The organism is Curtobacterium sp. NPDC090217, from assembly GCF_044746705.1.
GTDB lineage: Bacteria > Actinomycetota > Actinomycetes > Actinomycetales > Microbacteriaceae > Curtobacterium.
Map to the genome: position 1 here is coordinate 115144 of NZ_JBIVCR010000005.1, position 113655 is coordinate 228798.

General features: G+C 71.2%; 109 protein-coding genes and 1 pseudogene (2 of these 110 cut by a window edge). 50 read left to right on the forward strand and 60 right to left on the reverse strand.

The annotated features are described in order from the left end of the window. A protein-coding gene (gene rimK, locus ACIPJ2_RS17020; protein ID WP_281265616.1) for a 30S ribosomal protein S6--L-glutamate ligase crosses the window boundary here: on the reverse strand, positions 1-815 show its 5' portion. Its footprint begins 376 nt before the window's first position; the window shows 815 of its 1191 coding nt (coding positions 1-815); it begins with the start codon at positions 813-815; its stop codon lies off the left edge, out of view. 95 nt (positions 816-910) lie between these two features. On the opposite strand from rimK, the gene ACIPJ2_RS17025 reads away from it, so the two are divergent. After that, positions 911-1393 (forward strand): ATP-dependent zinc protease, encoded by a 483-nt coding sequence (locus ACIPJ2_RS17025; RefSeq protein WP_402729814.1) that lies wholly within the window; start codon positions 911-913, stop codon positions 1391-1393. Between the two features lie 3 nt (positions 1394-1396). Here the strand turns inward: ACIPJ2_RS17025 and ACIPJ2_RS17030 are convergent, their stop codons facing one another. The 10 genes and pseudogenes from ACIPJ2_RS17030 to ACIPJ2_RS17075 all read right to left on the reverse strand — a co-directional run bounded on the left by ACIPJ2_RS17030 (position 1397) and on the right by ACIPJ2_RS17075 (position 9917). Further along, on the reverse strand, positions 1397-2470 hold the full coding sequence (locus ACIPJ2_RS17030) for a fatty acid desaturase family protein (protein WP_402729815.1): 1074 nt from the start codon (positions 2468-2470) through the stop codon (positions 1397-1399). Positions 2471-2552: 82 nt separating this feature from the next. Further along, positions 2553-3269: an ANTAR domain-containing protein gene (locus tag ACIPJ2_RS17035; RefSeq protein WP_402729816.1), complete on the reverse strand. Its 717-nt coding sequence runs from the start codon at positions 3267-3269 to the stop codon at positions 2553-2555. A 9-nt stretch (positions 3270-3278) separates the two neighbouring features. Beyond that, positions 3279-3977: a GAF and ANTAR domain-containing protein gene (locus ACIPJ2_RS17040; RefSeq protein WP_402729817.1), complete on the reverse strand. Its 699-nt coding sequence runs from the start codon at positions 3975-3977 to the stop codon at positions 3279-3281. A gap of 175 nt (positions 3978-4152) precedes the next feature. Next, positions 4153-4395, reverse strand: a pseudogene (locus ACIPJ2_RS17045) (ABC transporter permease); the annotation flags it as partial. 162 nt (positions 4396-4557) lie between these two features. Then, positions 4558-4893: a hypothetical protein gene (locus ACIPJ2_RS17050; RefSeq protein WP_281265628.1), complete on the reverse strand. Its 336-nt coding sequence runs from the start codon at positions 4891-4893 to the stop codon at positions 4558-4560. Between the two features lie 93 nt (positions 4894-4986). Further along, positions 4987-5505: a HutD family protein gene (locus ACIPJ2_RS17055; protein ID WP_402729818.1), complete on the reverse strand. Its 519-nt coding sequence runs from the start codon at positions 5503-5505 to the stop codon at positions 4987-4989. After that, on the reverse strand, positions 5502-6845 hold the full coding sequence (locus ACIPJ2_RS17060; protein WP_402729819.1) for an MFS transporter: 1344 nt from the start codon (positions 6843-6845) through the stop codon (positions 5502-5504). Before ACIPJ2_RS17060 ends, ACIPJ2_RS17055 begins: the two co-directional genes overlap by 4 nt. After that, positions 6842-8377: a histidine ammonia-lyase gene (gene hutH / locus ACIPJ2_RS17065; protein ID WP_402729820.1), complete on the reverse strand. Its 1536-nt coding sequence runs from the start codon at positions 8375-8377 to the stop codon at positions 6842-6844. The genes ACIPJ2_RS17060 and hutH overlap by 4 nt, the downstream gene beginning before the upstream one ends. Positions 8378-8410: 33 nt before the next feature. Then, complete coding sequence (locus tag ACIPJ2_RS17070) at positions 8411-9073, reverse strand: IclR family transcriptional regulator (protein WP_281265632.1); 663 nt, start codon at positions 9071-9073, stop codon at positions 8411-8413. 70 nt (positions 9074-9143) lie between these two features. Further along, positions 9144-9917, reverse strand: a complete 774-nt coding sequence (locus tag ACIPJ2_RS17075; RefSeq protein WP_402729821.1) for an IclR family transcriptional regulator — start codon at positions 9915-9917, stop codon at positions 9144-9146. A 172-nt stretch (positions 9918-10089) separates the two neighbouring features. On the opposite strand from ACIPJ2_RS17075, the gene hutU reads away from it, so the two are divergent. From hutU to hutI, 4 genes are read left to right on the forward strand one after another with little or no spacing between them, the layout of a single operon-like run. Next, complete coding sequence (gene hutU / locus ACIPJ2_RS17080) at positions 10090-11775, forward strand: urocanate hydratase (protein WP_402729822.1); 1686 nt, start codon at positions 10090-10092, stop codon at positions 11773-11775. Between the two features lie 2 nt (positions 11776-11777). Then, the gene (locus tag ACIPJ2_RS17085; protein ID WP_402729823.1) at positions 11778-12992 is read left to right on the forward strand and encodes an allantoate amidohydrolase; all 1215 of its coding nucleotides are present in this window, start codon (positions 11778-11780) and stop codon (positions 12990-12992) included. Then, on the forward strand, positions 12989-14389 hold the full coding sequence (locus ACIPJ2_RS17090) for a formimidoylglutamate deiminase (RefSeq protein WP_402729824.1): 1401 nt from the start codon (positions 12989-12991) through the stop codon (positions 14387-14389). The genes ACIPJ2_RS17085 and ACIPJ2_RS17090 overlap by 4 nt, the downstream gene beginning before the upstream one ends. Beyond that, complete coding sequence (gene hutI, locus ACIPJ2_RS17095; RefSeq protein WP_402729825.1) at positions 14386-15603, forward strand: imidazolonepropionase; 1218 nt, start codon at positions 14386-14388, stop codon at positions 15601-15603. Before ACIPJ2_RS17090 ends, hutI begins: the two co-directional genes overlap by 4 nt. A gap of 5 nt (positions 15604-15608) precedes the next feature. Here the strand turns inward: hutI and ACIPJ2_RS17100 are convergent, their stop codons facing one another. From ACIPJ2_RS17100 to ACIPJ2_RS17110, 3 genes are read right to left on the reverse strand one after another with little or no spacing between them, the layout of a single operon-like run. Next, complete coding sequence (locus tag ACIPJ2_RS17100) at positions 15609-16760, reverse strand: Gfo/Idh/MocA family protein (RefSeq protein ID WP_402729826.1); 1152 nt, start codon at positions 16758-16760, stop codon at positions 15609-15611. Further along, positions 16757-17572: a sugar phosphate isomerase/epimerase family protein gene (locus ACIPJ2_RS17105; protein WP_402729827.1), complete on the reverse strand. Its 816-nt coding sequence runs from the start codon at positions 17570-17572 to the stop codon at positions 16757-16759. The genes ACIPJ2_RS17100 and ACIPJ2_RS17105 overlap by 4 nt, the downstream gene beginning before the upstream one ends. 30 nt (positions 17573-17602) lie before the next feature. Further along, positions 17603-18970 (reverse strand): MFS transporter, encoded by a 1368-nt coding sequence (locus ACIPJ2_RS17110; protein WP_402729828.1) that lies wholly within the window; start codon positions 18968-18970, stop codon positions 17603-17605. A gap of 178 nt (positions 18971-19148) precedes the next feature. Between ACIPJ2_RS17110 and ACIPJ2_RS17115 the strand changes: the two genes are divergently transcribed. After that, positions 19149-19733: a TetR/AcrR family transcriptional regulator gene (locus tag ACIPJ2_RS17115; RefSeq protein WP_402729829.1), complete on the forward strand. Its 585-nt coding sequence runs from the start codon at positions 19149-19151 to the stop codon at positions 19731-19733. Between the two features lie 44 nt (positions 19734-19777). Continuing rightward, on the forward strand, positions 19778-20623 hold the full coding sequence (locus tag ACIPJ2_RS17120; protein ID WP_402729830.1) for a lysostaphin resistance A-like protein: 846 nt from the start codon (positions 19778-19780) through the stop codon (positions 20621-20623). A 73-nt stretch (positions 20624-20696) separates the two neighbouring features. Here the strand turns inward: ACIPJ2_RS17120 and ACIPJ2_RS17125 are convergent, their stop codons facing one another. Next, positions 20697-21332, reverse strand: a complete 636-nt coding sequence (locus ACIPJ2_RS17125; RefSeq protein WP_402729831.1) for an MBL fold metallo-hydrolase — start codon at positions 21330-21332, stop codon at positions 20697-20699. Between the two features lie 36 nt (positions 21333-21368). Here ACIPJ2_RS17125 and ACIPJ2_RS17130 point away from each other — a divergent pair, with 36 nt between their 5' ends. After that, positions 21369-21818, forward strand: coding sequence for a MarR family winged helix-turn-helix transcriptional regulator (locus ACIPJ2_RS17130; RefSeq protein ID WP_402729832.1), 450 nt, complete (start codon positions 21369-21371; stop codon positions 21816-21818). 48 nt (positions 21819-21866) lie between these two features. Here the strand turns inward: ACIPJ2_RS17130 and ACIPJ2_RS17135 are convergent, their stop codons facing one another. From ACIPJ2_RS17135 to ACIPJ2_RS17145, 3 genes are read right to left on the reverse strand one after another with little or no spacing between them, the layout of a single operon-like run. Beyond that, entirely contained in the window at positions 21867-22166 is a 300-nt protein-coding gene (locus ACIPJ2_RS17135) for a hypothetical protein (RefSeq protein ID WP_402729833.1), read from the reverse strand. Positions 22167-22186: 20 nt separating this feature from the next. Then, positions 22187-22645, reverse strand: a complete 459-nt coding sequence (locus ACIPJ2_RS17140) for a MarR family winged helix-turn-helix transcriptional regulator (RefSeq protein WP_281265646.1) — start codon at positions 22643-22645, stop codon at positions 22187-22189. A 1-nt stretch (position 22646) separates the two neighbouring features. Continuing rightward, positions 22647-24359, reverse strand: coding sequence for an MDR family MFS transporter (locus tag ACIPJ2_RS17145; protein ID WP_281265647.1), 1713 nt, complete (start codon positions 24357-24359; stop codon positions 22647-22649). A 149-nt stretch (positions 24360-24508) separates the two neighbouring features. On the opposite strand from ACIPJ2_RS17145, the gene ACIPJ2_RS17150 reads away from it, so the two are divergent. Genes ACIPJ2_RS17150 through ACIPJ2_RS17160 form a run of 3 tightly spaced genes read left to right on the forward strand, consistent with a single transcriptional unit; the run spans position 24509 to position 26777 of the window. Continuing rightward, the gene (locus ACIPJ2_RS17150; protein WP_402729834.1) at positions 24509-25276 is read left to right on the forward strand and encodes a LamB/YcsF family protein; all 768 of its coding nucleotides are present in this window, start codon (positions 24509-24511) and stop codon (positions 25274-25276) included. A gap of 8 nt (positions 25277-25284) precedes the next feature. Further along, the gene (locus tag ACIPJ2_RS17155) at positions 25285-25896 is read left to right on the forward strand and encodes an allophanate hydrolase subunit 1 (protein ID WP_402729835.1); all 612 of its coding nucleotides are present in this window, start codon (positions 25285-25287) and stop codon (positions 25894-25896) included. Beyond that, on the forward strand, positions 25893-26777 hold the full coding sequence (locus tag ACIPJ2_RS17160) for a biotin-dependent carboxyltransferase family protein (protein WP_402729836.1): 885 nt from the start codon (positions 25893-25895) through the stop codon (positions 26775-26777). Before ACIPJ2_RS17155 ends, ACIPJ2_RS17160 begins: the two co-directional genes overlap by 4 nt. Here the strand turns inward: ACIPJ2_RS17160 and ACIPJ2_RS17165 are convergent. Both ACIPJ2_RS17165 and ACIPJ2_RS17170 read right to left on the reverse strand, forming a co-directional pair. Next, on the reverse strand, positions 26767-27339 hold the full coding sequence (locus tag ACIPJ2_RS17165; protein WP_402729837.1) for a TetR family transcriptional regulator: 573 nt from the start codon (positions 27337-27339) through the stop codon (positions 26767-26769). The genes ACIPJ2_RS17160 and ACIPJ2_RS17165 overlap by 11 nt on opposite strands. A 23-nt stretch (positions 27340-27362) precedes the next feature. Further along, positions 27363-28661, reverse strand: coding sequence for an LCP family protein (locus ACIPJ2_RS17170; RefSeq protein ID WP_402729838.1), 1299 nt, complete (start codon positions 28659-28661; stop codon positions 27363-27365). A 198-nt stretch (positions 28662-28859) separates the two neighbouring features. On the opposite strand from ACIPJ2_RS17170, the gene ACIPJ2_RS17175 reads away from it, so the two are divergent. The 5 genes from ACIPJ2_RS17175 to ACIPJ2_RS17195 all read left to right on the forward strand — a co-directional run bounded on the left by ACIPJ2_RS17175 (position 28860) and on the right by ACIPJ2_RS17195 (position 33350). Then, the gene (locus ACIPJ2_RS17175; protein WP_402729839.1) at positions 28860-29546 is read left to right on the forward strand and encodes a hypothetical protein; all 687 of its coding nucleotides are present in this window, start codon (positions 28860-28862) and stop codon (positions 29544-29546) included. Positions 29547-29548: 2 nt separating this feature from the next. Then, a complete protein-coding gene (locus ACIPJ2_RS17180) occupies positions 29549-30706 on the forward strand; it encodes an amidoligase family protein (protein ID WP_402729840.1) in 1158 nt (385 codons plus the stop codon). Between the two features lie 5 nt (positions 30707-30711). After that, positions 30712-31980, forward strand: a complete 1269-nt coding sequence (locus tag ACIPJ2_RS17185; protein ID WP_402729841.1) for a sensor histidine kinase — start codon at positions 30712-30714, stop codon at positions 31978-31980. Then, a complete protein-coding gene (locus ACIPJ2_RS17190) occupies positions 31977-32666 on the forward strand; it encodes a response regulator transcription factor (RefSeq protein ID WP_281265656.1) in 690 nt (229 codons plus the stop codon). Before ACIPJ2_RS17185 ends, ACIPJ2_RS17190 begins: the two co-directional genes overlap by 4 nt. 66 nt (positions 32667-32732) lie before the next feature. Beyond that, the gene (locus ACIPJ2_RS17195; RefSeq protein ID WP_402729842.1) at positions 32733-33350 is read left to right on the forward strand and encodes an LppP/LprE family lipoprotein; all 618 of its coding nucleotides are present in this window, start codon (positions 32733-32735) and stop codon (positions 33348-33350) included. 39 nt (positions 33351-33389) lie between these two features. Here ACIPJ2_RS17195 and ACIPJ2_RS17200 read toward each other — a convergent pair whose 3' ends face one another. The 5 genes from ACIPJ2_RS17200 to ACIPJ2_RS17220 form a co-directional block, all read right to left on the reverse strand. Beyond that, a complete protein-coding gene (locus ACIPJ2_RS17200; protein WP_402729843.1) occupies positions 33390-34649 on the reverse strand; it encodes a type II toxin-antitoxin system HipA family toxin in 1260 nt (419 codons plus the stop codon). Beyond that, positions 34646-34942 (reverse strand): helix-turn-helix transcriptional regulator, encoded by a 297-nt coding sequence (locus tag ACIPJ2_RS17205; protein ID WP_402729844.1) that lies wholly within the window; start codon positions 34940-34942, stop codon positions 34646-34648. The genes ACIPJ2_RS17200 and ACIPJ2_RS17205 overlap by 4 nt, the downstream gene beginning before the upstream one ends. Positions 34943-35010: 68 nt before the next feature. After that, on the reverse strand, positions 35011-36039 hold the full coding sequence (locus ACIPJ2_RS17210; protein ID WP_402729845.1) for a DUF2891 family protein: 1029 nt from the start codon (positions 36037-36039) through the stop codon (positions 35011-35013). Further along, positions 36026-37114, reverse strand: a complete 1089-nt coding sequence (locus ACIPJ2_RS17215) for a DUF979 domain-containing protein (protein WP_402729846.1) — start codon at positions 37112-37114, stop codon at positions 36026-36028. Before ACIPJ2_RS17215 ends, ACIPJ2_RS17210 begins: the two co-directional genes overlap by 14 nt. Next, a complete protein-coding gene (locus ACIPJ2_RS17220; RefSeq protein WP_402729847.1) occupies positions 37111-37824 on the reverse strand; it encodes a DUF969 domain-containing protein in 714 nt (237 codons plus the stop codon). Before ACIPJ2_RS17220 ends, ACIPJ2_RS17215 begins: the two co-directional genes overlap by 4 nt. 108 nt (positions 37825-37932) lie before the next feature. Between ACIPJ2_RS17220 and ACIPJ2_RS17225 the strand changes: the two genes are divergently transcribed. The 8 genes from ACIPJ2_RS17225 (at position 37933) to ACIPJ2_RS17260 (ending at position 50189) form a co-directional block, all read left to right on the forward strand. Continuing rightward, on the forward strand, positions 37933-38577 hold the full coding sequence (locus ACIPJ2_RS17225) for a GntR family transcriptional regulator (RefSeq protein ID WP_402729848.1): 645 nt from the start codon (positions 37933-37935) through the stop codon (positions 38575-38577). Positions 38578-38825: 248 nt separating this feature from the next. After that, positions 38826-41303, forward strand: coding sequence for a polysaccharide lyase 8 family protein (locus ACIPJ2_RS17230; RefSeq protein WP_402729849.1), 2478 nt, complete (start codon positions 38826-38828; stop codon positions 41301-41303). A gap of 117 nt (positions 41304-41420) precedes the next feature. After that, the gene (locus tag ACIPJ2_RS17235; RefSeq protein ID WP_402729850.1) at positions 41421-42473 is read left to right on the forward strand and encodes a LacI family DNA-binding transcriptional regulator; all 1053 of its coding nucleotides are present in this window, start codon (positions 41421-41423) and stop codon (positions 42471-42473) included. A gap of 107 nt (positions 42474-42580) precedes the next feature. Then, complete coding sequence (locus ACIPJ2_RS17240; protein ID WP_402729851.1) at positions 42581-44254, forward strand: FAD-dependent oxidoreductase; 1674 nt, start codon at positions 42581-42583, stop codon at positions 44252-44254. Positions 44255-44295: 41 nt separating this feature from the next. After that, on the forward strand, positions 44296-46437 hold the full coding sequence (locus ACIPJ2_RS17245; protein WP_402729852.1) for a hydantoinase/oxoprolinase family protein: 2142 nt from the start codon (positions 44296-44298) through the stop codon (positions 46435-46437). Next, positions 46434-47078 carry a hypothetical protein gene (locus ACIPJ2_RS17250; protein ID WP_402729853.1) on the forward strand — a complete coding sequence of 215 codons (645 nt, stop codon included), beginning with the start codon at positions 46434-46436 and terminating at the stop codon, positions 47076-47078. Before ACIPJ2_RS17245 ends, ACIPJ2_RS17250 begins: the two co-directional genes overlap by 4 nt. A 3-nt stretch (positions 47079-47081) precedes the next feature. Further along, positions 47082-48374, forward strand: a complete 1293-nt coding sequence (locus ACIPJ2_RS17255) for a hypothetical protein (RefSeq protein WP_402729854.1) — start codon at positions 47082-47084, stop codon at positions 48372-48374. Positions 48375-48611: 237 nt separating this feature from the next. Further along, the gene (locus ACIPJ2_RS17260; protein WP_402729855.1) at positions 48612-50189 is read left to right on the forward strand and encodes a phospholipase D-like domain-containing protein; all 1578 of its coding nucleotides are present in this window, start codon (positions 48612-48614) and stop codon (positions 50187-50189) included. A 66-nt stretch (positions 50190-50255) separates the two neighbouring features. On the opposite strand, the gene ACIPJ2_RS17265 is transcribed toward ACIPJ2_RS17260, so the two are convergent. Further along, positions 50256-50645: a hypothetical protein gene (locus tag ACIPJ2_RS17265; protein ID WP_402729856.1), complete on the reverse strand. Its 390-nt coding sequence runs from the start codon at positions 50643-50645 to the stop codon at positions 50256-50258. A 63-nt stretch (positions 50646-50708) separates the two neighbouring features. Then, positions 50709-52715: a transketolase gene (gene tkt, locus ACIPJ2_RS17270; RefSeq protein WP_402729857.1), complete on the reverse strand. Its 2007-nt coding sequence runs from the start codon at positions 52713-52715 to the stop codon at positions 50709-50711. A 212-nt stretch (positions 52716-52927) separates the two neighbouring features. On the opposite strand from tkt, the gene ACIPJ2_RS17275 reads away from it, so the two are divergent. The 6 genes from ACIPJ2_RS17275 to ACIPJ2_RS17300 all read left to right on the forward strand — a co-directional run bounded on the left by ACIPJ2_RS17275 (position 52928) and on the right by ACIPJ2_RS17300 (position 58707). After that, the gene (locus ACIPJ2_RS17275; protein WP_402729858.1) at positions 52928-53659 is read left to right on the forward strand and encodes a GntR family transcriptional regulator; all 732 of its coding nucleotides are present in this window, start codon (positions 52928-52930) and stop codon (positions 53657-53659) included. Positions 53660-53678: 19 nt separating this feature from the next. Beyond that, the gene (locus tag ACIPJ2_RS17280; RefSeq protein ID WP_281265674.1) at positions 53679-54137 is read left to right on the forward strand and encodes a PTS sugar transporter subunit IIA; all 459 of its coding nucleotides are present in this window, start codon (positions 53679-53681) and stop codon (positions 54135-54137) included. After that, positions 54134-54424: a PTS sugar transporter subunit IIB gene (locus ACIPJ2_RS17285; RefSeq protein WP_281265675.1), complete on the forward strand. Its 291-nt coding sequence runs from the start codon at positions 54134-54136 to the stop codon at positions 54422-54424. The genes ACIPJ2_RS17280 and ACIPJ2_RS17285 overlap by 4 nt, the downstream gene beginning before the upstream one ends. Continuing rightward, a complete protein-coding gene (locus ACIPJ2_RS17290; RefSeq protein WP_402729859.1) occupies positions 54421-55845 on the forward strand; it encodes a PTS ascorbate transporter subunit IIC in 1425 nt (474 codons plus the stop codon). The genes ACIPJ2_RS17285 and ACIPJ2_RS17290 overlap by 4 nt, the downstream gene beginning before the upstream one ends. Continuing rightward, positions 55842-56549, forward strand: coding sequence for an HAD-IA family hydrolase (locus ACIPJ2_RS17295; protein WP_402729860.1), 708 nt, complete (start codon positions 55842-55844; stop codon positions 56547-56549). The genes ACIPJ2_RS17290 and ACIPJ2_RS17295 overlap by 4 nt, the downstream gene beginning before the upstream one ends. A gap of 97 nt (positions 56550-56646) precedes the next feature. Further along, the gene (locus tag ACIPJ2_RS17300; RefSeq protein WP_402729861.1) at positions 56647-58707 is read left to right on the forward strand and encodes a glycosyltransferase family 39 protein; all 2061 of its coding nucleotides are present in this window, start codon (positions 56647-56649) and stop codon (positions 58705-58707) included. A gap of 16 nt (positions 58708-58723) precedes the next feature. Here the strand turns inward: ACIPJ2_RS17300 and ACIPJ2_RS17305 are convergent, their stop codons facing one another. Both ACIPJ2_RS17305 and ACIPJ2_RS17310 read right to left on the reverse strand, forming a co-directional pair. After that, positions 58724-60286 (reverse strand): MFS transporter, encoded by a 1563-nt coding sequence (locus ACIPJ2_RS17305; RefSeq protein ID WP_402729862.1) that lies wholly within the window; start codon positions 60284-60286, stop codon positions 58724-58726. Between the two features lie 87 nt (positions 60287-60373). Beyond that, positions 60374-60970, reverse strand: coding sequence for a TetR/AcrR family transcriptional regulator (locus ACIPJ2_RS17310; RefSeq protein WP_402729863.1), 597 nt, complete (start codon positions 60968-60970; stop codon positions 60374-60376). Between the two features lie 132 nt (positions 60971-61102). Here ACIPJ2_RS17310 and ACIPJ2_RS17315 point away from each other — a divergent pair, with 132 nt between their 5' ends. Together ACIPJ2_RS17315 and ACIPJ2_RS17320 are read left to right on the forward strand one after the other, a co-directional pair. Next, positions 61103-62080 (forward strand): SDR family NAD(P)-dependent oxidoreductase, encoded by a 978-nt coding sequence (locus ACIPJ2_RS17315; protein ID WP_402729864.1) that lies wholly within the window; start codon positions 61103-61105, stop codon positions 62078-62080. A gap of 241 nt (positions 62081-62321) precedes the next feature. After that, positions 62322-62735, forward strand: a complete 414-nt coding sequence (locus ACIPJ2_RS17320; RefSeq protein WP_402729865.1) for a hypothetical protein — start codon at positions 62322-62324, stop codon at positions 62733-62735. On the opposite strand, the gene ACIPJ2_RS17325 is transcribed toward ACIPJ2_RS17320, so the two are convergent. Beyond that, positions 62640-63380, reverse strand: coding sequence for an HAD family hydrolase (locus ACIPJ2_RS17325; RefSeq protein ID WP_402729866.1), 741 nt, complete (start codon positions 63378-63380; stop codon positions 62640-62642). The two genes, ACIPJ2_RS17320 and ACIPJ2_RS17325, sit on opposite strands and share 96 nt — an antisense overlap. Positions 63381-63565: 185 nt before the next feature. Here ACIPJ2_RS17325 and ACIPJ2_RS17330 point away from each other — a divergent pair, with 185 nt between their 5' ends. Genes ACIPJ2_RS17330 through ACIPJ2_RS17340 form a run of 3 tightly spaced genes read left to right on the forward strand, consistent with a single transcriptional unit; the run spans position 63566 to position 66806 of the window. Next, positions 63566-65029, forward strand: a complete 1464-nt coding sequence (locus tag ACIPJ2_RS17330) for a DUF6421 family protein (RefSeq protein WP_402729867.1) — start codon at positions 63566-63568, stop codon at positions 65027-65029. 11 nt (positions 65030-65040) lie between these two features. Continuing rightward, positions 65041-65742 (forward strand): SDR family NAD(P)-dependent oxidoreductase, encoded by a 702-nt coding sequence (locus ACIPJ2_RS17335; protein WP_402729964.1) that lies wholly within the window; start codon positions 65041-65043, stop codon positions 65740-65742. Then, on the forward strand, positions 65739-66806 hold the full coding sequence (locus ACIPJ2_RS17340) for a threonine aldolase family protein (protein ID WP_402729868.1): 1068 nt from the start codon (positions 65739-65741) through the stop codon (positions 66804-66806). The genes ACIPJ2_RS17335 and ACIPJ2_RS17340 overlap by 4 nt, the downstream gene beginning before the upstream one ends. Positions 66807-66818: 12 nt before the next feature. Here the strand turns inward: ACIPJ2_RS17340 and ACIPJ2_RS17345 are convergent, their stop codons facing one another. Further along, positions 66819-67556 (reverse strand): SDR family oxidoreductase, encoded by a 738-nt coding sequence (locus ACIPJ2_RS17345; protein WP_402729869.1) that lies wholly within the window; start codon positions 67554-67556, stop codon positions 66819-66821. A 64-nt stretch (positions 67557-67620) separates the two neighbouring features. On the opposite strand from ACIPJ2_RS17345, the gene ACIPJ2_RS17350 reads away from it, so the two are divergent. The 3 genes from ACIPJ2_RS17350 (at position 67621) to ACIPJ2_RS17360 (ending at position 71887) form a co-directional block, all read left to right on the forward strand. Beyond that, positions 67621-68184: a TetR/AcrR family transcriptional regulator gene (locus tag ACIPJ2_RS17350; RefSeq protein ID WP_402729870.1), complete on the forward strand. Its 564-nt coding sequence runs from the start codon at positions 67621-67623 to the stop codon at positions 68182-68184. Between the two features lie 8 nt (positions 68185-68192). Continuing rightward, entirely contained in the window at positions 68193-69659 is a 1467-nt protein-coding gene (locus ACIPJ2_RS17355; protein WP_402729871.1) for an SDR family NAD(P)-dependent oxidoreductase, read from the forward strand. A gap of 131 nt (positions 69660-69790) precedes the next feature. After that, positions 69791-71887, forward strand: a complete 2097-nt coding sequence (locus ACIPJ2_RS17360) for a glycosyltransferase family 39 protein (protein WP_402729872.1) — start codon at positions 69791-69793, stop codon at positions 71885-71887. 57 nt (positions 71888-71944) lie between these two features. Here ACIPJ2_RS17360 and ACIPJ2_RS17365 read toward each other — a convergent pair whose 3' ends face one another. Beyond that, complete coding sequence (locus tag ACIPJ2_RS17365; protein ID WP_402729873.1) at positions 71945-75463, reverse strand: Ig-like domain-containing protein; 3519 nt, start codon at positions 75461-75463, stop codon at positions 71945-71947. 192 nt (positions 75464-75655) lie between these two features. Beyond that, positions 75656-77557 (reverse strand): ABC transporter ATP-binding protein, encoded by a 1902-nt coding sequence (locus ACIPJ2_RS17370; RefSeq protein WP_402729874.1) that lies wholly within the window; start codon positions 77555-77557, stop codon positions 75656-75658. 143 nt (positions 77558-77700) lie between these two features. On the opposite strand from ACIPJ2_RS17370, the gene ACIPJ2_RS17375 reads away from it, so the two are divergent. Next, positions 77701-78090 carry a tautomerase family protein gene (locus ACIPJ2_RS17375; protein WP_402729875.1) on the forward strand — a complete coding sequence of 130 codons (390 nt, stop codon included), beginning with the start codon at positions 77701-77703 and terminating at the stop codon, positions 78088-78090. Between the two features lie 245 nt (positions 78091-78335). Here ACIPJ2_RS17375 and ACIPJ2_RS17380 read toward each other — a convergent pair whose 3' ends face one another. Next, positions 78336-78812, reverse strand: coding sequence for a MarR family winged helix-turn-helix transcriptional regulator (locus ACIPJ2_RS17380; RefSeq protein WP_402729876.1), 477 nt, complete (start codon positions 78810-78812; stop codon positions 78336-78338). An 82-nt stretch (positions 78813-78894) separates the two neighbouring features. On the opposite strand from ACIPJ2_RS17380, the gene ACIPJ2_RS17385 reads away from it, so the two are divergent. Then, entirely contained in the window at positions 78895-79476 is a 582-nt protein-coding gene (locus ACIPJ2_RS17385; protein WP_402729877.1) for an NADPH-dependent FMN reductase, read from the forward strand. A 22-nt stretch (positions 79477-79498) separates the two neighbouring features. Here the strand turns inward: ACIPJ2_RS17385 and ACIPJ2_RS17390 are convergent, their stop codons facing one another. After that, positions 79499-80212, reverse strand: a complete 714-nt coding sequence (locus ACIPJ2_RS17390) for an HAD family hydrolase (RefSeq protein WP_402729878.1) — start codon at positions 80210-80212, stop codon at positions 79499-79501. A gap of 357 nt (positions 80213-80569) precedes the next feature. On the opposite strand from ACIPJ2_RS17390, the gene ACIPJ2_RS17395 reads away from it, so the two are divergent. Beyond that, the gene (locus ACIPJ2_RS17395; RefSeq protein WP_402729879.1) at positions 80570-81109 is read left to right on the forward strand and encodes a DUF402 domain-containing protein; all 540 of its coding nucleotides are present in this window, start codon (positions 80570-80572) and stop codon (positions 81107-81109) included. A 142-nt stretch (positions 81110-81251) separates the two neighbouring features. Here the strand turns inward: ACIPJ2_RS17395 and ACIPJ2_RS17400 are convergent, their stop codons facing one another. After that, entirely contained in the window at positions 81252-81518 is a 267-nt protein-coding gene (locus ACIPJ2_RS17400; protein ID WP_402729880.1) for a hypothetical protein, read from the reverse strand. A gap of 144 nt (positions 81519-81662) precedes the next feature. On the opposite strand from ACIPJ2_RS17400, the gene ACIPJ2_RS17405 reads away from it, so the two are divergent. Continuing rightward, positions 81663-81878 carry a hypothetical protein gene (locus ACIPJ2_RS17405; RefSeq protein WP_402729881.1) on the forward strand — a complete coding sequence of 72 codons (216 nt, stop codon included), beginning with the start codon at positions 81663-81665 and terminating at the stop codon, positions 81876-81878. Positions 81879-81984: 106 nt separating this feature from the next. On the opposite strand, the gene ACIPJ2_RS17410 is transcribed toward ACIPJ2_RS17405, so the two are convergent. Next, positions 81985-82554 carry a hypothetical protein gene (locus ACIPJ2_RS17410; RefSeq protein WP_402729882.1) on the reverse strand — a complete coding sequence of 190 codons (570 nt, stop codon included), beginning with the start codon at positions 82552-82554 and terminating at the stop codon, positions 81985-81987. Between the two features lie 31 nt (positions 82555-82585). Continuing rightward, a complete protein-coding gene (locus ACIPJ2_RS17415) occupies positions 82586-83131 on the reverse strand; it encodes a TetR/AcrR family transcriptional regulator (protein ID WP_402729883.1) in 546 nt (181 codons plus the stop codon). Positions 83132-83194: 63 nt separating this feature from the next. On the opposite strand from ACIPJ2_RS17415, the gene ACIPJ2_RS17420 reads away from it, so the two are divergent. Continuing rightward, positions 83195-84160, forward strand: a complete 966-nt coding sequence (locus ACIPJ2_RS17420; RefSeq protein ID WP_402729884.1) for an SDR family NAD(P)-dependent oxidoreductase — start codon at positions 83195-83197, stop codon at positions 84158-84160. Between the two features lie 36 nt (positions 84161-84196). On the opposite strand, the gene ACIPJ2_RS17425 is transcribed toward ACIPJ2_RS17420, so the two are convergent. From ACIPJ2_RS17425 to ACIPJ2_RS17440, 4 genes are all read right to left on the reverse strand, one after another. Next, the gene (locus ACIPJ2_RS17425; RefSeq protein WP_402729885.1) at positions 84197-84640 is read right to left on the reverse strand and encodes a hypothetical protein; all 444 of its coding nucleotides are present in this window, start codon (positions 84638-84640) and stop codon (positions 84197-84199) included. 63 nt (positions 84641-84703) lie between these two features. Then, positions 84704-85186, reverse strand: a complete 483-nt coding sequence (locus ACIPJ2_RS17430; RefSeq protein WP_402729886.1) for an NAD-dependent epimerase/dehydratase family protein — start codon at positions 85184-85186, stop codon at positions 84704-84706. 69 nt (positions 85187-85255) lie between these two features. Continuing rightward, complete coding sequence (locus ACIPJ2_RS17435) at positions 85256-85684, reverse strand: hypothetical protein (protein WP_402729887.1); 429 nt, start codon at positions 85682-85684, stop codon at positions 85256-85258. 26 nt (positions 85685-85710) lie between these two features. Next, positions 85711-86652, reverse strand: a complete 942-nt coding sequence (locus tag ACIPJ2_RS17440) for a LysR family transcriptional regulator (protein ID WP_402729888.1) — start codon at positions 86650-86652, stop codon at positions 85711-85713. A 119-nt stretch (positions 86653-86771) separates the two neighbouring features. On the opposite strand from ACIPJ2_RS17440, the gene ACIPJ2_RS17445 reads away from it, so the two are divergent. After that, positions 86772-87752, forward strand: a complete 981-nt coding sequence (locus ACIPJ2_RS17445; RefSeq protein ID WP_402729889.1) for a putative oxygenase MesX — start codon at positions 86772-86774, stop codon at positions 87750-87752. Between the two features lie 21 nt (positions 87753-87773). Further along, positions 87774-88823 (forward strand): methionine synthase, encoded by a 1050-nt coding sequence (locus ACIPJ2_RS17450; RefSeq protein WP_402729890.1) that lies wholly within the window; start codon positions 87774-87776, stop codon positions 88821-88823. 46 nt (positions 88824-88869) lie between these two features. Here ACIPJ2_RS17450 and ACIPJ2_RS17455 read toward each other — a convergent pair whose 3' ends face one another. After that, positions 88870-89691: an N-acyl homoserine lactonase family protein gene (locus ACIPJ2_RS17455; protein ID WP_402729891.1), complete on the reverse strand. Its 822-nt coding sequence runs from the start codon at positions 89689-89691 to the stop codon at positions 88870-88872. 76 nt (positions 89692-89767) lie between these two features. Between ACIPJ2_RS17455 and ACIPJ2_RS17460 the strand changes: the two genes are divergently transcribed. Both ACIPJ2_RS17460 and ACIPJ2_RS17465 read left to right on the forward strand, forming a co-directional pair. Then, complete coding sequence (locus ACIPJ2_RS17460; RefSeq protein ID WP_402729892.1) at positions 89768-90418, forward strand: cyclase family protein; 651 nt, start codon at positions 89768-89770, stop codon at positions 90416-90418. Then, positions 90415-91110, forward strand: a complete 696-nt coding sequence (locus tag ACIPJ2_RS17465) for an alpha/beta fold hydrolase (protein ID WP_402729893.1) — start codon at positions 90415-90417, stop codon at positions 91108-91110. Before ACIPJ2_RS17460 ends, ACIPJ2_RS17465 begins: the two co-directional genes overlap by 4 nt. A 23-nt stretch (positions 91111-91133) precedes the next feature. Here the strand turns inward: ACIPJ2_RS17465 and ACIPJ2_RS17470 are convergent, their stop codons facing one another. From ACIPJ2_RS17470 to ACIPJ2_RS17515, 10 genes are all read right to left on the reverse strand, one after another. Next, a complete protein-coding gene (locus tag ACIPJ2_RS17470; protein ID WP_402729894.1) occupies positions 91134-92411 on the reverse strand; it encodes an amidohydrolase family protein in 1278 nt (425 codons plus the stop codon). Positions 92412-92433: 22 nt separating this feature from the next. Beyond that, positions 92434-93252 carry an ABC transporter ATP-binding protein gene (locus ACIPJ2_RS17475; RefSeq protein ID WP_402729895.1) on the reverse strand — a complete coding sequence of 273 codons (819 nt, stop codon included), beginning with the start codon at positions 93250-93252 and terminating at the stop codon, positions 92434-92436. Beyond that, a complete protein-coding gene (locus tag ACIPJ2_RS17480; protein ID WP_402729896.1) occupies positions 93249-94976 on the reverse strand; it encodes a dipeptide/oligopeptide/nickel ABC transporter permease/ATP-binding protein in 1728 nt (575 codons plus the stop codon). The genes ACIPJ2_RS17475 and ACIPJ2_RS17480 overlap by 4 nt, the downstream gene beginning before the upstream one ends. Continuing rightward, the gene (locus ACIPJ2_RS17485) at positions 94969-96021 is read right to left on the reverse strand and encodes an ABC transporter permease (RefSeq protein WP_400465979.1); all 1053 of its coding nucleotides are present in this window, start codon (positions 96019-96021) and stop codon (positions 94969-94971) included. The genes ACIPJ2_RS17480 and ACIPJ2_RS17485 overlap by 8 nt, the downstream gene beginning before the upstream one ends. 105 nt (positions 96022-96126) lie before the next feature. Next, the gene (locus ACIPJ2_RS17490; protein WP_402729897.1) at positions 96127-97707 is read right to left on the reverse strand and encodes an ABC transporter substrate-binding protein; all 1581 of its coding nucleotides are present in this window, start codon (positions 97705-97707) and stop codon (positions 96127-96129) included. Between the two features lie 110 nt (positions 97708-97817). Continuing rightward, complete coding sequence (locus ACIPJ2_RS17495; RefSeq protein WP_402729898.1) at positions 97818-99218, reverse strand: amidohydrolase; 1401 nt, start codon at positions 99216-99218, stop codon at positions 97818-97820. Then, positions 99211-99816 carry a cysteine hydrolase family protein gene (locus ACIPJ2_RS17500; RefSeq protein ID WP_402729899.1) on the reverse strand — a complete coding sequence of 202 codons (606 nt, stop codon included), beginning with the start codon at positions 99814-99816 and terminating at the stop codon, positions 99211-99213. The genes ACIPJ2_RS17495 and ACIPJ2_RS17500 overlap by 8 nt, the downstream gene beginning before the upstream one ends. A 111-nt stretch (positions 99817-99927) precedes the next feature. After that, on the reverse strand, positions 99928-100425 hold the full coding sequence (locus ACIPJ2_RS17505; protein WP_402729900.1) for a hypothetical protein: 498 nt from the start codon (positions 100423-100425) through the stop codon (positions 99928-99930). Then, the gene (locus tag ACIPJ2_RS17510) at positions 100416-101225 is read right to left on the reverse strand and encodes an amidohydrolase family protein (protein ID WP_402729901.1); all 810 of its coding nucleotides are present in this window, start codon (positions 101223-101225) and stop codon (positions 100416-100418) included. The genes ACIPJ2_RS17505 and ACIPJ2_RS17510 overlap by 10 nt, the downstream gene beginning before the upstream one ends. A 99-nt stretch (positions 101226-101324) precedes the next feature. Beyond that, entirely contained in the window at positions 101325-101822 is a 498-nt protein-coding gene (locus ACIPJ2_RS17515; protein WP_402729902.1) for a hypothetical protein, read from the reverse strand. 110 nt (positions 101823-101932) lie between these two features. On the opposite strand from ACIPJ2_RS17515, the gene ACIPJ2_RS17520 reads away from it, so the two are divergent. Then, entirely contained in the window at positions 101933-102628 is a 696-nt protein-coding gene (locus ACIPJ2_RS17520; protein WP_400465964.1) for a GntR family transcriptional regulator, read from the forward strand. A gap of 22 nt (positions 102629-102650) precedes the next feature. Here the strand turns inward: ACIPJ2_RS17520 and ACIPJ2_RS17525 are convergent, their stop codons facing one another. The 5 genes from ACIPJ2_RS17525 to ACIPJ2_RS17545 are packed head-to-tail and all read right to left on the reverse strand — an operon-like array spanning position 102651 to position 109985. Next, positions 102651-104084: an amidase gene (locus ACIPJ2_RS17525; RefSeq protein ID WP_402729903.1), complete on the reverse strand. Its 1434-nt coding sequence runs from the start codon at positions 104082-104084 to the stop codon at positions 102651-102653. Next, the gene (locus ACIPJ2_RS17530; protein WP_402729904.1) at positions 104084-106081 is read right to left on the reverse strand and encodes a primary-amine oxidase; all 1998 of its coding nucleotides are present in this window, start codon (positions 106079-106081) and stop codon (positions 104084-104086) included. Before ACIPJ2_RS17530 ends, ACIPJ2_RS17525 begins: the two co-directional genes overlap by 1 nt. A gap of 27 nt (positions 106082-106108) precedes the next feature. Beyond that, the gene (locus ACIPJ2_RS17535) at positions 106109-107656 is read right to left on the reverse strand and encodes a gamma-glutamyltransferase (protein ID WP_402729905.1); all 1548 of its coding nucleotides are present in this window, start codon (positions 107654-107656) and stop codon (positions 106109-106111) included. Continuing rightward, entirely contained in the window at positions 107653-108747 is a 1095-nt protein-coding gene (locus ACIPJ2_RS17540) for an FAD-dependent oxidoreductase (RefSeq protein WP_402729906.1), read from the reverse strand. The genes ACIPJ2_RS17535 and ACIPJ2_RS17540 overlap by 4 nt, the downstream gene beginning before the upstream one ends. Then, positions 108744-109985 carry an aminotransferase class V-fold PLP-dependent enzyme gene (locus tag ACIPJ2_RS17545; RefSeq protein ID WP_402729907.1) on the reverse strand — a complete coding sequence of 414 codons (1242 nt, stop codon included), beginning with the start codon at positions 109983-109985 and terminating at the stop codon, positions 108744-108746. Before ACIPJ2_RS17545 ends, ACIPJ2_RS17540 begins: the two co-directional genes overlap by 4 nt. Before the next feature lie 100 nt (positions 109986-110085). On the opposite strand from ACIPJ2_RS17545, the gene ACIPJ2_RS17550 reads away from it, so the two are divergent. Beyond that, complete coding sequence (locus ACIPJ2_RS17550; protein WP_402729908.1) at positions 110086-110592, forward strand: RidA family protein; 507 nt, start codon at positions 110086-110088, stop codon at positions 110590-110592. After that, positions 110589-111767 (forward strand): MFS transporter, encoded by a 1179-nt coding sequence (locus tag ACIPJ2_RS17555; RefSeq protein ID WP_402729909.1) that lies wholly within the window; start codon positions 110589-110591, stop codon positions 111765-111767. Before ACIPJ2_RS17550 ends, ACIPJ2_RS17555 begins: the two co-directional genes overlap by 4 nt. Before the next feature lie 25 nt (positions 111768-111792). Here ACIPJ2_RS17555 and ACIPJ2_RS17560 read toward each other — a convergent pair whose 3' ends face one another. Together ACIPJ2_RS17560 and ACIPJ2_RS17565 are read right to left on the reverse strand one after the other, a co-directional pair. Further along, positions 111793-113247 carry an aldehyde dehydrogenase family protein gene (locus tag ACIPJ2_RS17560; RefSeq protein WP_402729910.1) on the reverse strand — a complete coding sequence of 485 codons (1455 nt, stop codon included), beginning with the start codon at positions 113245-113247 and terminating at the stop codon, positions 111793-111795. A gap of 29 nt (positions 113248-113276) precedes the next feature. Continuing rightward, positions 113277-113655, reverse strand: partial view of a hypothetical protein gene (locus tag ACIPJ2_RS17565; protein ID WP_402729911.1) — the 3' end only. It continues 641 nt past the right edge of the window; 379 of the gene's 1020 nt are visible here — the last part of the coding sequence; its start codon lies off the right edge, out of view — the gene reads right to left on this strand; the stop codon is at positions 113277-113279.

The window sequence follows — 113655 nt, forward strand, 5'->3', positions numbered from 1 at the left end:
CGCTCGATGCCCTCGAGCCCCGGGGACGAGTTGACCTCCATCACGAGGGGCCCGTCGTTGCCCTCGAGCATGTCGACGCCGGCGACGCGGAGTCCCATGATCTGCGCCGAGCGGACCGCCGCCTCTTCGTACTCCGGGGTCAGCGTGACCTGCTCGACCGTGCCGCCACGGTGCACGTTCGACCGGAACTCGTCGCCGCTCGCACTCCTGCGCATCGCTGCCACGACCCGGTCGCCGACGACGAGCGCGCGGATGTCCTTGCCGCGGCTCTCCGAGATGAAGCTCTGGATGAGGACGTTCTGCTTCGTGGAGTGCAGCGTCTCGACGATCGACTCGGCGACCTTCGCCTCCGGCGCCAGGATGACGCCGATGCCCTGCGTGCCCTCGAGGAGCTTGATCACGACGGGCGCTCCACCGACGCGCTCGATCGCACCGCGGACGTCGGCCCGACCGGCGACGAACGTGGTGGCCGGCATACCGATGTCGTGGCGCGACAGGATCTGGTTCGCGCGGAGCTTGTCGCGGGAGTTCGTGATGCCGTTCGCGGTGTTCGGCGTGTACACGTCCATCTGCTCGAACTGCCGGACGACCGCGGTGCCGTAGTACGTGATCGAGTTCCCGATGCGGGGCAGGATCGCGTCGTAGTCCGAGAGCAGCTTGCCGCGGTACTGCAGGTCGGGCGCGTCCCCGGTCAGGTCGATCGCGAAGCGCAGGGTGTTGAGGACCTTCACCTCGTGACCACGGTCGAGCGCTGCCGCCCGGAGCCGCTGCGTCGAGTACGCCTGCGGGGCGCGCGAGAGGATGGCGAGTTTCATCGAGGAGGCTCCGCGGGTTCTGGGGTGGCGACGGCGACGCTCCATGCTGTCAGACCGAGCACACGTCCCGCGCGCCGTCCTGCCAGGATGGGGACATGGCCGACGACCCGAAGCCCACCCGTCGCGGGCCGATCGTCTCCGGGTGGCGTGAGTGGGCGGCACTGCCGGACCTCGACATCCCGTGGATCAAGGTCAAGCTCGACACCGGCGCGCGGACCTCCGCCCTGCACGCGTTCGACCTCGAAGAGCTCCCGGGCGATCGGGTCCGCTTCTCGGTGCACCCGTGGCAGGACTCCGACGCCGACCCGCAGACCGTCGAGTGCGATGTCCACGACCGACGCGTGATCCGCAGTTCCTCCGGGCACACGCAGGAGCGCATCGTCGTGCGCATGGCGATCGAGCTCGCGGGTCACTCGGTCGACGCCGAGGTGACGCTGAGCAACCGCGACCAGATGGGCTTCAGGATGCTCGTCGGCAGGGAGGCATTGCGACAGGGCTTCGTCGTCGATCCCGCTCGGTCGTTCCTCGCCGGTCGGGCTCCCAAGGAGATCCGCCGACGCAACCGCGGACGGGTCTGACGCCTAGCGGAAACGCTCGACCATCGGACACGCGAACGGGTCGGACGCGGACAACCCGACCTCGTTGAGGTACCGGACGACGATCGCGTACGAGTGCACGAGCGTCGTCTCGGTGTAGGGCACGTCCTGCTCGGCGCAGTACTGCCGGACGAGCCCTCGCGCAGCCCGCAGGTTCGGCCGCGCCATGCTCGGGAACAGGTGGTGCTCGACCTGGTGGTTCAGCCCGCCCATGAAGTACTCCACCCATCGGCCGCCGGTGATGTCGCGGGAGGTCAGCACCTGGCGGGAGAAGAAGTCCACGCGGCGGCCGGCTTCGATGATGGGCATCCCCTTGTGGTTCGGGGCGAAGGCGATGCCCATGCAGAACCCGAAGACGCCGAGCTGGACGCCGAGGAACGCGAACGCGACGCCGAGCGGCAGGAACCAGAACACGGCGCCGAAGTACAGGACGAACCGTCCGAGGAACACCGAGCCCTCCGCCCAGCGCCGCTTGACGCCGTCGCCACCGGTGTAGGTCCGGATCGACTGCCAGTGCAGGTTGACCCCTTCCACGAGCAGCATCGGGAAGAACGCGTACCCCTGCACCCGCACGAGCACCCTGAGGAACCCGGTTCGGCTCGCGGCGTCCTCCGGGCGGAACGAGATCGCGTCGAAGGAGATGTCGGGGTCCTTGCCGACGGTGTTCGGGTTCGCGTGGTGCCGGTTGTGCTTGTTGATCCACCACGCGTAGCTCACACCGGTCAGGAACGTGCCCGCGTACCGCGCCGCACGGTCGTTCCAGGTGTGGGACGCGAAGACCTGCCGGTGCGCGGCCTCGTGCGACAGGAACGCGAACTGGGTGAAGACCAGGCCCAGGACACCGGCGACGATCAGCTGCCACCAGGAACCGCCGAGCACGGCGAACGCTCCCCCGGCGACGACCAGCACGGCCGCGAGGACCCCGATCAGCCCCCAGTACCAACCAGTCCTCCGCGCGAGGAGACCCTCGTCCTTCACGCGAGCCAGCAGCGCCGTGTAGCTGGACGTGCCTCCGGTCCCCGGGGCGCGACGCCCGGTGGGGATGTACGTGTCCGCCATGATGCCTCCTGGTTCGGCTCCGCTGCCGTAACCAGGGACCAGGGCTACACGCCGGATCGTACGCCGACGATCCGTGCGCTCCTCAGGGCAGGACCAGCCGCCGCTCGATGATCGCCCGCGCGACGTCGGCCAGCGGCTCCTGGTGCGACCTGGCGTACCGGCGGATCAGCGCGAACGACGTCTCCATGTCGACCTGGTGGGTGTGCGCCACGAAGCCCTTCGCCTGCTCGATGACGACCCTGCTGTCCAGCGCGTGCTGGAGCTGGCGTTGCGCGAGGTCGGAGTGTTCGAGCGTCCGCTGCTGCAGGATGCTGATCGTCGCGACGTCGGTGAGGGCCTGGGCGGCGAGGGCGTCGTCCGGGTTGAGCTCCCCCTCGGACTCACGGAACAGGTTGAGCGACCCGAGGGTCGTCTCGCGCAGCCGCATCGGGATGGAGAGCACGGACGCGTAGCCGAACTGCGCCGAGGCATTCGCGAACCGCGGCCACCGCTCCTGCATCTCGGCGGGGTTCCGGACGGAGACCTGTCGTCCGGTGGCGAAGCACTCCACGCACGGCCCCTCGCCGGCGTTGAGCTGCAGCAGCCCGACGAAGCTCGAGCGCTCGCTCGTCGACGCCAGCACCTCGAGCTCTTGGTGCTGGTTGACGAGCAGGATCCCGGCGGCGGACGCGTCGAAGAGGTCCACGACGGTGTCGACGAGGTTCTGCAGGAGTTCGACGACGTCGTAGTCGTCGACGAGGGTGTCGGTGAGCGCGACGAACGTCTCGACGAGGCGGTGCTCGCGTGTCGATGCCATCATGTGTGCTCCCTAGCTCTCGAGACCGTGCGGACGGTCGAGGTCGATGCGTCTGGCGATGACGTCGGACGCCACCTCCCGCACGGTCCGCTCGGTGGCGTACGCGTGCGCCTGCAGGACGAGCAGCGCGTCCGCGACGGTGACACCGAGCTGCGCAGCCACCATCCCAGTCGCCTGGTGGACCTCTCTCCGCGAGTATCGTCCCTGGTCCATGTCAGCGCGGCCGTCGGACGCCGCCTCGAGGAGGGCTCCGCGCAGGACACGCCTGGCCGCCACCTCGGTGAGTTCGACCGCACCACGGATCTGCCCGACGGTGAGCACGTGCTCGCGGTCGACGGACAGGTCGACCGCACCGACGGGGATGTTCCCGATCCGCATCGGGAACGAGAACACCGCGCCGATGCCGGCGCGGAGCAGTGCCTCCAGCGCTGCCGGCCACCGGTCCCCGGTCGTCGCCGACAGGTCCGGTTCGAGCACCGGACGCCGGGTCGCGAGCGACTCCCAGCACGGCCCCTCACCGAGGTCGAGCTGGATCTCGTCGACCCGTTCGGCGATCGCGTCGCTGGCGCACACCGTCGCGGAGCCGAGCGGGTCGCCGAGCGTCGAGATGCCGACTCCGGAGACCGGCAAGACGGCGAGGAACGACGGGCAGAGGTCGGCACCGTCGGGGGCGGCTTGCATGGAATTCGCGGCGGCGGTGAAATCGCTCATCGGGGCCTTCGGTGGAGGTGGACCGTGCTGGACATGAAGCGCTCCTTCGGCCGCGCGATCGGACGCCGCGCAGGGCACTGTCCGATTCGCGCTCCACGCTACTCGACCTGGTCGGTACCAGGTGCACGGAGCAAGGCCGGCGAGGTCGCCGAGCAGCACCGGTCCGGTGACGGACGAGCGCCACCCAGATGTCGGATCCGACCGCCTGCTCTGCGACGAAGGCGCGGATCGTGTCGACGATCGACGTCACGGGCTGGTGCTCGGCGAACCAGCGGACCGGCCCCGGCATGGTGTCCGTCGGGACGAACGCCGAGCTCATGAACGGCAGGAAGACCAGCGGGGAGCTGAAGGCGCTCGCGCCGTCGACCGTCTTGGCGGACAGCCCCGCGATCACCGCGACCCAGGTCAGCGCTGCCGTCCCAGGTCGCGCCCCCGTGCGGACATCGCGCCCCGTCGCATGCGGGCGCGATGTCCGCAGCGGGGCGCAATCCCGGTCAGCGACCCGGCCGACCCGGGCGCACATGGACGGGAGGCCCGGTGCCAGCTGGCACCGGGCCTCCTGTCCGTCAGGAGAACGCGATCAGCGCGCGGTGCGGCGGAAGAAGGACCGCACGACCGCGCGGAGGCCACCGGACGGCTTCGCCGGACGGGCGACGCGCTGCGGTGCCTGGAAGGCGACGTCGTGCAGGTTGTTGCGCTTGGAGCCGTCCCAGTTGGCGAAGAGGTACGAGCCGCCGATCATCGACAGACTGCGGACCCGTGCCCGGTGCCACTCGCCCGCGCGGACGACGTACCCGGAGTGCCCGGAGTGGATGTTGCGGATCACCGTGTCCACGTCGATGACGCTCGTCGTGGTGACGACGGCGGTGATGCCCGTTCGGTCGCGGGCGACGTACTCGATGATGTGTTCGGTCACAGAAGGGGCTTCGGGTCGGCGTGCAGGGATGGGAACCGCCGTTGCTTCCTGTGCCCAGGATACGTCCACGCACCGACGAGCGGTAGCGCCTGCTCAGGACGTGCGGGCCACCGCGACCCGGCCGGAGCCCGTCAGCGTTCCCGGACCGATGCACGTGTCCCCGAACGCGAGCGGTCGCCCGTCGCACCGGACGTCGCCGTCGAGCAGGACCACGGCGAGCGCGTCGGCGCCCGGCACGGACGACCCGGCGACGCGCTCGACGCGCAGGTCGGGCCGACCCACCCCGCGGCGGACCATGAGGTTGAGGTCGTGGGCGGACTCGGACACTCCGACTGCGGCGACCGCCGACTCCCCCGCGAAGGCGAGACCGTCGTACTGCCCGAGCACCGTGCGCACCCCGTCCACGTCGAGCTCGAGCCCGCGCACGCCGAGCGCCACGAGCACGCGGTCCACGCCGGGCAGCAGGGAGAACGGCGCCGACGAGTCCACCGTCGCGATGCTGAGCCGCACGTCGAAGTCCCCCGCCGACGGCGTTCGCCAGAGCTCCACGGTCTCCCCGAGCCCGTTCGCCCACCGGGTGGGCGCCGTCTCGTCGAACCGGACGAGCCTCACGCGACCCCCTCGTCGTCGAGCGACACGTGCGCGGTCTCCGGCGCGAGGAGGATGGACACGACCATGCCGACGACGAGCACCGCGGCCAGGGCGAGCAGCGTCGCGCTGATGCCCCACCCGGCGAGCGTGATGGGCAGCAGGAACGTGCCGATCGCCGATCCGATGCGGCTCACCCCGTTGAGGAGGCCGACGCCGGCGGCGCGGACGTTCGTCGGGAAGAGCTCCGGCGGGTACACCTGGTCGAGGTTCGAGCTGCCCGACATCACGAACGTGAAGATCAGGAACGGCGGCAGCACCACCCAGACGGGTGCGTGGCTGCCGAGTGCGACGGCGGCGAGCGCGACGGCCATGATGCCGAACGTCCAGATGACGAGCGGACGGCGGCCGATCTTGGCGACCGCCCAGAGTCCCGCGATCCCACCGAGCAGCAGGAACACGTTGAGCAGCAGGCCGGACGCGAACCCGTCGGCGTCCATCCCGAGGCTCAGCAGGATGACGGGCAGGAACGTGTAGATCGCGAAGTACGGGATCACCTGCGCGTTGTAGAACACCGTGCCGAAGACGGTCCGCCGCAGGTTCCGACCGGTGAAGAGGTCCCGGTAGCGACCGGGACGCGCGGTCGAGTGCGTCGCCGCCACCGCGTCGACGTCGAGCTGCCCCGGCAGGTACTTCGCGACGATCGCGCGGGCTTCCTCGATGCGGCCCTTCGTGATCAACCACCGCGGCGACTCCGGCGTGCCGAGCCGCAGGATCAGCACGACGATGGCCGGGATCGCGCCGCTCGCGAGCAGGAAGCGCCAGCCGAGGTCGGACGGGATCGTGCTGATCCAGGTGCCGATGAAGTAGGCCGCCGTGTACCCGACCGTCCACGCGACCGTGAGCGAGGCGAGGAGGCCGCCGCGGAAGCGAGCCGGCACGAACTCGGCGACGAGGGTCGGCCCGAGCGCGTAGTCAGCGCCGACGCCGAAGCCGATGAGCAGGCGGAGCACGAACAGCGACACGGGTTCGTGCACGAAGAACTGCGCTGCCGACGCGACGACGATGAGCACGAAGTCGAGCATGTAGATGAGCCGACGGCCGAACAGGTCGCCGAGCCACCCGCACGTGATGCTGCCGACGAAGATGCCGATGAGCACCGAGCTCGCGATGAGGCCCGACCACAGGGCGTCGACGTGCATGCCGGAGCCGATGAGGGTCAGTGCGATCCCGATGCTGCCGAGGGCGTAGCCGTCCGAGAAGTTCGCACCGAAGGTGAGCGCGGTGATGCGGAGGTGGAAGCGGCTGAGCTTCTCGGGACGGTCCTGGTGCACCGCGGGGGTGCCGGTCGAGGACGATGTCATGGTGCTCCGATGGTCGGTGTTCCCGTGATCTCGAGGAGCTCGTCCGAGCAGACCAGGGTGTAGAGGGTCTCGATGTCCTCGCCGAACGCACGGTCGTGTTCGGCGAAGGGGACGTCACGGCGGACGCGGGTCCGGACTGCGGCGAGCGCCGGGGAGCTCGCGTCGATCGAGTCGAGCAGGTCGGTGGCCTGTGCGGCGGTGAGCAACTCGATCGCGAGCACGTACCGGAGCCGCTCCACGGTACGGGTCGCCTGCTGGGTGGCGAGGTACGCGTTGCTGATCGGGTCCTCCTGTCCGGCCGAGGTGGGGATCGAGTCGATCGTCGCCGGGGACGCCTCGCCGCGGATCTCCATCACGAGGGCGGCGGCGGTGTACTGCGGGATCATCAGGCCGTTGTCGAGCCCAGGGGTCCTGGCCAGGAACGGTGGCAGTTCGCTGACCGTGCTGTTCACCATGCGGTCGACGCGGCGTTCGCTGTGGTGGGCGAGGACCGCCGCCGCGGCCTTGAGCGAGTCCATCGCGAGGCCGATCGACGTCGCGTCGAAGTTCCCGCCCATCACCGCGTCACCGTCACCACTGCCGTCGCCGAACAACACCGGGTTGTCGCCGAGGGATCCGAGGGCTTCGTCGACGATCGTCGCGGCGTCGCCGAAGGCCCGTGCGACGGACCCGTGCAGCTGAGGCATCGCGCGGATCAGGTAGGGGTCCTGCACACGGTGGTCCCGGTGCCGCCCGGCGAGGGCACTGCCATCGAGCAGCCGCGCGATGGTGCTGGCCGACCGCTGCTGCTCGGGGGCACGGCGGAGCGCGTGCAGGCGCGGGTCGAGGGCCCTGGTCGTGCCGCGGAGCGCCTCGAACGACAACGCGCCGATCACATCAGCGTGCCGCAGTGCGCTCGTGGCGTCGTGCACGGCCAGGGCGGCGATGCCGGTGACGCTCATGATGCCGTTGAGGAGCGTCAGCCCCTCCTTGGCCTCGAGCCGGATGGGCGACAGCCCCGCGGCGTGCAGCGCGTCCGCCCCCGGGAGCACCACGCCGGCGACCCGGGCGCGCCCGCGACCGATCAGGACGAGGGCGATGTGCGCCTCGAGCGCGAGGTAGCCGAGGGAACCGGAACCGGGCACGACCGGCGTGACGCCGCGGTTCAGCAGTTCGCGGACGAGTTCGAGGGTCTGCAGGCGTGTGCCGGAGTAGCCGCGACCGAGGTGTCCGAGCATCGTGACGAGGATCGCCCTGACCTGTTCGTCGGGGATCGGCGCGCCGACGGACACGGCGTGGGACACGATGATGTTCTCCTGGAGCCGCCGGGTGTCCTCAGGGGAGATCGTCTCGGTGTAGTTGTCGCCGAACCCGGTCGTGACGCCGTAGACCACGCGCCGGTCGGCGACGAACTTCGTCACGAGTGCCGCCGCGGCGTGGACCCGGGCTTCGTACGCGGCCGAGAACGAGACCGCGGCGCCGTGCCTGGCGACGGCGACGACCTGCTCGATCGACAGTTGCGCGTCGTCGAGGTGCACGTCGGTGGGCTGCATCGGACGTCGTTCCTTCCTGCGGGACGGAGGGGGTCAGCGGGCGGGTTCGTACACCGACGCCGCTTCGCGGACGAGCCAGCCGCCGATCCGGGCGACGTCGTCGGTGGTGGTCAGTCGGTAGCTCGGGACCAGGCAGGACATCGCGGCGACGACGCGGCTGCCGGCGGAGATCGGCACGGAGACCGCGGTGACGTCCTTCTCGGCGCCCTCGACGACCACGACGTACCCGTCGGGCCCGACGTCACCGAGCAGGACCCTGCCGACCGCCGTGTCCTCCACGGGGATGGCGCGCCCGACCCAGCCGACGTGGCGGATGGACTGCGTGCCCTCCGCGATCGCGAGGTGCACCGCGGTGTTCCCCGTCCCGAAGACGCTGAGGTAGCAGGACTCGGTCGTGCCGTCCGCGACGCGTCGCATGGCATCGCGGGCCTGGACGACCAGGGCCGTGTTCGAGAGTGCTGCGGCGCCGAGCTGCACCAGGTGCGGGCCTGCGGTGAACAGCCCGTCCTCGTCGCGGCGGACGAACTCGTGCGACTCGAGCGAACGGAGCAGTCGGAGCGCCGTGCTCGCGGACAGGTCGGCGCGCCGTGCGACCTCGGTGAGGGTGAGTCCGTCGGCGTCGCACACCAGCCCGAGCAGCCGGAGCGCTCGGTCGATCGTCCGCATGCCGGGCCCGCCGGTGGGTTCCTGCTCCATGCTGTCACCCTATGCAAACGCGCTGCCACTGGGTAGCAGTTGTCGTTTCGAGCGGATTAAATCGGATCGCTCACTTCTGCGGCGGAGCGTCGGCGCCGCCGATCCGCCGTGACAGCTCCCCCGCGACGCGCGTGACCTCCTGCACCAGACCATCCGGGGCCGCGCCGTCGTCATCGGACCGGTACGTGCACGCCACGCTCGCCACCGGCCACCCGCTCCCGTCGAGCACCGCGACGCCGACGGAGGCGAGTCCCTGCGTGACGGCGCCGACCTCGGTGGCGATCCCTGCCTCCCGGATCACGGCCAGCTCGGCCCGGAGCGCGCGACCGTCGGACGGCCCGGTGCCGGTCCGCGACACGAACGCCGAGTCGGACGGGTACAGCGCACGCAGCTGCGCCGGCGGCAGCGCGGCGAGCATCGCCTTGCCGCTCGCGGTGAGGTGTGCCGGCAGCCGGACCCCGACCTCGGTGACGAGCGTCGGCCGGTGCCGCGCGCGCTCCTCGACGACGTACACGACCTCGGCGCCGTGCATGACCGCCAGGTGCGCACTCTCCCCGGTCCGGTCCACCAGGGTCGCGAGCAGCGGTGCGCCGAGCAACGACAGCGGCTGCTGGCGCGTGAACCCGGACCCGAGCTCGAACGACGCGATCCCGAGCGCGTACCGCCGGCTCTCGGGGAGGTGGATCACGAACCCGTGGTCGACCAGCGTGGACAGGAGTTGGTAGACGGTGGAGCGCGGGAGTCCGAGCCGCGTCGCGATGGCGGCCGCCGCCATCGGACCACGCTGGGAGCCCAGCACGGTCAGGATGCGCAGCGTCGAGTCCGCCGCAGGGGCCTTGGGCACGGTCCTCCTGTCGCCGCCGTGTTTCGTGTCCGGTATCCCGGACACTACCTGCCGTGGAGCACCATGCGGAACGCGGCGTTCGTGTCGGATGGACGTGGCAGCCCGGCCACCACACGCCACGGCCGCGGCCCCCAGCCACGACGGGACGACGCACGGCCCGAGAAGGAGCACCATGACCCGCACCGGACAGTCCACCCCGAGCACGGTCGGCGCACGCCCCGTCCGAGCGGCGCGCGGCACGGAGATCAGCGCGAAGAGCTGGCAGACCGAGGCGCCGCTGCGGATGCTGATGAACAACCTCGACCCGGAGGTCGCCGAGCGCCCGGACGACCTCGTCGTCTACGGCGGCACCGGCCGCGCCGCCCGCAGCTGGGAGGCGTTCGACGCGATCGTGCACGCACTCCGCGACCTGGAGTCGGACGAGACGCTCCTGGTGCAGTCCGGCAAGCCCGTCGGGATCTTCCGCACGCACGAGTGGGCGCCGCGGGTGCTCATCGCGAACTCGAACCTCGTCGGCGACTGGGCGACGTGGCCCGAGTTCCGCAAGCTCGAGGCGGAGGGCCTGACGATGTACGGGCAGATGACCGCCGGGTCGTGGATCTACATCGGCACGCAGGGCATCCTGCAGGGCACCTACGAGACCTTCGCCGCCGTCGCCGACAAGCGGTTCGGGGGTACCCTCGCCGGCACGATCACGCTCACCGGCGGCTGCGGCGGCATGGGCGGCGCCCAGCCGCTCGCGGTGACGCTCAACGGCGGTGTCGCGCTGGTCGTCGACGTGGACGCGAGCCGTCTGCAGCGCCGCGTCGAGCACCGGTACCTCGACGAGATGACGGACGACATCGACGACGCGATCGAGCGGGTCACCCGCGCGAAGGCGGAGCGACGGGCGCTCTCGGTCGGGCTCGTCGGCAACGCGGCCACGGTGTTCCCCGAGCTCCTCCGGCGCGGCGTCGCGATCGACGTCGTCACCGACCAGACCAGCGCGCACGACCCGCTGAGCTACCTGCCGGAGGGCTACGACGTCCAGACGTGGCACGACCGCGCCGAGCAGGAGCGCGACACGTTCATCGACGACTCGCGTCGGTCCATGGCCAAGCAGGTCGAGGCGATGGTCGGGTTCATGGACGCGGGCGCCGAGGTGTTCGACTACGGCAACTCCATCCGCCGCGAGGCCGAGCTCGCGGGCTACGACCGGGCGTTCGCGTTCCCCGGCTTCGTGCCCGCGTACATCCGCCCGCTCTTCGCCGAGGGCAAGGGCCCGTTCCGCTGGGCCGCCCTGTCCGGCGACCCCGCCGACATCGCGGCGACGGACCGGGCGATCCTCGAGCTCTTCCCCGAGGACGAGAAGCTCCGCCGCTGGATCACCTCGGCGTCCGAGAAGGTGCAGTTCGAGGGGCTCCCGGCGCGCATCTGCTGGCTCGGGTACCAGGAGCGCCACCTCGCCGGCCTGCGGTTCAACGAGCTCGTCGCAGACGGCACGATCTCCGCGCCGATCGTGATCGGCCGCGACCACCTGGACTCCGGGTCGGTCGCGTCCCCGTACCGCGAGACCGAGTCCATGCAGGACGGCTCGGACGCGATCGCCGACTGGCCGCTCCTGAACGCCCTGCTCAACACCGCGTCCGGCGCGACCTGGGTGTCCATCCACCACGGCGGCGGCGTCGGTATCGGCCGTTCCATCCACGCCGGCCAGGTGATCGTCGCCGACGGCACGGACCTCGCCGCCGAGAAGATCGCCCGCGTGCTCGTGAACGACCCGGGCACCGGTGTCATGCGCCACGTGGACGCCGGCTACGAGCGTGCCGAGGAGGTCGCCCGCGAACGTGGCCTCCGCGTCCCCATGTGGGAGGTCTGAGCATGACCGACTCGGGCGCGACGGTCCTCCCGGGGCTGGCCGAGATCGCCGAGGTCGGGCGGGACACCGTCCGCGGCGGGTACTCCAGGCACCTGCTGGACGACGCCGAGCGCGACCTCCGCGACTGGTTCGTCGAGCGTGCGGAGCGCCTCGGTCTCGACGTCGAGCGCGACCGGAACGGCAACACCTGGGCATGGTGGGGCGCACCGGGGCCCGATGCGTTCGTCACGGGATCCCACCTCGACTCGGTCCCCGGCGGCGGCGCCTTCGACGGCCCGCTCGGCGTCGTCTCGGCACTCGACGCCGTCGCACGTCTGCAGCAGGAAGGGCACCGCCCGTCGCGACCGACGGCGATCGCCGTCTTCGCCGAGGAGGAGGGCTCGCGCTTCGGCGTCGCCTGCCTCGGGTCGCGCCTGCTGAGCGGCGCCATCAGCCCGGAACGAGCGCTCGCGTTGACCGACGCGGACGGCACCAGCCTGGAGGCAGTGCTCACCTCCGCCGGCATCGACCCGTCCGCCGTCGGTCCGGATCCGGATCGCCTGGCCGGCATCGGCACGTTCGTCGAACTGCACGTCGAGCAGGGGCGCGGACTCGTCGACCTCGGGTCGCCCGTCGCGCTCGCGTCGAGCATCCTCGGGCACGGCCGCTGGCGCTTCCGGTTCTCCGGGCAGGGCAACCACGCCGGCGCGACACGCATGACCGACCGGCGCGACCCGGTCGTCGCGGCCGCTGCAGCCATCGCCGCCGTGCCCGGGATCGCTCGTTCGGCAGCGGACGCCCGGGCGACGGTCGGACGGCTCCGAGCGGTCCCGGGCGGGACGAACGTGATCGCGTCGACCGCGGAGTTCTGGCTCGACGCCCGGGCCGGCGAGGACGCCGTGACCCGCACCGTCGTCGGGGCGATCGTCGCCGCGGCCGAGGACGCCGCCGTCGCGAACGGCTGCGCGCTCGAGGTGACCGAGGAGTCCTGGTCGAGCCGTGTCGACTTCCCGGAGGGACCGCGGGCGGCGATCGACCGCGTGCTCGAGGGCGACGTGCCCGTGCTGCCGACGGGCGCGGGGCACGACGCCGGGGTCCTCTCCACGCACGTCCCGTCCGCGATGCTCTTCGTCCGGAACCCCACCGGCGTCTCGCACGCGCCGGAGGAGTGGTCGGACGCCGACGACTGCGCCGCCGGGGTCGAGGCGCTCACGACCGTGATGCGGGCGTCGACGTGACCGGCGGCGCTGCCGGTGCGAGCGCGGTGCACTGCGCGACCGCGGTGCACTGCGCGACCGCGGTCGTCGACGGCGTCGCACGGTCCGACGTCCGCCTCGACCTCGACGGAGCCGGTCGGATCACCGCCGTGACGGTCGGCGTCTCGCCGCGCGCCGGGGACCTGCGGCTCGGCACCGTCCTCGCCGGATCGGGCAACGCCCACTCGCACGCGTTCCACCGGGTGCTCCGTGGGCGGACCCACGCGGACGGCGGCGACTTCTGGCAGTGGCGCACCGCGATGTACCGAGCCGCCGCAACCCTCGACCCGGACACGTACCGCCAGCTCGCGGTCGGCGTCTTCGGGGAGATGCTCGCCGCCGGCTGGACCGCCGTCGGGGAGTTCCACTACGTGCACCACCGCCCGGACGGGTCCCGGTACGACGACCCGAACGCCGTCGGCCTCGCCATCGCCGACGCCGCGCGCGAGGTCGGCATCCGCCTGACCCTGCTCGACACCTGCTACCTCACCGGAGCGCCGGGGCAGCCCCTTGCGGCGGAGCAACGCCGGTTCGGCGACGGGTCGGCAGCGGCATGGCTCGAGCGCTGGCACGCCCTCCGAGCCGCGCTCGGCGACGACCCACTCGTGACGGTCGGCGCCGCGGTGCACTCCGTCCGTGCGGTCGCGCCCTCCGACGTCGCGGTGATCGCGAGCGGGCTCCCCGACGACGTCCCGCTCCACGTGCACCTGTCCGAGCAGCCCGCCGAGAACGAGCAGAGCCTCGCCGCGTACGGCGTCCGGCCGACGCGGGTGCTCGCCGACGCCGGGGCGCTCGGTCCTCGGCTGAGCGTCGTGCACGCCACGCACCTGACCGACGACGAGATCGTCCAGCTGGGGAACGCCGGGGTCTCCGCGGTGATCTGCCCCACGACCGAGGCGGACCTCGGCGACGGCATCGGTCCGGCCAGGCGACTCGCCGACGCCGGTGCGACCATCGCGCTCGGGTCCGACCAGAACGCCGTCGTCGACCCGTTCCTCGAGGTCCGCGGACTCGAGGCGGGCGAACGCCTCCACGCCCGACAACGCGGGGTCTTCTCCCCGCGGGAGCTCGATGCCGCACGGTCCACCGCCGGCTACCGAGCCCTGGGCGTCACCGGGGGCATCGGCGTCGGCGCCGTGTGCGACCTCGTCGAGATCGACTCCGCGACCGTCCGCACCGCCGGCGCCCGGCCGGAGCAGCTCCTCCTCACGGCGACGGCGTCCGACGTGCTCCGGGTGGTCGTCGGTGGCCGGGTCGTCGCCGACCGCGGCGTGCTCGTCGACGGCCGCTCCCCCGCCGCGCTGCTCCACGATGCGATCGACGTGATCGGCGCTGCCGGACCGACCGACTCCGCCTCGACGAACGGACCGCGCGCATGACGAGCGAACTCATCACGGACATCGGCGAACTCCGCACGATGGACCCCGCGGACGCCGACGGCTCCGACGCGGCCGCCGCGTCCGTCGTCCGTCACGACCAGGCCGTCGTCGTCGAGGGCGGCCGCGTCGCGTGGGTCGGCCCGGCCGCCGACGCGCCCGCCGCCGACCACCGCACGAGCGTCGGTGGCCGCGCCTGCCTGCCCGGCTGGGTCGATTCGCACACGCACCTCGCCTTCGCCGGTGACCGCGCGACCGAGTTCGTGGACCGGATGGCCGGGCGCCCCTACGAAGCGGGCGGGATCATGACGACGGTCGCGGCGACCCGGGACGCGACCGACGAGGAGCTCAGCCGGAGCGCCGCGGCCCTCGTCGACGAGGCCGTCGCACAGGGCACGACGACGATCGAGGCGAAGACGGGCTACGGCCTGGACGTCGACACCGAACTCCGGCTCGCCAGGATCGCCGCGCAGGTCGCGGACGTCGTGACCTTCCTCGGCGCGCACGTGGTGCCGACGGGAGTCGATCGACGGACGTACCTCGACCTCGTCACCGGCCCGATGCTCGACGCCGTCCGCCCCCACGTCGGGTTCATCGACGTCTTCTGCGAATCGGGGGCGTTCTCCCCCGACGAGTCGCGCGCCGTGCTCCTCGCCGGCCGCGCAGCGGGGCTCGGGCTCCGGGTGCACGGCAACCAGCTCGGCGAGACCGGCGGCGTCGCACTGGCCGTCGAGCTCGGCGCAGCGAGCGTCGACCACTGCAACCACCTGTCGGCCGCCGACGTCGACGCGCTCGCGGGGTCCGACACGATCGCCACGCTGCTGCCGGCGTGCGACCTGTCGACCAGGGCGCCGTTCGCGCCGGCCCGAACACTGGTCGACGCCGGAGCCCGGATCGCGCTCGCGTCGAACTGCAACCCGGGCACGTCCTTCACGTCGTCGATGCAGTTCCAGGTCGCCACCGCGGTGCTCCAGCAGCGGCTCACGCTCGAGGAGGCGCTCGGTGCGGCGACCCTCGGCGGTGCGGCCGCGCTCGGCCTCGACACCGGCACGGACGCTGTCGGCAGCATCCACGTCGGCGGGCCGGCCGATCTCCAGGTGATCGACGCGCCGACGGCCGCGCACATCCCGTACCGAATCGGCACGCCGCTGACGGCCGCCGTCTGGCGGCGCGGCCGACGGACCACCGGGGTCACCGCCGTGGGCGGGCCCCGGTAGTCCGGTCAGACCGCGACGGTCGCGAGCGTCGCCGCGAACGGGTCGAATTCCTCGGGGAGCGAGGCGATCGGCTCCACCGTCGACTCGACCTCGACGAAGGACCGCGCGGCGATCGACTCCTCCACAGCCACCATCGTGTCGAGCACGTGGTACCCGACCTCGCCGGTGGCGATGTGCGAGCCACCACCGCGGATCGCCCGCGCCATGTCGAGGACGCCGAGACCTCGACCGACCGTCGGCTCCTCGTCGAGGAGCGTCTCGAAGGACTGCTCGAACGGGAACGTCGCGTCCTTCGTCAGCGGCCGCGCGATGCGGATCGGGTGCCCACCGCCGAACGTGTTCGGATCCGGCAGCACGATCGTGCCCTCGGTGCCGTTCACCTCGAACACGCCGTGCCGGAAGAGCGGGGTGTCGAAGGACAGCAGCGACTGCGCCTGACCGCCCTGCTCGAAGGCCGTCAGCACGGACACGTGCGTCGGGACCTCGACCGGGAAGGACTGCCCGGCGTTCGGCCCGACCACCAGGTCCCTGGTCTCCCGGGACTTCGAACCGGTCGCGACGACGGACGCCACCGGGCCGAGCAGGTGCACGAGCGCCGTGAAGTAGTACGGACCGATGTCGAACAGCGGGCCTGCACCCTTGGCGTAGAGGAACGACGCGTTCGGGTGGAACACGTCGGGTCCCTGCCACTGCATGCTCGTCACGGCGGTCAGCGGGGTGCCGATCGCGCCGGACTCGATCGCGCGCTTGGCGGTCTGCCACCCGGGGCCGAGCACGGTGTCCGGCGCGATGCCGAGCTGCAGCCCGAGTTCGTCCGCCAGGGCGACGAGCCCCGCGGCTGACGCCCGGTCGACCCCGATCGGCTTCTCGCTCCAGACGTGCTTGCCCGCGCGGAGCGCCGCGGTCGAGACCTCGACGTGGGTGGCGGGGAGCGTCAGGTTGATGACGATCTCGACGTCGGGATCGGCGAGGACCTCGTCACCGGTGCCCGACGCGGGGACGCCCCACTTCGCTGCCGACGCCGCGGCGCGCTCGGTGTCGATGTCGCCGATCCGGACGACCTCGACGTCCGGGAACGTCGTGAGGTTCGTCAGGTACTGCTCGCTGATCATGCCGGCACCGATGAACCCGATGCCGACCCTGCCCGTGCGCGTCATGCCGACACCGCTTCCTTGTCCAGCGTCGCGGCGAGCCACCGGTAGGACTGCTCGACTGCGTCGAAGACGTCCAGCTCCGAGTGGTCGAACTCGATCACGGCGTACTCGAGGGCTGGTGCCGCGGCGAGGACCTCGGCGATCGGCACGTCGCCCTGTCCGGCCGGGGTCTGGTCCTGCGGGATCTCGGCGGTGGAGATGCCAGAACGCATCGGGCCGTCCTTGACGTGCACGGCGACGATGCGGTCACCGAGCTCCTGGACGAAGGCGACGACGTCGACGCCGGCGGCCGACGCCCAGTACAGGTCGAGCTCGAGCACGACGCGGGGGTCGAGGAGTTCGGCGAGCACCTGCAGTGCGGGCTTGCCGTTGATCTGCGGCCGGAGCTCGTGGTCGTGGTTGTGGTAGCCGACGCGCAGGCCGTGCTCGGCCGCCTCGTCCGCTGCGGCGTTGAGACGCGCTGCGACGCGCTCGACGCCCTCGCGGGTGGTCCACTCGTCGGGTCCGACGAACGGGTCGATGACGATCTCGAGGCCGAGCTCCTTCGCCGCGGCGAACGTGTCGGCGTGCGACGGTGCGGTCATCGTCGTGCCGTCCGGCAGGGGGATCTCCTGCTGGACGAGGAAGGCGTGGCCGGTCGTGGCGGTGATGCCGTGGGCGTCGAACGCCGACTTGAGCTCCGCGGAGCGGCCGACGAAGGCGAACGCCTCGACGGTGTCGAAGCCGATCGCGGCGAGCCGTGCGACCCCGGCGTCGAGGTCCGGCTCCAGCGCGGCGTTCACCGTGTAGAGCTGCAGCGAGATGGCGAGTGCCATGGGGAGTCCTTTCGTTGGTGCCAGGACCGGCTAGCGGACCGACTTGATCGGGAGGATGACGAGCGCACCGAGGAGCACCGCGACACCGGCGCCCCAGAGCATGAGCGTGTAGTTCTGTCCGCCGCCGATGCCGAGGAGGAACAGGCCGACCGCCGGGGCGAGCGACTGCGGCAGCGCGTTGGCGATGTTGATGACGCCGAGGTCCTTGCCGGGGCGCTCCGGGTCCGGCAGCACGTCGACGACCAGCGCGGTGTCGATGGCGGCGTAGATGCCGTAGGCGAAGCCCATCACGATCTCGGCGAAGTAGAACCCGCCGACGCTGTCGACGTGCGCGAGGATGACGAGACCGACCGCGGTGAGCGCGGTGGAGCTCCACACGAACACCTTGCGGCGGCGGACGCGGTCGGACACCCAGCCGGAGACCGATGCGCTGACGAGCAGTGCCACCGTGTAGAGGAGCACACCGAACGCGACGACCCCGACCGCCTCGGCCTGCGGGAGCCCGACGCGGTCCTCCATGTACAGCAGCCGGTAGGTCGTGAACATGAACGTGCCGAAGGTGATCAGGAAGCGGCCCCACCAGGCGAGCCCGAAGTCGGGGTGCTTGATCGGGTTGGTCCAGAACGACGAGATCAGGTTGATCCAGCTGAACGGCTTGATCGTGCTCGTCGGCAGGTCGTCACGGGCGACGAACGAGTACACGAGGATCAGGATGATCGCCAGGATGCCAGGTGCGATGAAGAGCAGCGGGAGGTTGCCCACCAGGTAGACGGCGAGGTACAGGCCGGCGAGGATCGCGAGGTTCTGCGCGAGGGCGATGACACTCGACGCCTTGCCGCGCTGGAACTCGGGCACGTTGTCGGCGAAGCTCGCGGTCAGCGCAGCCAGCACGGCGTTCGCGGACACCTGCGCCAGGACCCAGGCCACCGTCAGCTGGGGCACGTTCGGCGCGAAGGCGATCCAGGCGAGCGCGACGACGAAGACCACGATGCCGCCGACCATCCACGGGCGCCGACGACCCCATCGGGTGCGGGTGCGGTCCGAGAACGCGCCGACGAGCGGGTTCGCGAAGAGTGCACCGAGGGCACCGAACGGCAGCACGGAGCCGACGATCGTCTCGGGGCTCGCGGGGTTCAGCTCGGTCGCCTTGATGGTCATCCCGACGAACACCGGGGTGAGCAGTGCGGCAAAGAGCCCGAACTGCGCGAGGCTGAGCGCCCACATGTACTTCCGCCCGACACGCACGGTGCTGACGGACTGTGTGAGGCCCTCGACCGAGAACGCACGGGACGCGGCTGCCGGGTCCGTGCTCGTCGCGCCTGCGGCGGCGGTGACCGGCGGGGTTGCGGTGCCGGCGAGACCGGACTGCGGTTCTTCCTTCGACGTCGGTGTCGACATGACTCCTCCTCGAGTCATCAGGGGCGGATGCCCTCCAAGATCCCTAGCCGCGCTAGGTTTTGAGGGACAGTAACACCGAAAAGCTCCGCGCGGAAGTATTGCGTCTTGATTTCATCGCAGTTGCTTTGGGCAACAGGTGTCACCGAGACGGCGTCGCTGCCCGCGGTAGCCTTCGACGGTGAGCTCCAACGACGGATCCGGCGCGCGAGGCCCCTACGCCAAGGGCGTGCAGCGGCGACAGGAGATCCTCGACCGGACGCTCGACGTCGTGGCGTCGAAGGGCATCGACGGCACCTCGCTCCGGGCGATCGGCGAAGCCATCGGCGTCTCGCACGCGGCGCTGCGGCACTACTTCGACTCGCGTGAGGCGCTCCTCCTCGAGGTCCTGCGAGAGCGTGACGCGGATTCGACCCGTCGTCTCGAGGGTGTCGACGGCGTCCTGAACCGGATGGCCGAGGCAGCCGACCACAACGTCAGCGTGCCCGGGCTCGTGACGATGTACACGACGCTCCTCGCGACGTCGGTGGAACCGGGCAACGAGACCTCCCGCGCCTTCTTCGCGGAGCGGTTCGAGATCGCCCGCGCGGACCTCGCCGGGCAGCTGCGCGACGAGCTGCAGGCATCCGGTCGACACTCCGACGCCGATCTCGACCAGGTCGCGTCGCTCATCGTCGCCGCGTTCGACGGCCTCCAGGTCCAGTGGCTGCTGGACCGCAGCGTCGACATCGCCGGGACCCTGCGCCTGCTGGAGCGCGTGCTCTGACGAACCCCCGGACGCCCCAGCCGGCCGTCCGTACTGTCGGGCGCATGAGCACCCCGCCGCGCGCACCCGGCCTGCCCAGGAACACCTGGATCGCGCTCGGCGTGGTGGGCGTGTACGTGCTGCTCGCCGCTGGACTCGGCAACGCGCTCGACGGACTCGCCCCCGAGGACGACGTCCGAGCGCAGTTCGCCCTGGGACACCTGATCCCGCTGCCGATCGCGATCGCGCTCGTCCTGCTGTTCCTCCGCGTCGCCCGGTGGGGCAGGGGCGTCTGGCGCGAGACCCCGACGCCGGCACTGACGCCCCGTCGCTGGTGGCTCGTGTCGATCCCGGTCCTCGCGGTGCTGGTGCCGATCAGCCAGCTCGACACCGTGCCGTGGGGTGCGCGGAGCGTCTGGTTCCTGGCACTCATCGCACTCGGCACGCTCCTGGTGGGGTTCGGCGAGGAGCTCGTGCTGCGCGGCGTGCTGCTCACCGCGGTCCGCGAACGGCACGGCGAGTTCGTCACGATGCTCGTCACCGCCGTGGTCTTCGGCCTGGCGCACGCCCCCGGGAGCCTGATCGCCGGTGTCCCACCGGCGTTCGTCCTCTTCCAGGTCGGCGCCCTCGTCGGGACGGGGGTCGCCTACTACTGGGTGCGTCGGGTGACCGGCCGGATCTGGGTCGGGATGCTCGTGCACGCGTTCACGGACTGGGTCCTGTACGTCGCCTCCGACGCAGGCACGCCGACGGCGGCGCTCACCGTGGGCACGGGCGACCTCGGCGGCTCCGTCTTCACCGCCGTCGTCTCGGTCCTGCTCCTCCTCGCGACGCTCGTCGGCGTCGTCAGCGTCATCCGCGAGGACCGGCGCACCCGACGCGACTCGAAGTACGGGCGCCCCGCGCCCTGACGGACGTCCAGACAGACGGACAGGAGGCTCGGTGCCAGCTGGCACCGAGCCTCCCGTCCATCACATGGTCGCGTCAGACCGTGATCGTCTCGCCGTCCGGGACGGTGACCAGCTCGACACCCGTCAGCTGCCCCGTGAACTGCGCGAAGGAGCCCTTTCCGGCGTCGCTCAGCATGAGGTCGTGGATCTGCACGGCACGGGCGGGGTGCACGGCGCGCACGAAGTCGACCAGCTCGCCGAGCTTCGCCCACGGACCGGAGGTCGGGACGAGGAGCGTCTGGACCGGTTCCTCGGGCACGAAGTACGCGTCGCCCGGGTGGTACACGTTGCCGTCGACGACGTAGCCGACGTTGCGCATGAGCGGGATGTCCGCGTGGATGACCGCGTGGTCACCACCGACGACCTGCACGGCGAAGCCGGCGGCCTCGAACGCGTCGCCCGCGGTGACCGTCGTGACGCGGCCGTCACGATCACCGAGCTCGGCAGCGACGTTCGCCGGAGCCCAGACCCGGAGGTCGGGCTGAGCGTCGAGCGCCGCACCCAGGATCGCGGCGTCGAAGTGGTCGGGGTGGTCGTGGGTGACGAGCACCGCGGTGGTGTGCGCGACGAGTTCAGCGGAGTTCGGCGTGTAGGCGCCCGGATCGATCACGAGGGTCTGCTCGCCCTTGGTGAGCACGACGGTGGCGTGGGTGTACTTCGTGAGTTCCATGCCCGTAACTGTACAGGCTGCCTGTACAGTTTTCCCATGGGCATCGATGAGCAGACGTTCACGCTCGACGACGCGAACGAACTCCGACGGGCGATCGGCGAGAGCGTGCGCGCGATCCGCCGGACGGAGACCACGCCGGAGGGGCAGATCGAGGTGCTCGGGTTCCTCGCCCGGGACGGCGCGTACAGCATCGCGGCGCTCGCACGGCTGCGACGGGTGCGCCACCAGACGATGCGGGTGACGGTGGCGGATCTCGAGGAGCAGGGACTCGTGGCGCGGACCCCGGACCCGGCCGATGCCAGGGGCGTGCTCGTCGCGCTGACCGACACGGGGCGGGAGGTGATCGCGTCCTCGCGCATCCGCCGGTCGACGCGGATCCTCGCGGCCGCCGAACGTGCGCTGACACCGTCCGAGCGAGCGGTCCTCGCGCAGGCCGCCGCCGTGCTCGACAAGCTGACGGCGGCGCTGCACGCCGACGGGCAGTGACCGGGGCGCTGCGGCGGCGGCCCGGCACCGCGACTGGTCGGCGACTCCTCAGACGCTGCGGAGACGGCCGGGCCCGGCCGGGAGCAGCCCGCCGCGGTACTCGAGGACGTCGTCGGAAGCGGTGACGGTCACCGACGCGGCACCGAACCGCCACGCCCGGTTGAACAGGTAGACGCCGAGGGCCGTCGTGCCCTCGTCTGGGACCGCCCACGTGCCCGTCCCCCACTGCGCCGGGTGCCCGACGCCGTCGATCGTCACGGTCGGCCGGGCGAACCACGCGAACGCGGGCTTCACGATCCGGAGCTCGACGCGACGCCTGGTCATCCCCGAGGGCAGCACTGCATCCACCGCCGAAGACTACGGGACGATCAGAGCTGCCGGAGCAACCGTGCGAGCTCGTCGAGGTCGTGCTCGGACCACCGCGAGAGCGCGCCCCGGAACTCGTCCCGAGCGGTGCTCCGTGTGCGCTCCATCCGTTCGATCGCGTCCGCGGTGGCCGCGACGATGATCGCCCGCCGATCCGTCGGGTCGGTCGACCGGGACACGAGCCCGAGCTCCTCGAGCTGGTGCAGCTGCCGACTGAGCACGCTCTTGTCGAACCCGAGGGCCTCGGCGAGGTCGCGCGCACCCGTCGGACCACCGACGACGAGCTCCACCAGTGTCCGGTACCCGGACGGCTGCAGGGCCGGATCGATGTCGTCGGAGCGCTGTCGCATCTGCTGGCGGTACGCGTTGTACAGGGCGGCGAACTGCCGCTCGAGCGTGTCGATGCGGGTCGCGATCCCGTCGGGGACCCCGGGTCCGGCCGACTCCGTTGGCTTGGTCACCTCACGAGTGTCGACCATGTGTCCTGCCACCGCCCTGCGAACCACTGGTCTCGATCACCGGGTTCGAGCCCGTGACGGTCCCGACACCGGCGAAGTCCTCGGCGGATCCCGCGAGCGGCCCCTGGTCGGTGGAGCGCTCGGCGACGGTCTTCGTGGTGAGCGGCTTGTTCGGCATGAAGACGATCGCCAGGACGAGGAGGATCGCGATCGGAGCGGCGATGAGGAAGATGTTCGCGACCGCCTGGCCGTAGGCGGACTCGATGATCTCGCGGACGCCGTGCGGCAGCTGGCTGACGGCCGGGATGCTGCCGGAGGCGAGCTCCTTCGCGACGGCTGCGCCCTTCTCGCCGAGCGCCGCGATCGCCTTGCCGAGCTCCGCCTGCTTGTCACCGATCAGGTCCGATACCCGGGTGCCGAGGACGGTCCCGAGGACGGAGACGCCGAGCGCACCACCGAGCGAACGGAAGAACGCGACACCGGCGGACGCCGCACCGATGTTCTTCGGCTCGGTGGTGTTCTGCACGACGAGGACGAGGTTCTGCATGACCGATCCGACCCCGGCGCCCATGACGAACATGTAGACCGCGACGACGACGTACGGGGTGTCGTACTGGATCGTGCCCATCAGTGCGAGACCGACCACGAGTGCGATCGACCCGATCGTCATGATCGGCTTCCACTTGCCCGTCTTCGTGACGAGCATGCCGCCGACGGTCGAGGCGATGAGCAGACCGCCGATCATCGGGATGGTGAGGAGGCCTGACTGCGTCGGGGTCGCCCCGCGGGCCAGCTGCATGTACTGCGCCAGGTAGACCGTCGCGCCGAACATGGCGATGCCGACGGCGATCGAGCCGATCACGGCCATCGTGAAGGTGCGGTTCCGGAAGAGGGTCATCGGGATGACCGGCTCCGTGGCGCGCAGCTCGACGAACACGGTGGCGACGAGCAGGACGACCGCGCCGATCACCATGACGAAGGACGTGGGCGACACCCAGTCGAAGTTCTTGCCGGCCAGCGTGACCCAGATCAGCAGCAGCGAGACGCCGCCCGCGATGAACGCGATGCCGAGGTAGTCGATCGAGACCTTGCGCTTCGGCAGGGCACGCAGCTTCAGGGTGAGCTGGAGCAGGATGATCGCGGCGATCGCGAACGGGACGCCGACGAAGAAGTTCCAGCGCCATCCGAGGCTGTCGGTCAGCAGACCGCCGAACAGCGGGCCGCCGACGGTGCCGACCGCCATGACGGCGCCGAAGTAGCCGCCGTAGCGCCCGCGCTCGCGGGGGCTGATGATGTCGGCGAGGATGATCTGGCTCAGCGCGGTGAGACCACCGGCGCCGAGGCCCTGCACCACGCGGAAGGTGATGAGCGTGCCGGGGTTCTCCGAGAAGCCGGCGAGTGCGGAGCCGAGGACGAAGATCACCAGCGACAGCTGGATGAGGAGCTTGCGGTTGAAGAGGTCGGCGAGCTTGCCCCAGACCGGGGTGGACACCGTCGTGGCGAGCAGGGTCGACGTCACCACCCACGTGTAGGCGCTCTCGCCACCACCCAGGTCGCCGATGATGCGCGGGAGCGAGGTGCTGACCACCGTCGACGCGAGGATCGCGACGAACATGCCGAGCAGCAGGCCGGACAGGGCCTCGAGCACCTGACGGTGCGACATCGCGGGTGCTGCGGACTCTTGGTCGTGCACGGCTGCTGGTGGTGTGTGTGACATCGGGCTCCCTCGGTGGAACGGGATGCCACGCTGCATCCGAAAAGTTGACAGACGTCAATCATCGCACATCGTTGACGTACGTCAACTAGTGCGTTCGCTGCACCGCTCCGCTAGATTGTTGAACAACTTCGGCGACGACAGGGGTACGCGTGACGACGATCGACCTGAACAGCGACCTCGGCGAGGGCTACGGCGCCTGGACGATGGGCGACGACACCGCGATGCTCGACGTCGTCTCGAGCGCGAACGTCGCCTGCGGCTTCCATGCCGGCGACCCGACGATCATGCTCGCCACGGCCCGCGCTGCGGCATCGCGTGGGGTCGCGGTCGGGGCGCACGTGGCCTACCGCGACCTCGTGGGCTTCGGTCGTCGTCCGGTCCAGGTCACGCCGGACGAACTGCACGCCGACGTCGTCCACCAGCTCGGCGCGATGGCGGCCACCGCACGGGTCGCCGGCACGACCGTGACCTACGTGAAGCCGCACGGCGCGCTGTACAACACCGCGTGCGCCGACCCGGTGCAGGCCGACGCGGTGACCCGGGCGGTCGCCGACGTCGACCCGTCCCTGGCCGTGCTCGCGCTGCCGGGGTCCGAACTCCTCCGTGCCGCCGAACGCCACGGACTGCGCACGGTCACCGAGTCCTTCGCGGACCGCGCGTACGAACCGGACGGGTCGCTGGTGTCGAGGAGCACGGCGGGCGCGGTGCTGCACGACCCGGACGTCGTGGCGGCCCGCGTGCTCCGGATGGTCGCCGAGGGCGTCGCCACCGCCGTCGACGGCTCGGAGATCCCGGTGCGCGCCGACTCGGTCTGCGTGCACGGTGACTCACCGGACGCCGTCGCGATGGCCCGCGCGATCCGTGCGCTGCTCACCGAGCAGGGCATCACGATCGCGCCGTTCGCCCCGGCGCCGTGAGGCCCGACGTGCGACCAGCGGGTGGCACCGCCCTGCTCGTCACGTTCGGGTCCCTGGCCGAGGTCGTGACGTTCCGCGCGGGGATCACCGCCGCGGTGCTCCCAGGCGTGACCGAGGTCGTGTCCGGCGCCCGCACACTCCTCGTCCGGTTCGACCCGGCCAGGACGGACGCCGGACGGCTCCGCGCCGACCTCGCGCGCGTCGAGCCCGCGGACACCGAGCGGGCCGGCGACACCGACCCGCTCGTCGTCCCCGTCACCTACGACGGCGACGATCTCGACGCGGTCGGCGCCATCACGGGCATGACGCGCGACGAGCTCGTCGCGTGGCACACGGATCAGGTCTGGACGAGCGCGTTCTGCGGCTTCGCCCCGGGTTTCAGCTACCTCACCGGCACCTCGCCGGCGTTGGACCTCCCCCGTCGCGACACCGCGCGGACCGCCGTCCCGAGCGGGGCCGTCGCCCTCGCGGGCGAGTTCAGCGCGGTCTACCCGCGGGTCTCGCCCGGCGGATGGCAGCTCATCGGCCGCACCGACGTCCCGATGTGGTCGGTCGACCGCGACCCACCGGCGCTCGCCCCCGCTGGCACCCGGATCCGCTTCGTGAGGGCCGACTCGTGAGCACACTCACCGTCCTGCGCGTCGGCTTCGGCGTCACGACCCAGGACCTCGGTCGCCCCGGCCTCAGCGACATGGGCCTCGGCGCAGCCGGCGCCGCCGATCGCGGGTCCGCAGCGCTGGCCAACCGCATGGTCGGCAACCGTCCGGACGCGGCCGTCCTGGAGGCCCTGCTCGGCTCCGTCACGCTCCGCGCCGATTCGCACGTGGTCACCGCCGTCACCGGGGCCGCTCCCGCGGTCCACGTCACGCGGGCGGACGGCTCGGTCCGCGGCGCGGCCGCCAACGAGATCGTCGCGCTCGACCCCGGCGACACGCTCGACATCGGCGTGCCGGACACCGGGCTGCGCACGTACGTCGCGGTCCGTGGCGGGTTCGCGGTCGCGCCGGTCCTCGGGAGCCGGTCGTGGGATTCGCTCGCGCGGCTCGGTCCGGCACCCGTGGTCGTCGGCGATGTGCTCGGCATCGGCGACGCAGCCGACGCGTGGCCCGTCGTCGACGCCGTCGCCCCGCCGCTCGGGCCATGGCAATGGGAGCCCGTCGTGCTCGACGTCGTGCCGGGTCCCCGCGACGACTGGTTCACGCCCGAGTGGCGGACGACGCTCACCGGGCAGGACCACCACGTCACGCAGGACAGCGACCGTGTCGGGGTCCGGACGACCGCCGCCGAACCACTGGTCCGGGCGGTCACGCACGAGCTCCCGAGCGAGGGCGTCGAGACCGGCTCGCTGCAGGTCCCACCGGCGGGCTTCCCCGTGCTGTTCCTCGCCGACCACCCGGTGACCGGCGGCTACCCGGTCGTCGCGGTCCTCACGCCGGGGTCCGTCGACCGTGCGGCACAGCTCCGACCGGGCGACACGGTCCGCTTCCGCGTCAGCGGATGAGCGCGGCGACGGCGTCGACGACGATCTGCCGCCGCCGTGCCGGGGTGACCGCTCGGACGAGTGGCTCGAACCCTGCCGGTGTCGTGCTCCACATCGCCGCTGTGGTGAGGACGAGCGCGAGGAGGACGGCCGGCCGGTAGCTCCGCGGGACGACGCCGGCGCGCTGCGCGTGCTCGATCGCCGACACGACGGCCTCGTTGGCGACGACGACGTCCTCGACGGGGCTGGCGTCCTGGCGTTCCAGGCGGTACCAGGTCGCCAGACGCAGCGCCCAGGGCCGACGGGCGTAGCTGTCGTGCAGTCGCCCGGCGTACTGCGGGAGGTCGTCGGTGTCGAGCGGCACGTCCTCGAGCGTCTCCGCGACGGATTGCGCGACGACCGCGTCGAACAGCCCTTCCTTGCTCCCGAAGTAGTGGAAGATCTGCGCCTTGTTGCTCGACGACGCCGCCGAGATGCGCTCGATCCGGGACGCTGCGAGCCCGACGGCCGCGAACTCGTCGCGCCCGGCGAGCAGGAGTCGAGCCCGGACGGCGTCGGCGGGCGGGGGCGTGAAGGCGGCCATGGCCACCACGCTACCGACTCGCGTCAGCGCTTCGCCGCACAGGTGACGGTGGCCGCACTCTGCCCGGAGACGTCGGCCGGGAGCGGCGACGACGTGGGCGGAGCCGATCCCCCGGGTGCCGACCCCCCTTGTGCCGATCCCCCTGGTGCTGTTGCTCCCCCCGGTGCGGCCGACCCGTCTGGTGCTCCTGACGGCGGGGCCGACGGGTCGCGGACGGCGGAGCGACCGAGGCTCTCCGCTCCGAGCACCACCGGCTGGTCCTGCTGCAGCACGGCGTTCAGGGCGCTCGCCGGACCCTTCGCGACCAGGACCCGCGCGGGGTCCGTCGGGTCGTCGACGACCGGGTACTGGACGAAGGACATGTTCGACAGCCCGACGGAGTTCACGGTGAGGGCCAGCCGTGCGAGCGTCGTCGGGTCGGCCAGCGTGTCGGAGAGCGTCATGTGCTTCGACGCCGTCGTGGCGAGCCGCAGGACCTTCCCCGGGTCGGTGAGCGTGCGGGCGGACACCGTCTGCCGCGCGAGCGCCGCCATGAAGGTCTGCTGGTTGCTGATCCGGGCGAGGTCGCTGGAGTCTCCGACGCCGTACCGAGACCGGAGGAACGCGGCCGCCTCCGCTCCGGACAGCTTCCGGTCGCCCGCCTGCAGGTCGAGCGCCGGGGTGACGTCGGTGTCGTGGATCGGGGTCGCGAGGCACACCTCGACCCCACCGACGGCGTCCGCCATCGCCACGACGCCGTCGAAGGTGATCATGCCGGCGTAGCCGATCTGGAGTCCGGTGAGTTGGTCGATCGTCTTCGCGACACAGGCGAGCCCGTGTTGCTCGCCCCCTCGGCCGAGCGCGGTGTTGAGCATCGCTGCCGGCACCGCGGGCACGACCGTGCCCTGGTCGTCCTCGCACGCGGGGATCGGGACGACGAGGTCGCGCGGGAAGCTGACGACCGCCATGTTGGTGTGGTCCGCGGAGATGTGCACCAGCAGGTTCGAGTCGTTGTGCCCGACGCCGGAGCTCGCACGGAGGTTCGCCGCGTCGTCGAAGCCGGCACCCTGCCCCTCGCGGGTGTCCGTCGCGACGAGCAGCATGTTCACCTCGCCGGTCGCGGCCGTCAGCTGCGGTGCGGCGCTCGAGTGACTGCCCGGCATCGCGAGCGAGACCGTCGGCTTCGCATCACGCACCACCTGCCACGACGCGATCGCGGCGACGGAACCGACGCTCACCAACCCGATCGCGGCGACCGCGGCGACGGCCTTGACCGCCGGACCGAGCGTGCCGTGTCGACGCTGCCGACCGTGTCGCGCAGCGGGTACCCCACCGCGCGTCACCGGACCGCCCCCGTTGCGAACCCCTCATCGTGCATGTCGTCAGTCTCGACCAGTGCCCGCGGACGCCGGATCATCCTTTGGTCGATGATCCGGGGCCGATGGTCTGAATCGGTCCGTCCGCGTTGCCGGCCCGCGACGGCGCTCGTAGTGTCGACGTGTCGCTGGCGGACGAGCCGTCGAGCGGACGAGGAGCGTTGCATGTCGAACCGCGAGACCGACCCCCGGACCACCGGAGCCGCGTTCCGTCGCTCTGCCGCCACCGTGGCGGTCGCCTGCGCCGTGGCCGGATCGCTCGTCGGTCTCGGTTCCGTCGGCGCCCTCGCCGCACCGGAACGCACCTCGGCGCACGGCTCGACTCCGACCGCCCAGCCGACGCCCGTGCCGAAGGTGCAGTACGGCGATGCGGACATCGCGCGGTTCCAGGCATCGCCGTACGCGGACGACGCGGTCGCACTGGCCGCGGCGTGGAACACCGACGTCACGACGGCGAAGGGTCGAGCGGGCGCCGATCTGCGAGCCGGGACCGCGCTGCCGTTCGCCGCCGGGGACGCCGCCAGCTACCCGTTCACGCAGGAGCAGCAGCGCAACGCCTTCTTCCTCGGGTACGGGGACTTCCAGCAGGCTCTGGGGCTCGCCGTCGCCTGGGGCGTGCCCGACGTCGACACCGTGAAGACGAAACTCGGAGCTGGGGTGATCGCCCACCGACCCATGCCGGCACCGCCGACGACGTACACCGATGCCGAGTACGCGCGGGCGTTCACCGCGAGCGGGTACGACGACGGCGACGGCGCCCGTTTGGCGGCCCTCTGGCAGAGTCCTTCGACCTACAGCGCCGAGGTCACGGCGGGGAAGGCGCTCCTCGCCGGCGCCACGCTGCCGCTCTGATCGTGCCGACCACGGAGCCCCTCACCGCGCGGGTCGGTTTCGAGGTCGAGCTGCTCGCCCCCGCCGGCAGCAGTCGCCGCGCGTTGGCCGAGCGGATCGCCCTCGAGCACGGCGGCAGCGTCCACCGGGTACTCCACGTCGATTCCGAGCCGTCGCTCGTACCGGGCATGGGCCAGTTCTGGCACCTGACACCCGGGTACCGGATCGACGACGCGACCGGGACCGAACTCGCCACCCTGGTCGACGACATCACGATCGTCGAGGACATCCGACGCGACCAGCTCGCCGCCCGGTGCGGGGAGACCGGCCACCAGGGGTGCCCGCTCTGTCGACCGGAACCGGACCGCGACGCGTTCCGGATCCTGTCAGACGACCTCCGGCTCCTCCGGCTCGCCGGGGACACCACCGGTGCGCGGACACGCTTCGAACACGCCCTGGACGGCATCGCCCGGGTGTTCGACGTCCCGGTCGAGACGGTCGGCGCGGTGCGACGGGTCCGCGACCGCGCCGGAGCGAGCATCGCCATGGCGACCGCGGTCGCACCGGGGCGTGAACGACCGTGCGAGATCGTGACGCCGCCGATCCGCTCCGGGCACGCCGAAGCGCTCGAGGCGCTGCTCGGACCGGCGCGGGCGCTCGGCTTCTTGGTCCCGGTCGAAGCAGCCGTCCACCTACACCTGGATGCCGGTCCGTTCCGGAGCGTCCCGGCGTTCGCGAACGTCGTCCGGTTGTTCACCGGGTACCGCAGTGGGCTGCACGCCGTCCTGGGGACGAACCCGCACTGTGTCCGGACCGGCGCACTCCCCGAGGCCCTCACGACGGTGGTCGACACCGAGTCGCGGTCCGGCGCGGACTGGCCGCGACTGCAGGAAGCAGTCCGTACGCTCGGACTCACGAAGTACCTCGACGTGAACCTCACCGCGCTCCTGACCGACACCCCGCCCCGTGACACCATCGAGGTCCGGATCCTGCCCGGCATGCTGGACGGCGAGGACATCACGGGGCGGGCGGCGATCGTGCAGGCCCTCCTGGAACGGTGCCTGGATCCGACGCCGCTCCCGCAGCCACCGCGTGGGGTGCCGTCCGAGGAGGCGCTGCTCGTCCTCCTCGCCGACGCTCGGGCCCGACAGCTGCAACGCATCCGTCCGGCGTTAGCGTGAGACCCGTGCGACGGCGACGCGAACCGATGGTCCTGCTCCGGGGACCCTCGCGACGACGGCTCGTCGTCATCGCAGCGGGCACCGCCGCGTACTTCGTCGGACTCGCCGTGGCGCTGCACCTGGCCTGGTACCCACAGGGGCTCCCCGGCTACGTGTTCTTCGGGGTCGCCGCCGCCGTCGCCGCGGCGACCTGTGTGCGATGGCCGTTGGAGACGTTGACGAACCTCACCGCCTTCACGGCGTACGTCTGTCTCGCTCCGCTGCCTGAGGAGATGTACGGGTTGTACGTCCGGCCGCCGGAAGCGCTGATCCCCCTCGCCCTCGTCACCTTCCTGATCATCTCGAACGGCGGTCCGGTGATCGCCCCCGCTGCCACGTTCGGCACGCTCGCGGTCCTGACGATCGTTCCGTGGAAGGACGTCGTGCAACTGGCCACCGAACACCGTCCGTGGTCCGAGGCCGCCCTCATCGACTCCGGGACGGACCGGTCGGTGCTGCTCGGCGAACTGATCGGCTGCGCGCTCGTCGTGCTCGTCGCCGTGATGCTCCGGCGGCAACGGCGGGTCACCGCGCAGCTCGCCGAACAGAACCGCGAGCTGACACGCCTGCAGGCCGCCACGATCGCGCACGCCGCCGAACGCGAACGCACCCGCGTCGCCCGCGAGGTGCACGACGAGGTGGCGCACCACGTCGCCGCACTCGTCATCCACGCCCAGTCCTCCCTGCGGATCGCCGACCGCGACCCCGGACAGCTCGTCGACGCCATGCGGGTCGTCGCCGAGGGCGGCCAGGACGTCCTCGCGCGCATCCGCTCGGTCGTCCGTGTCCTCCGCGTGCCCCCGGAGACGGCACCGGCACTCGGCAGCCTCACCGACGAACTCCTCGCCCTCTGCGAACGGATCCGCGCCATCGGGTACGACGTGGACAGCAGCGTGACGGTCCGTGGAGAGGTCCCCGAGCGCGAACGCGCCGCCATCCTCGGCATCGTCCAGGAGAGTCTGACGAACGTCATGCTGCACTCGTCCGCGCGGACGATCTGCATCACGGTGCAGGAGCAGCAGTGGTCCTGGACCATCGACGTGACCGACCCCGGTCCGAAGCAGGAGCGGTTCCCGAGCGTGCCCCGGGGCGGCTCGGGGATCCCCTCGATGCGGGAACGGGCCGGTACGTTCGGCGGCGGCGTGGTCGCCGGACCGAACGGGGACGGGTCGGGGTGGTCGGTGTCGGCCACGATCCCGATGATCACCCCCTCGAACAAGGAGACGACCAGATGACGCTGCGGGTACTCGTCGTGGACGACCAGGCGATCGCACGAGCAGGCCTCGCGACGATGCTGGACGCCGAGGACGACATCGACGTCGTCGGCCAGGCGCACGACGGCGAGAGCGCGGTGCGGGCGGCGCTCGCGACCGAGCCCGACGTCATCGTCATGGACATCCGGATGCCCGGCCTCGACGGCATCGGTGCGACGCGGCGGATCCTCGCCGCACAGGCCTGCGCGGTCGTGCTCATCACGACCTTCGACGACGACCAGTACCTCTTCGACGGCATCGCAGCCGGTGCTTCCGGCTTCCTGTTGAAGGACTCCGGGCCGGACCTCATCGGCGCCGCCGTCCGCGCCGCCGCCCGCGGGGACTCCCTCATCGACCCGGCGATGACGCGTGCGCTGATCGACCAGTCGATCGCCCCCGCTCCGGCTCGGCGGGCCGACGCGGTCCAGCAAGCCGCTCTGGCGTCGCTCAGTGACCGCGAACGAGACGTCCTCAGCGCCGTCGCCCGCGGCCTGAGCAACGGGGAGATCGCCAGCGAGATGTTCCTCAGCACCGCGACCGTGAAGAGCCACATCTCGAGCGTCTTCGCGAAGACGGGCACGAAGACCCGCGTGCAGGCGGTGGTGTTCGCATTCGCGACGGGCTTCACGGATCCGAGCACCGGCGAGCCGGTTCCACCATCGGGCTGACCGCGAACCGCGGTGATTCCGACGAAGGGAGGAACGCGAGGCCGCCAGGACGCGCAACGTGGAGACATGCGCACCATCCGGATCGGTCTCAGTCTCCTCGCCGCCACCGCCACCCTGGCGGCACTCTCCGCCTGCTCGGGCACCGGCACCCCGACAGCGTCCCCGACCGCCACGTCGACCGCCGACGCCACGACCACGACCGCCACGCAGCACGCGACTCCCCCGACGTCCCCGTCGCCGTCAGCAACGGGAACGGCACAGGGGTCGTGCGGCACCGAGTCCGCTGCGACGGCCGTGCAGCAGGCGGTCGCGACCCTGCCCCGCCCGGTCCCGAACCTGCCGGACGCGACGTGGGACGCATCGCACGCGGACACATCCGGGTACGACCCGTGCGCCGCGCTCGCGTGGTCCGTCGTCTCGGTGACCGACGGGACGCCGAGCTCCCCGAACGCCATCCTGCTGTTCCACGACGGCAAGTACCTCGGCACCGCCACCAAGGTGCAGTACCCGTTCGAGCCGACGGTCACCCGGAAGTCCGACACCTCGATCGCGGTCACCTACCGGTACGCGAAGCAGACCGACGCGAACGCGAACCCGTCGGGCACCGCGGACGCCACCTTCACGTGGGACGACGCGGCCGGCAAGGTCGAGATGCAGGGCGCCGTCCCGCCTGCGACGTCCTGACCGACCACGGGCGCGCCCGCTCCGGGTTCGGAGCCGACCTCACAGCGTGAGCGCCCACTCGAGCTGTTCGGTCTCGAACACCGGTCGGAGGATCTGCCGCTCCTCGGCGCCGATACCGAGATCGGCCGCGACACGGTCCCAGCGGGACACGGCCACCGCGACGCTCCGGAGGATCTCCCGGGCGGCCGGGTCGCGGAGCCGGAACGCAGTCGCGATCGCGAGGAGGTTCCGGAGCTGCCGATCCGAGGGATCGTCTCGATCACTGATGGCACGCGAGTCGATCACCCCGCGCTGTCGGCTCGGATTGACGTCGAACAGCGGAGAGAGCCGCCAACCATCCGCTGTGTGGAGGAACGCATGGTTCCTCCAGTGGTCGTCGACGTTGTTGACGAGGACGGACAAGGCGATCCGCGCGTACATCTCTCGGAGGTCCGTGGCCGCCGCGACGCTCCAGTCCGCGATCGTGTCCGCGAAGTCCTCGTAGGTCGCCCGGGAGCCGTCGTCGTGCGCGCCCAGCCCGATGGCCGATCGTCCGGACAGGTAGCCGTTCCGCAGACCCGTGTCGTCCCGATCGAACCGTTCGGAGACGAGCACGGCGCGGCCGGCGCCCGTCGGAACGAGCGTCCACCGCGGCGTGGTCATCCCTCCGGCCGCAGCAAGAGTCAGGGCGACGCCTTCCCACCGTTCGACATCAAAACGGCCGTCTTTCGAGTGTGGGAGCTTCGCCAGGGCGAGGCGCCCTTCGGACGTCAGGACGTTGGCCTTCGGCCGTGCACCGCCCGGCGACGTCGCGACGTCGTTGAGGTAGGCAATGTCGTCGTCCGAGGCCCGATCGTCCTCGTACCGTTGTGCTGCCTCCACGATCCGGGCGAGATCATGCAGGTTCGCGACACCCTGCTCGCTCGAGAGCCAGGAGCCATCGGCTCGGAACCTGAGCGCTCCGGCACGGGTGTGGTCGGCAACACCGAGCAGGTAGTCGAACTCGCCGAGCCTCGTCGGCAGATCGGCGTCGTGTCTGCGCCGCCGAGCGTGATCGGCACGGATGAGCTTCTGACCCCAGTCGTCCGGTGCCGCGTCGCTGAAGGCACCGGGTAACGTCTGGTTCTCGGCGGTGTAGATCCGCCCACTGACCATCGGGAGGTCCGGCGAGATCTGCCAGCCCCGGGGCAGCCATCCAGCGTCGTACTCGAAGGACGAGGACGCCAGAGTTCCTCTCCCCAAGAACGACGGTCGCAACGTCCCGATGCGGTAGTCGCCGTCGGCTTCCGTCGTCCACACCTCGACCTCAGTCGGGATCACAGCTTTCCGCCACCGCTCAGGAGATCGTCGATCCGCGCTCGTGCAGCGTCGCTTCTGTACGGGTCGATGCCAGCGATGACTGCGTCAGCAATGCCGAGGGCGCCGAGAACCGCGAAGAGCGAGTCGATACGGCCGCCTTCACCAGCCTCGATCGCCCTGAGTGTCTGCCGTGTCACCGCGGCTCGTTCGGCAAGTTCGGCCGCCGAGAGCCCATTGAGTGCCCGCCACCGGCGGATGTTCTCTCCGAACGCGGTGAGCTGCCGTCTCCGCCGGAGAGATGAACGTTGCACCATGACTGCCTCCTGGTAGGAAATGGTGCCAGAAAGTATCCGATCTGTAATGATTTCCACCCATTTGGCGATCAACTGGCGGCGCGCTCCCTCGCTTCCATCGCGTCCCAGGCGAAGCTCGCGAGCCAGTGCGTCGAGTAGTACTCCTCGCCGACGCTTGCGGCCAATCCCGACGCGAGGAGCCGATCCGCCGCCTCGTCGAGCACCGCAGCGAGCGGCTCGCCGTCGCCCAACGCGTCAGCGATGCGGCGGGCCGATCCGGCGCGCGACAGGTCGAGCCCGAACAGGTGCACCTGCTGCGGGTCGTTCTCGTCGCGGACGGTGGTCGAGCTGAGGATCGCGTCGCCCGGCTGCACCTCGGACAAGAACGCGCGGGCCCACGGCGCGAACTCCGCCGCCGGCAGCACCGCGCGCATGAGGTCCGCCTCGGCCAGGCCCGCGGACAGGAAGTCGTGCCCGCTGCGCTCCCAGGCGAACGGCCACCCGGCGTCGTCCCCGAACCACTGCCGCGCAGCGCGCTCGCACGTCGCCGCGAGTTCGTCGCGCCCGAGGGACCGTGCCGCCTCGAGCACGAGCAGCAGCCCGAACGCGGAGTTCGCGTGCACGCCGTGGCGCACCGGGTGGGCGGCGCCGTCGACCCAGTTCGTGACGAGTTCCTCGACGACGTCGACCAGTGGGACGAACCCGGGCGCGAGGGACCGGATCGCCAGGACCTCTGATGCGGTGACCTCGGCGGCGAGCCGCATCAGCCAGGCCCATCCGTACGGGCGCTCGTAGTGCGGCGTCCCGCGGAGGTACGCCGCTTCCGTCGCGAGGTGATCCGCGCTGAGGTGGGCCTGCAGGACGGAGGTGAGCCGTGCCTCCAGTCCGGTCGGCAGACCGAACGCGACCAGGCGCGCGGCGAGCCAGTGCATGTGCACCGAGGAGTGCCAGTCGTAGGACGTGGCGAACGCGGGGTGCAGCTCGACGGGGAGCGCCCGGTCGTCCGGACCGGACGTCGTGTGGTGCGCCGCGTAGGGGTACTCGCGGGTGGTGTTCTCCACGGCGACGGCCGCGAAGCGGTCGGCCCAGGCGATGCGGGCCAGATCAGAATGCGACAAGGTACATGACTCCCATGTTGACGACGAGCAGGATGGCGGCGGTCGGGATCTGCGCCTTGATCGGCCCGTACTTGTCCCGCATCTCGAGCAGGGCAGCGGGGACGAGGTTGAAGTTCGCGGCCATCGGGGTGACGAGGGTGCCGCAGAAGCCGGCGAGCATGCCGATGGCGAAGATCGCGGCCGGGTTGCCGTCGAAGCCCTGGACGAGCACCGGCCAGCCGATCGCGGCGGTCATGATCGGGAAGGCGGCGAACGCGTTGCCCATGATGATCGTGAACAGCGCCATGCCGAGGCAGTAGACCACCACCGCGGCGATCAGGGAGCCGCCGGGCAGGATCGTCTTGATGATCGTCCCGACGGCGTCGCCGACCCCGGCCTGGGTGAAGACGATGCCGAGCGTGGAGAGCATCTGCGGCAGGAGCGCTGCCCAGCCGATGGCCTGCAGCAGGCGGCCGCCCTCGCGCAACGGCGTGGCGACCTTCGGTGGCCGCAGGATGAACACCGCGACGACGACCGCGAGCACCGACCCGATGCCGAGTCCGGTCAGGGTCGCGCTGCCCTCGGCGAGGAGCGGCTTGCCACCGATCGACACGAGGGGACCGAGCGTCGCGACGAGCACCGCCACGACCGGCACGACCAGCGCCGGCACGAAGAGCCGGTTGCCGTACCGCGCGGCGAGGGTCGCGCGTTCCGCGGGGCTGGTCGTCGCGAGCACGCCCGTCGCACTGCTCGGACGAACGGTCACGCCGGTGGGTTCCGCGGGCCCCGTCTCCGCGCCCGCGCCCGCTCCGGGAACGGTCGCGACCCGGGTGCGGCTCGGCCGGCCGCCCCGTGCCGTCGTGCCGGTGAAGCCGAGCCCGGCGAGCGCGACCATCACGAGGACCGCGATCCCCAGCACCCACGCCGGAGCCGTCTTCGCCGTGACGAACGTGCCGTAGAAGAAGGACAGGCCGAGGATCCCCCAGAAGCCGGCGTTGCCGAGACGCTTGGCGTGCGTGGTGTCCGTCACGATCAGGACCGCGACGGCGATGAAGAACGCCCCGATGAGCCAGTAGAGCCATTCGCTGGTGATCACGCGGTCGCTCCGATGCTCGCCGAGGTGTCCGAGTTCCGCATGTCCGCGGCCATCCGGTCGAGCTTCCGGTCGAACAGCAGCAGCCGTGTGCCGTGCACCAAGAGCGCGGCGATGCCCGTCGGGATCGCCCACAGCGCCAGGTCGATCGGCTCGAGCGACAGCCCGTACGTCGCGTCGACGAAGGTCGTGATGAGCAGGATGGAGCCGACCGCGACGAAGACGTCCTCGCCGAAGAACACCCCCACGGTGTCCGACGACGCCGAGTAGCCCTTGATCTTCTCGCGCATCCGCTCGTCGATCCGGCCGTACTTCTTCGTGGCCGCGCCTTCTGCCATCGGGTGCACGAGCGGACGGACGGTCTGTGCCGGACCGCCGATGCTCGTCAGGCCGACGGCCGCGGTGATCTGCCGGACCGCCAGGTAGCCCGCCAGGATCCTGCCGGTCGTGAGCTTGTCGAGCTTCGCGATGAGTCGCTTGGCCTGGTCCTGCAGGCCGTAGCGCTCGATCAGGCCGATCACCGGCAGGACCAACGCGAAGGTGGTGACGGACCGGCTGGAGGCGAACCCGTTGCCGAACGCGTCGAGGATGCCGACGGGACCGATCCCGCCGATGGCCGCGGTGACGATGCCCGCGACGGTCACGACGAGCAGCGCGTTGACATGCAACGCGAACCCGACGATGACGACGGCGACGCCGATGAGGACGAACATGCGGGACAGTCTGGACGTGATTGTTCAACAATCGCAAGACCCTGCCGGGATCTGTAACACCACGGTCACACGCCTGCCCTGTGGAGGGATCGTGCCAGGATCGTCGGCATGACCCGAACCGTCGGCACCGCTGAGTCCGTCGCCGACCGGCTCCGTTCCGCCATCTCAGCCGGGGACTTCTCCCCGGGCGCGCAGCTGTCCGAGGAACGGCTGAGCGAGCAGCTCGGGGTCTCACGGAACACCCTGCGCGAGGCGTTCCGGCTCCTCGCGAGGGATCGTCTCGTGGAGCACGTGTTCAACCGTGGGGTGTTCGTCCGTCGGCTCTCCGCGGACGACGTCGCCGACCTCTACGCCGCCCGACGGGTGCTCGAGGACGCGGCGGTGCGCGCGATCCTGCCGGACTCCCCCGCGCTGGCGTCCGCCGCTGACGCCGTCGACGCCGCACACGCAGCAGCAGCCGCCGGGAACTGGCGCGCCGTCGGCACCGCGGACATCGCGTTCCACTCGGCGCTCGTCCGGGCCGTGCCGAGCACCCGGGTCCACGCACTCATGGACTCGTTGCTCGCGGAGATGCGGCTGGCGTTCCTCACGACGGACGACCCCGCGTCGTTCCACGCCGGGTTCGTGGAGCGGAACGCCGCGATCGTCGCGGCGCTGCGCGCCGGGGACACCTCGGCTGCGTCAGCGCTGCTGACCGACTACCTCGACGACGCGGAGCGGACGCTCCGGACGGCCGCGCCCCAGGTGGGCTGACAACGCCATCGAGCGATCGAGTGCGCAGACGATGTGACTCATCCGCGCGCGGGAGCAGCTTTTCTGCGCACTCGACGCACGGCCCTCGAGCACGCACTCGACGCACCGCTCTGCGCACGCAACGCGCGGTCATCTTGATGAGCAGCAGTAATAGGTATGAGCACCTTGACCGGGGCACATCGAGGCGTCGATCATCGGGTCCGTGACGGGCAACGCCGCCCGCCACGGAACGATCCCCGGAGGACGCAATGCCTGCACGATCCACCTCGTTCGGTCTCTCCCGCCGGTCCCTGATCGTCGGTGCCTCTGCCGTCGCCGCACTCGCGACCGCCGACACCGTCGTGGGCCCCTGGCGAGCAGCGGCCGCAGCTCCCACGGACTTCGCGCGGTACCGGTCGCAGTGGCTGGGCACGCTGATCGCGGACTACGACGCATCCGACCCCGTCCTGGTCGCCTACGTGCAGGACACCGCCACGGCAGCGAACGTGTTCTGGCACGGCGCGACGCCGCTCGACACCTCGGCGAACCGCACGACGCTCTGGGCCGACCTGGCGAGCCCCACCACCTCGTCGACCGTGACGAGCACCGCCAACCGACTGCGGCAGCTCGCACTGGCGCTGCGCTCCCCCGGCTCGAGCCTGTCCGGCAACAGCGCCCTGCGCGCCGACCTCGTCTCGGCGCTGGACTGGTTCCTCGCGCACAAGTACGACGCGACGTCGTACTACGACAACTGGTGGGACTGGCAGATCGGGACCCCACTGGCGCTGAACGACTTCGTCGTGCTCATGTACGACGACCTGTCCGCCGCGCAGATCAGCACGGCGATGGCCGCGATCGAGCACTACGAACCCGACCCGAAGGTCACCGGCGGCGCGACCTCGACGGGCGCGAACCGCAACTGGGCCTGCGCGGTGACGATGCTGCGCGGTGCGATCAGCGGCGATCAGGCGGTCATCGACGGTGCACGCCACGACCTCGAGACGATCTTCCCGTACGCGACGTCGGGCGACGGGATGTACACGGACGGCGGGTTCGTCCAGCACGTGACGTACGCGTACACCGCGGGGTACGGCCTGTCCCTCCTGCAGGTCCTCAGTTCGATGATGGTCGCGTCGCTCAGCACCCCGTGGGCGTTCTCGACCGCGCAGGTCGCCGAGGTGTTCGACTGGACGCAGGACAACTTCGCCCCGTGGGTCTACGGCGGCGGCTTCATGGACATGAACCACGGTCGTGGGATCTCCCGGTTCTACGAGACCGACCGCCGGCAGGGCAGGCTCGTTCTCGGCGTCCTGCTCCAGCTCGCCGCCGTGTTCCCCACGACGGGAGCACAGCAGCTCCGGTCCCAGGTCAAGGGGTGGCTCACCGCCTACGACTCGTACACATTCGCCGGGAGCACGCCGGGGGAACGCCAGCCGGGGTTCTTCACGTACGACCCCGTCCCCATCCAGCAGGTCCTGCTCACGTCGGTGGTCCTCGGGCGCGCGCTGATGGCCGACACGGCTGTGCCGGTCGGCGACGAGTCGACCAGGACCGTCGTCGCGACCTCGATGGCACGAGCGGTGCACCGCAGACCGGGGTTCGCGATGGGGTTCGCGATGGAGACCACCGCGATCAAGCCGTACGAGTGCGCCAACGGCGAGAACCGGATGGGCTGGTACCAGGGCGAGGGAGCGGTCTACCTGTACCTGCCGAACCAGCTCGGGCACTGGGCGAACGAGTGGTGGCCCACCGCGGACAAGACCCGCATCCCCGGGACGACCGTCGTCCAGAAGACCCCGACCGTCGGCGTCGGCGTCCGCTCCACCGTCGCGAACACCTGGGCCGGCGGCGCGGTGCTCGACGGCGACGCGGCGATCGGGATGGGCCTGTCGTTCACGACGCAGCCGCTCCGTGCGCGGAAGTCGTGGTTCTGCATCGGCGACGCGGTCGTCTGCCTCGGCGCGGGGATCACGAGCAGCGACGGCAACGTCGTCCAGACGATCGTCGAACAGCGCAACGTCGGACCGTCCGGGCGCACCGCACCGATCATCGACGGCGCGACCTTCGACACCGTCCGGAGCACCCCGACCGCGTTCACACCGAAGTGGGCGTACATCCCGAGCACCTGCGGGTACCTGTTCCCGCAGGATGGCACCACGGTGCAGGTCGTGCGTGAGGACCGCACCGGCAAGTGGACGGACATGGACGACCGTGGCACGTACGAGGACGGCACGACGTACTCGCGGCGGTTCATCGGGTTCTGGATCGACCACGGCACCGACCCGACCGACGCCCAGTACGCGTACATCCAGCTCCCCGGCGCGACCCAGGCGCAGGTCGCCGGGGCCGCAGCCACGATGGCCGACGTGACCATCGCCGCGAACACCGACGACGTGCAGGCCGTCACCAGGAAGACCGGCGCGGCGACGAGCACCGACCACGTCACGATGGCGAACTTCTGGAAGGCCACCACGCCACCGAAGGCCGCCGGCATCCAGGTCGACCAGCGGGCGTCCGTGGTGCTCAACCGACAGGGCGACCAGCTGTCCGTCGCCGTCAGCGACCCGACCCAGCGCGTCACCGGCGAGGTCGTCGTCACGCTCGACAGCGCCGTGCTCGAGCGCGACCCGGCGGATCCGGGCGACACCGAGGTCCGCGTGGTCTCGACGAGCCCGCGGCTGCAGATCGCGGTCCCGGTCGGCGGCGCAGCAGGGAGGTCGTTCGTGGCCCGGTTCCGGACCTCCTGAACCGGCGGGGAGATCATTTTCACGATATTTCGCTGCTCATACGTATGAATGAGCGATATCGCGTACGGTCATCCGTATTACCTCATCGACGAGGTCGACAGCCCCGGAGCAGACCCCATGCCAGCACCCCACGCACGCGTCACACAGCGCATGATCGCCGACATCGCCGGCGTGAGTCAGTCCACCGTGTCGCTCGTGCTGAACGGCAAGGCGGATGAGACCCGTCGGATCCCGGCGGCGACCCGGGACCGCGTGCTCGACGTCATCCGCGAGACCACCTACGTCGCGAACCCGGTCGCGCGGAGCCTCGTCGGCGCGACGAACGACCTCATCGGCGTCTTCACGTACGAGCCGGCGTTCCCGAACCGCTCGTCGGACTTCTACACGCCGCTGCTCACCGGCATCGAGAGCGCCGCGGAACACGTCCGGGCCGACCTGCTCGTGTTCACGAGCACCCCCGTCGTGAACGGCAGGCGGCGGCTGTTCCACGAGTCGAACCGCCTGCGGCTCGCGGACGGCTGCATCCTGCTCGGCCGCGAGATGGACGCCGACGAGCTCGAACGGCTGCTGGACACGGACTACCCGTTCGTGGCCATCGGCCGTCGCGATGCCGCCGGTGGCCGGGTGCCCTACATCGGTGTCGACTACGCGGCCGCGACACGGGCGCTCGTCCAGCGTGCGCTCGACCTCGGGCACGCCCGGTTCGGCCTGCTGCGCCTGCCACTCGGTGCCGAGTCGTCCCGTGACCGGCGTGCCGGCATCGTCACCGCCCTCTCCGGAGCCGGGCTCGACACGGCGGACGCACTCGTGGAGACCACGGTGACCGACCACCGGACGGTGGCCGACGCGTGGGAGGCGATCCGAGCCTCCCGTCCGACCGTCGTCCTGGTCGAGGACCCGGATGACGGCGAGGAGCTGCTCGAACTGCTCGCCGACGACGTCCCTGCCAGGGTGTCGGTCGTCGTGCTCGGTGAGCACACCCGTCACCGCGACCGCGGGACGGACGTCACGCGGCTCAGCGCGCCGCGGACCGAACTCGGCGCCCGCGCCGTCGCCGCGCTCACCGAGCGCATCGCCGCCGTCCAACGCGGCGATGCCCCGGATCCGGTGCAGGAGCTCCTCGCCTGCACACTCGTCGCCGGCACCACACTCGGCCCGCCGCCGCGCTGAGCCGAACGCGCCCGACCGCACGCCACCGCGGCCGCCCGCGCGCACCCGATCCCGTCCGAACCCGCTCACTCCCCGAACCGCCCCGATCCGTCAGGAGTCGCTCCACCATGCCCGGAACCACCCCAACACCGCCGCCGACCGTCGACGCCACCACGGACGCCGTCACGACCGACGTCGTCGTCATCGGCGGCGGCCTCGGCGGCGTCGCTGCCGCACTCGCCGTCTGCCGAGCGGGTCGACGCGCCGTCCTCACCGAGGAGACGGACTGGCTCGGCGGTCAGCTGACCAGCCAGGCCGTCCCACCGGACGAGCACCCGTGGGTCGAGCAGTTCGGCGTCACCCGGAGCTACCGCGCCCTGCGCGACGGCATCCGCGACCACTACCGCCGGGCGTACCCGCTCCGCGCCGAGGCAGCCGCGCTCGCCGACCTGAACCCCGGTGCCGGCCGCGTGAGCAAGCTCTGCCACGAGCCGCGCGTCGCACTCGCGGTGATCGAGGAGATGCTCCAGCCGTACCGCACCGCCGGACTCCTGACGGTCCTGCTCGACCACCGCCCCGTCGCCGCGACGGCCGACGGGGACCGTGTCACGAGCGTCACCGTCGAACGGACGGACGGCCGCCGGACCGAGCTCCGTGGCGCGTTCGTCCTCGACGCGACCGAGACCGGCGACGTCCTGCCGCTCGCCGGCGTCGAGCACGTCGTCGGCGCCGAGTCGCGCGACGAGCACGGCGAGCCGCACGCACCGGAGGTCGCCGACCCCGCGAACCAGCAGGGCATCACGTTCTGCTTCGCCGTCTCGCACCACGAGGGCGAGGACCACACCATCGAGCGCCCCGAGATGTACGACTTCTGGCGCTCGTACCAGCCGGACTTCTGGCCGGCGCCGCTCATCGGGTTCCTCGCACCGGACCCGCGCACGCTCGAGGCACACCCGCGCACCTTCGAGCCGAACCCCGACACCGACCCCCTCGCCGTCAGCGCCGACCAGAGTGCGGACGCCGGCGACAAGGAGCTGTGGGGCTTCCGGCGGATCGTCGCGCGGAAGCTGTTCGCGGACGGGGCGTTCGAGTCCGACATCTGCCTCGTCAACTGGCCGCTCAACGACTACTGGCTGAAGCCCGTGATCGGGACCTCCGGTGACGCCGAGGCCGACGCGGAGACCACCAGGCAGGCGCTGTACGAAGCACGACAGCTCTCGCGCTCCGTCCTGTACTGGCTGCAGACCGAGGCACCCCGACCGGATGGTGGATCGGGCTTCCCCGGTCTCCGACTGCGCGGCGACGTCACCGGCAGCGAGGACGGTCTCGCCAAGGCCGCCTACATCCGCGAGTCCCGCCGGATCCGTGCGGTGACCACGATCGTCGAGCAGGACGTCTCCGCCGAGGTCGTCGGCGTGACCGGCCGGACGCGCTGCCGCGACTCGGTCGGCGTCGGCAGCTACCGGCTCGACCTGCACCCGTCCACCGGCGGCGACAACTACGTCGACATCGCGAGCGTCCCGTTCGAGATCCCGCTCGGCGCCCTCGTCCCGCAGCGTGTGACGAACCTGCTGCCCGCCGGCAAGGACATCGGCACCACCCACATCACCAACGGCTGCTACCGGCTGCACCCCGTCGAGTGGAACGTCGGCGAGGTCGCCGGCGCACTCGCGGCCCACTGCATCGCGACCGACTCCACCCCCCAGGCCGTCCAGGCCGACGACGACCGCTTCGCCGCCTTCGCCGCCGGTCTCGACCGCGACGGCGTCGAGCGGCACTGGCCAGCGGTCCAGGGCTACTGACGCACCCTGACGCTCCACCTCACCCGAAAGGTCACAACGACGTGAAACCCAACGCACTGCGCATCGGCATCGACGTCGGTGGCACGTTCACCGACGCGGTCGCCATCGACGCCGCCACCCTGCAGCTCATCGGGCAGGCCAAGGTCCCGACGAGCCACGACCACCCCGACGGCGTCGCACACGGCATCGTCGAGGCGCTCCACCAGCTGCTCGAACGGATCGGTCGTTCCGCCGAGGACGTCGTGTTCCTGGCGCACGGCACCACCCAGGCGACGAACGCCCTGCTCGAGGGCGACGTCGACCCGGTCGGCCTCATCGGCGTCGGGACCGGTCCCGCCGGCTTCTTCGCGAAGCGGCTCCGACGGCTCGCGAAGATCGAGATCGCCGACGGCAAGAAGCTCCCCGTCGCGTACGAGCACGTCCCGCGCGCCGACGACGACCGGCACGTCGACGGTGTCCTCGACCGCTTCGAGCAGGCCGGGATCCGCTCGATCGTCGTCACCGAGCCGTTCTCCGTCGACGACCCCATCGGTGAGGAACACATCACCGAACGAGCGCGCGCCCGCGGGTTCCTCGTCACCGCGACGCACGACATCAGCTCGCTCTACGGCCTGAGCAAGCGGACGCGGACGGCGGTGCTCAACGCGGTCATCCTGCCGCGGATGTTCGCGACCGCCGACCTGGTGCAGTCGAGCATCGACGCGGCGGGGATCACCGCCCCGCTGATGGTGATGCGGTGCGACGGCGGCGTGATGTCGCTCGACGAGATGCGGCGGCGGCCGCTGCTCACGGTGCTGTCCGGTCCGGCCGCCGGCGTCGCCGGGGCACTCATGCAGGAGAAGCTCTCCGACGGCGTCTTCCTGGAGACCGGCGGGACCTCGACCGACATCTCGGTCATCCGCCGCGGCAAGGTCGCGGTGCAGTACACCGAGTTCGGTGGCAGCTCGACGTACCTGTCGGCGCTCGACGTCCGCACCGTCGGCGTCGGTGGCGGATCCATGGTCCGGATCCGGACAGGAGGCTCGGCGCAGGTCACGCACGTCGGCCCACGCAGCGCGCACATCGCGGGACTCCCCTACGCGTGCTTCGCGACGCTCGCGGACCTGGACGGCGCCACGCTGTCCACGATCGCGCCGGTCGCCGGCGACCCGGCCGACCACGCCGTGGTCGACGCGGCCGGTGGCCGCTTCGCGATCACGATGACGTGCGCCGCGAACGCCCTCGGTCTGGTGCCGGACACCGACTACGCGCACGCCGACCAGGCGGTCGCTCGCGCTGCCCTCGCACCGCTCGCGAGCGCACTCGGCACCGACGTCGACGAGGCCGCACGTGCCGTCCTCGATGCCGGTGTCGCACCGGTGCGTGCCGTCGTCGAGCGCATGGTCGAGGACTACCGGATCCCCGAGGAGACGGTGCAGCTCGTCGGCGGTGGCGGTGGGGCCGCCTCGGTCACGCCGCACACCGGGCAACGAGCCGGCAAGCCGTGGCGGATCGCCGACCACAGCGAGGTGATCAGCCCGATCGGCGTCGCGCTCGCCCTCATCCGCGAGCAGGTCGAGCGGGTGATCCCCGGTGCGACCGACGAGCAGATCCTCGCGGTCCGTCGCGAGGCCGAGCAGGCCGTCATCAAGCAGGGTGCCGCCCCGGCCGAGGTCTCCGTGGACGTCACGGTCGACCCGCAGTCGAACACCGTCCGTGCCGTCGCGACGGGCGCCACCGAGCTCCGCACGCAGGACCGCACGGCACGGCTCACCGAGGACGACCTCCGCGCGGTCGCCGCTGGGAGCCTGGGCGTCGATGCACGAGCGCTGACCGTCCTCGCGGCGACCGACAGCCACGTCGTGTTCGGGTCGCCGGAGGAGCGTCGGTTCCTCCGGAAGCCGAAGCACCCGGTGCGCGTGCTCGACCGCGACGGCGTCATCCGCTTCGCGTCGAGTGACGCGCTGGTGGACCAGACCACGGCGGGAGCCGGTGCCGAGGCGATCCCCCGGCTCATCACCGAGCACACCTCATACGGTGACGGTGGATCCCGTGCGCCGGCGCTCCAGCTGCTCGTCGGGCCGCGGATCGCCGACCTGTCCGGGGTGCTCGACGAGTCGCAGCTCGTGTCGCTCGCGCGCACCGAGGTCGAGGGGCACGACCGGGCGGAGTCGCTCGTGGCCGTGCTCGAGGTCCGGTCGTGACCGTCGTGGCCGAGGCGGCGGCGATGCGCGCGCTCGAGGACCTGGACGACGCCGAGCTCGGCGCGCAGCTGCTCCGTGGCGTGCCGACGAACGAGCTCCGCAGCGACGAGGAACTGCTGCGGCACGCTGCCAGGGCGACGGCGTTCGGCGCGGAGCTGGCCGGTTCGACGGCTGGTTCGACGCCGTCCGGTTCGACGGCCGGCCCGACGCCGGCGATCGTCGAGCACGACGGCGGGCTCGACGCCGCGCTGCTCGCGCAGTACGACTCCAGGCACCACCGGATCGACCTGTTCACCGACACGATCGCGTTCTGCGAGCGGCTCGTCGACGAGCTCGGGTGGCGACACCTGTTCCCGGTCGGCTCGGTACGTGCAGCGGCCGTCGAGCACGAGCGCGCGCACCACCTCGTCACGGCCGACCGCTCCCGTGGCCTCCGTGCGGCGCTCGACCACCAGGTCTTCCGCCTCGGAGGCTTCCGCCGGCTCGCCTACATCGCCGGCACCGACGAGGTGGCCGCACACGCGTTCGCCGCCAGGAGCCTCGGACTCACCCGGTCCCCGCTCCTCCTCACCCGAGCGGCGACGGCCGCGATCCGGACGCGCAACGATGCGCGCTCCGCTTCGAACCCGAAGGAGAACTGACCAATGGGCATCGCAATCATCGTCATCATGGCGATCGGGGTCGCCCTGATCCTCACCGGCAAACTCCCCACGGCGTTCGCCCTGGTGCTGCTCGCGGTGGCGATCGCCCTCGCGGGTGGTGCCTCGTTCGTCGGCGCCGAGAACAGCGTGCTGACCACCGTGGTCCAGAACGGGGCGATCACCCTCGCCTCCACGATGGTGGCCATCCTGCTCGGGTCCTGGCTCGGCTCCCTGATGCGGGACACCGCGATCGCCTCGACCCTGGTCCGCAAGACCGTCGAGTTCGGCGGTGACCGTCCCGTCGTGATCGCGCTCGGTGTGCTGGTGATCTCGGCCCTCTGCGGCGCGGTGACCGGCTCGGCCCCCGCTGCCCTGCTCGCCGGTGTGATCGGCATCCCTGCCATGATCGCCGTCGGTGTCCCGAAGGTCACCGCTGCCGGCACCATCCTGATGGGCATCGGCGCCGGGGTGCCGTTCGAGCTGCCGGTCTGGCAGTTCTTCTCGACCGCGCTGCACCTCCCCATCCCGCAGGTGCGCTCGTTCATGATCCTGCTGTTCCCGTTCGCCGCCGCAGCCGCCGTCGCCTACGTCATCGTCGAGACCCGGCGACGCGGCACCGTGCACGCCTGGTCCCTCGCGGCCCCGGCAGACGGAACCCGCGTCGTCACGAGCCGGCGTCGACGACTCGGTGATGCGCCGTGGTTCGCGCTGCTGACCCCGCTCGTGCCGATCGTCCTGGCGCTCGTGCTGCAGGTGCCGATCATCCCGTCGCTCCTCGCGGGTGTGCTGTTCGCCGTCGTCACGACGACCCGACCGGCACTCTGGGGCACCACGATGCTGCGGTCGCTCTACGACGGGTTCAAGGTCGCCGCTCCGCCGATCACGCTGTTCATCGCGATCGGCATGCTCCTCGCCGCCGTGGGCCTGCCGGGGTCGGTCGCCGCCCTGCGTCCGATCGTCGAGGCCGTCGCGCCGACGAACATCTGGCTGTACGTGATCGTGTTCTCGGTGCTCGTCCCGCTGTGCCTGTACCGCGGCCCGCTCAACATCTTCGGCCTCGGCGCGGGGATCGCCGGCGCGATGACCGCCATCGGCTTCTACTCGCCGATGGCCGTCCTCGGGCTGATGACCTCGTACAACCAGGTGTTCGGTGTCGCGGACCCGACGAGCACCCAGACGGTGTGGGCGTCGCAGTACGCGGGCGTCTCACCGCAGGCAGTGATGCTCCGTGTGCTGCCGTACGTGTGGGTCGTCGCCATCGCCGGCATCATCCTGTCGGCGGTCAGGTACCTCTGACGGCGCGCCGCGAGCGGCGGGCGGCGGGCGGCGGGCGGCGGGCGGCGGGCGGCGGGCGGCGGGCGGCCCCGGCCCGGCTGGCCCGGCTGGCCCCGGCCCCCGGCTGGCCGCGCGAGGAGATCGAGTGCGCAGAAATGGGGACGCGCGACGCGAGCACTTCCCCACGTCTGCGCACTCGATGTACCGACGACGTGCCGTCGCCGGACAGCGGACGACCGCCGCCCGTAGTGTTCGGGTGTGCCCACCGACCCGCGTCACTGGTTCCTCGCTCGCGACGAACGCGGCAACCTCGCCACCGACGTGCACGCCGGCGGAGACGACGCCGCACCGTGGTCAGAGGGCAACGCGGTGCGCCCGCTCGTCCACGGCGCCCCGTACTTCGAGCGCATCCACGCGGAACTGTGCGCGCTGCAGCCGGGTGACCGGGTGTGGTTCACGGACTGGCGCGGCGACGCGGACGAACGGCTCCTGCCGGACGGCCCGACGATCGGCGACCTGCTCGCCGAACGCGCACGGGACGGCATCGAGGTCCGCGGCCTGATCTGGCGCTCCCACGGCGAACGCGTCTCGGCATCGATCAGCGCGCGCTCGAACGAGCTGCTCGGCCGGAAGATCAACGACGCAGGCGGCGAGGTCCTCCTCGACCAGCGCGTCCGCGTCTTCGGGTCGCACCACCAGAAGTTCTTCGTGATCCAGCACCGCGACGACCCCTCGCGGGACGTGGCGTTCGTCGGCGGGATCGACCTCTGCCACAGCCGCCGCGACGACGCCGCACACCGGGGCGACCCGCAGCCCGTCTCGATCGACGCCAGGTACGGCGAGCGCCCGGCGTGGCACGACGCCTCGATGGAGCTCCGCGGGCCCGTGGTGGCCGACGTGCTGGCGGTGTTCGCGGAACGGTGGGACGACCCGCACCCGCTCGACCGCAGCCTGCCGTACCGGATGCTGCTGCAGCGCCTCACGCACATGCCCCGTCGGCCGGAGCCGCTGCCCGAGCGAACGCCCCCGCCGCCCCGTGCCGGTGACCACGCCGTGCAGCTGCTGCGCACCTACGGGGTGAAGCGCCCGCCCTTCCCCTTCGCGCCGGAGGGTGAGCGCAGCATCGCACGCGCCTACGCGAAGGCGTTCTCGAAGGCGGAGTCCCTGCTCTACATCGAGGACCAGTACCTGTGGTCCCGCGAGGTCGCGTCCGGGATCGCCGAGGCCCTCGAGCGGAACCGGGACCTCCGGGTGATCATCCTGGTGCCGCGGTACCCGAACTCCGACGGCCCGCTCGGTGGTCCGCCCAGCCGGCTCGGACAGATCGAGGCGCTGCGCTCCCTCCGTCGGACCGCACCGGACCGGGTCGGCGTGTTCGACCTGGAGCACGAGGACGGCCGACCGATCTACATCCACGCGAAGATCTGCGTCGTCGACGACCAGTGGTTCACGATCGGGTCGGACAACTTCAACCGCCGGTCGTGGACGTCCGACAGCGAACTCACCTGTGCCGTCGTGGACGCCTCGACTGGCGACGGTTCACTCGCCCGGGACCTCCGGCTGCAGCTCTGGGCCGAACACCTCGCGACGACCCCGGACGACCCGAGCCTGATCGGCTCCGGGGCCGAACTCCTGGCGCACTGGCGAACCCGTGCCCGCGCGCTCGACCACTGGCAGGAGGACGGCCGCCCCGGCGAGCGCCCTCCAGGTCGCATCCGGCGGCACGAACCCGAGCCGGTGTCGGCGCTGCAGCGCCTGTGGGCGCGGCCGGCGACGCGCTTGGCGGTCGATCCCGACGGTCGACCGCGTCAGCTCCGCGGCTCGACCCGCTTCTGACTGGAGGCTCCCTACCGGCCGGCACCGAGCCTCCCGTCCGATCCGTGGCGGCCCCACGGCCGCCGATCAGAACCAGCGGAGGGCGAACTGCTCGACGACGTTCCGGACCACGCCGACCACCCCGGTCGCGGGTTCGCCGGAGTCGCGGCCGACGGCCCGGCGCAACGCGGCCTGCGCGGCCTCGTACTCGCTCCGTTCCTCGCCGGAGAAGTTCTCGGGCGCCGTGGTCCTGACCGTGCTGATCGCCTCGACCCGACGGATCCCGTAGCGGAACCCGATGGGTCGTGGTGCGGCCTGGATGATCTGCAGGAGCTGCTCGTGCGAGTACCGGTCGGGGCAGACGGCCGCCGCGGCGATGAAGTCCGTCAGCCCTCGGAGCCCGGCGTCGGAACTGACGGACCGGACCTGCACGAGGCGTGCGCGGCTGCAGAGGTCGTACATGAGTGCTTCATCCATCGCGGTCCCCTCCCGACTGCCTGGTCAGAGCCTGCCACACGCCGCCCGTTCGATGCCGTGCGCTCAGGCGGTGACGTGCGCGGCGACGACTGTCTTGATCGCATCGACCACGTACTCGACCGTCATCCCCCGAGCGGCGAGTGCTTGGTCGGCCGGTGCTGAAAGGCCGAACCCGTCGATCCCGACGACCATTCCGCGCGGACCGGCGATGCCCTCCCAGCCGAACGTGCTCGCGGCCTCGACGACCACGCGCGCGGTCCGGTCGCTCGGCAGGACCCGTTCGCGGTACTCCTCGTCCTGCTCGGCGAACCACTCACGCGACGGCATCGACACCACCCGCACGGGCAGGCCGACGGCATCGGCTGCCGCGAGTGCCAGCGCGACCTCGCTGCCGGTCGCGACGATCACCACGTCGGCCCCCTCGTCGTCGCGGACCACGTAGGCACCTCGTGCGACTCCTTCGCGGACGGCACCGGCCGGGGTCGATGCGACGGGCAACGGCTGCCGCGCCAGCACGAGACCGGCTGGCGCGTTCCGCTCCAGGATCGCGAGCCACGCGGCGGCGGTCTCGTTCGCATCGGCCGGACGGACGACTGCGAACCCCGGCAGGGCACGGAGCGCGGCGAGGTGCTCGACGGGCTGGTGGGTGGGCCCGTCCGCTCCGAGGGCGACCGAGTCGTGCGACCAGAGGTACGTGACCGGGAGCTGCATCAGCGCAGCCAGGCGGATCGCCGGCTTCTGGTAGTCACTGAAGACGAGGAACGTCCCCGCGAAGAACCGCGATCCCCCGACGAGCGCGATCCCGTTCATCGCAGCGGCCATCGCGTGCTCACGGACGCCCCAGTGCACGTTGCGACCCGTGCGGTCGGCCGGCAGGAACGAACCACCTCCGACGATCGCCGTGCGGTTCGGCTCGGCGAGGTCCGCGGATCCACCCCACAGCTCGGGCATCGCCGACGCGAGCGCCTGGATGGTCGCACCGGAGGCATCGCGTGTCGCGAGGGTGTCGCCCGCGTCCCAGACCGGGAGTGCTTCGGCGAGCGTCGCGGGGAGCCGTCGGGACCGGGCGCGGCTCCGCTCTCGGTCCGCGTCCGGGTGCGTGCTGGCCCATGCACGGTGGAGTTCGTCCCATGCTGCGTGCAGTCGTCGGCCTCGGTCGACGGCGGCCCGCGTCGTGTCGAGCACCGCTGACGGCACGTCGAACGGCGCGCGGTCGATGCCGAGGACGCGCCGGGTCGCCGCCACCTCGTCGGCGCCGAGGGGCGCTCCGTGCGCCGACGCGGTGTGCTGCGCGTTCGGGGCGGGCCAGGCGATCCGGGACTTCAGGACGACCAGGTGCGGCTTCCCCGCGTGCGGACCGACGGACAAGGCCGCGTCGAGCGCGTCGACGTCGACGTCGCCGTCGAGAGCGAGTCCGACCAGGTCGACGTGCCAGCCCTGCGCGCGGAACCGTGCCGCCGTGTCCTCAGAGGAGGTGAGCGTCGTGCTGCCCTCGATCTGGATGTCGTTGTCGTCGTAGACCACGACGAGGTTGTCCAGCTGGTGGTGCCCGGCGAGCGCTCCGGCTTCGTAGGAGATCCCCTCCTGCAGGTCCCCGTCGGACACGAGTACGAACACGCGCTGTCCGAACGGCGACTCGTCCGCGCCGGGATCGAGTCGAGCGCGGTCCCGCTGCAGCCCCATGGCCATGCCGACGGCGGTCGCGAGCCCCTGGCCGAGCGGTCCGGTCGTGGTCTCGATCCCCGGGGTGTGGCCGTACTCGGGGTGACCAGGGGTCTGCGACCCGAACGACCGGAAGGCCCGGAGGTCCTCGAGCGAGACGTCGTACCCCGTCAGGAACAGCTGGGTGTACTGCAGGATGCTCGCGTGCCCGCACGACAGCACGAAGCGGTCCCGTCCGACCCAGTCCGGATCCGAGGGGTCGTGGCGGACGTGCCGCTGGAAGAGCAGGTGGGCGACCGGTGCGAGCGCGGCCGCGGTCCCGGGGTGGCCGGAGCCGGCGGCCTCGACCGCGTCGAGGGCGAGCATGCGGGCGGTGTCGATGGCGAGCCGATCGGCGTCGTTGACCATGCGGGACTCCTTGAGCGTCTGACCCGCCTCGAGGCGGATCGGGCCACCGTAACAACATGGATCATGTCGTCATGACGTATTAGGATGAATCGCCCGCCGGCTTGCATTCCAAACCTGATCGCGACTAACGTCCGAGACGTCAAGTCGTCATGACGACCGAATGACAGTCCTACTGGCGCGACCCGCGCCACACAACGACGTGGAGGAACCCCATGCGCACGATGAGCGGAACGAGCAAGTACGTCGCCGTCCGCGAGCACCTGCTCTCGCGCATCGTCAAGCTCGCGCCGGGGACGCGGCTCGCTCCCGAGCCGGTCCTGTGCGAGGAGTACGGCGTCAGCCGGATCACCCTCCGGCATGCCGTGGACGGACTCATCGCCGACGGACACCTCGTCCGCGAGCAGGGCCGGGGCACCTTCGTCACCGAGCCGCAGTTCCGCACCCACTACCGGGAACGCTTCGCCGACGACGTCAAGGGGTTCTACGTCCAGCAGACCGAAGAGGGCTTCACCGTGACGAGCCAGGTCCTCCGGCAGCGGGTCGTCCTCGCCGGCGAGACCGTCGCCGGGCAGCTGGACCTCTCCTCCGCCGACCAGGTCGTCGAACTCCTCCGGCTGCGGTTCGTGAACGGGTCACTGCACCACCTCGTGACGACGTTCCTGCCGTTCGACCGCTTCCCGGCGACCGAGACCCGCGACTTCACCGACGGATCACTCTTCGAGTTCCTGCGCAGCGAGTACCAGGTCACCCTCGGCCGGAACGACCTCCTCGTCTCGATCGCCGCCGCCGACTCGGTCACCGCCGACGCACTCATGCTCGACCCCGGCGAGAAGCTGCTCCGGGTCGCCTCCACCGTCTTCGACCACGACGACCGCGCCGTCGCCTACGGCATCTCCGACTTCACGCCGCAGAACTCCGAACTGTTCTTCGGCCTGCACAGCTGACGACCCGAAGGAACCACTGATGCTCACCGAACTCCTCACCCCCGACCGGATCCGGTTCGCCGACGACGTCGGTTCGTGGCGCACCGCGATCACGCTCGTGTCGGAACCGCTCGTCACCGACGGGACGATCACCACCGACTACGTCGACGCCGTCACGGAGTCGATCGCGGCACCGGGTGGGACCTACATCGACCTCGGGTTCGGGTTCGCGCTCGCGCACGCCCGCCCCGAGCGCGGTGTGGTCCGCCCGGGCCTGTCGTACCTCCGGGTCCGACCGGCCGTCGACCTCGCCGACGACCCGGCGCACCCGATCGACGTGTTCCTCCTGCTCGCCGCCACCGGGTCGGCCGAGCACGTCCAGACCATGCAAGAGCTCGCGATGCTCCTCACGGACGAGGACGCGCGCACCCGGCTCCTGGAAGCCGTCAGCCCGGCCGACGTGACGTCGGCACTCCCCCAGATTGGACAGAACGCATGAAGATCCTCGCCGTCTGCAGCACCGGCCTCGGTTCGAGTTTCATGACCCACCTCAACATCGACAAGGCGCTGAAGACCCTCGGCGTCAGCGGGGTCGAGGTCGACCACGCCGACCTCGGATCGGTCAGCGCCGACTCGGCCGACGCGGTCTTCGTCGGTCGCGACATCGCCGAGGCCGCTCAGGGGCTCGGTGACGTCGTCGTGCTCGACAGCCTCATCGACCAGAACGAGATCCAGACGAAGGTGGCCGCGACCCTCGAGCGCCACGGGATCGAGGTCCCCTCGTGAACGGCGTCCTGAGCGTCCTGCTCGACATCTTCCGGCAGCCGTCGATCATCGTCGCGCTCATCTCGCTGATCGGTCTGACGATCCAGCGCAAGAGCGGCAGCGACGTCTTCAAGGGCACCGTCCGCACCCTCGTCGGCTTCCTCGTGCTCGCCGCCGGCGCCGGTGTCGTGAGCAACTCGCTCGCCCCGTTCGGCGAGATGTTCCAGCACGCGTTCCACGTGCAGGGCGTCGTGCCGAACAACGAGGCGATCGTCGGCCAGGTCCTGGTGCAGTACGGGTCAGCAGCCGCGCTCATCTTCTTCTTCGGGATGATCGTCAACGTCGCACTCGCTGCGACCACCCAGTACAAGTACATCTACCTGTCCGGGCACGTCGCCTTCTACATGGCGGCGATGATCGCGGTGATCTTCGGCGTCGCCGGCTTCACCACGTGGCAGGTCATCCTGTGGGGATCGATCGCGCAGGGCCTCGTCATGACGGTCTCGCCCGCGATCGTGCAGCCCTTCATGCGGAAGGTCACGGGCACCGACGACGTCGCGCTCGGACACACCGGGGGCGCCGGCATCGCGCTGTCGGGTCTGGTCGCGACCCTGACCCGCAGCAAGACGAAGCCGTCGAAGTCCACCGAGGACATCAAGTTCCCGTCCGGACTCGGCTTCCTCCGCGACACCACCGTGATCGTGGCGCTGTCGATGGCGGTGATCTACATCATCGTGGCGCTCTTCGCCGGCCCCGAGTTCATCCAGGGCAAGCTGAGCGATGGGCAGAACTTCGTGCTCTTCGCGATCATGCAGGCAGCGACGTTCTCCGCCGGCGTGTTCATCATCCTGGCCGGTGTCCGCGTCGTCCTCGCCGAGATCGTCCCCGCGTTCAAGGGCATCAGCGAGCGCCTGGTCAAGAACGCCAAGCCGGCGCTCGACGTGCCGATCACCTTCACGTTCGCTCCGAACGCCGTGCTCATCGGCTTCCTGTCGAGCTTCGTCGGCGGCATCGTCGGCATGGTGGTCATGGCGGTGTCCGGCACCGCGATCATCATCCCGGGCATCGTCGCGCACTTCATGACCGGCGCTGCCTCCGGCGTCATCGGCAACGGTGCCGGCGGACGACGGGGTGCCGTGCTCGGTGCCTTCACGAACGGCCTCGCGATCACGTTCCTGCCGCTCCTGCTGCTGCCCGTGCTCGGTGACGTCGGGCTGTCGAACTCGACGTTCTCGGACGCCGACTTCGGTGTCGTCGGACTCGTGCTCGGCCACATCAGCAGTGGTGGTGGCCAGGTCGCGGTGATCATCGCCCTCGTGGTCGCGCTCCTCGTGGTCTACGGCTCCTCCCTTGTCCTCCGCAACCGCGCGAAGCGTCGTGAGGAACTCGAGACGGTCGACGCCGACGACAGCCGCGAGGCCGAGACGAGCGCCGCACGATGACGGACCGCCGGGCGCGGGACTCCGCAGGGGGTCCCGCGCCCGCGGTGTTCCCGGTCGACGGCGTCCTGTTCGACTGCGACGGGGTCCTCGTCGACTCGCTCGAGGCCGCCGCCGTCGCCTGGGACCGCTGGTCCACGCGGTGGGCTCCGCACTTCGACTTCCGGACCCAGGTGCGGCACGGCGTCCGGGCGATCGACCTCGTGGCGGAGCTCGTCCCGACCGCCGACGTCGAGCGCGCCGCGGCCGAGCTCGCGTCCGAGGAGCTCGCCACGGTCGCCGGAACGACGGCCGTGCCGGGAGCGGTCGAACTCTCCCGAGCGCTGTCCGACCACGGTGTGCCGTGGGCGGTCGTCACGTCCGGCCTCCGGCCCCTCGCGCTCGGTCGGCTCCGCGCGGCCGGTCTGGCGGTCCCCGACGTGGTCATCACGGCCGAGGACGTCGCGGCCGGCAAGCCCGACCCAGAGCCGTACGCCACCGGTGCCGACCGGATCGGAGTCGCACCATCGTCGTGTGCCGTCTTCGAGGACGCCCCGGCCGGTGTCCGCTCGGCACGGGCCGCCGGCGTCACCACCGTGATCGGCGTGGGCCACGCCATCGCGGAGGCCCACGCCGTCGCGGAGGCCGACCCCGCCGCCGTGGTCCTCGACCTCCGCTCGGTGACGGTCGAGCGCGGCAGGCTCGTGCTCACGCACCCGATCGGCTGAGCGCGCCGGCGTTCCTGGACCCGCTCCTGAGCGAACCGGAGGCCCGCGCCCCCGCGCTCCACGGCTTCCTCATCGACGGCAGCGGGACATTCCCGACATGACCACGAACGACCGTGTCGAGCCCCGCCCCGCCCGCTGGCTCCACCAGTCCCGCGGACAGCAGGCCGCCATCGCCGGGATCGTGCTGCTCGGAGCGGTGCTGACCAGTTGGAACCTCGCCCGTGGCGGCGACTCCGAGTTCTACGCCGCGGCGGCGCGCTCGATGTCCGAGTCCCTGCCGGCGTTCCTGTCCGGGTCGTTCGATCCCGGCGCGACCGTGACGCTCGACAAGCTCGCCGGCTTCGCCGCACCCCAGGCGATCAGCGTCCACCTGTTCGGCATGTCCACCGCCTCGCTCGCGCTGCCGCAGGTCATCGAGGGTGCAGTCACGACCGTCGCGGTCGCCGTGGTGGCGCTCCGGTGGCTCGGTGCCCGAGCCGGGCTCGTCGCCGCGGCCCTCGCCGCCGGAACGCCGATCTTCGTGTCGATGTTCGGGCACCCGATGGAGGACGGGCTCCTCACCATGGCCCTCGCCGTCGCGCTCGTCTGGTGGCAGCGAGCCGCGCTCACCGGTGCGTGGTGGCCGCTGCTCGTCGCCGGTGCCTTCGTCGGGGTCGGGTTCCAGGCGAAGATGCTGCAGGCCTGGCTGATCCTGCCGGCGCTCGTCGTCGGCACGGTCGTCGCAGCGAGCAGCGGCGGTGCGGGCCGGTGGCGTCGGGCCGTCGCGCACTCGGCGGTGCTCGTCGGCGCGACGCTGGTGGCGAGCCTCGGCTGGTCCGTGGTCGTCTCCCTGCTCCCCTCGTCCGACCACCCCTACATCGACGGGTCCACCGACGACAGCGTCTTCGCGATGGTCCTCGGCTACAACGGCGTCGACCGGTTCCTGCCCGGCCTGTGGCCGGGAGCGGTCGGCGCGATCGGCGCAGCCGTCGGACACGCGGGCACGCACGTCGCCGACCTCTTCCACACGGCCGGCGGAGCGGGTCGCGGCGGCCACTCCGTCCTCCAGCTCTTCTCGTCGCGCTACGCGTCGCAGGTCGGCTGGACCTGGCCCGCCGCGCTCACCGGCATCGGGATCGGCGCGGTCCGTTGGTGGCCGCGCCGGTCCGGTCGGGAGGCTCGCCCCGCCTCCGCCGTCTTCCTCACCCTGGTCGTCTGGCTGGCGACGGCGGTCGCGGTCCTGTCCGTCCTGCGGCTCCCGCACACCGCCTACGTCGCCGGCATCGGCGTCCAGCTCGCGGCCCTCGGCGCGCTCGGGTGGTGGGGCGCAGCCGCACTGGTCGACGCTCCTGACCGCCGGCTCCGACTCGTCCCGACGGGACTGCTCGTCGTGCAGGGCGGGTGGTGGATCTGGCTCGCACGGTCCTCCGCCGAACCGGCGGCGCTCTCGACGATCGCGGTCGGTGTGACCGTCGCCGCCCTGGTCGCGCTGCTCGTGCGCCGTCGATCGACGTTCGGGGTCGATTCGGTTCGAGGACGCCGGACGGCTGCAGGACTACTGGTCGCCGCCGTGGTGCTCGGTCCCGCGTGCTTCTCCCTGCAGGCGCTCGACGCGGCACGGGACGGCAGTGGCGGCGACGCCTCGGTGGGGATCGCCACCGTCGCCTTCCCCGGCGCCGGGCGCCTCCCCACCCGTGCGTTCGCGTTCGGCAGGTCACCGTCGCGCGACCGGACCGGCGACACCTCGACGGCGTTCCGGATCTCGGCGCCCGACGTCATCGGCGGCCACACCCGTCTCGACGCGTCGGAAGCCGCACTCGTCGCCGACGCCGAGCGGCACGGGGGCGGGAAGGACGGTGCCCCGCTGTTCCTGACGGACTCGTGGCGGATCGCCGCCGACGTCATCGGGGACACCGGCGACGAGGTGCTGACCGACGGCGGGTTCTCCGGCCGGGTCCCGGTGTTCACGACGGCGCAGATCGTGTCGATGATCCACTCGGGGAAGGAGCGGCTCTTCGTCGTCGCGAACGGGACGGCGTCCACCGACCCGGTGCGTCAGGCGACCGCGGCACTCGGATGTCGGGTCGTCCACCGCTGGGGGTCGACGTTCGCCTCGTCGTCCGGGGCACCGTGGCGGTCGCCGGCGGACGCGTCGTTCGCGTTGGAACAGTGCTCCTGAGCCGCGGCCGTCCGGCTCAGACCGTCGCCTCCGTGCCCCGCACCCTCCCGATCACGACGTCGACGATGCCGGCGAGGAGCGCCGCGCCGACGAACCCGAGCGCCACGCCGAGTCCGAGCGGCAGCCCGTTCGCGTAGTCACCACGCGAGCTCGCGAGCGCCGAGTAGAAGACGCTGCCGACCGCCGCGATGCCGATCGCCGACCCCACCCGAGCGCCGACCTGGATGAGGCCACCGGCCGACCCGCCCTGTGCGACGGGCACCTCGGACAGTGTCAGCGTCTGGTTCGGGGAGATCGTGAGACCGGAGCCGATGCCCGCCACCAGCAGCGGCAGGACCAGCCACCAGCCGAGGTCCGACCGGTAGTGGTTCGCGACGACCCAGATCACCGCACCGAGGCCGATGAGCACGAGGATCGTCCCGATCACGATGAGCTGACGGCCGAACCGGTGCACGATCCGCCCGCCGATCGTCGACGCGATGCCGGAGCCGATCGCGAACGGCACCGATGACAGTCCCGCCAGCAGCGCCGAGTAGTGCAGTCCCGACTGCAGTGCGAGCGTCAGGACGAAGAACAGCGGGGTGAACCCGGCGAAGTAGAGCGTCGCGAGCCCCACACCGAGCGAGAACGACCGGCGCCGGAAGAGCGCGAGGTCGACCACCGGCTCCTTCGTCCGGCCGTAGTGCCGCTCCCACAGGACGAACAGCGCGGCGAGCACGACGGCGACCACCACGAGCCACCACTTCGTGTTGCCCTTCCACTCCTGCGACTGCACGAACGGCAGCAGCAGGGCGACCACCGCGGCACCGAGGAGTGCGATGCCGACCGGGTCGAAGTCGTGCTTCTTCCCGCGCTCGTGCGCACTGGCCGCGGGGAGGTACCGCATCGCCAGCAGGATCGTGACGAGCCCGAACGGCAGGTTCACGAAGAAGACGAACCGCCAGCCGTTCTCGGTGCCGAACGCGGTGATGAGCAGGCCACCGACGAGCGGGCCGATCGCGGTGGCGATGCCCACGGTCGCACCGAACAGCCCGAACGCGGTGCCACGCTCCTTGCCGCGGAACAGCTGCTGGATGAGGGCGGTGACCTGCGGCGTGAGGAGGCCGCCCGCAAGACCCTGCACCAGGCGGGCGATCACCAGGACGATCCCGTTCGGGGCGAAGCCGCAGAGGGCGCTCGCGAGCGTGAACAGCCCGACGCCGATGACGAACATGCGGCGGCGTCCGGTGGCGTCCCCGAGTCGCCCACCGGGGACGAGCAGCAGACCGAACGACAGCGCGTACCCGGACAGGATCCACTGGACCGCCTCTGGGGTCGCTCCCGGGAGACCAGTCGAGATGGACTGCAGCGCGACGTTGACGATCGACACGTCGAGCAGGACGATGCCGCCGCCGAGGAGGCAGATGACGAGCGCCTTCCAGCGGTTCGGGTCCGGCTGGTCGCCGGAGTCCGCAGGCGTGGCGCGCGGATCGGGCGACCCGCTCGACGGCGCGTCGGAGGTCGCTACGTGGTGCGCGCCGTGGTGTTCGACGCTGGGAGCCGCATCGGGCTCGACGGGTTTGCGGTGTTCGGCTGCCATGACGACCCCACGGTAGGCCCGTCCGCCCCGCCCGTCGTCAGCCGAACGGGATGACGCGTACCCCGATCGCCAAGCGATGCAGTTGCGCTACGGGGCCGCGGGCTGCGGCTGCCGCAATCCCGTGACCAGCAGCGTCACGCTCGTCCGGACGTCGTAGTCCGGGTCCCGCGGGCTCCACGCGACGAGATCACCCACGGCACGGAGCAGCTGGTACGGCGCGATCGACGCGACCACCTCCCCCGAGTCCCGAGCGGCGTCGAGCAGCCGGCCGAGCACCGGTACGAGCTCGTCGATGAACAGGGAGTGCAGCGCGGTGAACCCGTCGGCGTCGCCCTCCCACACCCGCGCCAGGCCGTGCTTCGTCCCGAGGAAGTCGACGAACTGGTGTACCCAGCGGAGGACCGCCACGAACGGCGTCCGCTCCGACGCGAGCAGCGCCGGCCCGGCTTCCACGCAGGCGACGATCTGGTGCCGGTAGACCGCGACGACCAGGTCGGAACGGGTCGGGAAGTGCCGGTAGAGCGTCCCCACGCCGACGCCGGCCGCCGCAGCGACCTCGCGCACGGGAGCGCCGACGCCGGATGCAGCGAACACCCCGCCGGCGGCGTCCAGGATCGCCCGCTCGTTCCGCTCGACATCGCGCCGACGCCGAGGCGCGTCATCCCCGGCCGGCGTCGTGCTCACCACTCGATCATCGCATGCCCGCCTCAGAGAACGGAACATCGCTCCGTTTCCGCTTGTAATCCGGATCAGCGTTCCGTATTGTTCCGGAACGTCGCTCCGTTTCAGCGACCACAGCCTTCGGGAAGGACCGTCATGATCACCGACCAGCACCCCATCGGCACCGGCTTCACGGCCGCGACCACCGCGGACGATGTCCTCGCCGGCATCGACCTCACCGGCCGCGACGTCGTCGTCACCGGCGGCCACGGCCGACTCGGTCACGAGACCAGCCGCGCACTCGCCGCGGCGGGAGCGTCCGTGACCGTCGCCGCACGGGACACCGATCGCGCATCCGCAGCGGTCGCCGACATCCCCGGCGTCCGAGTGGAACAGCTCGACCTCACCGACCCGGCGTCGATCGACGCCTTCGCCGCACGGTGGTCGGCATCCGGCCGCCCGCTCCACGCGCTGGTGAACAACGCCTCGACGCTCTTCACCCCGGACCGCCAGCTCGACGCGCGCGGGAACGAGCGCTCGTTCTCGACGGCGCACCTGGGGCACTTCCAGCTCACGCGGGCACTCCTCCCCGCCCTCCTGGAGGCTCGTGGTGCGCGGGTCCTTACCGTCACGTCCGGCGCGGCTCGGAACGGGGAGATCCGCTGGGACGACCTGGCGTTCGCCAGCGGGTACGACGCAGGCGCCGCCTACGGGCAGGCGAAGCGGGCGAACGTGCTCTTCACGGTCGAACTCGACCGGCGGTACGCCGACCAGGGCATCAGGGCCCTCGCCGCGCACCCCGGCGTGATCATCGGACCCGGCCCGCACGACCCGAGCCGCATCGCCTCCTACCGCCAGCAGGGGCTCGTCGACGAGCACGGCGCGACGATCATCGACCCGTCGAACGGCAAGAAGACGATCGAGCAGGGCGCGGCGACGCTCGTGCTCGGCGCCGCGAGCCCGTTGCTCGACGGCATCGGCGGGGTCTACCTGAAGGACGGCGACGTCGCCGTGATCGACGACGAGGTCCGACCGCTCACCGCCGACAGCATCCCAGCGGACGCCAACTCGGCGATGCTCGACCCCGACGACGCCCGGCGGCTGTGGACGCTCACGGAGCAGCTCCTCGCCTGACTGGCTCGGGATGCTCTGTTTCGTGGCCGTCGGGCCGCCGCCGCGATCGTCGCTCGGCGTTGACGGGGCGCATCGCGCGTGGCTGACCGGGAGTTCGGAACGGGCCGTGACCGATCCGGTTCCCAGAACCCGGGTTTCGGGTACCGGATCGGTCACCGACGAATTCGAACCTGCCACCTCGGCGGCGGGACCCATCTGGAATTGCGGGCACGGCGCGACCCGAGCCCCCTATCGTGGACGGATGGGGGAACGACTCGACGTGTGGGACGACCCCGGCGATGACCTGGCGCTCCGTCCCGCACGAGCACAGCGGGAGCCGGGCGCGGTCGACCTCACCGTGACGATCGCTGCCCTCGCGGTGAGCTACCTCGCCGCGCCGGCCGCGTGGTTCGCCGTGGTCATCAGCCAGATGGCCTTCGACGCCTGCGCGATGCCGTCCCCGGGGTGTGACTACCGCGCCGGCAGCGCCGTGCTCATCTGGCACCCGACCGTGACCGTGCTCGTCCTCGTCCTCGGGACCTGCTGGGCCGTCGTCCGCCGGGTCCGCGGGCGGGCGACGTCACTCGTCGGGCTGGGCACGCTCGCCGGCGTGGTCGTCACGTTCCTCGCGGCCGAGGTCGTGACGCACACCGCGAGTGCGGGCCACCTCTTCTAGGACGACGTCGCGCAGACCCGCGGCAGGGTCGACCAGCACCGCCCGCATCCCGGCAGCACGCGCGCCGGCGATGTCGTGCGCGGGGTTGTCCCCGACGAAGAGACAGTCGGCAGGGTCCACGCCCAACTCGTCGGCCAGCGTCACGAACGCTCGCGAATCGGGCTTCTGGAACCCGATGCGCTCCGACGTGCAGACGACGTCGAACGCGCCGTCGAGGCCGGTCCGCACCAGCTTGTCCCGCTGCTGCTCCTCCGTCCCGTTGGTCAGGACGCCGAGCCGGAACCCGCGAGACCGCAGGTGGTGCAGCAGCGGCAGTGCATCGGGGAACGCCCGCCAGGAGGCCCGGTACGCGCGCACGTAGTCCTCGAACAGCGCGTCCAGCCCGACGTCATCTCCCGGGACGTCGATGCCGAGCGGTGGCAGCACGCTCCGGAGACGCTCCCGTCGCTGCTCCTGGAAGCTGATCTCCCCCGAACGCCACCGCTCGAACTGCTCGTCCTCGGCAGCGAACCACGCGTCGAGTGCCGCCTCGGTGACGTCCAGCCCGAGCCCTCCGAGGAATGCAGACGCGCCGGCACGTGCCGAACCACGGTGGTCGAAGAGCGTCCCGTCCAGGTCGAACCCGACCGCTCGCAGCGTCCCCACCCCCACAGAGTAGGACCCGGATGGCAGAACGTTGCGCGGGAGCCTCGATACCGAGCGCGACGCCGCAGAATGCGCACGAATCCACCGGAGATGGGCAACTTTCCGTCCGCCGCTTTTCCCTAGGCTCAGAAAAAGCACGTTCCACGCCGCACCGCAGCGGCCGACCCGATGACGGGAGGTTCGACATGTCGCAATTCGTCCAGAGGTTCACGCAGGACGCCATCGTCGGTGAGCCCGAGGTCGTCGAGGACCGCCTGGACGTGCGCGAGGTCGCAGCACTCCCCGCGTGGCACCGCCTCAAGGACGCCGTCGTGTCGTTCCGATCCCTGCAGACGCAGGACGGCTCGATACCCGATCCGTCGGATCACCGGACCGCGTCCGGGTACCTGGCCACGATCCTCCCGGCCGTCGCCGAACTGGCACCGCATTTTCCGCACGATGCGGCGTACCTCGCTGCATTGCAGCGCGACTTCTCGCGGTGGGAAGAGGAGGGATTCGGTGTCCCGGACTTCCTGGACTCCCTGAACGCGTTCCAGCCGCAGCAGCACCGGGTGGACGGACTCGGCCACCTCGTCGTGTTCCCGATGGTGACGCAGAACGGCAGTTCCTCGCGGCTCGTCGAAGCCGTCCTGGTCGAGGTCATCTGGCCCGAGTTCATCGCGGAGCTGGAAGCCGGCGACTACGAGAACGCACTGTTCGTCGCACTCCGCTTCGTCGATTTCACCCCCGGCTACGACACGAACTCCGCGGTGCTGTTCCCCGAGACCGTCGCGATGCGGGAAATCCCGGCGTTCACGTGGGGCGCGATCTTCCAGGACCGCGAAGCCGCGCGCTACCGGCGGGTCGTCCGCGCCGCAGCGGACATCACCAAACTCGAGCTGCCCGCTGAAGCAGCCGCGATGCTCGACGACCAGGAGCTCACGGAGCGCGTCTTCGTGATGTGGGACATCATCCACGACCGTTCCCACATGCGCGGCGATCTGCCGTTCGACCCGTTCATGATCAAGCAGCGGATGCCGTTCTTCCTCTACTCGCTCGAAGAACTCCGGTGTGATCTGACCGCATTCCGTGAATCGGTGCGGCTGGATCGGGAACTGTCCGCGCGCCCAGAACTCAGCAGTGCAGAACTCGCAATCCGCGACCATGCGCGGCTCGTGCAGTACGCCGTCGTCTTCGACCGCATCTTCCGGTTCGCGATCACCGGCAGCCGCGTCCGGAACTACGACGGACTCGGCGGCCAGCTGCTCTTCGCGTGGATGCACCAGCACGACGTCCTGCACTGGACGGACACGCAGCTCACGATCGACTGGGACGAGGTGCCGGACGTCATCATCGCGCTCAGCGACCAGATCAACGACCTGTACTGGCGCTCGATCGACCGGCCGAAGTCGGCGCACTGGCTCGCCGCTTACGAGATGCTGACCCGGACGCTCACGCCGCACCCGGCCTCCCGCTGGGCGCAGGGGCTGCCCGCCGAGACGCTCGCCGGACCGCCGAAGGGCTACACCGACGCGGTGCTCGACGACGAGTTCCCGCTGTCGATGTTCTACGAGGCGCTCAACAAGAAGATGGCCGCGGTCATCGCGTCGACGGCCGGCATCACCGGCGCTTCGTCCGTCGCACCCGCCGACGTCGCGGACGCCGCGTGAGCGCTGGGCCCATGGCCGGCCGCGTGGTGCTGATCGCGGGAGCGACCAGCGCCAGCGGCGCGGCCGTCGCGCGCGCACTCACCTCCGCCGGCGCGGCCGTCGTCGCCGTCGGCACGAGATCCGACGCACTGGAGGCACTGCGCACGTCCGTCCCGGGCGTCACCACCCACACGTGCGACCTCTCGGACCACGGTGCGGTCGTCTCGTTGGCCGCCGCGATCCACGACTCCGTCGGTCCGGTCGACGGCCTGGTCCACCTCGTCGGCGGCTGGCGCGGTGGTGATGGCCTCGCGGGCCAGTCCGACGAGGACTGGGACTTCTTCGACCGGGGCTTCCGGACCCTGCGGAACACGACCAGGGTGTTCGACGACGACCTCGTCGCGTCGCCGGTCGGTCGGCTCGCGATCGTGTCGTCCACCGCGGTCGACTCCCCCACCGCCGGCGGCGCGAACTACGCCGCCGCCAAGGCCGCGGCCGACGCCTGGGTCCGTGCCGTGGCCCAGGGCTTCGGGAAGCGCGCGCCGCAGGCCGCAGCCGCGATCTTCGTCGTCCGTGCGCTCGACGGACTCGAGGAACGACTCGGCGACGAGGTCGTCCGGCTCTGGTCTGCCGCGCCCGCCGACGTGAACGGCGCTCGACTCCCCATCTCCCCGTCGGCCCAGCCCCCTGCCGCCCAGCTCCCTGCCGCCCCGCTCCCTAGGATGAACCAGTGACCCTCCAACTCCACGACCTGGACCTGCGGGGCTTCGCCTCCGACAACTACGCCGGCGTCCACCCCGAGATCCTCGACGCGATCGCCGCGGCCAACCAGGGCCACCAGATCGCCTACGGCGAGGACGTCTACACGGCGCGACTCAACGACGTCATCCGGCAGCACTTCGGGGCGCAGGCAGAGGCGTTCCCGGTGTTCAACGGCACCGGTGCGAACGTCGTCGGGCTGCAGTCGATGCTGCCGCGGTGGGGCGCCGTCGTGTGCACCTCGACCGCCCACATCCACACCGACGAGGCCGGAGCGCCGGAACGGGTCGGCGGCATGAAGCTCCTCACCGTCGATGCACCAGACGGCAAGCTCACGCCCGAGCTGATCGACCGCGAGGCATGGGGCTGGGGCGACGAACACCGTGCCCAGCCGCTCGTCGTCTCGATCACCCAGACCACCGAACTCGGCACCGCGTACACCGTCGAGGAGATCCGGGCGATCGCGGACCACATCCACCCGCTCGGCATGACGCTGCACATGGACGGCGCCCGCATCTCCAACGCCGCCGCGACCCTCGGGCTCCCCCTCCGCGACTTCACCACCGACGCCGGCGTCGACGTGCTGAGCTTCGGCGGCACCAAGAACGGGATGCTCTACGGCGAGGCGATCGTCGTGCTGAACCCCGCCGCGTCCGAGGGGCTGCAGTACCTCCGCAAGATGAACATGCAGCTCTCGTCGAAGATGCGGTTCGTGTCGGCGCAGCTCATCGCGCTCCTCAGCGACGACCTGTACCTCCGCTCGGCCTCGCATGCGAACGCCATGGCGCAGCGGCTCCGTGGCGCACTCGAGGCCGGGATCGCCGACGGCAGCATCCAGGGCGTCGGGTTCAGCCAGGAGACGCAGGCGAACGGGGTGTTCGCGACGCTGCCGGCAGGCGTGGCCGATCGGCTGCGCGAGCACTTCCGGTTCTACGACTGGGACGCCAGCCGGAACGAGGTGCGGTGGATGTGCTCGTTCGACACCTCGGAGCAGGACATCGACGCCTTCGTGGCGGCCCTCACGCGGGAGCTCGGCTGACTGCGTCGCCGATCAGTCCTGCGCCGTGGGTCGGATGATGACCTCGCCGACATCGACACCCGCCGGCTGGGCGATCGCGTAGGCGACGGCGGCCGCCACGGCGTCGGCGGGCATGGCGATCTCGGCCATCCGGGCAGCGAGCGCGGCGCGCTGCTCGGCGTCGTCCGTCTTCGTGACACCCTCGGTGGCGGTGAAGCCCGGCGAGACGACCGTGACCCGGAGGTCGGGGCCGGCCTCTTGTCGCAGCGCTTCACTGAGGACCCGCACGGCGGTCTTGGTCGCCGCGTACACACCCTGCGCCGGCACGATGCGGTGCGCCGATGTCGAGGCCGTGTGCACGAAGTGCCCGAACCCCTGCTCGCGGAACACCGGCAGCGCTGCGGCGATCCCGTTGAGGACCCCGACCAGGTTGACGTCGACCATCTGCTGCCAGCCGTCGACGTCGAGGGCGTCGAACGGGGAGACCGCCATGCTGCCGGCGTTCTGGTGGAGCACGTCGAGGCGACCGAATCGGGACCGGGCCGACGCGACCAACGCGTGCAGCGCCTCCCGGCTGCGGACGTCGGTCTCGACCGCGACGGCTTCGCCGCCGGCCGCGGTGATCTGCTCGACGACGGACGCGAGCCGGTCGACGCGTCGGGCACCGAGCACGACCTTCGCGCCCGAGGCGGCGAGGCGGAGCGCTGTCGCCTCGCCGATGCCGCTCGACGCTCCGGTGACGGCGACGACCTTGCCCTGGATTCCCTCCATGGTCTTCCCTTCGCTAGAGTGAAGCGGACGCTTGTCCGCTTCATCGAGGGAGGCTACCGGACACATGTCCGCTTCGCAATCGGTCCGCCGCGCCGACGCTGAACGCAACCGCGCGCGACTCGTCGACGTCGCCCGGGAAGCACTGCGCGTCGAACCGGCGACGACCATGCAATCGGTGGCACGACTCGCCGGCGTCGGTCAGGGAACCATCTACCGCCATTTCCCCAGCCGGGAGGCCCTGCTCGCCGAGGTCTACCGCGGGGACTTCCAGGGACTGGTCGCGTCCGCACGCGACGCGGCAGGATCGCCCGACCAGCGGACGGCACTCCGGTCCTGGCTCGACGAGCTCGCCGCCTTCGGGTACCAGAAGCACGCCCTGGCCGACGTCCTGGACGCGGCCACCCGTCAGCAGCTGCACGACGAGCAGTACGACGAGATCGTCGACGCGATCGCCAGCCTGCTCGACGCCGGAGTGCGCGCCGACGTCCTCCGTCCGGACGTGTCACCACCCGACCTGCTCGCACTCGTCGCGTTCCTCTGGCAGCTCGGGCCGTCGGCCGCCGGCCGGGCACCGCACCTGCTCGACCTCGTCGTGGACGGACTGCGCGCCAGCCGCACCGCAACGTAGAATCCCGTGTGACCTCCGAGCACCCCGAGCCCAGCGGCATCCTCCCCGAGGACCTCCACGCCACCCTCCGGGTCCTCGAGCAGCTGCCGTCGATCGACGAACGGCACCCCGACTTCGTGCGGGTTCGTCAGGCCACGGCGAAGATGTTCAAGGCCGTGAAGCGGGCCCACCGGCTCGAGAAGCGCGCGGTCATCGCGGAGGCCGACCGCCTGGTCATCGCCGCGACCGCGACCGGCGCCGCCGACCGCATCGACGACGAGACCCGCGGCATCCCGATCGGCACCTCGACCAGTGCCTCGACCGCCGGCACCCTCCTGAAGTCCCGCCCGTGCTACATGTGCAAGCAGCACTACACGGTGGTCGACGCGTTCTACCACCAGCTCTGCCCCTCGTGCGCTGCGATGAGCCACGCCAAGCGGGACGCCCGGACCGACCTGACGGGCAAGCGCGCGCTGCTCACGGGCGGACGCGCGAAGATCGGCATGTACATCGCGCTCCGACTCCTTCGCGACGGAGCCCACACCACCATCACGACACGGTTCCCCCGTGATGCGGTGCGCCGGTTCTCGAGCCTCCCCGACTCCGCCGAGTGGATCTCGCGCCTCAAGGTCGTCGGCATCGACCTGCGCGACCCGGCCCAGGTCATCGGCCTCGCCGAGGACGTCGCCGCCGCTGGGCCCCTCGACATCCTGATCAACAACGCCACCCAGACCGTGCGCCGGTCGACCGGCGCGTACCAGCCCCTCGTCGAGGCCGAACTCGCGCCACTCCCCGACGGGCCGCTGCCCGAGCTCGTGACGTTCGGGCACACGAACGACCAGCACCCGCAGGCACTCGCCCGCTCCGTCACGGCGCACCCGATCCTCGCGGCCGCTGCTGCCCGCGCCGATGAACTCACCGAGCAGGCCATGGCCCCTGGCTCGAGCTCGCTCGAACGGCTCGCGATGGGGACCGCGATCGACGCTGGCGGTCTCGTCCCGGACCTGCACGACGTGAACTCCTGGACGCAGCACGTCAACGAGGTCGACCCGCTCGAGATGCTCGAGGTCCAGCTGGCCAACACCACCGCGCCGTTCATCCTGATCTCGAAGCTCCGCCCGTCCATGGTGGCGAGCGAGGCACGCCGGACGTACGTCGTCAACGTCAGCGCCATGGAGGGGGTGTTCGGCCGCGCCTACAAGGGGCCCGGGCACCCGCACACGAACATGGCGAAGGCCGCCGTCAACATGCTGACGCGCACGAGTGCCCAGGAGATGTTCGAGACCGACGGCATCCTGATGACGAGCGTCGACACGGGGTGGATCACCGACGAGCGACCGCACCCCACGAAGGTCCGTCTGGCGGAAGAGGGCTTCCATGCTCCGCTCGACCTGGTCGACGGGGCTGCCCGTGTCTACGACCCGATCGTTCGCGGCGAGGCAGGCGACGACGTGTTCGGCGTCTTCTTGAAGGACTACGCACCCAGCTCTTGGTGAGGCGCTGGCACACGGCGCGCACGGCCGCCTGCCCTCGGTCGTGACGTCGACGCCGCTCGACTGCACACGACTTACCAAGACCACAGCCGTGGCTCATGGGCGGCCGATGACGGTCGCTGACGATCGTCGTCATGACCACCCACGCACCCGACGTCACCGCGCCGCACCCACCGTCGGCGAGGGCCGCAGCCAGCGCTGCCCGACCCACGGTCAGCGATCGACTGCGACGACTGGTCCGCGGCCGGGGTGATGCCGCCCGGTGGGAGCGTCCGGCGTTGCTCGGGCTGCTGCTGGCGACGGGTGTGCTCTACGTCGTGAACCTCGGCGTGAACGGCTGGGCGAACGCCTTCTACTCCGCGGCGGTGCAAGCCGGAAGCCAGAGCTGGGAGGCGTTCTTCTACGGATCGTCCGACGCCGCGAACGCCATCACTGTGGACAAGCCGCCCGCCTTCCTCTGGGTGATCGGGATCTCGGTCCGACTCTTCGGGCTGAACTCGTGGGCGATCCTGCTGCCCCAGGCGCTGATGGGGGTCGCGTCGGTGGCCATCCTGTACCGGATCGTGCGTCGCCGGTTCTCGGCCGGTGCGGCACTCGTCGCCGGCGCGGTGCTCGCCACCACACCGGTCGCGACACTGATGTTCCGCTACGACAACCCGGACGCGCTGCTCGTCCTGCTCACGGTCGGAGCGATCGCCCTGGCCCTGCGCGGCATCGAGTCCGGGCGGATGCGCTGGGTCGTGTGGGCCGGCGTGCTCGTCGGACTCGGCTTCCTGACGAAGCAGCTGCAGGCGTTCCTCGTGCTGCCACCCCTGGTCGGCGTGTACCTCGTCGCGTCGCCCCGTCCGGTGCTCCGCCGGCTCGGGCACCTCGCGGCCGCTGCCGTAGCGCTCGTGGTGTCCGCCGGATGGTGGGTCGCGATCGTCGAGCTCGTCCCGGCTTCGGCCCGCCCGTACATCGGCGGGTCACAGACGAACAGCTTCCTGGAGCTGACCTTCGGCTACAACGGCCTCGGTCGGGTCACCGGCGACGAGACCGGCAGCGTCGTCCCCGGAGGAACCACCGGTGCGGGCTCCTGGGGCTCGACCGGCCTGACGCGGCTGTTCGGCTCGGAGTTCGGCACCCAGGTCACGTGGCTCCTGCCGACCGCGCTGCTGGTGCTCGTCGTGTCGCTCGTCGCCGTCGGCGCCCGGCGCCGCAGCGACCCACGCCAGGCGACCGTGCTGGTGCTCGGCGGTTCGCTGCTCGTCACCGGAGCGGTCTTCAGCTTCATGGGCGGGATCTTCCACCCGTACTACACCGTCGCTCTCGCCCCCTACATCGCCGGCCTGGTGGGCATCGGTGCAGGACTCTTGTGGCAGCGCCGGGCGGTGCTCGCCTGGCGGATCGCGACGTCCGTGATCGTGGCCGTCTCCGGGGCCTGGTCCTTCGCGCTGCTGACCCAGGCGTCGTCGTGGCAGCCGTGGATCCGCTGGGTGGTGTTGGCCGCGACGGCGGGCGGGGCGGTGCTGGTCCTGGTGCCCCCGCGAGGCCGGCGTGTGGCGTCGGCCACGATCGCGGTGGTGCTCGTCGCGGCACTGCTCGGGCCGACGGCGTTCTCGGTGCAGACCACCACGGTGGGTCATACCGGCGCACTTCCCTCCGCCGGCCCGACCGTGACGTCGGCGGGTCCAGGGGGCGGCATCGGTGGGCCCGGGGGTGCCGGCGGCGGGCAGGGTGGCGCCGGCGGCGGGCAGCCCGGGCAGCAGCAGGCACCCGGTGGTCAGGCACCCGGTGGTCAGGCACCCGGTGGTCAGGCACCCGGTGGTCAGGCTCCCGGCCAGCTCCAGGGTGATGGCACCGCTGCGGGTGCCGGTGGTGGCACGAACCTGCTCGGTGGTTCGACGGAGGTGTCCGAGAAGGTCGTGGCGGCGCTCTCCGCCGACGCCGACGACTACACCTGGGCGGCCGCGACCGTCGGCTCGAACAGCGCCGCCACCTACCAGCTCGCGACGGGTGACCCGGTGATGGCGATCGGCGGGTACAACGGCACCGATCCTTCGCCGACGCTGTCGGAGTTCACGACCTTGGTCACCGAAGGGAGAGTGCACTGGTTCATCGGCAGCTCCACGAACACCAGCGGCAGCAGCGGGAGCGATGCCGCCACGAAGATCGCGGCGTGGGTCGCCGCGAACTTCGACGCGCAGACCGTCGGTGGCGTCACGATGTACGACCTGACCAGCGGTGCTTGACCCGGCGACGGCCGGACAGGAGGCACGGTGTCAGCCCGCACCGCGCCTCCCGTCCGATCAGTGCACGGAACCTTCGGCCGCCTGCGTGCGTCGGCGTCGCGATCCTCGCCACAGGCCCAGCGCGCCGAGCGCCAGCAAGACGAGCGCCGTGGCGCTCGCCCCGGCGAGGTCGGCACCCGTGAACGCGAGGTCTCCCGTTCCCGCACCGTCGCCACCCGGAACCGAGCCACCGGAGCCGCCGGAGCCACCGTTGCCGTCGGCGAACGGGACGACGGAGACCGAGACGCTGGTCGACACGTTCCCGGCCGAGTCCGTGACCGTGACCAACAGGTTGTCCGCATCGACGGGAACGGTCGTCGTGCAGCTCCACTGCCCGGGGGCGACGACCTGCACCGTGCAGAGCTCGGTGCCGTCCGGCAGGGTGATCCGCACCGTCGAGCCCGGGTCCGCGGTGCCGGAGCAGGTGACGGTCCCGTTCGGGTTCTGCGCACACACCACGTTCTCTGCCGGCGCTGGAGCAGTCGTGTCGACCACGACGCTGACCGCTCTCCCCGCGAACTCCGACCCGTCAGCCGAGATCACGACCGGGGTGATCGTGCTCGATCCCTCCGGCAGCGGCTCACTGGGCGTGCACGACCAGCGGCCGTCGGGGCCCACGGTCGTCTCGCACACGGTGTTCCCGGCCGAGTCCCGCAGCTGCACCGTGTCACCCACGGTCCCGGTCCCCGCGAACGTCGGGGTGCTGTCGTTCGACTCGGCGCCGTCGGCGGGGCTGGTGATCGTCGCGGGCGACGGCGTCGTGACCGCTGACGACTCGTTGCCGGCCTGGTCGACCTCGACGACGGACAGCGGGAAGACCGCGACCGGGTCCGTCGTGGTGCACGACCATTCGAGCGAGTCCGGCACGGTGACGCGGCAGACCTCGTTGCCGTCGCCGTCGCGGACCACGACCTCGTTGCCGGCTTCGGCTCCGGTGCCGCCACAGGACACGGTGCCGTCGGGGTTCACCGCGCAGACGACGTCGGTCGGCGCGGTCGGCGGGGTGACGTCGACGGTGACGGTCACCGCGGTGCCTGCCGTCTCGTTGCCCGCAGCGTCGATCGCGACCGGCGTCACCGTCGTGTCGCCCTCACCGAACGCCGTCGTCGGCGTGCACGTCCACGCCCCACCCGGCGGAACCACCACCGAGCACAACACCGTCCCGTCATCAGCACGCAACTCGACCCGGTCACCCTCGTCACCCGTCCCGGAGAACGCCGGCGTGGAGTCACCCACCGACTCCCCATCAACCGGGGCCGTCACCACCGGCGCGGTCGGCGGCACCGTGTCCACCGTCACCGTGAGCGACTCGCCTGCCGTCTCGTTGCCCGCAGCATCGACCGTCACCGGCGTGATCGTGTTCGCTCCCTCGGGAAGCGCATCCGTCGGCGTGCACGTCCACGCCCCACCCGGCGGGATCACCACCGAACACAACACCGTGCCGTCATCAGCACGCAGCTCGACCGTGTCGCCCTCGTCACCCGTGCCAGAGAACGTCGGCGTGGTGTCGCCCACCGACTCCCCATCAGCCGGGGCCGTCACGACCGGTGCCGTCGGCGGGGTGACGTCGACGGTGATGGTCAGCGCGGTGCCTGCCGTCTCGTTGCCGGCAGCGTCGACCGTCACCGGCGTGATCGTGTTCGCTCCCTCGGGAAGCGCATCCGTCGGCGTGCACGTCCACGCACCACCCGGCGGAACCACCACCGAGCACAACACCGTCCCGTCATCAGCACGCAGCTCAACGGTGTCGCCCTCGTCACCCGTCCCGGAGAACGTCGGCGTGGTGTCACCCACCGAATCCCCATCAGCCGGGGCCGTCACGACCGGTGCCGTCGGCGGGACCGTGTCCACCGTCACCGTGAGCGACTCGCCTGCCGTCTCGTTGCCCGCAGCATCGACCGTCACCGGCGTGATCGTGTTCGCTCCCTCGGGAAGCGCATCCGTCGGCGTGCACGTCCACGCACCACCCGGCGGAACCACCACCGAGCACAACACCGTCCCATCATCCGCACGCAACTCGACCCGGTCACCCTCGTCACCCGTCCCAGAGAACGTCGGCGTGGAGTCACCCACCGAATCCCCATCAGCCGGGGCCGTCACGACCGGTGCCGTCGGCGGGGTGACATCGACGGTGATGGTCACCGCGGTGCCTGCCGTCTCGTTGCCCGCCGCGTCGATCGCGACCGGCGTCACCGTCGTGTCGCCCTCACCGAACGCCGTCGTCGGCGTGCACGTCCACGCGCCACCCGGCGGGACCACCACCGAGCACAACACCGTCCCGTCATCAGCACGCAGCTCGACGGTGTCACCCTCGTCACCCGTCCCGGAGAACGTCGGCGTGGTGTCACCCACGGCGTCCCCGTCAGCCGGCGCCGTGATGGTGGGCTCTGTGGGCGGGACCGCGTCGACCGTCGCCGTCACGGCAGCGGACACCGGGTACCGCTGGAGCGTGTTCGTCGGGTCGTCGGTCTGCTGTGCACTGAAGGTGACGCTGCCGTTCGCGAGTGGAGCGTCCGGGGTGCACGACCACGCTCCGCTGGACTCTGCCGTCGCCGTGCAGACCAGGGTCGAACCGTTGAACACCCGAACGGTGTTGCCCCCGACCGCTGTCCCGGAGATCGTTGCGGTCGGCGCGATCGTCGTCCCGGACAATGGCGTCTCGATGACCGGCGCCGGTGCGGTCCACTGCAACGTGATCGTCCCGGCGGTAGCCCGCGCTGCGCCGCCACCGGACGTCAGCACACCGCCCGTGACCGTCGTGCCCAGATACCCGGACCCGCCACCACCACCGCCGTCGTTGTTGTTGCCGCTGATCGCCGGTTGCGCGCCGCCACCACCGCCACCGAACCATCCCGCACCGCCGCCACCGCCGGCATCGGTTCCATCTGCGCCCGCGCCGCCAGCGTACTGAGCACCGGTGGTGGCTCCGGAGAAGCCTGCAGCGCCGCCAGCGGTCTGGGTACCGCCGCGGCCACCGCGGTTGTCGGAGACCGATGCACCATCGGCACCGACGGTCCCGCCACCGGTGCCGCCTGAGTTGACGCTCCCGCCGGCGCCGGACGCACCACCACCACCACCGGCCACGAGCACGGGGGCCGAGGCGAAGGACGCGCCAGACCAGATCGCGCTGAGTCCACCACCCGCGCCACCGCTCCCACGAGATCCGTTGCCGCCGGCGCCACCACCGCCGTACACACCGGCGCCGCCCGGACCGGCAGCGCCGACCCCGCCGACCGTGAGCACCAGGTCATCGCCGCCGGTGACGGCGAACGTGCCCGCTGCCAGTCCGCCGACACCGCCGAGGTTCTCGTTGTTCGAGGACCTGCCGCCGCCCGCGCCCGACACGGACGCCGTGATCGCGGTGACCCCGGTCGGCACGGTGAAGGTCTGGTCTCCCCCTGAGAACGTGTACTGGACGCAGTTCGTCGCTTCGCCCGTCGGCGCACACGCCGCCGTCGCCGCGGCGAGCGCGGGAGCCCCGCCGAGCAACGGCACGGACAGCACCGGGACGACAGCGAGCAGTGTCCCCAGGAGCAACCGGCCTGTCGATCGGGCTGGACGGACGACGAGACGGACACGTGCGGACGGATTGTTCCTTGGCACAGACGGCTCCCTGATCGAGCTCGCAGCCGGATCCCCTTCGCCTGCGAATCATGCACAGCGAACCACCTGGTTGAGCCGCGGTCAAGAGATTGATTGCGTCTTGCCGTCGCCTCCCGTTCCTGACCGCTACGAGCCGGTTAACGTCTCTTCGTCCGCCGCGACGTGCTTCTGCACCGCGAATTGGGTCCGGTGCAGTTCCTCGTACCGGCCGCCGGCAGCCAGCAGTTCCTCGTGCGTGCCGCGCTCCACGATCGATCCGTCCTCGACCACGAGGATCAGGTCCGCGCTCCGAATCGTGGACAGGCGGTGTGCGATGACCATCGCCGTCCGTCCGTCGAGCGCCTCGCTGAGCGCCGCCTGCACCGCGGCCTCGGACGTCGAGTCGAGCGCTGCCGTCGCCTCGTCGAGGATGACGACACGCGGCTGCGCGAGCAACAGCCTCGCGATGGTCATCCGCTGGCGCTCACCGCCCGACAGCCGGTAGCCGCGCTCCCCCACCATCGTGTCGAGCTGGTCGGGCAGGGACCGGATGAGCGGCTCGAGCCGGGCACGGCGGACGGCGTCCCAGACCTCGTCGTCGGATGCCTCCGGGCGGGCGAGGCGCAGGTTGGAGCGGATGGTCTCGTGGAACAGGTGGCCGTCCTGCGTCACCATGCCGAGCGAGTGCCGCATCGACGCGAAGGTGACGTCGCGGACGTCCTTCCCGGCCAGCCGCACCGCCCCGCTGTCGACGTCGTACAGCCGCGACAGGAGCTGCGCGATCGTGGACTTGCCGGCGCCGGAGGTCCCGACGAGCGCGACGGTCTGCCCTGGCTCGATGCGGAAGGAGACACCATGCAGGACCTCTTCGCCACCGCGGGTGTCCAGCGTCGACACCTCTTCGAGTGAGGCGAGCGACACCTTGTCCGCCGACGGGTACGCGAAGCGGACGTCGTCGAACTCGACCGACACCGGGCCGTCCGGGACGGTGCCCGCGCCGAGCTTCTCCTGGATGAGCGGTTCGAGGTCCAGCACTTCGAAGACCCGCTCGAAGCTGACCACAGCGCTCATGATCTCCACCCGCGCATTCGCCAGGCTGGTCAGCGGGGCGTAGAGGCGGGTGAGCAGCAGGGCGAGCGTCACCACGTCACCGGTGTTCAGCTGCCCACCGAGTGCGAGGGAACCGCCGACCCCGTAGACGAGCGCGAGCGCGAGCGCGGAGACGAGCGTGAGCGCGGTGACGAAGACGAACTGCAGCAGGGCGCTCCGGACGCCGATGTCGCGGACGCGGGCGGCGCGCACCCGGAACTCCTCGGCCTCTTCGTCGGGACGACCGAACAGCTTGACGAGGGTGGCGCCTGGCGCTGAGAACCGCTCGGTCATCTGCGTGCTCATCGCTGCGTTGTGATCAGCGGCCTCGCGGCGGAGCGCAGCAAGCCGGCTGCCCATCCGGCGTGCTGGGATGAGGAAGATCGGGAGCATGACCACCGCGAGCACGGTCACGAGCCACGACGTGCTGAGCATGACGGCGAGGGTGAGGATCAGCGCCACGATGTTCGTGACCACGCCGGACAGCGTGCCGCTGAAGGCCTGCTGCGCGCCGATCACGTCGTTGTTGAGACGGCTGACGAGCGCGCCCGTCCGTGTACGGGTGAAGAAGGCGATCGGCATCTTCTGCACGTGGTTGAAGACGGCGGTGCGGAGGTCGAGGATCACACCCTCGCCGATCCGTGCCGAGTACCAGCGGGTCACGAGCGACGCGGCGGCGTCGGCGACCGCGACCAGGGCGATGACGACGGCGAGCCCGACGATCGTGCCGACTGCCCCCTTGGCAGCGATGACGTCGACGACCTGGCCTGCGAGCACCGGCGTCGCGACTGCCAGGAACGCCCCGACGACGGACAGCAGGATGAAGACCACCAACTTGGCCCGGTACGGCACGGCGAACGTCATGATCCGTCGGACGGACTCACGGGAGATGCCGTGCTTGCCGTCCCTGGCGGTCGAGATCTTGTACAGCGAGCTCCAGGCCGCGCCTTCCATGCTCATGGCTGTTCCTTCCGTGGGCTCCGGACCGAGGGGAGTTGGCTCGGCGCCCGAGTGGCAAGGATACGGGCGGCCAGCGACAATCCTGCGACCGGGCCCCGCAACGGACGGGGCCCGGCGTTTCGTGCGCTCGATAGCATTCCGTCGTGGCACAAGTCGTCGTCTTCGCCCTCCGCGCGTCCCTCGACGCACACCGTGCCGCTCTCTCGGACGCGATCCACGGCGCGATCATGCAGGCGCTCGACTACCCGCCAGAGAAGCGGTTCCAGCGGTTCATCGGCCTTGACCCCGCCGACTTCGTCCATCCGGAAGACCGGGGTCCTCACTACACGATCATCGAGATCTCGATGTTCGAGGGCAGGAGCGAGGCAGCGAAGCGAACCCTCATCAGCGAGCTCTTCGCTCGAATCGAATCCGCTGTCGGCATCTCGTCGCACAGTGTCGAGATCACGATCACCGAGACCCCGAAGGTGAACTGGGGCATCCGGGGCCGGAACGCCGCAGACCTCGCGCTCGACTACACCGTCGAGGTCTGAGCCCGAATCGCGCGGTCCTACGCTGTCGACATGGTGGGATCCCGGAACGAGGCAATGACGAGTCGGCTACGCCGAGCGGTGCTTCCGGCTGTGGTCGTCGTCGCCGGCGCAGTCTTCGCGGTCGGGATGTTCAGCCTCGGGAAAATCCGGTACAGCTACGTCAGCTAGCGCGCTAACGAGCGTGTCAACGGAATGGGGTGGGCTCAGTAGAAGGGCTCCCCCAAGCGTCCCGATAGCCGATCTTGCTAATGAGACAGCTTCGTGCCCTCGCGAGGCGCTGAGGCGGAGATGACTTGCTTGCTCCATGTTCGGATCGCGGTGGCTTGTTCATCGGTGAGTTGGCTGGTGAAGAGCCCCGACACATTCTCTTCGTGGACACGGAGCGCTTCTCGGAGGGTGAGTCGCCCGTCCGCGCTCAGCATCACCGCTGTCCGGCGTCCGGGCGCGCCATCTTCAACTCGTGCGACTAGACCACGATGTTCCATCCGTGTAAGTAGATGCGCGATCCGGCTCTTCTCCCAACGGAGCTCCGTCGCAAGCTCAACGACTCGAAGTGCTTGCTGAGGGGCGTTCCCCAAAGTGCGAAGAACGCTGAATTCAGCCTTCGACACACCAGTCGCAGACCGCAAGCGCGCGTCGACCTGCTCAGTGATGGCCCGATGCGCTTCCACCCAGGCATGCCACAAGGCCCAGTCGTCAGCGGAGAGGGCAGGCGTGCTCATGAAGCCATGGTAGAGGACAAGAGTTGACGCATCAACTTCGATCGCCCTACAGTTGACGCATCAACTTTGGAAGGTGGGTCTCATGGCTCTTCGCATCGGCATCATCCTTGGCAGCACTCGTCCCGGGCGTCGCGGGGATCGCCTAGCTCGCTGGGTGCTCGACGCTGCGCGACGTCATGGCGGTGCTGAGTTCGAATTGGTCGATCTGGCCGACCACGCGCTCGGCAACCTCGACGAGCCCGGTAACCCGACGTTGGCGCAGTACACACACGACCACACTCGCGTCTGGTCAGAAGTCATCCGAAGCTTCGACGGCTTCGTCTTCGTCGTCCCGGAGTACAACCACTCGTTTCCTGGCGCGCTGAAGAACGCGATCGATTACATCTACCAGGAGTGGAACGACAAGGCAGCCGGCATCATCAGCTACGGCGGGTGGGCAGCGGGGGTCCGTGCCGCGGAAGCGCTTCGGCTCGTCCTTGCCGAGGTGCAGGTCGCGACGGTCCGATCCCAACCTGCCGTCAACACGCACTCGGGCTTTGAAACCGACGAGTACGTCCCATCGGCTGGTATCGAGTCGCTCGTGAACACGATGCTTGACCAGCTTCTGTCCTGGACCAGCGCGCTCCTCACGGTCCGAACGCGCAGGGCAGCTGCCGCCGACTAGGACCCGACCGGGCACGGATCCGTCAGCGGATGCTGACGCCCTCCGACTCGGCGGCGACGATATGTGCTGCTGCGTCCATGAGCGTCATCGCGGCCACGGGCCCGTCTGCACGATGAACGAGCACGGCTCTCATCCCGACCCCGCGAGCTCCGGCAACGTCCGCGACTGGATTGTCGCCAACCATCCAGCTGTCTCGTGCCGCACCGACGAGACGGAGCGCGGTCTCGAACATGACGGGGTTCGGTTTCTCAACTCCAAGCGACGCGCTCGTGATCGTCCGTACTACGAGCGAACCAAAGCCCAGGGCATCCACCAGCCCGGGCAGCTCCGGCGCATGGTTGCTCAGCACCACGTTGGGTAGCCCTGTGCGCGCCACCGCCGTAAGTGCCTCCCGTGCGCCGGGCAGCGTCCGCCACGCGGTCGGTTCGTAGTAGAGCCCCGGAAGCTTGACCATCGCCTGTCGCGCAATCGCTGGGCTGACGCCGGCACCGAGGCATGCGTCAACGAGCACCGGGGACGCGGCACGCCACCAGTCGGACGCGTGACGGTGCAGGCCCATGCCGTCCGATCCCCATTGCGGGAATCCCCCGCTCAGCCCGATCGCCAGGGCGTCGGGGTCCACCGCGTGAGTCGGATCAGCAGCCAGCACAGCCGCGCGGAGGATGGTCGACCAACTCCCCTCGCGCACAGCCAGTGTGCCGTCGAAGTCCCAGAACACCGTCCGCACGCCACCCACGTCACGACCCTAGGTGCGATGCCCGCTCCTACTGAGCGGATACGACCTCACGACCCTAGATGCGATGCCCGCTCCTACTGAGCGGATACGACCAAATCGACCGCCAAACCCGGACCGATAGCCGATCCGCTGCCGTTCGCGCCGCGCAGGCTCGGCCTGCCCCCACGTTGCTGTTCTCGGGCATCACCCAGTCTCGCCACAAGGATGACCGACCCGGCGACTGCGGCGGCGAGGAGTGGCAGCCATGATGCGCAGCCGACCGGAGGTCGGGTTCATGATTGCCTAGTTGAGGCTCCTTCCCACACATCCGGTCGATTGACCCCTGGACCGCGGCGGCTTCCCCGGTAGCCTCGTCGGGTGGACCTCGTCACCGTCCAGAAGCGCAAGCGCCCCGTCGGCGTCCACTCTTGGCGCGGGTACGTCGTCGCCGAGGACGACTGGGGAACGTGGGTGGCGTCGCCCGCGGGCAGTCGGTTTGTCGGTGACGACGGCCACGGGACCATCGGGGTCACCCAGGTCGCGATGTTCGAGCACGAACGCGGACACCACAGCGTCGTCCTGCTCCCCCGTGACCGGTGGTGGGTTGCCCACTGGATCGACGACTCCGACATCCTCGTGCACGTCGACATCTCCACACCCGCCGTATGGGAGCACGACGTGATCGCGTACGACGACCTCGAACTCGATCCGGTGCTCCGCCGGGACGGCAGGGTCGAGGTGGAAGACGAGGACGAATTCGAGGAGGCGTGCGCGACAGGTCTCGTCACACCGCTCGAACGCGACGCAGCGGAGACGGCGCGGGACGACGTGCACACGCTGTTGCTGCAGGGCGACCTGGTAGCGCTCGGACGCCGACGCCTCCGAGAGTCTGTCGCCCTCGGCCTGCCTCCCTGCTGACCGATCCGCGGAAGATTGAGATCCGCGGATGCTGTTGGCGCCCACGGGTCGAAGAAATGCCTCGCGAGCAAAGTCGGCAACCACCATGCAGGTGCTTGGCTCTCGTTGTCCGATAGCCGATCGCCTTCCGGGACAGTGCTGGCTAGTCCCGCAGGTAGCCGGTCGATGGGTCTATCTCCAGCAGAAATTCGCGGATCTGCGGGATGAGGTCCGTGTCTGTGAGGTGGGCTGCTAGCAGCGCCGAGCGTTCCGGAACGCTGCCGGCGCCGGCGAGCGTTCCCCCGAACCCGTAGCCAGGATTCGGGCCGGTCAGCCAGGTCAGCTGATACGACGGGCCATCGATCGTCAAACGGAAGGTCTCCCCATCGACAACGATTCGCCGGCTCGGTTTTGCGCTGCTCTTCGCCATCGTGGATGTCCTTCCCTCGGATGGAAGGGTACGGCTAGGCGAGCCTTCATACGAGGGTTCGGGCTCTCCGAGCCGTCCGGTAGCCGGTCGGCTTCCGGGCAGCCCGAGAGATCCTCTGGCGCAGCCCCTCGAGGAGGTGTGTCGATGGTCACCGAACAAGAAGCAGAACAGATGAAACGAGGATTCGTCGGTGGCGGGGTCATCATCGCCGGTGCGATGGCGCTGGCAGCGCTGGTCGCCATGGTGATGGGGCAGGCTTGGGCTCTCTGGCCCTTCATCACACTGCTGATCATCGAAATCGTGTTCGTCGTGGCGATCATTCGACGTAGACGATCCAACGGCGGTCAGTCTGACCGGTAGGGGATCGGTGAGCGAGACGGCGGCGCGGCCCCTCAGTATTCGAGCGCTGGCCACTCCGACAGACGGGAGAAGCGAGGACGCAGCGGTGCGGGCTCATCATCGTCCATCACTCGGACCTCCGTGAGCACCGTGACCTCGCTCGTGCCGTACCAGCGGTGCGCGATGCCGCCCCTTCGTCGATGACCACCGTCACGCGGTCCGCCGGATCGCGCTCGTGCTCGCAGGTCACAAGCAGCCAGTGCCCGCGGATCCGTTGCACCAGGATCGGCACGAAGCTCGCGGGTGAACCCCACATCGGCAGGAGCTCCGGGGTGAGCAGCCGAACCGGAGGAGCTACCGTGCCGCTGCGGGCGAAGCCGACTTCCACCGGCCCGTCGATCGAGTGGAGGACACCATCCGCGTACTGATCGCGGTGACGATCGCCTTGCCGGTCGCACCTCCAGCTCTCGTCGCGCTCGTCGACGACGAGCTGGAACTGCCGCGCCTGCGCCGATCCGCCCCGCCTCATGGTCACCCCGCGAGCGAGTCGTCGAGCAGGGCGCCGAAGCGCGGCGACCTCCGCCAAGAGGTCCGGGGTGTCGGTTGCGGCCAGAAGGGTGTCGAAACGCACGACCTCGATCTTGCGGCAACGGGCACTGACGCGGCGAGAACAGGGTCTCGACAGCCGGTCGTTCACCGGACGTCTGAAGCCGGTCGGCAAGAGGCCATCAGGTGAGGAGATCGACCGCTACGCGAAGACGTTCGAGGTACTCCTCGCGTGTGGCGACCTGATGGATCAGCCCGACCGAGACGCTGTTCAGGGTCTGCGCGACCGACGCACCGTTCGTCATCTCGCGGCAGACAGCGGCCTCCACGAAGTCGGCAAACCGGCTTGGCGCTGCCCGGGCAACGTCGTCGAGCAAGAACGGGTTGTCCGCGATGACTGTCGGCACGTCACGCACCATCGGACCGACGTACCTCCCCGCCCAGCGATCGAAGGCGGCCACGAGCCGATCCTGGAACGGCATCGTGTCGTCCGCGAGGGTCGCTTCGACGGCGGCGAGATCTGACGACAGCACGTGCGACACGGCCTCGCGGAACAAGGCTTCTTTCGACTCGAACAGGAAGTACAGGCCCGGTCGCGAGATCCGTGCCGCCCTCGCGATCGCTTCCATCGACGCGCCTCGGTAGCCCACGCGAGCGAATGTCTCCAGCGCGGACTCCAGCACCGAACGTCGGCGGCTGTCTTCGATGTGAGGAGTGGAAGCAGGCACGCCACAACCCTACTCGCGTCTGTACTTACTTTACAGATCATGTCTACTGCGTATAGTGACGGCATGACCTCCCCGTTGATCACCACCCGGTTCGCCGCGAGCAGCACCGCGGCCGACGTCATCAAGGGGCTCGACCTCCTTGGGGTCCGAGCTATCGTCACCGGGGCGTCCTCCGGCCTTGGGGTCGAGACTGCGCGTGCGCTCGCAGCCGCCGGTGCCTCCGTGACGCTCGCAGTGCGAAACCCCGCCGCCGGCGCGAACATCGCGGCCATGATCGAGGCATCGACGATGCGCCGTCCGGTCGTCGCCCGGCTCGACCTGGCCGACGTCGGCTCCATCACGGCCTTCGTCAACGCATGGGACAAGCCGCTGCACCTGTTGGTGAACAACGCCGGACTCGTCACGGCGGGCCTCGAGCGCACCATGGCCGGCCGCGAGCTCCAGTTCGCCACGAACCACCTCGGACACCACGCACTCGCGTCCGGTTTGCACCAGGCCCTCGCAGCAGGCGCCATGGAGCGTGGCGAAGCCCGCGTCGTGGCACTCAGCTCGACCGCGCACATGCGCGCGGGGATCGACTTCGACGACCTCGACTTCGACCACCGCCCCTACAACCCCCAGACTGCATACGCGCAGTCAAAGACCGCGAACTCCCTCTTCGCAGTCGAAGCCACGCGAAAGTGGGCAGATGACGGCATCACTGCCAACGCCGTCAATCCCGGCGGGATCGTCACCGGACTGCAACGCAACTTCTCCGAGCAGCAGAGAGCGTCCCTCAACGCAGCCGAAGCAGCAGGCGTGTTCACCTACAAGACCATCGAACAGGGCGCCGCGACGACGATGGTCGCCGCGGTCTCGGATGAGTTCGCCCATACGGGCGGCCACTACCTCGACGACTGCCGAGAGGCATACACGGTGCCCGACGACGCAGCGATGGCGGACCATCCGCACGGCGTGAAGGCGTGGGCACTCGACCCCGCACTCGCGCAGCGGCTCTGGACCGTCTCGGACGAGCTCCTCAGCAGCTGAAGCGACCCAGCCAGCAGCGTCCCGACGGAGAATCGGTCACCGAGACGGCGGCTCAGGGGAGCGTTCGCTTCCACCCTGGTGCAGGACCGCCCGCTCCTCGGACTCGGTGAGACCTGACCGACGAGGCCGGGAGACGCCACGGGACCGTTCGTCATCGAGCACATCGGCGAGGGTCTCGTCCAGTGGCCGAGCGACTCCGCCCGTCTCCTGGAACGCGCGAGCCGACCGCTGGGCGAACGCCGCGTCCGAGTGCGGGAGCCACAGTGGCAGCGAACGAGGACCCGCCCAGTAGCGGACGTCCTGGGCGAGCAGTGCGTCGTCGTCGACTTCCACGAGGTCATCGTCGAAGCCCGCGATGTCGGCCGCGCTGCGGAAGAAGTCGCGCATCGGATGCGCCTCCCCGACGGCGTTGACGACACCCGTGTGGCGCGCTCGTCCCGCCTGACCGATCCAGGCGGCGAGGTCGTCGACGTCGATCACCTGAACGAACCGACCGGAGGCCGTCGGCACCAGGGACGGACCGCTCCTGCTGAACCGCGCTGGTCAGTACCCGAACCGGTCACTGGGATCGCCTGGGCCGACGATGAGACCGGGCCGTCCGATCAGGAGACGGGAACCGAGACGGGCCGCACTGCTTCGTTCCGCTGCGACCTTCGCATCCGCGTACTCCGTCAGGTTGGTCGGCTCCACGAGCAGTGCTGATTCGTCAGCATCCGGCTCGTCGTTCCGGGCGTACACGAACACGGAGGACACCAGGGTCCAGTGGGCCGCGCGATGCGCGAGTGCGTCGAGAGCGGGCTCGACGAGATCAACGTCGTACGAGAGCTCGATGACCTCGTCCCAGTCGCCACCCAACGCCTCGTACGCGCCTGGTCCTCGACGATCCACGCGGATCAGTTCGGCTCCGTCGGGCACACCGCCCGACTCACCGCGAGCGAGGCAGGTGACATCGGCTCCTGCCTCGAGGAGGTCGCGGACGATCGCGCGACCGAGCCACCCTGTTCCGGCCAGCACCGGCGCACGCATACGCGGAGTCAATCGTGCTGGGCGTCGCTTCGTCCGCCAGTCCGCGATGAGCAAAAACTGATCGCTGGGTCAGTCGTCGGCGCGAAGTAGTCGACGGCGGCGTCGTCGTCGGACGGCGAGGACCATCGCGAGCAACGCGCCACCGCTGACGGCGAGCAGGACCCCGCCGACCACGGCACCGGCGGCCGCGTTCCCCCGTTGGTCGTCACTGAAGGACAGCCCGACAGCCCCGAGGAGCAGCCCGAGTCCCACGAACAGGGCGACGGAGCAACCGGCCGCGACCCAGTGCCCGCGGGTCGCCCGAGCGGCCGTCTGCCCACGGCCCCTCCACGCGGCGCCGACGCTCGATCCGTACCCGGCGAGCACGGCCATGGCGACGGGGAACACCTCGCTGAGGGCGATGAGTGCTGCCGCGCTCACGAGGAAGCCCACGAGCCACGGGACCCACCAACGGGCCCCGACTGCGCGTTCCGTGCGGTCGTCCGGAGCTGGTTCCATGCTCGGAACCTACATCGCGGTAGCGCTCACCCGAGCGGCTCGACGCCGTAATCCGTCACCACCGCCCGCAACTCGTCCAGGTACGTCTGCGCCTGCACCGTGAGCGGAACCGACGCGTGCGCGATCCAGCCGATCTCGATGCGTTCGTCGACGTCGAGCGGGATGGCGACGATCTCGGGGTCGAGGTCGTCACTGATGAGCCCGGTCGAGATCGTGTACCCGCCGAGGCCGATCATCAGGTTGAAGATCGTCGCCCGGTCGGACACCCGGATCTCCCGCTTGCTCGACATCGTCGACAGGATCTCCTCCGCCAGGTAGAAGGAGTTGTTCGCACCCTGGTCGAACGTCAGCCGAGGGAGGTCGGCGAGGTCGTCGAGGGTCGCACGCGCCTGGGACGCGATCGGGTTCCGCCGGGACACGAAAATGTGCGGCTCCGCGACGAACAGCGGCGTGAACACGACTCCGGCGTCCCGCAGCAGCTTCCCGAGGACCTGCCGGTTGAACTCGTTGCGGTAGAGGATGCCCACCTCGCTCCGCAGCGTGCGGACGTCCTCGATGATGTCCCACGTGCGCGTTTCCCGGAGCGAGAACTCGTACTCGTCCGCAGCGGCGCCCTCCACCATCCGGACGAAGGCCTCCACCGCGAACGAGTAGTGCTGGGCGGATACCCCGAGCAGCCGACGTGACGGCTGCCCGCCGACGTAGCGCTGCTCGAGCAGGGAGACCTGCTCGACCACCTGGCGGGCGTACCCGAGGAACTCGACGCCGTCGACGGTGAGGACGACACCACGCGCGGAACGCACGAAGAGCGCCCGGCCGATCCGAGCCTCCAGGTCCTTCATCGCAGCCGACAGCGTCGGCTGCGCGACGTAGAGCAGGTCGGCCGCCGCGCTGATCGAACCTTCTGTCGCCACCTCGATGAAGTAGCGGAGCTGCTGCAGGGTGATGTCGTTCGAGACACGAGCCATAGGCGGAGGCTATACCAGCGCATAGCGTTTAGGGATTACCCGATGGCCTCCGAATCGCGACATCATCGAGGTACCCCTTCCCCAGTGCCTCCGGGCGCTCGACGTACGGACTGCCGACCATGGCGAACGACCTCACCTTCAGCATCACCAGGACCCGCTTCGACGAGGACTACTCCCCCGCCGACAGCTCGCGCCTGACCACGAACTTCGCCAACCTCGCGCGCGGCGAGCAGCGCCAGCAGAACCTCCGCCGCGCGATCGCCATGATCGATCGTCGCTGCAACGACCTCGCTGTGGGCGACCCCTCGAGCGACCGGTACCGGGTCGAGCTCGACATCGTCTCGGTCGCCGCACACTTCGTCGACGGGGGTTCCGACGAGCAGTTCCCCCTGCTCGAGATGCTCGACGTCACGATCGTGGACCAGCACACCGGCGAGCGCCACCAGGGGATCCTCGGCAACAACTTCTCGTCGTACCTCCGCGACTACGACTTCTCCGTGCTGCTGCCGACCCTCGACAAGAGCGCCGGCATCCCCGAGCAATTCGGGTACCTGCACGGCCAGCTCTTCCAGCGCTTCCTGGAGTCTTCGGCGTTCCAGGACCACTTCGACGCCGAGCCCGTCGTCTGCATCAGCGTCTCGACGAGCCAGACCTACCAGCAGTCCGGCACCGTGCACCCGGTCCTCGGTGCCGAATACCTGCACGAGCACTCCTCCCTCACCGACGACTACTTCGGCCGCATGGGCATGCAGGTGCGCTACTTCATGCCCGCCGGTGGGAAGGCTCCGCTCGCGTTCTACACGCGTGGTGACCTGCTGAGCGACTACACGGACCTGCAGCTCATCGGCACGATCAGCACCATGGAGACGTTCCAGAAGATCTACCGGCCGGAGATCTACAACGCGAACACGCCCGCGCCGAGCACCTACCGCCCATCCCTCGAGCACACGGACTTCTCCTCGACCGGCGTCGCCTACGACCGCGAGGAACGCAGCCGCCTCGGCGTCACGCAGGGCCGCTACACCGAGGAGCACCTCGTGAAGCCGCACCGAGCACTCCTCGAGCGGTGGGCAACGAACCCCGCCACCCTGACCCACTGAACCGTGAGGAACTCCACGAGCATGAGCACCCTTCTGCCCACCTCGATCGTCGGCAGCCTGCCGAAGCCGTCCTGGCTCGCCGAGCCCGAGAAGCTCTGGTCCCTCTGGCAGCTCGAAGGTGCAGCACTGACGGAGGGCAAGCAGGACGCACTCCGCGCCGCGGTCCACGAGCAGGAGCGCGCCGGCATCGACATCGTCAGCGACGGCGAGCAGACCCGCCAGCACTTCGTCACGACGTTCATCGAGCACCTCGACGGCGTCGACCTCGACCGCAAGGAGACCGTCCGCATCCGCGACCGGTACGACGCTGCCGTCCCGACCGTCGTCGGTGCCGTCAGCCGCCGGAAGCCGGTCTTCGTCGACGACGCGAAGTTCCTGCGCGCCCAGACCGACCGCCCGATCAAGTGGGCGCTGCCCGGCCCGATGACCATGATCGACACGCTCTCGGACCAGCACTACAAGAGCCGCGAGAAGCTGGCGTGGGAGTTCGCCACGATCCTCAACCAGGAGGCCCGGGAGCTCGAAGCGGCCGGCGTCGACATCATCCAGTTCGACGAGCCCGCGTTCACCGTCTTCCACGACGAGGTGCAGGACTGGGGCGTGGCCGCACTCGAGCGCGCTGCCGAGGGCCTGCGCGCCGAGACCGCCGTGCACATCTGTTACGGCTACGGCATCGAGGCGAACAACAAGTGGAAGGAGACCCTCGGGGCGGAGTGGCGCCAGTACGAGCAGTCCTTCCCGCTGCTGCAGCAGTCCTCGATCGACATCGTGTCGCTCGAGTGCATCCACTCCCACGTCCCGCTCGACCTCGTCGAACTCATCCGCGGCAAGAAGGTCATGCTCGGCGCGATCGACGTCGCGACCGAGACCGTGGAGACCCCGGACGAGGTGGCCGCGGTGCTGCGTCGCGCGCTCGAGTTCGTCGACGCCGACAAGCTCATCCCGAGCTCCAACTGCGGGATGGCGCCGCTGGCGCGCGGGGCGGCGCTGGACAAGCTCGGCGCGCTGTCCGCTGGAGCGGACATCGTCCGGGCCGAGCTCGCGACCGTTGCCAAGCCTGTGGCGCACTGACCGCTGCGAACTGCACGACGGCTCGCCTCCGAACGGAGGCGAGCCGTCAATCGCCCGGAGGTCGCATCCACGGCCCCCACGCGGGGTCGTGTCCCGGCCACACCTCGACGCCCGGCAGCCCGGCCAGGTCGGCCAGCCGGTCGACGGACCGCTGTGCGTCGGGCTCGTCTCCCCTGACCCCGACCCACCCACACGGCGTCCGCTCGGTGAGGTTCCGTTCGAGGTCGGCGGCGTCGCACGCGAGCACCACCGCGCGGCCCGGCATGTCGACCCGCACCGACTGATGACCGGGCGTGTGCCCACGGGTGTCGAGCACGCCGAGCCCGGGCGCGAGGTCGGTGTCCCCGTCGACCAGCAGCACCTCGACGTCGGCGCCGAGGACGTCGTCGACCACGACGGTCTCCCGCCGCCCGATCCCGCTCCGCAGCCAGGTCCACTCGCGGCGCTGCAGCACGACGGGCGTCCCCGGAGCGACGAGGCGGAGGCCACCCGTGTGGTCGAGGTGCACGTGCGAGACCACGCACGCAGCCAGCGACGCCCACGCGAGTCCGGCCCCGGCGACCCCCTCGGCCAGGGCGTCACCCGGCGGCACGACGGCCGTGTAGTTCGCATGGTCGTAGTGGGCCGCCCGCTGCTCGGGATCCCGGACGCGGTCGAGGTCGAACCCGCCGTCGACGAGCACCCAGCCCTCGTCGAAGACGACCGCGGCGGCGGTCACCGGTTCGAGGAGGAACCGGGCAGGGTCACCCCCGCGGAGCGAGATCGACTCGGGGATCGGCTCCCACCCGAGCACGAACGGGACGAGCCGACGTGGTCGCCCCGCGAGCGCGAGCTCGTCCACACCCAGGTCGCGGACCGTTCGGACCATGCTTGCTCCTCGACTCGAATTGGATACAATTTCTGCAGAACCGAATCCATTGTGCCGCAGTTCCCGGAGGGACCTCATGACCGACGCGATCGACATCAACATCCCGATCCACACCGAGATGCTGCACTGGGGCCGCCGACCGACCTTCGAGATGGTGGAGCAGATCGCCGACGGGTACCCGTCCGACGTCTCCCGGTGGCTGATCGGCGCCCACACCGGCACCCACGTCGATGCTCCGTCGCACTTCGTCCCCGGGGCGACGACGGTCGACGAGATCGCACTGGACAGCGTGGTCGGACCGGTCCGGGTCCTCGACCTCCGCCACGTCGCCGAGGAGATCACTGGCGAGGACCTGGCCGACGCCGGAGCGGTCGGTGCCGAACGTGTGCTCTTCCGCACCCGGAACTCGACCGACGCGCTGACGCGGAACGTGCGCTCCGACACGTGGGTCGGCCTCGGGCCGAGCGGCGCCGCATGGCTCGTCGAGCACGGGGTGCGGTTCGCCGGCATCGACTACATGACGATGGAGGCCCCGGCCCACACCGAGGCGTGGCCGACGCACGTCGCGCTCTGCGGTGCCGGCGTCGTGATCCTCGAGAACGCCGACCTGTCCGCCGTCGAGCCGGGCGACTACCTCATGGTCTGCCAGCCGGTGCCGTTCGCCGGACGCGAGGCCGCCCCGGCCCCGACCGTCCTGCTCCCCCTCGTCGCGGCGGTCGGCGCGTGAGCGCCCCGGCGGTACACGTCGTCCTGGTCCACGGCGCCGGAGGGTCGCCGTCGGCCTGGTCCTCCGTCGCACCCCTCCTGCGGGCCCGGGGGATCGCCTACACGCTCGCCGACAACCCCATGACGTCGCTGCGGGACGACGAGGCGTCGGTGCGCGCGCTGGTGGACGCGGTCGACGGTCCGGTGCTGCTCGTCGGGCACTCGTACGGCGGTGCGGTCATCACGAACGCCGGCACGCACGAGCGCGTCGTCGGCCTGGTCTACGTCGCGGCGTTCGCCCCGGACGCCGGCGAGTCCGTCTCCGCGATCGTCGAACGCCGCGAACCCGCCCTCGTGTCGCGGTACACGCACCGCGGTCCGGACGGCGAGTGGATCACCCGCGACGACGAGGAGTCCCGGGCCGCGCTCGCGTGGGACGTCCCGGAGGACGTCCTGCGCGCCGCGCGGTACGAGCGCCGCGTGACCGCGGACGCAGCGTTCCAGCAGCCGACGGGCGAGCCCGCGTGGGCGACGCGGCCGAGCTGGTACCTGGTCGCGCAGAGCGACCGCCACCTGCTGCCGGAGATCCAGCGCGACTTCGTCGCTCGCATGGGCACCGACGCCGAGGAGGTCGACACCAGCCACGCGGTGGCCCACGCCGCCCCGGAACGGGTCGTCGCGATCATCGAGCGCGCGATCGCCGCGGTCGCCTGAGCAAGATCCGGCGGCGGCCACGGTCAGGAGGCCGTGGTCACCCGGCCGTCGAGGTCCTTGACCGCGCGTCCGGACTGCAGGACCGCGCGGACGCTGGCAACGTCGGCGAGCGCGCGGACGTCGATGAGCGGGTCGACGCGGGAGACGACCAGGTCGCCCACCTTGCCGGGCTCGACGGAGCCGAGCCGGTCCTCCAGTCCGAGGAGCCGCGCCCCTTGCAGGGTGCCGGCCGTGACGGCGGCGAGCGGCGTCAGACCGACCTGCACCAGCCGTGCGAGCTCCGCCAGGTTGCGGCCGTGCGGGTGGACGCCGGCGTCGGTGCCGAGTGCGACGGGGACCCCGGCGGCGACGGCGCGGCGGACACTGTCGAGCCCGCGCTCGTGCAGGGCGGCGCGCTGGCGCAGGCGCGCTTCGGAGGCGGTGGCCGGGTCGAGCTCGCGGAGCAGCGTGCTGAGGGTGGGGACCAGCGCGGTCCCGCGCTCGACCATCAGGGCGATGGTCTCGTCGCTGAGGTCGTACCCGTGCTCGATGCTCGACGCGCCACCGAGCACGGCAGCTCGTGCGGCTGCGTCGGTCAGGGCGTGCGCGGTGACGGGCCGCCCACCGCGTTCCCCCACGAGGCGGACGATGAGGCGGACCTGTTCCTCGGTGATCCCGACGTCGTCCGGGTCGTCCGTCGGCGACCCGACCCCACCGGAGGTCGAGACCTTGATCGCGTCGGCGCCCGTGCGGAGCAGGGTGCGAACGGTGCGGATGACGTCCTCGTCGGTGTCGACGACGCCGGGTTCGGGCATCCCCGAGCGCACGGCCCACGCCGGGAGCGAGCCGTTCGGCCGGACGGGGTCGGCGTGCCCGCCGGTGGGCGAGAGCATCGCGATCGCCAGGTGCAGGCGCGGGCCGAGCAGCGTGCCGCGTGCGACGGCGTTCCGGTAGCCGGGGGTGAGGCCGTCGAGGTCCCGTGCGGTGGTGACGCCGGCGTGCAGCGTGGAACGCAGCATCACGGCGACCTCGAGCACGTCCTCCTCGGGGAACCGCGCACGCTGCTCCTCCGGGGCGGTCGGCACCATGCTGAGGTGCACGTGCGCATCGATGAAGCCGGGGAGCAGCCAGGTGCCGGTGAGGTCTGCGACCGGGACGCCTGGTGCCGGGGCGCGTCGTGGGCCGGCGTACGTGACGATGCCGTCGTGCAGCTCGACCTCGGCGTCGGCGCGCGGCGGTGCGCCGGTGCCGTCGACGAGGGTCGCGCCGACCAGTCGGAGCGCGCCGGGGGCGTGCGGGGTCGTCGGGAGTCGTGCCGCCACTGTCGCGACCTTCCGTGATCGGTCAGCCGGTCAGGCTGAAGCGGGCGGAGCCGGGGTCCGCGTCGAGCAGCCGGCGCGTGTACCAGTGCTGCGGGTCGGCGTAGATCTGTTCCACGGGACCGGACTCGACCACCTCGCCCTGGTACAGCACCACGACCTCGTCGCTGACGCGCTGCACGACGGCGAGGTTGTGCGAGATGAACACCATCGTCAACCCGAGGGACTCCTTGATGTCGGCGAGCAGGTCGAGGATCTGCGCCTGCACCGAGACGTCGAGTGCTGAGGTGATCTCGTCGGCGATCACGAGGTGCGGATCGATGATCAGCCCGCGGGCGATCGCGATGCGCTGCCGCTGCCCGCCGGAGAACTCGTGGGGGTAGCGGTGCATCATGTCCGGCGAGAGCCCGACGCGCTCGAGCCAGCCGCCGATGCGCTCCTCGTGGGTCGCCACGCGCGGACGCATCGGGTCGATCGCCTCGGCCAGGGTCTGCGCAACGGTGCGCCGCGGGGAGAGCGACGAGTAGGGGTCCTGCGGGACCATCTGGATGCGGCGTCTGGCGGCGTGCAGTGCGGACCGGTGCGCCGTGCCGAGGTCGACGCCGTCGACCATCACGCTCCCGGCGGCGGGCTTCACCGTGCCCACGAGGACCTTGGCGAGCGTGGACTTGCCGGAGCCGGACTCGCCGACGATGCCGACGGTGCGGCCGCGCTCGAGGCGCAGGTCCACGCCGTGCAGGACGGTCGTCGACCCGAACGCGACGTCGAGGCCGCGGACGTCGATCATCGGGTCGGCATCGGTCGCGGCCGGTCGGCGGGTCGTCGTGGTGGTGGTGTCGGTCACGCGTGCGCCTCCGTCTGCTCCGAGGGCACCGTCACGACCGGCGTGGCCGCGAGCAGCTGCTTCGTGTAGGGGTGGTCGACCGTCTCCGGCGACAGGCCGGCGACGTCGTCGATGCGCTCGACGATGCTGCCGTTCCGCATCACGAGGACCCGGTCGCACAGCGCGCGGACGACCCCGAGGTCGTGCGAGATGAAGAGCACGGCGGTCCCGGACTCCTCGTTCATGCGCTTCAGCACGGTGAGGACCTCGCGCTGGACGGTCACGTCGAGCGCGGTGGTCGGCTCGTCGGCGATGAGCAGGTCCGGCTTGGTGCTCATCGCGGACGCGATCATCGCGCGCTGCTTCATCCCGCCGGACAGCTGGTGCGGGTACTGCCGCAGGCGTCCTTCGGGGTCGGTGAGCTTGACCGCCCGGAACCCCTGGGTGAGCAGGCGCAGCGCGTCGCGCCGGCTGTGGCGCAGGCGCATCCGCAGCACGTCGGACAGCTGGATGCCGAGCACCATCGCCGGGTTCAGGGCGGTGCCGGGGTCCTGGTAGACCAGGCCGATCCGCGAGGCGAGCACGCGGTCGGGCACCCGGCCGAGCAGGTCCACCCCGCCGAGCTCGAGCCGTCGGGCGGACGCCTCGAGCCCTTCGCCGAGGAGCTTGGCGACGACGGAGGCGGTGAGCGACTTGCCGGAACCGGACTCGCCCACGATCCCGAGCACCTCGCCACGACGGATGGTGAACGAGACGTCGTCCACCAGCGGGCGTCCGCTCGCGCCGTGCCGCACGGAGATGCCGTCGGCGACGAGCACCGCGTCCTCCTCGACCGCGAGCGTCGGCGCCCCGGCCGCCCGGGTGGTCCGGGCGCGGGTCGTGTTCGACCGGGGGTTCGCCGCCGCGGCGAGCCCGTCCCCGACGAGCAGGGCGGCGAGCGACGCGAAGGTCAGGGCGACCGCCGGCCCGACGATGACCACGGGGTTGACCACGATGCGGTCGAGGCCGTCGTTGAGCAGCGTGCCCCAGTCGAACGCGGGGGTCTGCGCGCCGAGGCCGATGAACGACAGGCCGGAGATCTCGACGAGCGCGCCGGAGAACGCGCCGGCGATGAGGATGAGGGTCGGTTCGGCCATGTTCGGCAGCACGTGCCGGACCGCGACGCGGTGTGCCGGGACGCCCATCAGCCGGGCCGTCGTCACGTACTCGCTGGTGGAGATCTTCGCGGCGAGGTTCGCGGTCAGTCGGGCGAAGCCGGCGATGTTGGCGACCGCGATGGCCACCACCACCTGGACCATGCCCTGTCCGAGGATCGCGGCGACGATGATCGCGACGAGCATCGTCGGGTAGCTGACGGCGAACTCGATCGCGCGGAGCCCGAACTCGCGGAGCCGCCGCGGGGCGAGCCACACGCCGATACCGAGCGCGATGCCGACGACGGCCGACAGCGCCGTGGCGGCGAGCGCCATGAGCACCGTCGCGCGGGTGGCCACGAGCGTGCGGGCGAGCATGTCCCGGCCGAGGGTGTCGGTGCCGAGCGGGTGCTCGGCGGTCGACCCGAGTCCGGCGGTGCCGCCGATCCCGGTCGCCTGGGAACCGAGGACGAACGGTGCGACGACGGCGACGACGAGGATCAGGCCGAACATCGCGAGTCCGACGACGAGGCCGGCGTTCCACGCGAACGCCCGGGGCCGCGCGGGCCGGTCGACGGTGGCGGCGCGGACGGCGGTGATGGTGTCAGCCACGCTTCTCTCCGAGGGTGCGCGGGTCGATGAGACCCAGGATGATGTCGATGACGAGGGTGATCACGAGGGAGATCAGGCCGATCACGAAGACGGCGGCGCGGATCACCGGGTAGTCCTTGTCGACCGCGATCGCCTGGACGATCACGCCGCCGAGGCCGGGCCAGGCGAACACCGCCTCGGTGATCAGCGCGGAGCCGAGCAGGGCGGTCAGGATGATGCCGGAGAGCGTCAGCGCGGTGGTGAGCAGGTTCGGCAGCATGTGCTTCGCGTAGATCGACAGCGCCGGCAGTCGCCAGCCGCGTGCGGTGCGCATGTAGTCCTGCTCGAGGATGACCGCGGTCTCCCGGCGGACGATGCGGGCGACGGAACACGTGCCGCCGACGGTCAGCGAGGCGATCGGCAGCACGGCGGCGGCCCCGAAGTCGTAGGCCGGCGAGTACGCCGGCGGCAGCACGTGCAGCAGGACTGCGAAGACGACGACGAACCCGGTGGCGAGGACGTACGTCGGGATCGAGGAGATGAGGCCGGTGACGGCGGTGAACGTCACGTCGAGCCACCGGTGGCGGTCGCCGCGGGTCAGGACGCCGACGGTCATCCCGAGCGCCAGTCCGAGGACGAGCAGGAGCAGGACGGCGACGATCGTGATGGTGAGCGTGTACGGCACGGCGGTCATGACGATGTCCATGGCCGGTGCGCGGTACTTGTACGAGTCCCCGAAGTCGCCCTGGACGACGCCTGCGACGTAGTGCCAGAGCTGGACGGGGAGCGGCTGATCGAGGCCGAGCTGGTGCCGGACGAGCTCGACCTGTGCGAGCGACGCCGTGTCGCCCGCGATGGCCGTGGCCGGGTCGCCGGGGATGAGCTGCACGATGAGGAAGGTCACGAGGACGAGCAGCGCGAGGTTGACGACGAGGCCGCCGGCGCGACGGAGCAGGAACCGCCGCCAGGCGCCACCGAGGCTCGCGGCTCGGGGAGCCGCTGCGACGGGGGCGTCCGGGGCGCCCGGACCGGGCACGGGGGGATGGTCGACGGTGGTGGTGCTCATCGCGGGTCCTCCAGGTGCTCCGGTCCGGGCGGTGGTGGGGTGGTGCGGGTGGTGCTGGGTGGTGCTGGGCGGTGCTGGATGGTGCTGGGTGAGCGCGTCAGACGGTCACGAGACGATCCGCATGGCGGACGGGTCCCAGTAGCCGGAGAAGACGTGCGTCTCGAAGCCCTTGCGGGCGACGTAGCGGTGCGTGTCCGTGATGAGCGGGGTCATGTCGACCCGCTCGAGGATCGACTTCTGCGCCGTGGCGAAGTCCGCGCACTGCTCGTCCTCGTCGGTCGTCGCCATCGCGGCCTGGTATGCCTTCAGGCCCTCGGGGTTGTCGCTCGAGGAGACGTTCGTGCCGCCCTCGGGGTAGGTCGGACCGAGGTACCGGGCGATCGAGAGGTTGATCAGGCCGACCTGGGCGTCCTCGGCCGCGACCGCGACGTCCCAAGTGTCCGGCTTCGTGCGCATCTGGGTCGTCCAGTCGGCGGGGTCCGGCGCGGAGACCTTCACGGTGGCGCCGGCGTTCCGCAGCGACTCCGCGAGGAAGTCCGCCGCGGGGTCCCAGTTCGACATGATGAGCAGGCGGATGGTCTTGCCCTTGAGCTCCTTCGCCGCCGCCTTCGCGTCGTACGACTGCACGAGCGACGAGCCGTCGACCGCACACCGGTAGCTGGCGGCGTTCACGGTGGTCTGTGCGACCCCGAGACCGTCGAGCCCGGCGTCGTTGAAGCCCTTGGTGTCGATCGCCTGGGCGACCGCCGCACGCAGTGGCTGGTCGTCCGCGAACACCGAGCCGGACCCTTCGGCCTCGTTGAAGACGAGGTTGTAGGCCGAGCTGGCGAACTTCACGGTCGAGTAGCCGTCGCCGGTGAAGCGCTCGGCGTTCGAGTCGTAGAAGCGGGCGACGTCGACGCCACCGGACTGCAGCAGGTTCGCGCTCGTGTTCGAGTCGCCCTGCACGGTCATGTTGATCGTCTTCGCGGGCTTGCCGGTGACGGTCTTCCAGTCCGGCCAGGCGTCGTAGTCCGAGCGCAGGGAGTACTGCACGCTCTTGCCCGCGGCCGACTTGGTCAGGGTGTACGGACCGGACCAGGCGCCCTTCACGGTGCCGGCGGCGAGTCCCTTCGGGTCGGCGATGCCGGCCGGGCAGATGACGCCGGTGCCGGGCCGGGTCAGACCGCCGAGCAGCTGCGAGTACGGCGAGCTGAGGGAGATCGTGAGGGTGCCGGCGGAGTCGTCGGGCGTGAAGGTCGGGTCACCCGAGCCGAACGCCTGGTTCTTCCAGGTCTGGGCACCCGAGTCGTCGAGACCCACGAGGTACTCGAAGGACTTGGCCACCACGGTCGGTGTGATCTCGGTGCCGTCCGAGCAGGTCGCCCCGTCCCGGATGGTGAACTCGTACTTCGAGGCCGACTCCGCGTCCCACTTGGTCGCGAGGCCGCCGATGTACCCGCCGTCGTCGCCCTCGCCCTGCCGGAGCAGGGTGTCGAAGCCGAGGCGAGCGACCTCGACGTCCGAGCTGGCCGAGGCCTTCGCGGGGTCGAACGTCGCCGGGGCGTACCAGAGCTCGGCGTTGATCGTGTTGGTCGTCGAGCCGCCGCTGCCGCCGTCGGCAGAGCCGGACGTGCTGCACGCGCTCAGGGAGAGGCCGACGGCGGTCGCGACCGCGACGCCGACGAGGATGCGCTTCCTCACCATGGTGCTGTCCTCCAATGGGATTCGGGGTGATGCCAGGGAGTCAGTCCCAGGGTCGGGTCCAACTTGGATCCAATCTAGGACAATCCGCATCCAACTATGTTTCGTGTGGATTACATCTCGACCGCGGCGAAGACCGTCCGTCCGCCCACCACGGTCCGTCGCACGCGAGCTCTGGCGTACTCGTCCGGGGTGCAGTCCCCCGGGTCCACGTCGATCAGCACCCAGTCCGCGAGGGCCCCGGCACGCAGCACACCCCGCCGGTCCTCCGCGAAGGCCGCGTGCGCCGCCCCACGGGTGTACGCCGCCACCGCTTCGAACACCGAGATCGCCTGCCCCGGGCCGAGCGGTTCGTCGATGTCGCGCATCCGACGCCCGGACGCGACGGGGACCACCTCGCGCGGGTCGAACGGGAAGTAGGGCGCGTCCGAACCCATCGCGACGACGGCTCCGGCGTCGAGCCACGTGCGCATCGGGTTCACCTCGTCCACCCGGTCGCCCAGCCGTCGACGCAGGCCCGCCGCGTTCTTCCAGGCGATCGAGGGCTGCAGCGACGCGACCACGCCCAGGCGAGCCGCTCGGGCCGCGGTCTCCGGGCTCGGTTCGAGGTACGCGTGGATGAGCTGGCACCGCAGGGGTGCGATCGACCGGCCGGTCTGTCGCTCGGCCGCCTCGAGTCCGTCGAGGACCTCGGCGACCGCTCGGCTGCCGACCGCGTGGACGCCGAGCCCCCAGCCCGCCCCGACGCAGGCGGCGGCGAGCCGCGCGAAGTCGTCGGCGGAGATGCGCTGCACGCCGTGGTCGTCGCCGGACCAGGGCCGCTCGAGCAGGGCCTGCCCCTTCATGCCCTCGCCGTCGTAGTAGACCTTGATCGGCCCGAGGCGCAGCAGGTCGTCGCCGTCGCCCGTGACGCCGTCGATCGCCCCGAGGACGGCGAGCGCGGCGTCGACGTCGGGCACGGCGTCCGTCCCGAGCTCCGGGTACGGCATCGCGACCACGCGCATCGTGAGCAGTCCCCTCCGGTGCGCCTCGCGGTAGCCGGCGAGCTCGGGGAGCGTGACCGCGGGGTCGACGAACCCGGTGAAGCCCATGGCGTGCAGGAGCGGTTGCACCCGGCGGATCGCGGCGAGCCGGTCCTCGAGCGTCGGCGGGGCGTCACCGAGCCAGTCCGGGGCGTCCGGGTCGGCGTCCCCGTCGGCGAGCATCACGGCCGAGAAGGCGTCGGCGTCAGCGTCCGCGTCGAGCAGTTGCAGCGCCTTGAGCCCGGCGCGCTGCGCGTGGGCGTGCGCGTCGGTGAACCCCGGCAGGACCGTGCCCTCGACACGTTCCTCCGCCACGTCGGCCGCGGTGTCGTGCGCGGCGGCCCGTACGTCCGCAGCCGTGCCGACCGCGGCGATCCGGTCGCCCACGACGAGCATGGCCTCGGCCGTCGGGATCGCGGGGTCCATGGTGCGGATGTGCCCGACGACGATCCGGGCGGGCCCGCGCGCCGACGTGCTGGTCGGCTCAGGCACGCGCGGGCTCCCGCTCGTCGAGCCACGTGCGCACGTCGGCCGCGGTCACGAGTGCGTCGCGCTGCAGGTACTCGATCGCTTCGAGCGCCGCGTCGTGCGCACGCTCGCTGGAGCCGGCGACGCAGTCGGTGAGCACGCGCACCGCGTAGTCGTGCTGGTGGGCGTCGGCCGCGGTGTAGTGGATGCACACGTCGGTGAGGCCGCCGACGAGCAGCACCGTGCCGGCACGGTACGCCTTGAGCACGATCTCGAGCTCCGTGCCGAAGAACGCCGAGTACCGCCGCTTGCGGATGACGAACTCCTCCGGCCGCGGGTCGATCCAGGACGCGAGCTCGGTCTGCTCGTCACCCTCGATGCAGTGCGGCCCCTCGGCGCCGTCGAGCTCCCGACCGATGTCGACGAGGTCCGGCTTGTGGACCTCCTGGATGAAGACGACCGGCACGCCCGCGGACCGGCAGTGCTCGATGAGGTCACGGACGCGGGGCGCGCGTTCGGCGCGGCCGCTCATGACGGGGATGCCCGGCGTGGGCATCGTCGAGGCGGCGCCGCCCTGGATGTCGACGACGATCAGGACGGGGTTGCCGGAAACGGCGAGCATGCGGTGGTTCCTTCCACGACGGGGTGCACTCGGGTGGGGGCCGGTGCGCGCCGTCGCCGTCATTCTGTGACGGCATCCGACACCGCACGGGTCGGGGGTGTTTCCGCGGCGTTAAACCTCAGGTGTCGAGGAGTGCGACGCCGCTCGGGCCGCTCGGAGCCGCCGGAACGGCAGCAGTTCGGCGACGCCGACCGGGCCGAACCCGTCGCCGACCGCCACCCAGACGTGCGCGTCCGGGGCGTGGTCACCGAGCAGTTCGGCGCAGACGCCGCAGGGCTCGATGAGGTGCAGCGTCCCGCTCGGTCGGCGCAGGACGCCGACGACGGACTCGACCGCCGCGCCGGCGACGACCGCGGCGCTCAGGGCCGCCGACTCGGCGCACACCGACGCCCGACCGGCCGACGCCTCGACGTGCAGGCCGGTGACGACGGTGCCGTCCACCAGGCGGAGCGCCGCGGCGACCTCGTGCACGCCCGCGCGGTACCGACGCTCGAGCACGTCGGTCGCGATGGCGAGCAGCTCGCGGTCGGCCGCGTCCATCCCGGCCGGCGGCCCGTCGAGGACCGGACGCTCCGACGGCACCGGCGCACCCCGGTCGTTCACGACCACCCCAGGATCCGTGCCATGTTGCCGCCCTCGACGAGCGCCCGGTCGGCCTCGTCCGGGATCGCCTTCGCGATCTTCATGCGCTCCAGGTCGAAGTCACTGCCGGGCCACTCGGACCCGAGCAGGATCTTCTCGGCCCCGAGGCGGGCGTAGGCGCGCTTGACGTCGGACATGAGCGTCGCCGAGGTCTCGAGGTAGACGTGCGGGTTCCGCTCCGCGACGATGATCGCCTCCGGCACGTTCCACACCGCCCCCATGTGGGCGATGATCGTCGGCACCGTCGGGAAGCCCTTGGCGATCTCCTCGATCGCGAACGGTGCGCAGAACGCGTCGTCGAGGGCGTTGATGAGCACGGGGAGGCCGAGTTCGGCGCACACCTCGAACAGCGGGTCGAGCAGGCCGTGGTCCGCCACGTGGTACCCGTGCAGGCTGGGGTGCAGCTTCAGACCGACCAGTCCACCGTCTGCGAACCGGCGGATCTCGTCGGTCGCGTTCTCCCACTGCGGCATCACCTGTCCGAAGCCGAACAGCCGGTCCGGGTGGGCGGCGACCAGGTCCATCAGGAAGTCGTTCTCGATCCCCTGCGCGAGCGAGCACACCATCGCGCGGTCGACACCGGCCGCGTCCATGCGGTCCAGGATCCGGTTCGCGTCGAACGGCGTGTACGCGGGCGGCTCCTCGCCCGGCCGGACACCGCTGAGGTAGTCGCTCCGGCCACGGCGGTCCTGCGTGGTGTTGTAGGCGTCGATGATCATCCTGGGCGTCTCCTCGTCGGCTGCTCGCGGGGACAGTGCTCCCCACATGTCATCCGATACTGCCAGAATTGGATCCAATTTGGTAGCGGATGGTCCCGCCGGGAGGCCCGGGTCGCCTCGTCGACGCCGGTAACGACCGCAGGTGGTTCAGTGGACGGCCGCCATCGCGCCCATCGCGAGCAGCCCGACGAGCGCCGCGATCCGTCGCACCGACTCCGTCCGAGCGACGCGGCGCCGCCCGACGCTCCACGCCACGGCACCGACGTGCACGGCCACCGCGACGGCGACCGGCAGGAGGAGTGCGGCACCGTGATGGTGGCCCGTAGTGCCACCGGCGTGCGCGGAACCCAGCACCACGAAGACCGCGCCGAGCAGCATGCCGAGCGCGTGCAGGTGGTCCCCCTGCGGGCGGCGCGGACGGCGGACGCGGTCGACCAGCGCGGTCACCATCGCACAGCCGCCGAGCAGGACCGCCCAGAACGGTGCGGGCACGAAGCCCATGGCCGGCAGGTGGACGTCCGCCATGGCAGCGAGCATCACGACCTCGCCCAGGAGCGCCGTACGCCCGACGCGCCGCGCCCCCGCGACGCCCAGGAGGAGCGCAACGAGCGACCCACCGAGGGTGACGACGATCAGGAAGCCCATGATTGGATCCAATCATGGGCGGGTCGGATCCGGCAACGGGATCCAACACCTGGCAGGATTGGATCCGCAGCGGGGGCTCGCTGCGATGACGCACCGAGGAGACCACTTTCGTGACCACCACCGACGGCAACGCACTCGTCGACGACCTCGCCGCCCGGATCCGCGCGAAGATCATGTCCGGCGAGATCCCGATCGGCGCACCGCTGCGCCAGGCCGACCTGGCGGCGCAGTTCGGGATCAGTCGCACGCCCGTCCGCGAGGCCCTGCGGCAGCTGCAGACCGGCGGGCTCATCGAGGTCGTGCCGAACCGCGGCGCCGTGGTGCGTGTGCCGGTGCCGTGGGAGGTCCGCGAGGCCTACGAGGTCCGCGCCGAACTCGAGTCGCTCGCCGCCCGCCGCGCCGTCGACCGGCTCGACGACGCCACCATCACCCAGCTGCGATCGGTGAACCAGGCGATGTACGAGCGCTCGCTCGCGGCGGCCGACGGCGAGCAGCCGAAGCAGCGCGAGGGCGTCGACAACGACCAGTTCCACGGGCTGATCTACCAGGCGTCGGGGAACACCCGGCTGACCCGCATGCTCGTCGAGATCAACGACGCCTTCCCGCGCAACGTCTCGGCGCTCGTGCTCCGGGAGAACTCCCGGCACCGCGAGGAGAACTTCCGCGAGCACGAGGAGCTCATCGAGGCGTTCGTCAGCGGTGACCACGAGCGTGCGGCCGGACTCATGCGCGACCACGTCCTGCGCGCCGGCGAGCACCTGGCGCACTGGTACGAGCGCCGCTCGTCCACGGTCTTCACCGGCTGAGCCGGCCGGCCGCCCGCCGCGGCTACAGCGCCGGTGCCCGCCGGATCCAGCCGGTGGCCTCCTCGATCGCGCGCGTCGCCGCGAGCAGCTGCGCCTCGCGGCCGTATCGCCCGACGACCTGCACCCCGACCGGCAGTCCCTCCGGCGTGAACCCGGCCGAGGTGACCACGACCGGGTGCGCGGTCAGCGTGAGCCGGTTCGCGAGCATCTGCCACGTGAAGTAGCGGTCGAAGCGGTGTCCGTCGACCTCGTCGACCCACTCGACGTCGGCGGGCGGCGCGACGACCGGCGTGGCCGGCAGGACCAGCACGTCGTACCGGTCGAAAACCGCGGCCGTGTCCCGGTACATGCGCGTCCGCCGTTCGTACGCGTCGGCGAGCTGCGTCGCGGTCGTGGCGCGGCCCTGCTCGACGTTCCTGACGTAGTCCGGCCGGAACCCGGTCGCACCGGCGTCGACGGCGTGCCGACCGCCCAGGAAGAACTCGAACGTCTCGATGGTCTCCCAGGCCTCGTCCGCACCCGCGAAGTCGGGCTCCGCTGCCTCGACCACCGCGCCGAGGCCCGCGAGCTGCTCGGCGAACGCACGGTGCACGGCTCGGACCGACGGGTCGATCGGCAGGCCGCCGGCGTCGTCGCTCCACGCGACCCGGAGCCCGTCGACCTGGACCGGACGCACCGGGTGCCGCGTCATCGCCGACATCGGCCAGACCAACTGCTCCACGGCGAGGGCGTCCATGAAGCGTGCGGCGTCCGCGGAGTCGCGCGCCATCGGTCCGGTGACCCCGTGCGGCGTCCAGGCGTTGCCGGTCCGGCCGCTCGGCACGCGGCCGGGGCTCGGTCGGACGCCGACGACGTTGCAGAACGCGGCCGGGTAGCGGAGGCTCCCGCCGCTGTCCGAACCGTCGGCGATCGGCAGCATCCGTCCGGCCAGGGCCGCCGCGGCGCCGCCGCTCGACCCCCCGGCGTGCCGGGACGTGTCCCAGGGGTTCACGGTCGTGCCGAACACCGGGTTGAACGTCAGGACGCCCTGCCCCATCTCCGGGGTGTTCGTCTTGCCGATGATGATCGCGCCGGCGTCGCGCAGGAGGGTCGCGAGCACGCTGTCGTGCGCTGCCGGACGCGCGTCGGCGAAGGCCGCGGACCCGTTCGTGGTCGGCAGCCCGGCGACGTCCATCAGGTCCTTCACCGCAGTGGGCAGGCCGTGCAGGAGCGGTAGGGGGTCGCCGGCGGCGCGTGCCTCGGCGGTGCGGCGGTCCGCGGCTTCCGCGGCGGCGAGCGAGACCGAGTCGGGTTGCTGTGCGACGACGGCCCGCAGGCGCGGGTTGCGTTCCTCGATCCGCTCCAGGTGGGCGCGCATCACCTCGACCGCCGACACCTCGCGGGCCGCGACGGCGTCGGCCAGTCGGACGGCGGTCCAGTCGGCGAGGTGCTCGGGCGTGTGCTCGGTCCCGGCCATCAGCGGCCGCCTTCGTGGTCGTGCTGCTGCTCGGCGTGGACGTGCCCGTCGTGCGCGGCATGGGTGTCGTGGTCGTGGCCCGCGTGCTCGTGGCCGGCGCCCGGTGCGCAGTGGTCGGTCGCGGACGGCGGCACGTCGAGCGAGGGGTTCCGGTCGAAGAAGCCGTCCGGCTCGAGCCGGAAGCCGATGCGGTCGACGGGCATGATCGGCCACTGCTCCGGCCGCGGGAAGTGGTGCACGCCGAGGACCGGCCAGAGCACGAGCCGCTCGTTCTCCAGCGACCGGCCCGCCCGCTGCCAGACGTGCACGCCGTCGTCGCCGAGCTCGCCCTGGTTCGGGTACTCCCCCGCGATGAACCGCTCCTCGGGGTCGAACGCGCTCGCCCACAGGTGCTTCGCGACGAACGGCGCCTTGCGCTCCACGATGCTGCCGGGCCGCACGTGCAGCTGCGCGGTGTTCTGGACGGCGAGGCGGTACGCGGTGCTCTCGCCGAAGCGGTTCTGCGCCGACTCGCTCTCGATGCGCCAGTGCAGCGCCCGTGCAGGGTCGGACGTCCGGGCACCGTCGGCCTCGGTCGCGATGGGCGTCTCGACCGCGATGCAGGCGTTGCCGTAGGGGTTCAGCGCCTCGTCGGGCTCCGGCTCCGCGTGGACCTCGACCAGCCGGTTCAACGGCCCGTCGACGGCGGTGTCGAGCCGCACCGCGAAGTAGTGCTGGTGCGTCGGCGCCTGCACGTTCGGCGCCACCATGCGGCCGTACCGCGGGGTCTCGCCGTCGGCGATGCCGGACACCGACATGATCCCGGTGAGCTTCACCTCGAGCTCGATCGAACCGTCCTGGGACAGCGTCCAGTAGAAGCCGTAGTCGTAGTTCGCGACCGTGGCGAAGCTCGAGATCACCAGGCGGCGGCTGCGACGGACCTCGGCGCTGCCGGTGCGCGTGTTCACGTGCTTCCAGAGGATCGAGTCGTCCTCCTCGTGCAGGCAGATGCCGTTCACGATGGTCTGGGGCTCGCCGTGGCCGTCCAGGAAGTCGACGTCGAAGTACCGGATCTCGCCGAGGCAGTCGCAGCCCAGCTCGAGGCTCGCGGTGAGCGGCCCGGCGCCGTACTCGCCCCAGTCGAAGAAGTTCTTGCGGTAGGCGGTCGGGTCGCTGTCCAGGTAGGGCACGTACATCTCGTTGACCGCCGCACGGTGCAGCACGGGGCGCTCGACGTCACCGTCGCGGTAGGTCAGGTCGTGCAGGACGAGGCCCTCGCGGTGGGAGAACCCGACGCGGAAGCTCCAGTTCTGCCACGTGACCAGGTGCCCGTCGATCGCGAAGCCGGGACCGTTCGGCTGCACGATGTCGAGCGCCGAGACCTCGCGGTCGGGACCCCAGGTGCCCGAGGTGTAGACCCCGGTCTCGGTGGCCATCGGGACGACCCCGTGGTCCTCGATGCGGATCACCTCGAGCGTGTCCAGGTCGAGGATCGGGACGAGCCCCGCGACCGGCCTGGCGTAGCCGTTGTCCTCGGGGAACTCGCGGTACCAGACCGTGCCCCAGCTCAGGCGGCGGTCGGCGAGGTCCTCGGGCACGAAGCCCGTGATCGACTCCGGGTCGACCCAGACCAGCGAGGTGTCGGTGATGCCGCGCTTGGCCAGGGCCTCGATGATCAGCGGCGACTTCCGGGCGGCCTGGGCGATGAGCCGCGCCTCGTCGCTCGAGACGCCGGGGCGGCGGTGGTCGACGTCGGTCCACAGCTCGACGATCGCCGGCGAGTCCGGCCCGGCCGTCCAGCCGCGCACCTCCCAGGCGGCGTGGGCGTCCGGGTCCATCACGACCGTGCGCACCGGGCGAGCACCGCCGGCCACCGTCCCGCGCGCCTTCTCCTCGTCGAGGGCGATCCCCCAGAAGCGCGGTCGTGCACCGATCCGACCGGAACCGCGGACCGCGGCGACGAAGGAGGCGATCTCGGCGGAGGTGAGCGGATCGAGGACGTGGGCGGTGCTGCTCATGGGCTTCCTTCTCGGGTGGATCGGGGGTCAGTTGGCGTGGAGGACGACGGCGCGACCGTCCGCGCGGGGGTCGCTCGCCGCGTCGAGGTGGCCGTCGGCGTGCAGTCGGACGGTCTGCACGTGCCCGGCCTCGTCGACCGGGCCGTCGGTCCGTGCGACGGGCAGGCCGAGCGCGGTGGCCGCGGCGGTCGCGTCGTCGGTCCCGGGTTCGGCGACGAGGGTCATCTCCTCGTGCCCGAGGTCGCGCGCGCCGACCACGAACCGCGGGCGGCCGAGCACGGCCACGGGGTCGCTGTCGCCGTCGACCAGGTCACGGGCGACCTGCGCGAGGATCCACGGTTGGGCGCTGCCGCCCTGGCAACCGAGTCCGACGACCAGACCGTCCGTCTCGGCGATGACCGGCAGCAGCGTGTGCGGCGGACGCAGTCCGGGGCCGACGTGCCCCGGGTGGGCGGGGTCCGTGCTGAACGCCGAACCGCGGTTGTGCAGGACGACGCCGGTGCCCGGGTCGAGGATGCCGGACCCGAACAGCTGGTAGACGCTCTGGATGAGCGTGACCACGGTGCCGTCGGTGTCGGCCGCGGTGACCGCGACCGTGTCCCCGAGCGCGCGTCCGGCCCGGGGCAGCGCCCCCGTCCGGCCGGTGTCGCGCGGGTCGGTCATCGCGGCGACGTCGATGGGACCGCCGCGGGGGTCGCCGAGTTCGGCCTGGCGGACGAGCGCCGCGCGGTGCACGGCGTCGACGAGCTCGGCGGTGCGGTCTGCGGAGTCGGCATCGTCGGCGAGCGCCTCCGGCAAGATGCCGAGCAGCACGACGCCCTGCGTTGGCGGTGGTGCCACCCACCAGCGGACCCCGCCGACGTCGGCCTGCTCCGGCTCGGCGAGCTCGGCCTCGTGCGCGGCGAAGTCGGCCTCGGTGTGCACACCACCGAGTTCCCGCAGCCGCGCCGTCATCGACGCGGCGATCCGCCCGCGGTACATCGCCCCGGGGTCGGCGGCCAGTTCGGTGAGCGTAGCGGCGAGCGCGGACTGCACGAGGCGGTCACCCACACCGAGCAGGCCACCGGCGCCGTCGCCGAAGACGTCGGTCATGCCGGCGTCGGCGCGGATCTCGTGCTCGCGGACGGCGATCGCACGGGCGAGACCGGCGGAGACGGGCGCCCCGTCGGCCGCGAGCCCGGCTGCTCGGCGCAGCGCCGGACGGAGACCGAGCCGACCGCCGAGCGCGTCGATCGCCCGCCAGCCGGCGACGACGCCGGGCACGGTGACGGTCTGCGCACCCTGCCGCGGCATCCGCTCCTGCTGCGCGAGCGCGGCGACGTCGATCCCGCTCGGGGCGGCACCGGCGGAGACCACGGCGGTCACGGCGTGTCCGGGGCGTCGGACGAGGGCCACGAGGTCGCCACCGATGCTGCACTGGTGCGGGTAGACGACGGTCAGCGCGGCGGCGGCTGCGAGTGCGGCGTCGATCGCGTCACCGCCGGCCGCGACCGCCTCGGCCGCGGCGTCGAGCGCGGCGGGGTGCGGTGCGGCGACGGCGACCCGGCGGGACGCGGCTGCGGTGGACTCGGTCATGCGGTGGTCACCATCCGTGCTGGGCTGAGGAAGTCGAGGTCCGGACGCGCGACGCCCTGCACCAGGTCGGCGACGGCCTCGCCGATCGCCGGACCGAACTTGAACCCGTGTCCGGAGCACGCGGCGGCCACGATGACCTCGGGCTCGTCCGCCAGCGGGCCGACGACGAAGCGCTTGTCCGGGGTCATCGTGTACAGGCAGGCGACGGCGTCGCCGCCCGCCGTGTCGATCCCCGGGACGAAGCGCTCGAACAGCCCGGCCAGGTGGGCCGTCTCGGCCTCGGTGGGCGGTGCGACGGGCACGTCGGGGTCCCAGACCGGGCCGGCGTCGATCCCGATCTTGGCGCCGGACCCGGCGGCCTCGGGCAGGCCGAAGACCAGGCCCTCGGGCAGGTCGACGGAGAAGCAGCCGAGTGCCGGTGGCTGCGCGATCGCCTGACCGGTCGGGACGGTGAGGGTGACGATGCGCCAGACCTCGAAGAACGCGGCGGCCTCCGGCACGAGCTGCGACGCCCAGGCGCCGCCGGCGAGGACCAGGTGGCGGGCGCGGATGCTGCCGCGGTCGGTGCGGACGGTGACGACGCCGTCGTCGACCCGTCGGTCGAGCACGGTCTCGCCGAAGCGCAGGTCGGCACCGGCCGCCGCGGCGGCCGACTGCGCGAACGCGAGCGCACGTGCGGCGTCGAGGACGCCGGCGTCGGGGTCGTGGACCGCCCCGTACTCCTCGGGTGGACGCAGCGAGGGCGCGAGCGTCCGCCACGCGTCGCGGCCGACCGGGAGGCTCGACCCGCCCTGCATCGTCGGCTCACCACGGTGCGCGTACAGCCCGCCGGTGGGGTGCAGGAAGGGGGCGCCGGCTGCGGTCCCCCACCGGTCCCACCCGCGGTACGCGCGGTCGACCAGGTCGTTCCAGACCGGGCTCGGGTAGGCGCGGCGGATCATCCGGGTGGCGCCGTGCGACGAGCCCCGCGTGTGTCCGGGGGCGAACCGCTCGACGGCGACGACGTCGAGGCCGCGGCGGGCGAGTTCGTGGGTCGCGGCGGAACCGTGGATCCCGAGTCCGAGGACGACGACGTCGTGCACCTCGGTCATGCCCGGACCTCGGCCACGACGTCGGCGACGCCGTCGAGCAGGATCCGGACGTCCTCGTCGTCGTTGTACACGTGCGGCGACACCCGGACGACGCTGGGCAGCCCGCGGGCGCCGAGGTCCCACTGCGCGTGGCTCGCGGGCACCGAGATGGAGTCGATGCGGCGCTGTCGGAGCCTGGCGGAGACCTCCTTCGACGCGACTCCGTCGACCGTGAAGGTGACGATCGCGGAGCGCGACGCGAGCGGGTCGGCGACGGTCACGCCGTCGAGGCCGTCGAGGGCCTCCCGGAGGCGGGAGCCGAGGCCGACGAGGTGCGCCTCGGTCGCCGCCGGACCGCGGTCGAGCGCCTCGCGCAGCGCCACCCCGAGGCCGAGCCGCGCGGCGACGGAGCACTCCCAGGTCTCGAGCTGTCGCGCGGTGCCGTCCATCGTCCACTCATCTTCGCCGGTCCAGACCGCGCCGCGGACATCCGGTGCCCACGCACCGATGCCCTCGAGCGTGCCGCGGCGCAGGTAGGCCATGCCCGTCCCGCGCGGGCCGCGCAGGAACTTCCGGCCGGTCGTGACCAGGGCGTCGCAGTCGACGGCCCGGACGTCGATGTCGATCTGTCCCACGGACTGCGTGGCGTCGACGACCGAGAGGGCGCCGTGGCGACGGGCGACGGCGGCGATCTCGGCGACCGGCTCGACGAGCCCGGACGAGGTCGGCACGTGCACGGCGCTCACCACGACCCGGCCCGTGGCGCCTTCGACGGCACGGTCGAGCGCCTCGAGGTCCATCGCTCCGCTGCCGTCGCTCGGCACGACCACCAGCCGGACGTCGTCGTGTCGCTGCATGGCGAGCAGGCGGAGCGCCTGGCTCACGTAGCTCGACCGTGGCGCGACGACGGTGTCGCCGGCCCCGAGCCGGAGCGCGTCGAAGACGCCGCGGAGACCGCTCGTCGCGCTGTCGAACAGGGCGATCTCGTCCGCCTCGGCGCCGAGCAGCGCAGCAGCCGACGTGTACACCGCGGCGACGTCGTCGGCGACCTCGTTGGCCGCTTCGTACCCACCCACCCGCTGCTCCCGACGCAGGTGGGTGACCACGGCCTCCAGGACGCCGTCGCTGACCAGGCCGGCGCCCGCCGCGTTGAAGTAGTGGCGTCCCGCGGTACCGGCCGTGCGTGACCGCTCGGCGGCCACGTCGATCTCCGTCGTTGCCGGGTCGGCGCGTGTGCCGTCCTCCAGACCGATCGTCATGTGGCGGGTCCTCCCTCGAGCGCGTCACCCCCGGACGCTGAATGGATCCCATCATAAACAGGTTGTATCCATTAACGCCACCGCCGGATACTCTGGTCGCATGGAGCACTCTGCTGAAGCCCGCGCACTGGAACTCGGGCTCGTCATCCCGGACTACGCGAACCCGCCATACGGCGGCCGGTACGGCAGTTCGCTCCGCGCCTTCCACCGGACCGGGGACCTGCTGGAGTTGAGTGGCATGACGCCGGAGTCGCGCGACGGCACGATGCTGCACCCCGGGGCCGTCGGTGTCGACATCACCCTCGAGCAGGCGCAGGAGGCCGCGCGGTACACCGCGGTGAACGCCCTCGGCATGATCCGGTACGCCCTCGGGTCGCTGGACGAGGTCGCCGCGCTGTCCCGTGGGCTGTGCTTCGTGCTCTGCCCACCCGGATTCGAACAGCTGAACCAGGTGTCGAACGCGGCGAGCGACCTGCTCTTCGACGTCTTCGGTCCCGACGTCGGCCGGATGGGCCGGGCGTCGATCGGCGCGACGGCCCTGTCGCGGAGCGCCTGCTTCGAGCTCTGGCTCAGCCTGGAGTGCCGCCCGCGCCGAGCCGGGGAGTGAGACCGCTCGCCGAGACCGGCGTCCGGGGAGCGGCGTTCTGGCTCCTCGTCCTGGCGTCGACCGCCGGCTACGTCGTGAACGGCGCGAGCACGCCGGTCGTGCCGCGCCTCGCGACGGACCAGCTCGGCGCAGACGCGGCACTCGGAGGGCTGCTCGTCTCGCTCGCGGGCTTCGTCGCGATCGGTGCGATGCCGGTGGCCGGCATCCTGAGCGATCGGCTCGGACCGCGCCGCGTGCTCCTCGGCGCCGGGCTGCTGGCGGCGGTCGGCCTCGGGATCGTGCTCGTCGCGCTGAGCATCCCGACGCTCGCGGTGAGCCGGGTCGTCTTCGGCGCGGGCAACGCCGCGACCGCCACGGCCCTGACCGCCTGGGTCGTCGCCGAGGTCCCCGTCACCCAGCGGAGCCGCGCGCTCGGCCTCTTCGGGCTCGCCGTCTGGATCGGACTCGCCGTGGGCCCGGTGGTCGGCGAGAACCTCTACCAGTCCGCGGGACACCGATCCGTGTGGATCGTCGCGATCGGCATCCAGCTCGGCGGGCTCGCCCTGGCGCTGCTCGCCCGGAACGGGTCGGCGCCAGCACACCGCAGCGCGGCCCGGCCGACGGGGACCGGCGTCGGACCGGTGCTCCGTGCGGTCGTGCGCCCCGGTGCGGCGGGCCTCGTCGCCTGGGCGGCCGAGGGCTTCATGATCGCGTTCCTCATCCAGCACCTGGTCGGGCAGGGGGTCGGCGCGCAGGGGCTGACCGGTGCGGCGAACGTCTTCACCGTCTTCGCGGCGAGCGTCGTCGGGGTGCGGCTGCTCCTCGGCGGACTGCCGGACCGGCTCGGCCCGGTCCGCACGGCGCGGGGCGCGCTGGTGGTCCTCGCCGCCGGGCTCGTCGTCCTGGCCGTCGCGCACGACTTCCGGGTGGCGGCCGCCGGTGCGGTGCTCGTCGGTGCCGGCTACTCGCCACTGTTCCCGACGCTGACGATCCTCAGCACCCGCGCGCTCGACGACCGCAGCCGCGCGACCGGGGTCGGCGTGTTCTCGGCCGTCACGAGCGCGGGCTACGCCGTCGGGTCGCTCCTCGGCGGGGTCCTGGTGTCGGCGATCGGGTCCGGCTGGGCCCTCGTCGTGCTCGCGGCCCTGCAGCTCGCGGCCGTCCCGGCGCTGGGCCGGCACGGCCGCGGCCGCTGACCGGCTCGCGGTCGCGGTCGCGGCCTCAGAGGGCGATGACGACGCTCTTCGACTCGCAGAACGCCCGGAGCGCCTCCTCGCCGAGGTCCCGGCCGAGACCGGACTCACCGACGCCACCGAACGACAGCGCCGGGTCGAACAGGTTGTAGGTGTTCACCCACACCGTCCCCGCGTGCAACCGCTGCCCCATCCGGTGCGCCCGGGCGAGGTCGCGGGTCCAGACGCCGGCCGCGAGCCCGTAGGTCTGGTCGTTCGCGATGGCGATCGCCTCGTCCTCGTCGTCGAACGGGATGACCCCGACGACGGGCCCGAAGATCTCCTCGCGCGCGATCGTCATCGTGTTCGTGACACCGGTGAAGAGCGTCGGCTCGACGTAGTACCCGGGGCGCTCGGGGACGCCGCCGCCGACCGCGACCGTGGCGCCCTCGGCCTTGCCCTGCTCGATGTACCCGAGGACCTGCTGCCGCTGCTCCTCGGACACGAGCGGCCCGACGGTGATCCCCCCGTCGAGACCGTCGCCGACCGGGACCTTCCGGACCGCGGCGACGAGGCGCTCGGTGACCTCGTCGAGGACCGAACGCTGGACGAGCAGGCGACTGCCGGCGGTGCACATCTGACCCGAGTGGCCGAACGACGCACGCATCGCGGTGACCACGACCGCGTCCAGGTCGGCGTCCTCGAAGACGATGTTCGGGCTCTTGCCACCGAGCTCGAGCGTCAGGCGCTTGAAGTCGGCGCTCGCGGCGGTCATCACCTTGCGGCCGACCTCGGTGCTGCCGGTGAACGAGACCTTGTCGACGCCCGGGTGCGCGGTGAGCGCGGCGCCGACCCGACCGTCACCGGTCAGGACGTTGACGACCCCGGCGGGGACACCGGCCTCCTCGCAGATCGCCGCGATGCGGAGCATCGTGAGCGGCGTCTGCTCGGCCGGCTTCACCACGACGGTGCAGCCTGCGGCGAGCGCGGGGGCGAGCTTGAACGCCCCGGTCATGATCGGGAAGTTCCAGGGCAGGATGAGCGCCGCGACCCCGACGGGCTCGAGGGTCGTGTACACGTGGTGCTGGCCGCCGTCGACGGGGACCACGGTGCCGGTCAGGCGGGATGGGGCACCCGCGTAGTAGCGGAACACCCGGGCCGAGGTCGCCGTGTCCGCGCGGGACCGCTCGATCGGCTTGCCGTTGTCGCGGGTCTCGAGCACCGCGAGCTCCTCGAGCCGCTCCTCGATGAGGTCGGCGACGCGGCCCAGGATCCGGCTGCGGTCGTGCGGGCTCATCCCGCTCCACCGACGGTCCTCGTGGGCTCGGCGAGCGGCGGCGACGGCGGCGTCGATCTCGGCGGGGCCGGCCTGCGGCACCCGGGTGAGCAAGACCTCGGTCGCCGGGTCGAGGACGTCGAGGAGTTCGGCCCCGTCCGGTGCGGTCCACGCCCCGTCGACGAGGAACGGCTCGAGCGGGGCGAGGGGTGCGAGCGTGTCTCTCATGGTGGTTCCTCCGTGTGGGCGGTGCGGGGTCAAGGGCGGTCGAGCAGGCGAGCGGGCTCGTCCACCGTGATGCGGGTGAGGACGTCGTCCGGCACGCCGAGCGCCCGGAGCCCCGGCACGACGCGGGCGGTCAGGTGGTCGAGGCCGTGCCCGCCGTGCCGGCGGAGCTGCCCCTTGGTCCAGGTCGCGTGACCGAACACCCACCGGGTCTCCGGCGCGGACTCGCGCAGGGCGAGGAAGGCGTCGAGGCGCTGCGGGTCACTGGCGTTCCGGATCCGGCCGACGTGCGAGCCCTCGTTGCCGAAGCAGAGCTCGAGGACGGCTCCGGCCTGCCCGAGGTCGCGCAGGTAGGGCAGGTCGAGGAACTCGTCGACGGTCGAGAAGACGACGCGGCTCGGGTCCACCCCT

Bases quoted from the DNA above. Each gene is read 5' to 3' on its own strand.
- ACIPJ2_RS17420 (WP_402729884.1), top strand. From the start codon at position 83,195: ATGACCTCCCCGTTGATCACCACCCGGTTCGCCGCGAGCAGCACCGCG.
- ACIPJ2_RS17305 (WP_402729862.1), bottom strand. From the start codon at position 60,286: ATGGCAGCCGAACACCGCAAACCCGTCGAGCCCGATGCGGCTCCCAGC.
- ACIPJ2_RS17315 (WP_402729864.1), top strand. From the start codon at position 61,103: ATGATCACCGACCAGCACCCCATCGGCACCGGCTTCACGGCCGCGACC.
- hutH (WP_402729820.1), bottom strand. From the start codon at position 8,377: ATGCAGCCCACCGACGTGCACCTCGACGACGCGCAACTGTCGATCGAG.
- ACIPJ2_RS17490 (WP_402729897.1), bottom strand. From the start codon at position 97,707: ATGGTGAGGAAGCGCATCCTCGTCGGCGTCGCGGTCGCGACCGCCGTC.
- ACIPJ2_RS17025 (WP_402729814.1), top strand. From the start codon at position 911: ATGGCCGACGACCCGAAGCCCACCCGTCGCGGGCCGATCGTCTCCGGG.
- ACIPJ2_RS17255 (WP_402729854.1), top strand. From the start codon at position 47,082: ATGGGCATCGCAATCATCGTCATCATGGCGATCGGGGTCGCCCTGATC.
- ACIPJ2_RS17300 (WP_402729861.1), top strand. From the start codon at position 56,647: ATGACCACGAACGACCGTGTCGAGCCCCGCCCCGCCCGCTGGCTCCAC.
- ACIPJ2_RS17360 (WP_402729872.1), top strand. From the start codon at position 69,791: ATGACCACCCACGCACCCGACGTCACCGCGCCGCACCCACCGTCGGCG.
- ACIPJ2_RS17525 (WP_402729903.1), bottom strand. From the start codon at position 104,084: ATGGCCGGGACCGAGCACACGCCCGAGCACCTCGCCGACTGGACCGCC.
- ACIPJ2_RS17230 (WP_402729849.1), top strand. From the start codon at position 38,826: ATGCCTGCACGATCCACCTCGTTCGGTCTCTCCCGCCGGTCCCTGATC.
- ACIPJ2_RS17540 (WP_402729906.1), bottom strand. From the start codon at position 108,747: ATGACCGAGGTGCACGACGTCGTCGTCCTCGGACTCGGGATCCACGGT.
- tkt (WP_402729857.1), bottom strand. From the start codon at position 52,715: ATGGTCAACGACGCCGATCGGCTCGCCATCGACACCGCCCGCATGCTC.
- ACIPJ2_RS17070 (WP_281265632.1), bottom strand. From the start codon at position 9,073: ATGGAGCAGGAACCCACCGGCGGGCCCGGCATGCGGACGATCGACCGA.
- ACIPJ2_RS17430 (WP_402729886.1), bottom strand. From the start codon at position 85,186: ATGCGTGCGCCGGTGCTGGCCGGAACAGGGTGGCTCGGTCGCGCGATC.
- ACIPJ2_RS17175 (WP_402729839.1), top strand. From the start codon at position 28,860: ATGTCGAACCGCGAGACCGACCCCCGGACCACCGGAGCCGCGTTCCGT.
- ACIPJ2_RS17120 (WP_402729830.1), top strand. From the start codon at position 19,778: ATGAGCACCCCGCCGCGCGCACCCGGCCTGCCCAGGAACACCTGGATC.
- ACIPJ2_RS17165 (WP_402729837.1), bottom strand. From the start codon at position 27,339: ATGGCCGCCTTCACGCCCCCGCCCGCCGACGCCGTCCGGGCTCGACTC.
- hutI (WP_402729825.1), top strand. From the start codon at position 14,386: ATGACGAGCGAACTCATCACGGACATCGGCGAACTCCGCACGATGGAC.
- ACIPJ2_RS17130 (WP_402729832.1), top strand. From the start codon at position 21,369: ATGGGCATCGATGAGCAGACGTTCACGCTCGACGACGCGAACGAACTC.
- ACIPJ2_RS17445 (WP_402729889.1), top strand. From the start codon at position 86,772: ATGGCGAACGACCTCACCTTCAGCATCACCAGGACCCGCTTCGACGAG.
- ACIPJ2_RS17085 (WP_402729823.1), top strand. From the start codon at position 11,778: ATGACCGACTCGGGCGCGACGGTCCTCCCGGGGCTGGCCGAGATCGCC.
- ACIPJ2_RS17335 (WP_402729964.1), top strand. From the start codon at position 65,041: ATGGCCGGCCGCGTGGTGCTGATCGCGGGAGCGACCAGCGCCAGCGGC.
- ACIPJ2_RS17240 (WP_402729851.1), top strand. From the start codon at position 42,581: ATGCCCGGAACCACCCCAACACCGCCGCCGACCGTCGACGCCACCACG.
- ACIPJ2_RS17125 (WP_402729831.1), bottom strand. From the start codon at position 21,332: ATGGAACTCACGAAGTACACCCACGCCACCGTCGTGCTCACCAAGGGC.
- ACIPJ2_RS17320 (WP_402729865.1), top strand. From the start codon at position 62,322: ATGGGGGAACGACTCGACGTGTGGGACGACCCCGGCGATGACCTGGCG.
- ACIPJ2_RS17100 (WP_402729826.1), bottom strand. From the start codon at position 16,760: ATGACGCGCACGGGCAGGGTCGGCATCGGGTTCATCGGTGCCGGCATG.
- ACIPJ2_RS17350 (WP_402729870.1), top strand. From the start codon at position 67,621: ATGTCCGCTTCGCAATCGGTCCGCCGCGCCGACGCTGAACGCAACCGC.
- ACIPJ2_RS17030 (WP_402729815.1), bottom strand. From the start codon at position 2,470: ATGGCGGACACGTACATCCCCACCGGGCGTCGCGCCCCGGGGACCGGA.
- ACIPJ2_RS17220 (WP_402729847.1), bottom strand. From the start codon at position 37,824: ATGTTCGTCCTCATCGGCGTCGCCGTCGTCATCGTCGGGTTCGCGTTG.
- ACIPJ2_RS17435 (WP_402729887.1), bottom strand. From the start codon at position 85,684: ATGGAACCAGCTCCGGACGACCGCACGGAACGCGCAGTCGGGGCCCGT.
- ACIPJ2_RS17110 (WP_402729828.1), bottom strand. From the start codon at position 18,970: ATGTCGACACCGACGTCGAAGGAAGAACCGCAGTCCGGTCTCGCCGGC.
- ACIPJ2_RS17530 (WP_402729904.1), bottom strand. From the start codon at position 106,081: ATGAGCAGCACCGCCCACGTCCTCGATCCGCTCACCTCCGCCGAGATC.
- ACIPJ2_RS17225 (WP_402729848.1), top strand. From the start codon at position 37,933: ATGACCCGAACCGTCGGCACCGCTGAGTCCGTCGCCGACCGGCTCCGT.
- ACIPJ2_RS17440 (WP_402729888.1), bottom strand. From the start codon at position 86,652: ATGGCTCGTGTCTCGAACGACATCACCCTGCAGCAGCTCCGCTACTTC.
- ACIPJ2_RS17265 (WP_402729856.1), bottom strand. From the start codon at position 50,645: ATGGATGAAGCACTCATGTACGACCTCTGCAGCCGCGCACGCCTCGTG.
- ACIPJ2_RS17190 (WP_281265656.1), top strand. From the start codon at position 31,977: ATGACGCTGCGGGTACTCGTCGTGGACGACCAGGCGATCGCACGAGCA.
- ACIPJ2_RS17450 (WP_402729890.1), top strand. From the start codon at position 87,774: ATGAGCACCCTTCTGCCCACCTCGATCGTCGGCAGCCTGCCGAAGCCG.
- ACIPJ2_RS17545 (WP_402729907.1), bottom strand. From the start codon at position 109,985: ATGACGATCGGTCTGGAGGACGGCACACGCGCCGACCCGGCAACGACG.
- ACIPJ2_RS17400 (WP_402729880.1), bottom strand. From the start codon at position 81,518: ATGGCGAAGAGCAGCGCAAAACCGAGCCGGCGAATCGTTGTCGATGGG.
- ACIPJ2_RS17105 (WP_402729827.1), bottom strand. From the start codon at position 17,572: ATGGCACTCGCCATCTCGCTGCAGCTCTACACGGTGAACGCCGCGCTG.
- ACIPJ2_RS17370 (WP_402729874.1), bottom strand. From the start codon at position 77,557: ATGAGCATGGAAGGCGCGGCCTGGAGCTCGCTGTACAAGATCTCGACC.
- ACIPJ2_RS17205 (WP_402729844.1), bottom strand. From the start codon at position 34,942: ATGGTGCAACGTTCATCTCTCCGGCGGAGACGGCAGCTCACCGCGTTC.
- ACIPJ2_RS17330 (WP_402729867.1), top strand. From the start codon at position 63,566: ATGTCGCAATTCGTCCAGAGGTTCACGCAGGACGCCATCGTCGGTGAG.
- ACIPJ2_RS17485 (WP_400465979.1), bottom strand. From the start codon at position 96,021: ATGAGCACCACCACCGTCGACCATCCCCCCGTGCCCGGTCCGGGCGCC.
- ACIPJ2_RS17460 (WP_402729892.1), top strand. From the start codon at position 89,768: ATGACCGACGCGATCGACATCAACATCCCGATCCACACCGAGATGCTG.
- ACIPJ2_RS17035 (WP_402729816.1), bottom strand. From the start codon at position 3,269: ATGATGGCATCGACACGCGAGCACCGCCTCGTCGAGACGTTCGTCGCG.
- ACIPJ2_RS17275 (WP_402729858.1), top strand. From the start codon at position 52,928: ATGCGCACGATGAGCGGAACGAGCAAGTACGTCGCCGTCCGCGAGCAC.
- ACIPJ2_RS17285 (WP_281265675.1), top strand. From the start codon at position 54,134: ATGAAGATCCTCGCCGTCTGCAGCACCGGCCTCGGTTCGAGTTTCATG.
- ACIPJ2_RS17235 (WP_402729850.1), top strand. From the start codon at position 41,421: ATGCCAGCACCCCACGCACGCGTCACACAGCGCATGATCGCCGACATC.
- ACIPJ2_RS17550 (WP_402729908.1), top strand. From the start codon at position 110,086: ATGGAGCACTCTGCTGAAGCCCGCGCACTGGAACTCGGGCTCGTCATC.
- ACIPJ2_RS17535 (WP_402729905.1), bottom strand. From the start codon at position 107,656: ATGACCGAGTCCACCGCAGCCGCGTCCCGCCGGGTCGCCGTCGCCGCA.
- hutU (WP_402729822.1), top strand. From the start codon at position 10,090: ATGACCCGCACCGGACAGTCCACCCCGAGCACGGTCGGCGCACGCCCC.
- ACIPJ2_RS17280 (WP_281265674.1), top strand. From the start codon at position 53,679: ATGCTCACCGAACTCCTCACCCCCGACCGGATCCGGTTCGCCGACGAC.
- ACIPJ2_RS17385 (WP_402729877.1), top strand. From the start codon at position 78,895: ATGGCTCTTCGCATCGGCATCATCCTTGGCAGCACTCGTCCCGGGCGT.
- ACIPJ2_RS17060 (WP_402729819.1), bottom strand. From the start codon at position 6,845: ATGACATCGTCCTCGACCGGCACCCCCGCGGTGCACCAGGACCGTCCC.
- ACIPJ2_RS17295 (WP_402729860.1), top strand. From the start codon at position 55,842: ATGACGGACCGCCGGGCGCGGGACTCCGCAGGGGGTCCCGCGCCCGCG.
- ACIPJ2_RS17040 (WP_402729817.1), bottom strand. From the start codon at position 3,977: ATGAGCGATTTCACCGCCGCCGCGAATTCCATGCAAGCCGCCCCCGAC.
- ACIPJ2_RS17515 (WP_402729902.1), bottom strand. From the start codon at position 101,822: ATGGGCTTCCTGATCGTCGTCACCCTCGGTGGGTCGCTCGTTGCGCTC.
- ACIPJ2_RS17195 (WP_402729842.1), top strand. From the start codon at position 32,733: ATGCGCACCATCCGGATCGGTCTCAGTCTCCTCGCCGCCACCGCCACC.
- ACIPJ2_RS17455 (WP_402729891.1), bottom strand. From the start codon at position 89,691: ATGGTCCGAACGGTCCGCGACCTGGGTGTGGACGAGCTCGCGCTCGCG.
- ACIPJ2_RS17500 (WP_402729899.1), bottom strand. From the start codon at position 99,816: ATGCTCGCCGTTTCCGGCAACCCCGTCCTGATCGTCGTCGACATCCAG.
- ACIPJ2_RS17405 (WP_402729881.1), top strand. From the start codon at position 81,663: ATGGTCACCGAACAAGAAGCAGAACAGATGAAACGAGGATTCGTCGGT.
- ACIPJ2_RS17345 (WP_402729869.1), bottom strand. From the start codon at position 67,556: ATGGAGGGAATCCAGGGCAAGGTCGTCGCCGTCACCGGAGCGTCGAGC.
- ACIPJ2_RS17380 (WP_402729876.1), bottom strand. From the start codon at position 78,812: ATGAGCACGCCTGCCCTCTCCGCTGACGACTGGGCCTTGTGGCATGCC.
- ACIPJ2_RS17510 (WP_402729901.1), bottom strand. From the start codon at position 101,225: ATGTGGGGAGCACTGTCCCCGCGAGCAGCCGACGAGGAGACGCCCAGG.
- ACIPJ2_RS17145 (WP_281265647.1), bottom strand. From the start codon at position 24,359: ATGTCACACACACCACCAGCAGCCGTGCACGACCAAGAGTCCGCAGCA.
- ACIPJ2_RS17560 (WP_402729910.1), bottom strand. From the start codon at position 113,247: ATGAGAGACACGCTCGCACCCCTCGCCCCGCTCGAGCCGTTCCTCGTC.